The sequence below is a fragment of the Corynebacterium sp. HMSC074C11 genome (assembly GCF_001809455.1).
Lineage (GTDB): Bacteria > Actinomycetota > Actinomycetes > Mycobacteriales > Mycobacteriaceae > Corynebacterium > Corynebacterium amycolatum.
Genome location: NZ_KV797722.1, coordinates 1 through 115,343 on the forward strand (window position 1 = coordinate 1; position 115,343 = coordinate 115,343).

Annotated in this window: 102 protein-coding genes and 3 tRNA genes (1 of these 105 running past the window's edge); 51 read left to right on the forward strand and 54 right to left on the reverse strand. The window is 58.5% G+C overall.

The features are described from left to right. Positions 1–156 precede the first annotated feature (156 nt). Positions 157–1,434 carry an MFS transporter gene (locus HMPREF2614_RS01420; RefSeq protein ID WP_070559908.1) on the reverse strand — a complete coding sequence of 426 codons (1,278 nt, stop codon included), beginning with the start codon at positions 1,432–1,434 and terminating at the stop codon, positions 157–159. 261 nt (positions 1,435–1,695) lie between these two features. Here HMPREF2614_RS01420 and HMPREF2614_RS01425 point away from each other — a divergent pair, with 261 nt between their 5' ends. Next, a complete protein-coding gene (locus tag HMPREF2614_RS01425) occupies positions 1,696–3,258 on the forward strand; it encodes an NYN domain-containing protein (RefSeq protein WP_070559910.1) in 1,563 nt (520 codons plus the stop codon). Between the two features lie 177 nt (positions 3,259–3,435). On the opposite strand, the gene HMPREF2614_RS01430 is transcribed toward HMPREF2614_RS01425, so the two are convergent. Continuing rightward, a complete protein-coding gene (locus HMPREF2614_RS01430; protein ID WP_049181976.1) occupies positions 3,436–4,272 on the reverse strand; it encodes a PspA/IM30 family protein in 837 nt (278 codons plus the stop codon). A 161-nt stretch (positions 4,273–4,433) separates the two neighbouring features. Here HMPREF2614_RS01430 and HMPREF2614_RS01435 point away from each other — a divergent pair, with 161 nt between their 5' ends. Beyond that, a complete protein-coding gene (locus HMPREF2614_RS01435) occupies positions 4,434–5,735 on the forward strand; it encodes a serine hydrolase (RefSeq protein ID WP_038627046.1) in 1,302 nt (433 codons plus the stop codon). A gap of 93 nt (positions 5,736–5,828) precedes the next feature. Here the strand turns inward: HMPREF2614_RS01435 and trxA (HMPREF2614_RS01440) are convergent, their stop codons facing one another. The 10 genes from trxA (HMPREF2614_RS01440) to HMPREF2614_RS11000 all read right to left on the reverse strand — a co-directional run bounded on the left by trxA (HMPREF2614_RS01440) (position 5,829) and on the right by HMPREF2614_RS11000 (position 15,853). Beyond that, the gene (trxA, locus tag HMPREF2614_RS01440; RefSeq protein ID WP_005511980.1) at positions 5,829–6,209 is read right to left on the reverse strand and encodes a thioredoxin; all 381 of its coding nucleotides are present in this window, start codon (positions 6,207–6,209) and stop codon (positions 5,829–5,831) included. 142 nt (positions 6,210–6,351) lie between these two features. After that, the gene (locus HMPREF2614_RS01445) at positions 6,352–7,200 is read right to left on the reverse strand and encodes a fumarylacetoacetate hydrolase family protein (protein ID WP_049181972.1); all 849 of its coding nucleotides are present in this window, start codon (positions 7,198–7,200) and stop codon (positions 6,352–6,354) included. An 89-nt stretch (positions 7,201–7,289) separates the two neighbouring features. Next, positions 7,290–8,486: an acyltransferase family protein gene (locus HMPREF2614_RS01450; protein WP_049181970.1), complete on the reverse strand. Its 1,197-nt coding sequence runs from the start codon at positions 8,484–8,486 to the stop codon at positions 7,290–7,292. Between the two features lie 142 nt (positions 8,487–8,628). After that, on the reverse strand, positions 8,629–10,221 hold the full coding sequence (dnaB, locus tag HMPREF2614_RS01455; protein ID WP_049170075.1) for a replicative DNA helicase: 1,593 nt from the start codon (positions 10,219–10,221) through the stop codon (positions 8,629–8,631). Positions 10,222–10,957: 736 nt separating this feature from the next. Then, positions 10,958–11,410 (reverse strand): 50S ribosomal protein L9, encoded by a 453-nt coding sequence (rplI, locus tag HMPREF2614_RS01460; protein ID WP_005511982.1) that lies wholly within the window; start codon positions 11,408–11,410, stop codon positions 10,958–10,960. Between the two features lie 100 nt (positions 11,411–11,510). Further along, positions 11,511–12,077, reverse strand: coding sequence for a single-stranded DNA-binding protein (locus tag HMPREF2614_RS01465; RefSeq protein ID WP_005511984.1), 567 nt, complete (start codon positions 12,075–12,077; stop codon positions 11,511–11,513). A 121-nt stretch (positions 12,078–12,198) separates the two neighbouring features. Beyond that, positions 12,199–12,486 carry a 30S ribosomal protein S6 gene (gene rpsF, locus HMPREF2614_RS01470; RefSeq protein ID WP_005511978.1) on the reverse strand — a complete coding sequence of 96 codons (288 nt, stop codon included), beginning with the start codon at positions 12,484–12,486 and terminating at the stop codon, positions 12,199–12,201. A 311-nt stretch (positions 12,487–12,797) separates the two neighbouring features. After that, a complete protein-coding gene (locus tag HMPREF2614_RS01475; protein WP_049181968.1) occupies positions 12,798–12,989 on the reverse strand; it encodes a hypothetical protein in 192 nt (63 codons plus the stop codon). Then, the gene (locus HMPREF2614_RS01480) at positions 12,990–15,470 is read right to left on the reverse strand and encodes a transglycosylase domain-containing protein (RefSeq protein ID WP_070559912.1); all 2,481 of its coding nucleotides are present in this window, start codon (positions 15,468–15,470) and stop codon (positions 12,990–12,992) included. It lies immediately after the preceding gene. 11 nt (positions 15,471–15,481) lie between these two features. Continuing rightward, positions 15,482–15,853 carry a DUF5318 family protein gene (locus HMPREF2614_RS11000; RefSeq protein ID WP_224786660.1) on the reverse strand — a complete coding sequence of 124 codons (372 nt, stop codon included), beginning with the start codon at positions 15,851–15,853 and terminating at the stop codon, positions 15,482–15,484. Between the two features lie 272 nt (positions 15,854–16,125). Between HMPREF2614_RS11000 and HMPREF2614_RS01485 the strand changes: the two genes are divergently transcribed. The 4 genes from HMPREF2614_RS01485 (at position 16,126) to HMPREF2614_RS01500 (ending at position 19,777) form a co-directional block, all read left to right on the forward strand. Next, positions 16,126–17,211, forward strand: a complete 1,086-nt coding sequence (locus tag HMPREF2614_RS01485; protein WP_016421706.1) for an inositol-3-phosphate synthase — start codon at positions 16,126–16,128, stop codon at positions 17,209–17,211. 522 nt (positions 17,212–17,733) lie between these two features. Then, positions 17,734–18,225 carry a MarR family winged helix-turn-helix transcriptional regulator gene (locus HMPREF2614_RS01490; protein WP_038627058.1) on the forward strand — a complete coding sequence of 164 codons (492 nt, stop codon included), beginning with the start codon at positions 17,734–17,736 and terminating at the stop codon, positions 18,223–18,225. A gap of 159 nt (positions 18,226–18,384) precedes the next feature. Next, on the forward strand, positions 18,385–19,317 hold the full coding sequence (locus tag HMPREF2614_RS01495) for a universal stress protein (protein WP_070559915.1): 933 nt from the start codon (positions 18,385–18,387) through the stop codon (positions 19,315–19,317). A gap of 43 nt (positions 19,318–19,360) precedes the next feature. Beyond that, positions 19,361–19,777, forward strand: a complete 417-nt coding sequence (locus tag HMPREF2614_RS01500; RefSeq protein ID WP_070559917.1) for a hypothetical protein — start codon at positions 19,361–19,363, stop codon at positions 19,775–19,777. Between the two features lie 156 nt (positions 19,778–19,933). Here the strand turns inward: HMPREF2614_RS01500 and leuS are convergent, their stop codons facing one another. Beyond that, the gene (leuS, locus tag HMPREF2614_RS01505; RefSeq protein WP_070559919.1) at positions 19,934–22,852 is read right to left on the reverse strand and encodes a leucine--tRNA ligase; all 2,919 of its coding nucleotides are present in this window, start codon (positions 22,850–22,852) and stop codon (positions 19,934–19,936) included. A gap of 60 nt (positions 22,853–22,912) precedes the next feature. On the opposite strand from leuS, the gene HMPREF2614_RS01510 reads away from it, so the two are divergent. The 4 genes from HMPREF2614_RS01510 (at position 22,913) to HMPREF2614_RS01525 (ending at position 26,913) form a co-directional block, all read left to right on the forward strand. After that, the gene (locus tag HMPREF2614_RS01510; RefSeq protein WP_038627065.1) at positions 22,913–23,524 is read left to right on the forward strand and encodes an SdpI family protein; all 612 of its coding nucleotides are present in this window, start codon (positions 22,913–22,915) and stop codon (positions 23,522–23,524) included. A gap of 71 nt (positions 23,525–23,595) precedes the next feature. Continuing rightward, positions 23,596–24,579, forward strand: coding sequence for a bile acid:sodium symporter family protein (locus HMPREF2614_RS01515; RefSeq protein WP_038627067.1), 984 nt, complete (start codon positions 23,596–23,598; stop codon positions 24,577–24,579). Positions 24,580–24,687: 108 nt separating this feature from the next. After that, the gene (locus HMPREF2614_RS01520) at positions 24,688–25,818 is read left to right on the forward strand and encodes a DUF695 domain-containing protein (protein WP_016421714.1); all 1,131 of its coding nucleotides are present in this window, start codon (positions 24,688–24,690) and stop codon (positions 25,816–25,818) included. Between the two features lie 180 nt (positions 25,819–25,998). Then, positions 25,999–26,913, forward strand: coding sequence for a hypothetical protein (locus tag HMPREF2614_RS01525; RefSeq protein ID WP_224786659.1), 915 nt, complete (start codon positions 25,999–26,001; stop codon positions 26,911–26,913). Positions 26,914–26,966: 53 nt separating this feature from the next. On the opposite strand, the gene HMPREF2614_RS01530 is transcribed toward HMPREF2614_RS01525, so the two are convergent. Genes HMPREF2614_RS01530 through HMPREF2614_RS01545 form a run of 4 tightly spaced genes read right to left on the reverse strand, consistent with a single transcriptional unit; the run spans position 26,967 to position 30,174 of the window. Beyond that, positions 26,967–27,317, reverse strand: coding sequence for a branched-chain amino acid transporter permease (locus tag HMPREF2614_RS01530; protein ID WP_038627068.1), 351 nt, complete (start codon positions 27,315–27,317; stop codon positions 26,967–26,969). Next, positions 27,314–28,090 carry an AzlC family ABC transporter permease gene (locus tag HMPREF2614_RS01535; protein WP_052155556.1) on the reverse strand — a complete coding sequence of 259 codons (777 nt, stop codon included), beginning with the start codon at positions 28,088–28,090 and terminating at the stop codon, positions 27,314–27,316. Before HMPREF2614_RS01535 ends, HMPREF2614_RS01530 begins: the two co-directional genes overlap by 4 nt. Beyond that, on the reverse strand, positions 28,091–28,732 hold the full coding sequence (locus HMPREF2614_RS01540) for a YqgE/AlgH family protein (protein ID WP_038627070.1): 642 nt from the start codon (positions 28,730–28,732) through the stop codon (positions 28,091–28,093). Next, entirely contained in the window at positions 28,732–30,174 is a 1,443-nt protein-coding gene (locus tag HMPREF2614_RS01545) for a CCA tRNA nucleotidyltransferase (protein ID WP_038627072.1), read from the reverse strand. The genes HMPREF2614_RS01540 and HMPREF2614_RS01545 overlap by 1 nt, the downstream gene beginning before the upstream one ends. Before the next feature lie 169 nt (positions 30,175–30,343). Here HMPREF2614_RS01545 and HMPREF2614_RS01550 point away from each other — a divergent pair, with 169 nt between their 5' ends. The 7 genes from HMPREF2614_RS01550 to HMPREF2614_RS01580 all read left to right on the forward strand — a co-directional run bounded on the left by HMPREF2614_RS01550 (position 30,344) and on the right by HMPREF2614_RS01580 (position 41,582). Continuing rightward, on the forward strand, positions 30,344–31,192 hold the full coding sequence (locus tag HMPREF2614_RS01550) for an NUDIX hydrolase (RefSeq protein WP_070560012.1): 849 nt from the start codon (positions 30,344–30,346) through the stop codon (positions 31,190–31,192). A 6-nt stretch (positions 31,193–31,198) separates the two neighbouring features. Further along, positions 31,199–33,736, forward strand: a complete 2,538-nt coding sequence (locus HMPREF2614_RS01555; protein WP_038627074.1) for a hypothetical protein — start codon at positions 31,199–31,201, stop codon at positions 33,734–33,736. A 27-nt stretch (positions 33,737–33,763) separates the two neighbouring features. Continuing rightward, positions 33,764–37,366 carry a murein biosynthesis integral membrane protein MurJ gene (locus HMPREF2614_RS01560; protein ID WP_070559921.1) on the forward strand — a complete coding sequence of 1,201 codons (3,603 nt, stop codon included), beginning with the start codon at positions 33,764–33,766 and terminating at the stop codon, positions 37,364–37,366. Positions 37,367–37,601: 235 nt separating this feature from the next. Continuing rightward, positions 37,602–38,165 carry a sigma-70 family RNA polymerase sigma factor gene (locus HMPREF2614_RS01565; RefSeq protein ID WP_224786658.1) on the forward strand — a complete coding sequence of 188 codons (564 nt, stop codon included), beginning with the start codon at positions 37,602–37,604 and terminating at the stop codon, positions 38,163–38,165. Positions 38,166–38,333: 168 nt separating this feature from the next. Beyond that, complete coding sequence (gene trxB, locus HMPREF2614_RS01570; protein WP_005511625.1) at positions 38,334–39,272, forward strand: thioredoxin-disulfide reductase; 939 nt, start codon at positions 38,334–38,336, stop codon at positions 39,270–39,272. A 393-nt stretch (positions 39,273–39,665) separates the two neighbouring features. Continuing rightward, positions 39,666–39,986, forward strand: a complete 321-nt coding sequence (trxA, locus tag HMPREF2614_RS01575) for a thioredoxin (RefSeq protein WP_070559923.1) — start codon at positions 39,666–39,668, stop codon at positions 39,984–39,986. Between the two features lie 411 nt (positions 39,987–40,397). Further along, positions 40,398–41,582 (forward strand): N-acetylmuramoyl-L-alanine amidase, encoded by a 1,185-nt coding sequence (locus HMPREF2614_RS01580; RefSeq protein WP_038627083.1) that lies wholly within the window; start codon positions 40,398–40,400, stop codon positions 41,580–41,582. A gap of 26 nt (positions 41,583–41,608) precedes the next feature. On the opposite strand, the gene HMPREF2614_RS01585 is transcribed toward HMPREF2614_RS01580, so the two are convergent. The 8 genes from HMPREF2614_RS01585 to rpmH all read right to left on the reverse strand — a co-directional run bounded on the left by HMPREF2614_RS01585 (position 41,609) and on the right by rpmH (position 48,130). Further along, the gene (locus tag HMPREF2614_RS01585) at positions 41,609–42,562 is read right to left on the reverse strand and encodes a hypothetical protein (RefSeq protein ID WP_070559925.1); all 954 of its coding nucleotides are present in this window, start codon (positions 42,560–42,562) and stop codon (positions 41,609–41,611) included. Between the two features lie 11 nt (positions 42,563–42,573). Continuing rightward, positions 42,574–43,851, reverse strand: a complete 1,278-nt coding sequence (locus tag HMPREF2614_RS01590) for a ParB/RepB/Spo0J family partition protein (protein WP_070559927.1) — start codon at positions 43,849–43,851, stop codon at positions 42,574–42,576. 21 nt (positions 43,852–43,872) lie between these two features. After that, a complete protein-coding gene (locus HMPREF2614_RS01595; protein WP_038627088.1) occupies positions 43,873–44,829 on the reverse strand; it encodes a ParA family protein in 957 nt (318 codons plus the stop codon). A 279-nt stretch (positions 44,830–45,108) separates the two neighbouring features. Next, positions 45,109–45,744, reverse strand: coding sequence for a 16S rRNA (guanine(527)-N(7))-methyltransferase RsmG (gene rsmG / locus HMPREF2614_RS01600; protein ID WP_070560014.1), 636 nt, complete (start codon positions 45,742–45,744; stop codon positions 45,109–45,111). A gap of 320 nt (positions 45,745–46,064) precedes the next feature. Then, positions 46,065–47,213 carry a membrane protein insertase YidC gene (gene yidC, locus HMPREF2614_RS01605; RefSeq protein ID WP_038627091.1) on the reverse strand — a complete coding sequence of 383 codons (1,149 nt, stop codon included), beginning with the start codon at positions 47,211–47,213 and terminating at the stop codon, positions 46,065–46,067. 86 nt (positions 47,214–47,299) lie between these two features. Next, positions 47,300–47,632 carry a membrane protein insertion efficiency factor YidD gene (yidD, locus tag HMPREF2614_RS10795; protein ID WP_080972909.1) on the reverse strand — a complete coding sequence of 111 codons (333 nt, stop codon included), beginning with the start codon at positions 47,630–47,632 and terminating at the stop codon, positions 47,300–47,302. Beyond that, positions 47,592–47,972 carry a ribonuclease P protein component gene (gene rnpA, locus HMPREF2614_RS01610; RefSeq protein WP_038627093.1) on the reverse strand — a complete coding sequence of 127 codons (381 nt, stop codon included), beginning with the start codon at positions 47,970–47,972 and terminating at the stop codon, positions 47,592–47,594. Before rnpA ends, yidD begins: the two co-directional genes overlap by 41 nt. A 20-nt stretch (positions 47,973–47,992) precedes the next feature. After that, complete coding sequence (rpmH, locus tag HMPREF2614_RS01615) at positions 47,993–48,130, reverse strand: 50S ribosomal protein L34 (protein WP_005511646.1); 138 nt, start codon at positions 48,128–48,130, stop codon at positions 47,993–47,995. 694 nt (positions 48,131–48,824) lie between these two features. On the opposite strand from rpmH, the gene dnaA reads away from it, so the two are divergent. The 7 genes from dnaA to HMPREF2614_RS01650 all read left to right on the forward strand — a co-directional run bounded on the left by dnaA (position 48,825) and on the right by HMPREF2614_RS01650 (position 59,466). Next, positions 48,825–50,573: a chromosomal replication initiator protein DnaA gene (gene dnaA, locus HMPREF2614_RS01620; protein WP_038627095.1), complete on the forward strand. Its 1,749-nt coding sequence runs from the start codon at positions 48,825–48,827 to the stop codon at positions 50,571–50,573. A 513-nt stretch (positions 50,574–51,086) separates the two neighbouring features. After that, a complete protein-coding gene (gene dnaN / locus HMPREF2614_RS01625) occupies positions 51,087–52,277 on the forward strand; it encodes a DNA polymerase III subunit beta (RefSeq protein WP_005511615.1) in 1,191 nt (396 codons plus the stop codon). Between the two features lie 9 nt (positions 52,278–52,286). Beyond that, on the forward strand, positions 52,287–53,486 hold the full coding sequence (gene recF, locus HMPREF2614_RS01630; protein WP_070559930.1) for a DNA replication/repair protein RecF: 1,200 nt from the start codon (positions 52,287–52,289) through the stop codon (positions 53,484–53,486). Positions 53,487–53,491: 5 nt separating this feature from the next. Next, entirely contained in the window at positions 53,492–54,154 is a 663-nt protein-coding gene (locus HMPREF2614_RS01635; RefSeq protein ID WP_038627100.1) for a DciA family protein, read from the forward strand. A gap of 289 nt (positions 54,155–54,443) precedes the next feature. After that, positions 54,444–56,483, forward strand: a complete 2,040-nt coding sequence (gyrB, locus tag HMPREF2614_RS01640; protein ID WP_038627102.1) for a DNA topoisomerase (ATP-hydrolyzing) subunit B — start codon at positions 54,444–54,446, stop codon at positions 56,481–56,483. Between the two features lie 95 nt (positions 56,484–56,578). Further along, positions 56,579–57,466 (forward strand): alpha/beta fold hydrolase, encoded by an 888-nt coding sequence (locus HMPREF2614_RS01645; RefSeq protein WP_070559932.1) that lies wholly within the window; start codon positions 56,579–56,581, stop codon positions 57,464–57,466. Between the two features lie 47 nt (positions 57,467–57,513). Further along, a complete protein-coding gene (locus HMPREF2614_RS01650) occupies positions 57,514–59,466 on the forward strand; it encodes an alkaline phosphatase family protein (RefSeq protein ID WP_070559934.1) in 1,953 nt (650 codons plus the stop codon). 13 nt (positions 59,467–59,479) lie between these two features. On the opposite strand, the gene HMPREF2614_RS01655 is transcribed toward HMPREF2614_RS01650, so the two are convergent. Together HMPREF2614_RS01655 and HMPREF2614_RS01660 are read right to left on the reverse strand one after the other, a co-directional pair. Next, on the reverse strand, positions 59,480–59,818 hold the full coding sequence (locus tag HMPREF2614_RS01655; protein WP_070559936.1) for a hypothetical protein: 339 nt from the start codon (positions 59,816–59,818) through the stop codon (positions 59,480–59,482). Continuing rightward, the gene (locus HMPREF2614_RS01660; RefSeq protein ID WP_070439209.1) at positions 59,815–60,042 is read right to left on the reverse strand and encodes a CopG family transcriptional regulator; all 228 of its coding nucleotides are present in this window, start codon (positions 60,040–60,042) and stop codon (positions 59,815–59,817) included. The genes HMPREF2614_RS01655 and HMPREF2614_RS01660 overlap by 4 nt, the downstream gene beginning before the upstream one ends. Positions 60,043–60,313: 271 nt before the next feature. Between HMPREF2614_RS01660 and gyrA the strand changes: the two genes are divergently transcribed. The 4 genes from gyrA (at position 60,314) to HMPREF2614_RS01680 (ending at position 63,548) form a co-directional block, all read left to right on the forward strand. After that, a complete protein-coding gene (gyrA, locus tag HMPREF2614_RS01665) occupies positions 60,314–62,830 on the forward strand; it encodes a DNA gyrase subunit A (protein WP_246815663.1) in 2,517 nt (838 codons plus the stop codon). 4 nt (positions 62,831–62,834) lie between these two features. Beyond that, entirely contained in the window at positions 62,835–63,167 is a 333-nt protein-coding gene (locus HMPREF2614_RS01670) for a DUF3566 domain-containing protein (RefSeq protein ID WP_038627114.1), read from the forward strand. A 203-nt stretch (positions 63,168–63,370) separates the two neighbouring features. Beyond that, positions 63,371–63,444: transfer RNA gene (locus tag HMPREF2614_RS01675), tRNA-Ile, on the forward strand. 31 nt (positions 63,445–63,475) lie between these two features. Then, a tRNA-Ala gene (locus tag HMPREF2614_RS01680) sits at positions 63,476–63,548 on the forward strand. Positions 63,549–63,947: 399 nt separating this feature from the next. Here the strand turns inward: HMPREF2614_RS01680 and HMPREF2614_RS01685 are convergent. Beyond that, entirely contained in the window at positions 63,948–64,832 is an 885-nt protein-coding gene (locus HMPREF2614_RS01685; protein ID WP_070559940.1) for a hypothetical protein, read from the reverse strand. A gap of 304 nt (positions 64,833–65,136) precedes the next feature. Between HMPREF2614_RS01685 and HMPREF2614_RS01690 the strand changes: the two genes are divergently transcribed. Then, the gene (locus HMPREF2614_RS01690; protein ID WP_370547538.1) at positions 65,137–65,673 is read left to right on the forward strand and encodes a peptidylprolyl isomerase; all 537 of its coding nucleotides are present in this window, start codon (positions 65,137–65,139) and stop codon (positions 65,671–65,673) included. Between the two features lie 695 nt (positions 65,674–66,368). On the opposite strand, the gene crgA is transcribed toward HMPREF2614_RS01690, so the two are convergent. Continuing rightward, positions 66,369–66,638 (reverse strand): cell division protein CrgA, encoded by a 270-nt coding sequence (crgA, locus tag HMPREF2614_RS01695; protein WP_005511903.1) that lies wholly within the window; start codon positions 66,636–66,638, stop codon positions 66,369–66,371. A gap of 135 nt (positions 66,639–66,773) precedes the next feature. Between crgA and HMPREF2614_RS01700 the strand changes: the two genes are divergently transcribed. Next, the gene (locus HMPREF2614_RS01700; protein WP_038627121.1) at positions 66,774–67,445 is read left to right on the forward strand and encodes an aminodeoxychorismate/anthranilate synthase component II; all 672 of its coding nucleotides are present in this window, start codon (positions 66,774–66,776) and stop codon (positions 67,443–67,445) included. Positions 67,446–67,448: 3 nt separating this feature from the next. Here HMPREF2614_RS01700 and pknB read toward each other — a convergent pair whose 3' ends face one another. From pknB to HMPREF2614_RS01735, 7 genes are all read right to left on the reverse strand, one after another. Further along, positions 67,449–69,503 (reverse strand): Stk1 family PASTA domain-containing Ser/Thr kinase, encoded by a 2,055-nt coding sequence (gene pknB, locus HMPREF2614_RS01705; RefSeq protein WP_049181928.1) that lies wholly within the window; start codon positions 69,501–69,503, stop codon positions 67,449–67,451. A gap of 53 nt (positions 69,504–69,556) precedes the next feature. Further along, positions 69,557–71,041, reverse strand: coding sequence for a serine/threonine-protein kinase (locus HMPREF2614_RS01710; protein ID WP_070559942.1), 1,485 nt, complete (start codon positions 71,039–71,041; stop codon positions 69,557–69,559). 5 nt (positions 71,042–71,046) lie between these two features. Then, positions 71,047–72,480, reverse strand: a complete 1,434-nt coding sequence (locus tag HMPREF2614_RS01715; RefSeq protein WP_070559944.1) for a penicillin-binding transpeptidase domain-containing protein — start codon at positions 72,478–72,480, stop codon at positions 71,047–71,049. Continuing rightward, complete coding sequence (locus tag HMPREF2614_RS01720) at positions 72,481–73,842, reverse strand: FtsW/RodA/SpoVE family cell cycle protein (RefSeq protein WP_065422994.1); 1,362 nt, start codon at positions 73,840–73,842, stop codon at positions 72,481–72,483. Continuing rightward, a complete protein-coding gene (locus HMPREF2614_RS01725) occupies positions 73,839–75,194 on the reverse strand; it encodes a PP2C family protein-serine/threonine phosphatase (RefSeq protein ID WP_038627130.1) in 1,356 nt (451 codons plus the stop codon). The genes HMPREF2614_RS01720 and HMPREF2614_RS01725 overlap by 4 nt, the downstream gene beginning before the upstream one ends. After that, positions 75,191–75,652, reverse strand: coding sequence for an FHA domain-containing protein FhaB/FipA (locus HMPREF2614_RS01730; protein ID WP_038627132.1), 462 nt, complete (start codon positions 75,650–75,652; stop codon positions 75,191–75,193). Before HMPREF2614_RS01730 ends, HMPREF2614_RS01725 begins: the two co-directional genes overlap by 4 nt. A 148-nt stretch (positions 75,653–75,800) precedes the next feature. Beyond that, positions 75,801–76,700, reverse strand: a complete 900-nt coding sequence (locus HMPREF2614_RS01735; protein WP_038627135.1) for a DUF3662 and FHA domain-containing protein — start codon at positions 76,698–76,700, stop codon at positions 75,801–75,803. Between the two features lie 285 nt (positions 76,701–76,985). On the opposite strand from HMPREF2614_RS01735, the gene HMPREF2614_RS01740 reads away from it, so the two are divergent. Beyond that, positions 76,986–77,069, forward strand: a tRNA-Leu gene (locus tag HMPREF2614_RS01740). A 655-nt stretch (positions 77,070–77,724) separates the two neighbouring features. Further along, positions 77,725–78,540: a hypothetical protein gene (locus HMPREF2614_RS01745; protein WP_049181217.1), complete on the forward strand. Its 816-nt coding sequence runs from the start codon at positions 77,725–77,727 to the stop codon at positions 78,538–78,540. A gap of 38 nt (positions 78,541–78,578) precedes the next feature. On the opposite strand, the gene HMPREF2614_RS11325 is transcribed toward HMPREF2614_RS01745, so the two are convergent. Next, complete coding sequence (locus tag HMPREF2614_RS11325; RefSeq protein WP_255463556.1) at positions 78,579–78,701, reverse strand: hypothetical protein; 123 nt, start codon at positions 78,699–78,701, stop codon at positions 78,579–78,581. Positions 78,702–78,825: 124 nt separating this feature from the next. Continuing rightward, positions 78,826–80,088 (reverse strand): aminotransferase class I/II-fold pyridoxal phosphate-dependent enzyme, encoded by a 1,263-nt coding sequence (locus HMPREF2614_RS01755; protein ID WP_070559946.1) that lies wholly within the window; start codon positions 80,086–80,088, stop codon positions 78,826–78,828. Between HMPREF2614_RS01755 and HMPREF2614_RS01760 the strand changes: the two genes are divergently transcribed. Next, the gene (locus tag HMPREF2614_RS01760) at positions 80,087–81,460 is read left to right on the forward strand and encodes an aminotransferase-like domain-containing protein (RefSeq protein WP_070559948.1); all 1,374 of its coding nucleotides are present in this window, start codon (positions 80,087–80,089) and stop codon (positions 81,458–81,460) included. The two genes, HMPREF2614_RS01755 and HMPREF2614_RS01760, sit on opposite strands and share 2 nt — an antisense overlap. A gap of 24 nt (positions 81,461–81,484) precedes the next feature. On the opposite strand, the gene HMPREF2614_RS01765 is transcribed toward HMPREF2614_RS01760, so the two are convergent. Further along, positions 81,485–81,736, reverse strand: a complete 252-nt coding sequence (locus tag HMPREF2614_RS01765) for an iron chaperone (RefSeq protein WP_246815657.1) — start codon at positions 81,734–81,736, stop codon at positions 81,485–81,487. A gap of 8 nt (positions 81,737–81,744) precedes the next feature. Between HMPREF2614_RS01765 and HMPREF2614_RS01770 the strand changes: the two genes are divergently transcribed. Next, positions 81,745–83,127: a DHA2 family efflux MFS transporter permease subunit gene (locus HMPREF2614_RS01770; RefSeq protein WP_070559950.1), complete on the forward strand. Its 1,383-nt coding sequence runs from the start codon at positions 81,745–81,747 to the stop codon at positions 83,125–83,127. On the opposite strand, the gene HMPREF2614_RS11225 is transcribed toward HMPREF2614_RS01770, so the two are convergent. Genes HMPREF2614_RS11225 through HMPREF2614_RS01780 form a run of 3 tightly spaced genes read right to left on the reverse strand, consistent with a single transcriptional unit; the run spans position 83,111 to position 84,814 of the window. Next, positions 83,111–83,464, reverse strand: coding sequence for an AAA family ATPase (locus HMPREF2614_RS11225; RefSeq protein WP_246815658.1), 354 nt, complete (start codon positions 83,462–83,464; stop codon positions 83,111–83,113). The genes HMPREF2614_RS01770 and HMPREF2614_RS11225 overlap by 17 nt on opposite strands. A gap of 4 nt (positions 83,465–83,468) precedes the next feature. After that, positions 83,469–83,804 carry an AAA family ATPase gene (locus HMPREF2614_RS11230; protein ID WP_246815659.1) on the reverse strand — a complete coding sequence of 112 codons (336 nt, stop codon included), beginning with the start codon at positions 83,802–83,804 and terminating at the stop codon, positions 83,469–83,471. Next, a complete protein-coding gene (locus tag HMPREF2614_RS01780; RefSeq protein WP_038627146.1) occupies positions 83,801–84,814 on the reverse strand; it encodes an App1 family protein in 1,014 nt (337 codons plus the stop codon). Before HMPREF2614_RS01780 ends, HMPREF2614_RS11230 begins: the two co-directional genes overlap by 4 nt. Before the next feature lie 93 nt (positions 84,815–84,907). Here HMPREF2614_RS01780 and HMPREF2614_RS01785 point away from each other — a divergent pair, with 93 nt between their 5' ends. Then, positions 84,908–85,234 carry a transglycosylase family protein gene (locus HMPREF2614_RS01785; RefSeq protein ID WP_005511827.1) on the forward strand — a complete coding sequence of 109 codons (327 nt, stop codon included), beginning with the start codon at positions 84,908–84,910 and terminating at the stop codon, positions 85,232–85,234. Here HMPREF2614_RS01785 and HMPREF2614_RS01790 read toward each other — a convergent pair. Beyond that, complete coding sequence (locus HMPREF2614_RS01790) at positions 85,231–86,460, reverse strand: HNH endonuclease signature motif containing protein (protein ID WP_070559952.1); 1,230 nt, start codon at positions 86,458–86,460, stop codon at positions 85,231–85,233. The genes HMPREF2614_RS01785 and HMPREF2614_RS01790 overlap by 4 nt on opposite strands. A 281-nt stretch (positions 86,461–86,741) precedes the next feature. Here HMPREF2614_RS01790 and HMPREF2614_RS11375 point away from each other — a divergent pair, with 281 nt between their 5' ends. Together HMPREF2614_RS11375 and HMPREF2614_RS11380 are read left to right on the forward strand one after the other, a co-directional pair. Then, complete coding sequence (locus HMPREF2614_RS11375) at positions 86,742–87,059, forward strand: GNAT family N-acetyltransferase (protein WP_316247732.1); 318 nt, start codon at positions 86,742–86,744, stop codon at positions 87,057–87,059. Further along, the gene (locus HMPREF2614_RS11380; RefSeq protein WP_316247733.1) at positions 86,983–87,264 is read left to right on the forward strand and encodes a GNAT family N-acetyltransferase; all 282 of its coding nucleotides are present in this window, start codon (positions 86,983–86,985) and stop codon (positions 87,262–87,264) included. The genes HMPREF2614_RS11375 and HMPREF2614_RS11380 overlap by 77 nt, the downstream gene beginning before the upstream one ends. Here the strand turns inward: HMPREF2614_RS11380 and HMPREF2614_RS01800 are convergent. Next, on the reverse strand, positions 87,221–88,174 hold the full coding sequence (locus tag HMPREF2614_RS01800; RefSeq protein WP_038627150.1) for an NAD(P)-binding domain-containing protein: 954 nt from the start codon (positions 88,172–88,174) through the stop codon (positions 87,221–87,223). The two genes, HMPREF2614_RS11380 and HMPREF2614_RS01800, sit on opposite strands and share 44 nt — an antisense overlap. Positions 88,175–88,228: 54 nt before the next feature. Here HMPREF2614_RS01800 and HMPREF2614_RS01805 point away from each other — a divergent pair, with 54 nt between their 5' ends. After that, positions 88,229–89,212 (forward strand): LLM class oxidoreductase, encoded by a 984-nt coding sequence (locus HMPREF2614_RS01805; RefSeq protein ID WP_038627152.1) that lies wholly within the window; start codon positions 88,229–88,231, stop codon positions 89,210–89,212. On the opposite strand, the gene HMPREF2614_RS01810 is transcribed toward HMPREF2614_RS01805, so the two are convergent. Then, a complete protein-coding gene (locus HMPREF2614_RS01810) occupies positions 89,196–90,233 on the reverse strand; it encodes an aldo/keto reductase (RefSeq protein ID WP_038627154.1) in 1,038 nt (345 codons plus the stop codon). The two genes, HMPREF2614_RS01805 and HMPREF2614_RS01810, sit on opposite strands and share 17 nt — an antisense overlap. Before the next feature lie 146 nt (positions 90,234–90,379). Here HMPREF2614_RS01810 and HMPREF2614_RS01815 point away from each other — a divergent pair, with 146 nt between their 5' ends. Together HMPREF2614_RS01815 and HMPREF2614_RS01820 are read left to right on the forward strand one after the other, a co-directional pair. Then, complete coding sequence (locus tag HMPREF2614_RS01815; protein ID WP_070559954.1) at positions 90,380–91,708, forward strand: PepSY-associated TM helix domain-containing protein; 1,329 nt, start codon at positions 90,380–90,382, stop codon at positions 91,706–91,708. A gap of 78 nt (positions 91,709–91,786) precedes the next feature. Then, positions 91,787–92,287: a hypothetical protein gene (locus HMPREF2614_RS01820; protein ID WP_070431850.1), complete on the forward strand. Its 501-nt coding sequence runs from the start codon at positions 91,787–91,789 to the stop codon at positions 92,285–92,287. A 29-nt stretch (positions 92,288–92,316) separates the two neighbouring features. Here the strand turns inward: HMPREF2614_RS01820 and HMPREF2614_RS01825 are convergent, their stop codons facing one another. Further along, positions 92,317–92,652: a type II toxin-antitoxin system HicB family antitoxin gene (locus HMPREF2614_RS01825; protein WP_038627166.1), complete on the reverse strand. Its 336-nt coding sequence runs from the start codon at positions 92,650–92,652 to the stop codon at positions 92,317–92,319. A gap of 394 nt (positions 92,653–93,046) precedes the next feature. Here HMPREF2614_RS01825 and HMPREF2614_RS01835 point away from each other — a divergent pair, with 394 nt between their 5' ends. Next, positions 93,047–93,382, forward strand: coding sequence for a YciI family protein (locus tag HMPREF2614_RS01835; RefSeq protein WP_038627170.1), 336 nt, complete (start codon positions 93,047–93,049; stop codon positions 93,380–93,382). A 13-nt stretch (positions 93,383–93,395) separates the two neighbouring features. Here HMPREF2614_RS01835 and HMPREF2614_RS01840 read toward each other — a convergent pair whose 3' ends face one another. Continuing rightward, a complete protein-coding gene (locus tag HMPREF2614_RS01840; protein WP_070559956.1) occupies positions 93,396–94,247 on the reverse strand; it encodes an SDR family NAD(P)-dependent oxidoreductase in 852 nt (283 codons plus the stop codon). Continuing rightward, complete coding sequence (locus HMPREF2614_RS01845) at positions 94,244–95,461, reverse strand: saccharopine dehydrogenase family protein (RefSeq protein WP_038627174.1); 1,218 nt, start codon at positions 95,459–95,461, stop codon at positions 94,244–94,246. Before HMPREF2614_RS01845 ends, HMPREF2614_RS01840 begins: the two co-directional genes overlap by 4 nt. Positions 95,462–95,567: 106 nt before the next feature. Here HMPREF2614_RS01845 and HMPREF2614_RS01850 point away from each other — a divergent pair, with 106 nt between their 5' ends. Both HMPREF2614_RS01850 and HMPREF2614_RS01855 read left to right on the forward strand, forming a co-directional pair. After that, a complete protein-coding gene (locus HMPREF2614_RS01850) occupies positions 95,568–96,776 on the forward strand; it encodes an MFS transporter (RefSeq protein WP_070559959.1) in 1,209 nt (402 codons plus the stop codon). Between the two features lie 183 nt (positions 96,777–96,959). Then, positions 96,960–98,198: a Fic family protein gene (locus HMPREF2614_RS01855; protein ID WP_222867365.1), complete on the forward strand. Its 1,239-nt coding sequence runs from the start codon at positions 96,960–96,962 to the stop codon at positions 98,196–98,198. On the opposite strand, the gene HMPREF2614_RS01860 is transcribed toward HMPREF2614_RS01855, so the two are convergent. Together HMPREF2614_RS01860 and HMPREF2614_RS01865 are read right to left on the reverse strand one after the other, a co-directional pair. Next, positions 98,189–98,575, reverse strand: a complete 387-nt coding sequence (locus tag HMPREF2614_RS01860) for a Rieske (2Fe-2S) protein (protein ID WP_016421777.1) — start codon at positions 98,573–98,575, stop codon at positions 98,189–98,191. The two genes, HMPREF2614_RS01855 and HMPREF2614_RS01860, sit on opposite strands and share 10 nt — an antisense overlap. Positions 98,576–98,605: 30 nt before the next feature. Then, positions 98,606–99,328, reverse strand: a complete 723-nt coding sequence (locus HMPREF2614_RS01865; protein ID WP_070431854.1) for a YggS family pyridoxal phosphate-dependent enzyme — start codon at positions 99,326–99,328, stop codon at positions 98,606–98,608. A 57-nt stretch (positions 99,329–99,385) separates the two neighbouring features. Between HMPREF2614_RS01865 and HMPREF2614_RS01870 the strand changes: the two genes are divergently transcribed. After that, positions 99,386–100,579 (forward strand): glycosyltransferase 87 family protein, encoded by a 1,194-nt coding sequence (locus HMPREF2614_RS01870; RefSeq protein WP_246815661.1) that lies wholly within the window; start codon positions 99,386–99,388, stop codon positions 100,577–100,579. Positions 100,580–100,591: 12 nt separating this feature from the next. On the opposite strand, the gene HMPREF2614_RS01875 is transcribed toward HMPREF2614_RS01870, so the two are convergent. Further along, entirely contained in the window at positions 100,592–103,009 is a 2,418-nt protein-coding gene (locus tag HMPREF2614_RS01875) for an ATP-dependent RNA helicase (RefSeq protein WP_070431856.1), read from the reverse strand. Between the two features lie 43 nt (positions 103,010–103,052). On the opposite strand from HMPREF2614_RS01875, the gene HMPREF2614_RS01880 reads away from it, so the two are divergent. From HMPREF2614_RS01880 to HMPREF2614_RS01895, 4 genes are all read left to right on the forward strand, one after another. Continuing rightward, the gene (locus tag HMPREF2614_RS01880; RefSeq protein WP_016421781.1) at positions 103,053–103,946 is read left to right on the forward strand and encodes a cation diffusion facilitator family transporter; all 894 of its coding nucleotides are present in this window, start codon (positions 103,053–103,055) and stop codon (positions 103,944–103,946) included. Between the two features lie 153 nt (positions 103,947–104,099). Continuing rightward, entirely contained in the window at positions 104,100–105,047 is a 948-nt protein-coding gene (locus tag HMPREF2614_RS01885) for an alpha/beta hydrolase family protein (protein ID WP_038627187.1), read from the forward strand. Between the two features lie 12 nt (positions 105,048–105,059). Next, positions 105,060–105,560 carry a methylated-DNA--[protein]-cysteine S-methyltransferase gene (locus tag HMPREF2614_RS01890; RefSeq protein WP_048731960.1) on the forward strand — a complete coding sequence of 167 codons (501 nt, stop codon included), beginning with the start codon at positions 105,060–105,062 and terminating at the stop codon, positions 105,558–105,560. Between the two features lie 3 nt (positions 105,561–105,563). After that, complete coding sequence (locus tag HMPREF2614_RS01895; RefSeq protein WP_070431857.1) at positions 105,564–106,226, forward strand: nitroreductase family protein; 663 nt, start codon at positions 105,564–105,566, stop codon at positions 106,224–106,226. A 5-nt stretch (positions 106,227–106,231) separates the two neighbouring features. Here the strand turns inward: HMPREF2614_RS01895 and HMPREF2614_RS01900 are convergent, their stop codons facing one another. Beyond that, positions 106,232–108,292, reverse strand: a complete 2,061-nt coding sequence (locus HMPREF2614_RS01900) for an oxidoreductase (protein WP_070559963.1) — start codon at positions 108,290–108,292, stop codon at positions 106,232–106,234. Positions 108,293–108,475: 183 nt separating this feature from the next. Here HMPREF2614_RS01900 and HMPREF2614_RS01905 point away from each other — a divergent pair, with 183 nt between their 5' ends. After that, positions 108,476–109,237, forward strand: coding sequence for an SDR family oxidoreductase (locus tag HMPREF2614_RS01905; RefSeq protein WP_070559965.1), 762 nt, complete (start codon positions 108,476–108,478; stop codon positions 109,235–109,237). 25 nt (positions 109,238–109,262) lie between these two features. Continuing rightward, on the forward strand, positions 109,263–109,994 hold the full coding sequence (locus tag HMPREF2614_RS01910; RefSeq protein ID WP_038627199.1) for an SDR family oxidoreductase: 732 nt from the start codon (positions 109,263–109,265) through the stop codon (positions 109,992–109,994). A gap of 30 nt (positions 109,995–110,024) precedes the next feature. On the opposite strand, the gene HMPREF2614_RS01915 is transcribed toward HMPREF2614_RS01910, so the two are convergent. Then, positions 110,025–111,722 carry an AMP-binding protein gene (locus HMPREF2614_RS01915; RefSeq protein ID WP_038627201.1) on the reverse strand — a complete coding sequence of 566 codons (1,698 nt, stop codon included), beginning with the start codon at positions 111,720–111,722 and terminating at the stop codon, positions 110,025–110,027. A 540-nt stretch (positions 111,723–112,262) separates the two neighbouring features. Continuing rightward, on the reverse strand, positions 112,263–113,108 hold the full coding sequence (locus HMPREF2614_RS01920; RefSeq protein ID WP_235191220.1) for an HNH endonuclease family protein: 846 nt from the start codon (positions 113,106–113,108) through the stop codon (positions 112,263–112,265). Between the two features lie 325 nt (positions 113,109–113,433). Here HMPREF2614_RS01920 and gltB point away from each other — a divergent pair, with 325 nt between their 5' ends. Continuing rightward, a protein-coding gene (gene gltB, locus HMPREF2614_RS01925; RefSeq protein WP_070560015.1) for a glutamate synthase large subunit crosses the window boundary here: on the forward strand, positions 113,434–115,343 show its start. Its footprint extends 2,713 nt past the window's final position; 1,910 of the gene's 4,623 nt are visible here — the first part of the coding sequence; it begins with the start codon at positions 113,434–113,436; the stop codon falls past the right edge of the window.

Genomic DNA, 115,343 nt, shown 5'->3' on the forward strand with positions numbered 1-115,343 from the left:
CCGCGCTGACCTCCGAATACATTACACACACGCCCTTATTTAAGCGAATTCGCTGGTAGAACCATGAAAACAATTCACTTTAGTTAACCCCGTACGCCAAATCAGAGACTTCCTAAGGCTCGGTCGCTACTTGTCAGCAACTCAGCAACCGACCAATTACTTAGTCAGAGCCGCCTTGTCACCTGCGAGTCGTCGCCAAGCAGTGGCAGACGCGACACCCATCAGCGCACCCGCCCCCAGAAACACGCTGCCCGCACCCATCGCGGTAGCACCCAAACCAGCAACCGGCGGCAGGATGACCTGCGCCAAGCGGTTACCCATCAGCCGGATGGATAGCGCCTGAGCACGCACCTCGGCATCCACCAGGGAGCTCACCCACGTCATCGACATAGGCATGACAAAGCCCCACGCCAAGCCACAGATACCAACCGCGATAACCATCAGCCACGCACTCTGTAGCCACGGCATTGCCAAAAGCGGCAGGACACCGGCACAAACTGCAATGATAAGGACCCGATTGCGGTTAGCTTTGCGCAAAACAGTCGGCATGAGGGCTCGGGAAATAATCGCAAGACCACTACGCGCACCAAGGATCGCCGTCACCTCGGCAACACTAAAGCCCAGTTCACGTCCCAGCACCGGCACATATGCCGTCAACAGGTCAATGGCTACGATGACCGCAATTGAGACAGCCATGGCGTTGGACATGCCATCGATACGCAGGATGCTTAAGACCGATGCGCCACTGGCTTCGGCCTGCGCCGGTCGCCTCTCCTCCATCCGGCTGCGGTCGCTAACAGTCGACGCCGGAGAATACTCAGTTGAGCTAGCAGCTTGCACTTCGGCGGCTGCATTCGCTTCGTGCCGTCGATAAGCAGTTGCGACCGGCCAGCCGATGACCAGGGCGATCGCACCGATTCCCGTCATCGCCCAGAGCGCGGAAGTGGTGGCGGTCATGGCGCTGCCGTCGTGGTTGGGAGTGAGCAGACCCGCACCGACGATGCCGAGGAACTGCCCGACAGAGATTCCAAGCGTGAAGTATGCAAAGAGGCTATCAAGCCCGGCGACGCCGCCACGCAGGTGCGAAACCATGCCTTGAGCGGCGATGAGCGTGGTCATGTGGGCAAAACCCAGGGCCACGTAGCCGAGCAGAAGAATAGGTAGGTTCGGCGAGAGCGCCATTACTGCCGCAGCGATGACGGTGGCGACGAGACCGGAGTACATGACTTCGGTGGCACGATGGCTGTCGACAAGCTTGCCGGCGGGAAGCGCAATAATAAGAGGTACAAGTGAAAATGCGGCAGTGAACCAACCGACGGTGGCGGCGGAACCGCCAAAATCGAGGACTCGCCAAGAAAGCAGCACGCGACCGCCGTTGAAAACCGCTTGCCCCAACACAGTAATGAGAACCAATAGGCCGAACCAGCGTCTCATACCTGTTTGCAACTCCCCTTCTCCTGTGTGGTCGCACTCTTCGCGGGGTGATTTCTTTGCACGTCAATACCTAAATTGATCGGTGTTTTCTCGTCGGCTCGCACTTCTGCCAACCCGCGAAGAACGGTCAAAGCAATGCGGCTTATTAAGAATAGTCCCTGAAGTTAAACATGTTTAGCGCATAGAATGAATTATTCGGGCATCCTTGTCGATGTAACCGGTTTGCTTATTTAGTTAATAAAGAATCAGGAATTAGGAGCCATGCTTGAACGCACATTGGTGTTCGTCGATACGTCATATTTACTGGCGAGCTTTTACAACTCGTGGGAAACCGGAGCCCGCGGGCAATTAGAAATCGACCTTAGAGAAGTAGTTAGTGTCCTTGACCGAATGATTAACCAGCAGCTGAACCAGCCAGTTCAGCGGCAACTTTGGTACGACGGCATCCCGGAGTCGGGGCCGCATCGTTACCAGCGCTCACTGCGCACGATTGATGGTGTGCAGCTGCGCGCAGGTCAGCTCATTGAATGGGGTGACCGACGGACGCAGAAGGCCGTCGATACGCGACTCGTCGCAGACATGGTTGTCGCCGGCCTACGCAACCAAGTTTCCGATATCGTGCTGGTCTCGGGCGATGCGGACATGCTGCCCGGCGTCGCTGAGGCTTCGGCCGCCGGTGTGCGCGTGCATCTCTACGGCTTCGGCTGGGACTCTATGTCCGGTGCACTTCGCCATGCCTGCGATTCGACGACAATCCTCGATCCCCGCGAGGACTTCGCCGACGCCATGCAGCTCAATGTCCTCGAGGGTCCAATCCCACCGGTCGTCCGCACGAATAAGCCGCTGGGCGATGCCGAACCAATCGAAGATCTCGGCGCCACCTGCGTACCGGATACGCGCATCACTCCTCCAGGTGAGGGCTCGCTTGACGACGGCACGGAGAACACTCCCTCCGCCGCCGACGGTGACGTTGCTTCGCCGGAGGCCGGCACTCCGGAGGTTCCGCAGGACCAGCGCGTTGTGCCATCCCCCACGGCTGACAGCGATTCCGACTGTCGTAGCGAAGACAATGCCGCAGCCACGCCGACGGCCAAGGCCGACTCGCCGAAGTTCAACGAGGTCGAGCACGCGGCCAAGATGGGTGCCCGGGAAATCCCGGCGCAGGCTGAGCACCGCGCTGAGGTAGAGCGCACCGGCGGTTTGGAAGCTACACAGGTGGATTCCGCTGCTTCGGGCGTTTCGGCTGACTCGCCAACGCAGCCAGCGCAGCCTTCTCCAGCGGCCATGCCCGGCGCGACAGTCAATACTGGCAGTGGGGCTGGTAACGACACTGCGAACAACATCGGAGCCGAGAATGCAGGCGCGTCTGCCTCCGATTCCGCGTCGTCGACTGCAACCGGCAGTGGGGAGTCGGCGACGGAGCCGTCGGCAAGCGAAGACGGTGCCAACGCGAGTACACCGAAACCAAGCCCGCGGCCGAATCCTTCGATGATGGCGCCAAGGAGGAAGCTGCGTAGTCGATACGTGCCCCTGCCGAACGAGGTGTGGGCATCCGCGGGTTTCCAGACGCCGTTCGATGTGGGACAGCAGTACGCGAACTGGTGGTACGAGAATATTGCGAACGAGCAGGCGCGCGATAGTGCCCACTTGCTCTCTGGTGGTGGGCTGCCGCCGGACATTGATCGTCCGCTGCTGCAGTTTGCGTGCGAAACCCTGCACGAATACACGCTGACGGAGACGCAGCGCGTCAATCTGCGCGATGGTTTCCACGCCGGTATCCGCGGGGTGCTGCTCGCGCGGAAGAACGGCGAATTGGAGAAGTAGCGCGCCTCAAGGCTTCGGCAGTTTCGATGGCTTCAGCACTACTGGCGCTACTGTCGCTGCTGGTGCGGCTGACGCGAGAAAGTGTCGGGGTTTATGGCAGTTTAGGGTGGTTTTCCCGCTCAGACTGCCATAAACCCCGACACTTTCTTGTTGGCGATTGTTGGCAACTGGTGAAGGCTACTTCGCTTCGTCTGCGTCCGTTGTGGTGTCCTCAACGGCCTCGGCGGCCTCGGCGGACTCCAGCTCGCCGGCATTATCCTTCGCGGCAGAACCGGATTCGAGAGCAGCGCTTTCATTATTCATCTGGGCACGAATTTCGGCCAGGCGCATGTCGGCAGCGGCATCGCGAGTCGAAGTCTCGATCTCAGCCATGCGACCTGCTTGTGAGGATTCCGCGAGCTCCTGAGCGCCCAACGCATTGGCGTAACGACCTTCAATCTTCTCACGGACCGAATCTAAAGTCGGCACATTCGGATCCTCGGAAATACCCTGCATGCTCTGGAGAGTCTTCGACGCGGTCTCTTGCATCTTGGCCTGATCCGCCTGCGACTCCAGCTTGCGGATATCCTGCTTAATCTGCTCGTAGCGAGCCTGCGACTGCTGCGCCTGACGCTGTGCCTCCTCAGCAGCAGATACGGCCTGCTGGTGGAGCTGCGTAGTATTTTCCAGCTCCTTTTCAACATTCACCAGCTGGGTGGCAAACGCCTCAGCAGTGCTTTCCATCTTCTGTGCAGTGGCCTCATCGCCCTTGGCACGAGCCTGATCCGCATTGGCGAGTGCCTGGCGGGTGTTCTCGGTAATCTTGTCACGCTCGGAGGTCAACCGCCCCAGCTGCATTTCCAGCTGATTGCGGTTGCCGATGATAGCCGCAGCCTGACGCTGAATCTCCTGATGGCGCTGACGCTCGGCCTCAGCTGCCTGTGCAATCTGAACCTTCGGATCCGCATTGTCCTCGATTTTCTTATCGAACGAAGACATCATGTACTTCCAGCCCTTGGCAAATGGATTAGCCATGCAAATCCAACCTTCCTCAACATATGCGGAATAACTAATCGGAACCGAGAAGATTCCATCTCTTAAAAAATTGTACGTGAGCTAGCTCGCTCTCTCTCGGCAAACGGAAAGAGCTGGTTACCGACAAGCAAGACTCCCCCAGAGTTGTAAACTCTCTAAACATGGTTCATTGCCCTCAACGCGCGTACCGCGGACTTGCCGCGAGTCTCGCCGCGGTAATTACTCTGTCAGCAACTGCGCCGCTGGCTAACGCGACAGTCACCGCAACTGCTGACTCCACCGATACCGGCGCATTTTCGCAGGTAGTCGTCGCAGCTCCATCCTCAACGGAGCCGACTAAGCCCTCCGACGCAAAAACCAAGAAGACCACCGAAAAGCCAGCTGAAAAGACTCCCGAGAAGAGCACAGGAAAAACCACAGAGAAGTCGGCGGAACAGTCGCCTGAGAAGTCGACTGAGAAAACCTCTTCAACGACATCGGAAACGTCCTCAACGGAGCCGTCGGAAAGCACTGCGAAAAGTGAGCCGAAGGCGTTTCCCCCACTTGTGCCGGGGGCGAAGACCCAGTGGGGCCTTGGCGTCCAAACTCGTCTCGACCAAGTGACCGAGGAGTTTGATGCTAAGGGCGGCATGCTCGGCATGGGCATCCTGGATCGCCAGACCGGTGAGTTCATCTGCAACGCACACTGTGATGATGTTTTTCGCCTCGCCAGCCTGATGAAGGTATTCATCGCCGATGTCGTGGCCTACTCCAACTACACACAGCCGAAGAAGGACGAGATCGTCGCTGGCCAGGGCGATATGCCGGTTGAGGGCAACCCTGACGCCATGCTGCGCGACGACATGATTCGATACTCCAACAACGAAGCAACTGACGAGCTGTGGGATTCCTACGGCGGTGTACGCATCGTTGACAATGTCCGGCAGCGCTACGGCCTGTCGGATAAGACCGTCGGCTCGCCTATGTGGGGAGCCACCACTAGTACGCCAGCCGACATGGTCGCCTACTTTGACCGCATGCTGAGCGAAGAAGGCGGACTGAGCGACACGGAGACCAAATACATGCGTCAGCTGATGTACTCACTGCCGCGCTACTCCTACGGCGATGCAGACCAGAACTTCGGTCTGCGTGCAGCGCTACCGAAGGAAACGATTGCCAACAAATCCGGTTGGTACGAAGAGCAGCACACCACTGCCGGATTCCTTGGCGACGATGACCGTTACGCTATCGCGGTTCTGGGCAAAAACCTGACCGCCAACGACCTCACCGAAGCTGTCAAGCACGTGTTCCCGGGCGGGCAGGTTCTGCCAACAGGTGAGAAGGAGACAAAGCATGCCCGCACCAGCGCGGCACTGTCGATTGAGGAGGACTCAAACAAAGTCGCTCCAGCCCTGTGGGCACTAGTAGCGGCACTCGCTGGCTTTGGTATTGGCTGGCTCATTCGTGGCCAGCGCGCGGACTAGATACAAAAAGCCCCCGCGGGCTTGAGGCGCGGGGGCTTATCCGGCAGTGCTCCAAGTTGGAAAACGCACAGTATGCGGACTAAATCGCAGAATTTACTCGGTAGCGCTATCCTGTGCGGCCTGCTCGGCAATCTGCGCACGGACATCATCCATGTTCAGCTCCGAAGCCTGGCCAACCAGGTCGCTCAGAGCGGTCTCAGGCAGCACACCAGAGTGCTGGAACAGCAGGATTCCCTCGCGGAAAACAAACAGCGTCGGAATCGACTGAATGCCCAGGGCGGCCGAAACCTCCTGGTTGGCATCGGTGTCCAGCTTTGCGAACACTACCTCTGAGTGCTTCTCCGAAGCCTTCTCATAAATCGGGGCGAACTGGCGGCACGGACCGCACCAGGATGCCCAGGCATCAACGAGCACAATGTCGTTGTTCTGAATAGTCTCAGCGAAAGTCTCGTTCGTAATATCAACAGTTGCCATGGGTCTAACTCCTCTTACTCTTTAACGTCGTGTTCTAACTTCACGTTCTTTACGTAGGTTTTTACCCGTTAGTCTCCCACAACGCACGCGGGGGTCGATTCATTCCCGCCGGGTTCGCGGGGACGTCGTAAAGCGGCGCGTGCTAGTGGTTGATGCGGACGGTGTTGATCTGTTTACCCAGGCCATCGATGGTGATAATCATTTCCTGACCATCCTGAAGGTAGGTCTGCGGGCTCATGCCGTGGCCAACACCCGCCGGCGTTCCCGTGGAGATGACATCGCCCGGGTTCAGCTGCACGAACTGTGAGATGTAGGCGATTAACATCGCCGGGGAGAAAACAAGGTCCGCAATCGGGGCATCCTGGCGCAGCTCTCCGTCGACATATGTGCGCACCCGTGCGGAGTCCGCATCGAAAGCATCGGCTGTGAGCATCCACGGACCGAAAGCACTGGCGCGCTGCAACGTCTTCCCCTGTAGCCACTGCGCGGTGGCGTACTGGAAATCGCGCTGGGTGAAGTCATTCATAATCGCGTACCCAGCGATAGCGTCCTGCGCCTGCTCCTCCGACACCCGCAAGCAGGTCTCGCCGACGATAACCGCGAGTTCGCCTTCATAATCGAGCTTTTCCGCGCAGGCCTCCGGCACTCGGATATCATCCTTCGCACCGGCGACGGCATCGGCAAACTTCGCGAATAGCGTCGGCACCTCGGGGCGCTGGTGTCCCATCTCATCGATGTGCACGGCATAGTTCAGGCCAACACAGACGATCTTGCCCGGCCGCGTGATCAGCGGTGCGAACGCCCACGCGCTCTCCGCCATGACGTTGTCAGGGTTGTCCCCCGCCTCCGCCAAGAGTTCTTCCGCTTCACGACGCCACGTTGGCCGCGCTAACACATCTCCGAGACAGTGGTCATCAAAAAGGACCGCTACGCCGTCGCCGAGAATAGCGGCGCGGGTTGCACCCTGGTATCGCAACGTTGCTAGACGCATGGCTTTCTCATTTCTTCATGGCTATTCTCTGTGTCACTTCTGCCGCCTGATCGGCTCTCGGTTCCACGCTACCGCCTTGTTGAGCTGAATTAGGAAGCAGGTTCGCTCTTTGGTTGACGCAGAGCCTCGCCTTCAGGCTGGGAGGGAAGATTCTGGCTGCGCTGAAGAGCACGCTGTCCCGGCGTAGTCATGCGCACTACCCAAGCAGGACGGACGAAGAGCCATCCGGCACCGATGGCAAGCAGCAACCTGTGCAGACCGAGACACAGCATCGCCGCGATGATGGCCACCAGCGGCGTCATGATGACCAAGTGTGGGTCCTTCGGCAGGATGAGGTCGCAAATAATCATGACCACAACCAACATTGGAATGTGCATGAGGAAGATAGGCAGCGTTCGGCCGCCAATCTTTTCAAAGGGCACAACTAGGCGAGTGTTCTGCAGCATCGCCATAACATTGATTGCAGCCAGTGCGCCAGTGGTGGACAGGTACACGCGGGTGAAGCCGACGTTGCCTTCGTTAAAGCTCGCGTAGGTCGCCTGCACCCAGATTGCCACCGACAGGAACGCCGTCAGCGTCACTAGCAGTGAGAGGCCGCTGCGACGCTGTGCCATCCGGAAGATCCAGGGCGCACCGTACATGCCCAGCACGTAGAAGAACAGCATCTTGCTGACAAAGTCCCACGACCAGCTGGATGAGGCAAAAGGCGCCCATGCACTAATGAGGCCTGAAACGATGAGCTGAATCACCGGATGTACCCAGCGGAATGCTCGTGTGAGAATTGCAAATAGCGCCAGCGCCCACAGGAACCACAGGTAAGAAGTTGGCTCGATGACCGCGTGAAGCGTGTTGTAAATCCGCGGCCCCCACGCGCCGCGGTCCGCAATCGGCGGCGGAGACACGATGCCATCGGCATCCACGTGCGTATATGGCATGAGGAAAAGCACGAAGTCACGCAGTGGAACCCAAATCACGTAGAGATAGACCATCACCCAGATTCGGCGATTGGCCAACTTATGCCACGACTCCTTGAGTGCCTTGCCGGCGAACAGACCAGATAGCAGGAAAAACAGCGGCATACGGATTGGTCCGAGGAAGAAGTTAATCCCCGCCCACTGCGCCGTGTAGTAACCGTGCGCTTGCAGCTCTGTGACGGCATGGCCTAGCACAACCAATAGAATGCACAGCCCCTTGGCCGCATCTACCCAGCCGACGCGCTGTTTCGGCGCACTCTTATGCCTTTTAGCTTTGGCCTCCGCTGCCGCGGGAGCGGCAGTTGGTGACATAGTGCTTCCCCGCTTCCCGACGACTCCGCGTAACCCTCAAAACCTTCAAAACCGTCAACGCACGAAAACTCGCCCCATTGACTGTCACTCACCTTACCTAGCCACCCGGATTGCACTAATTCTGGGTGGCTAGGCCAGGAACCTAGAGAGAACCGCTGGGCTCCTCCGCCAGGTTGGCGAACCTGGAGTAGTGCAGCTGGTGGGCCACAGCAATGCTTCCGGTCGGTCCACCACGGTGCTTTGCGACGATAATATCCGCCTCACCAGCACGTTCATGGTCAGCCTCCTGCGAGTCCGGCCGGTAAATCAGCATGACGATATCGGCATCCTGCTCCAGTGAGCCCGACTCACGCAGGTCCGAGACCTGTGGCTTCTTATCTGTGCGAGCTTCCGGACCACGGTTCAGCTGCGAAATTGCAATCAGCGGTACCTCGAGTTCCTTCGCCAACAACTTGAGCTGACGGGAGAACTCCGAGACCTCTTGCTGTCTGGACTCGACTTTTTTACCCGAGCTCATCAGCTGCAGGTAGTCGACCACGATCATCTTCAGATCGTGCTTCTGCTTCAGCTGACGTGCCTTCGCGCGAATCTCCATCATGGTCAGGTTCGGCGAGTCATCAATAAACAGCGGAGCATCGCGGATCTTGTCGCCGACCTCGACCAACTTGGTCCAGTCCCGCTCATCCAGGTCACCGGAGCGCAAAGATGCCATGTTGATCTTCGCCTCTGCGGACATGATGCGCATCATGATTTCATTGCGCGACATCTCCAACGAGAAAATTGCGCTGGTCATGCCGTTGCGAATCGAGGCCGAACGCATGAAGTCCATCGCCAGCGTGGACTTACCCACACCCGGGCGAGCCGCAATAATCACCATCTGACCTGGGTGAAGACCGTTTGTCAGCTTGTCCAGGTTGGTAATCCCCGTCGGCACACCCTGCGCCAGACCGCCGTTTTGGGTAATAAGATCCAGTTCCTCCAGCGTGTCATCCAGGACATCGGCGATGGGAACGTAGTCATTCTTCGTGTTCTCACGTCCAACACTGAAGATGAGCTGCTGCGCCTCATCCACCAGCTGCTCCGGCTCCGTGTCCTCCGCGCCCGCATAGCCGATCTGGGCGATCTTCGTGCCGGCCTCTACCAGGCGACGGATTGTCGCCTTCTCCGCAACAATGCGGGCATAGAACTGCGCATTCGCCGCCGTTGGCACCAGGGAGGCCAAGGTGTGCAGGTACAGCGGACCACCGATGCGCTCCAGGTCTCCAGTTCGATCCAGACGACCTGCCAGCAAAATGGGGTCAATTTCCGAGGACTCACCGTAGAGGTGCAAAATCGCCGAGTAAATCGTCTGGTGCGCCGGTCGGTAAAAATCCTCCGGTGTCAGCTGCTCGTACACATCCGCAACGACCTCTGAGTTCAGCAGCATCGCGCCGAGCACACTCTGCTCCGCCTCGATATTGTGCGGCGGCGTGCGCTCAAAAGTCGCGCCAGCGACCGCACTCGCACGAGCGCCACGACCACGGTCTCGCTCCCAGTCCCGCGCCCCAGATCCGCTTGCCGACGATCCGTTGCCCGAGCTCTGCGAGAAAGAATACTCCTCCGGTGGAGCATCCTCTACCGGCGGTTCCGGGGGCAGCGGAACGTCATCGAAAGAATCATCGTGGGAATTTACCGAGTAGGACGACGCCTCGTCCCCTGCTCCTGAATGACCACCATCACCTACAGGCTGACTCATCGTGAGCAGCTCCTCCCCTTCTGGACCACTTAGGTGCCTTTTCAACCCTGTTGCTGACTGACCGTCACATTCAATATGTCTGTTCCGACCGCCAGCACTGGACACCTGACTACCTACCGCAGTTATACCTGTTCGAGCGGATTGACGGACCTGTAAAAGTACCCTTGAAGGCCCCAGAAAACAATCTTCTACGGCGTTTATCCCCGAAGTTATCCACAGCACCTGTGGATAGGCCTGGGGAGAACATGTGCACAATCAAGAAAAGTCCAGGTGAACGGTCCGTAACCCTAAACCGCCGCTTGAATGTTAACGGGGGTAGCGGAGTTTCAACCCGAAAATATTCTATCTACGCAGGTCAGTACATATTTGCCTTAATCCTGCACAAATGTAATCCTCTGTTGCCCTTTTAGCATCGATGCTGCTCATGCGGAGATTATTAACGATGAATTAATAAAAATCTCGCGTTCTCCAGAAAAGTTATCCACGGCAGCCAGGCAAGTTACCCACAGGTTTATCCACAACAATCATCGTTAGCCTGTGGACAAGTCGTAGATGCTCTTTCCAGCACCTGCGTAAAAGGCTTTAAGCCAGCCTTAAACCACGAAAAGCCCCGACCTTTCACTACGAAAGATCAGAGCTTCACGTGTGCTGTTGTCATTGGGCCTCAGAGCCCGCGCACATCCTTAGGCGCGGCGCTCGTCGGCCGCCGTCAAAGTAAAAACTTTAAACCGCGAACTTACGCGGCGACGACCTGTACGGAAACATGCGCGGTAATCTGCGGGTGCAGCGCGATGTCAACGGTGTGCTTACCAAGGGACTTGATCTGGCTCGGAGCAAGCACGACTGCGCGCTTGTCGATAGCCTGACCGGAAGCCTTACGAACTGCATCGGCGATGTCACCCTTGGTGACGGAACCGAACAGCTTGCCATTTTCCGAAGCCTTCACAGCAACGGAGACGTTGTCGAGCGAATCAATCTTCTGCTTGACTTCACGTGCATGGTCGAGGTCGCGGATAGCGCGAGCCTCCTGGGCACGACGAATGCCCTCGATCTGCTTTTCTGCGCCGCGGGTGGCAACAATTGCCAGTCCGCGAGGAAGCAGGTAGTTACGTCCGTAGCCGGCCTTGACCTCAACGATGTCGCCTGCGACACCGAGCTTGTCAACGTCGGCGGTGAGGATCAGCTTCATGATCCCTGCCTTTCGCTGGATATGTCTTTAAAAGATTATGAGAATTGTGGATGCTAAATCTGCTGCAAACTAGTCACGTAGTGCCGTGGCTGGAAGGAGCTTAGAACGGAGGCTCATCGCCGCCGAAGCCGCCACCGGCCGGAGGAGCTGAGTTCCACGGATCTTCCGCAGGAGCTCCGCCACCAAAACCGCGATCACTCTGTCCACCCTGGTTGCCTTGGTTTCCACCAAAGCCACCGCCGAAACCACCACCGGCATTTCCACCTTGGCCGCGGTTACCGCCGCCAAAGTTTCCACCGCCGTTGCGTGGAGTGCGCGTGACCTGAGCTCGAGCGAACTTCAGGGACGGACCCACCTCATCGACCTCAACCTCAAAGACGGTACGACGCTCGCCCTCGCGGGTCTCGTAGCTGCGCTGGCGCAGACGACCCTGGACGATGACACGCATGCCCTTGGAGAGACTTTCGACAGCGTTCTCCGCTGCCTCACGCCACAGGCTGCAGGTGAGGAACATGCCCTCGCCGTCAACCCACTGGCCATCTCGGTACACCCGCGGAGTCGACGCGACGCGGAAATTCGCCACGGCGGTGCCGTTCTGGGTGTACTTAAGCTCCGGGTCAGCAACCAAGTTGCCAACCACTGTGATTTGTACGTCTCCCTGAGCCATGCTTCTTCTCCTCGGTTGTATTCTGTCGAGCTGATGATGGGGCTTTCGCCCGCTATCCTACGGCTTTCGCATTACCGGTGTGCCCCATTCGAGCACTCTGGATACGCAAATATGACGCAGATTAACGATCAACCCGCAGCACCTTGGTGCGCAGGATGCTGTCGTTCAGATTCAGACGACGGTCGAGTTCCAGCACGGTTGCGGACTCGCAGGTGAGGTCGACGACAACGTAGATGCCGTCTTCCTTCTTCTCGATCGGGTAGGCGAGGTGGCGCTTACCCCAGATGTCCACCTTCTCCACCTTGCCGTTCTCCTTGCGGACAACGTCGAGGTACTTCTCCAGGGACGGGCCTACGGTGCGCTCATCCTGAGACGGATCGATAATAATCATTACTTCGTAGTGACGCACGGACCTCATCACCTCCTATGGTCTAGTTCTTGTATTTCGGCTACACAGCGTGGTGCGCTGGCACTATCTTTCATGCCAGCCGCTATGCAGCAGGAGGATCGTTGCGTCAAGCAACCCTGCCAGGGTACCGCAGGCAGAGGTATATGTCCTAATCGCAGGCGCCGTCGGCAAGCAGTACTGGCAAGCGGCGTCGGGGCGCCGAATTCAAAGAGACGCACACAGAGCTACTGCGTGCGTCTCTTTAAATTGTGAAGTTGTCGCGTGCTTGGTGGGCAGTTAGCGCTCTAACAACTAACTATCAGGCCTGCGTCCTACATTGCTGTCGAGGAAGCATGCGCCAACGCAATAATCACCGGAATGACTGTCGCGAACAGGAAAGCTGCCAGACACAGAACCCAAATGATTGCTGTTTTCCACTTCTGCATGAAGCCCCAAAAAGCCGTGCCGAACATCAGGAAGCCAATCGCGACGCAGACGATGGTGAAAATCACCCAAGTATCCACTTACTGTCCACCCCCAGAGTTACCAGGGTCTCCGCCGCCTTCATTGCCACCACCGAGACCACCGCCCCCTGGAAGCGGGATGGGCAGCAGGTCAGCGATTCCGCCACCGCCACCACCGCCGCCGTCGCCGCCCGGAAGCGGAAGTGGTGCAGGCTGCTCATTGGAGGACTCAGGGGTCGACTCCTCGGATGACTCCTGTTCGGTGGTCTCCGGGGCATAGTCCTGGCCATAGTTAGAGTCAGAGGTCGACGGCGCCTGGTACTGCGGTGCACCTGCGACACCGCCGATTGGTTCCGGCTTAGTGAAGTACTCAAAGTCCTCGTTAGCCAGTGCGTTATCCATGGTGTACTTCCACAAATCACCCGGGGTTTGGGCACCATACATGACTCCACCGTAGGAGTTGTAGAGCGCCGAACCATCGACGTTGCCAACCCATACTGCGGTCGACAGCTGCGGGGTCGAACCAATCATCCACGCATCCTTGTTCTGGCCGGTGTCACCCAACTGCGTAGTACCGGTCTTGGCAGCCGACGGGCGACCACCGCCCAAAGGCTTGTTACTGTAGCCCGCAATGGGCTCCATGGCTGATATCACGTTGGTGGCCACTGCCTTAGAGACTCGACGGTCACCCTTGTCGGCATTGGACTCGTAAACGATCTCACCCTTGGAGTTTTCGACCTTCTCTACGAAGTGCGTCTGCTGGTAGACGCCGTCATTAGTCAGCGTAGCCAGACCAACAGCCATATCCAGCGGACGTGAGAGGTACTGACCCAGGGTGATGCCGTCCTGCGAGTGGCCATTGTCATCCATCAGAGTCTTTTCAATACCCGGGATCGACTCGGCCACACCCAGGCGATGAGCCATCTTGGCGGTGTCATCCGGGCCATTCTTCAGGTCACGCTGCAGGCGAATAAACGGGGTGTTCAGCGACTGCTTCAGGGACTCGTAAATCGGGAGAACACCACCGCCGGCGCCACCGGAGTTGTACAGAGTAGCGTTACCGGACTGGACAGGTGCCGAAGAGTACTGCGCGGTCAGAGGAATGCCCTGATCAAGCGCTGCTGCCAGCGCAAAGATCTTGAAAGTAGAACCGGTCTGCAGACCGCTGTTCGCGTAGTCCCAACCAGTCGGATCATCGCCACCGTAGTAGGCGCGGACAGCACCGGTCTTCGGCTCCACCGAGACGATGGCGGCGCGCAGACCTGTTGACTGGTCGACGTAGTTCTCCATCGCATCCAGGGCAGCCTGCTGCACCGTCGGGTCAATGGTCGTCGTAATGCGAAGGCCGCCAGTGTTGACCTCCTGCTCGGAGATTCCCTCGCGCTCCAACTCAGCCAGCACCTGATTCTTAATCATGGCAGCCGGGCCGGGCTCCGGAGCCTGCTTCGGCGCCAACGCCGGATCGATGGTCTCCGGGTACTGCATTCCCGCGCGGTCCTGCGGCGAGACGATGTTCATCTCCACCAGGCCATCGAGGACGTAGTTCCAACGCTGCTCCGCCTCTGGACGGTTAGTCCACGGATCCAGTGCGGATGGACGCTGAATCGAGGCCGCCAGCACAGCACCCTCTTCGGCATTCAGCTCACCGACTTCCTTACCGAAGTAGGCCTTCGACGCTGCCGCGATACCGTATGCGTTACGACCAAAGTAAATCGTGTTGAGGTAGGCCTCAAGGATTTCGTCCTTAGTCCACTCCCGCGCCATCTTCGCCGACATCACCAATTCCTTGGCCTTACGGGTCAGCGTGCGCTCATTGCCCACCACAGCATTCTTGACGTACTGCTGCGTAATGGTCGATCCGCCACCGGCACTGGAATTACCAGTCACGACTCCCAGAGCCGCACGGCCATAACCGGTCAGGGAGAAACCCGGGTTGGTATAGAAATCACGATCCTCGGCTGCCAGCACTGCATTGCGTACAGCATCCGGCACCTTGTCGATTGTGATGTTGCTTCGGTTACCGCCCTCGGGGACGATGCGCGTGATTTCCTTTTCACCAGTACGGTCATAAATCACCGCAATCTGGCTATTGGCCAACTCCTCTGGCTCCGGCACGTCCGTTGTCGCATAAGCAACACCGAACACAACTACCGGCAACAGCACGACCAACGCCACGGCTAGACCGAGCCACGCTAAAATTCGCCGCTTATTATCAGTCGGCTGTTCTTCCTGTGCCATCGAGCTTTCCTCTTCATGGTCATCTGGTTCATGGTCATCTGGGGCGTACTGCCCCTTCGCCGGGTCCGGCTCGCTTGCCGACGTCATCTCTGAATCGGTAGCCAAACCCTCGTCACTGCCACCGACCGAAACAGCATCAATGCTGTCGCCGGAATCGTCGTCAAGCGATGCGTCATCGGAGCGTGCGTGCGTATTGAAGGAATCAGCATCCGGCTGATCCCACCACTCGCCTGATGAATTAGAACCCTGGCCCTCGTGAGGGCTGTTAGGACCGCCTGGGCTATCGGGTCGATCATTGCTCACGGGTGCTCTCCCTAGTTTTCTGACTCTTCTCGAGCTGCCTGAAGTGTCCGGGTCAGGAAACTCCACTTGCAGTCGGGGCACACCTCAACTTCTTTGACGGTGCACGAACCATATTCATTAACTATTGCGGATAATTCATTTTCAGTACAAGCAGAGCCGGAACGACGGCCCAAGTTTTCTCCGAACACCCAGAATACGAGTCGGAGATGGAATTTGCGACATACTGGGCACTCTTCCTGGGACTTTCTGCCGTGAAAACGCGCGGCAGCGACCAGCCGAGCATCGGCATCACAGAGTGATTTCCGTGAAATCTCCCCTACACGCCACTGCTCCAATAACTGCTTCTTGAGCAAGGAGTGATCAATCTCGCCCTGCCATGTCATCACGAAGACAGATTAGCAGGCTCGTGCGGGCTGGTTTCACCCCCGCTTTATCGGTAAACACATGCCCCCTCACGGTTCGGGCATCGGCAAAAAACGCATAAAGGTATAACGTCACGCTCGTTACCTCAATGCGCGCGCCCACTCACGGCCGCACCGCTGGCGCAAGGTCCTGGTGCGGGGTTCTGATGCTAGGTCTTGATGCGAGTTCCCGGTGTGAGTTCCCGGCGCGAGGTCAAAGCCTCCGAGCACATAGTTTCAAGGAGAATTACTAAATGAGTTCAATTCGCGTCGCTATCGTCGGCGTCGGCAACTGCGCCTCTTCCCTGGTGCAGGGTGTCGAGTTCTACCGCGATGCAAAGCCCGATGAGACCATTCCTGGCCTCATGCACGTCGTCTTCGGCGACTACCACGTCTCCGATGTCGAGTTCGTCGCAGCTTTCGACGTTGACGACAAGAAGGTCGGCAAGGACCTCTCCGAGGCCATTGTTTCCTCCGAAAACTGCACCATCAAGATTGCCGATGTCCCGACTCTCGGCGTTGAGGTTCAGCGCGGCCCGACCCTGGACGGCGTTGGCAAGTACTACGCGGACACCATCGACGAATCCCCGGCTGAACCGGTCGACGTAGTTCAGGCGCTGAAGGACGCCAAGGTCGATGTCCTGGTCTCCTACCTGCCGGTCGGTTCCGAGCAGGCCGACAAGTTCTACGCACAGTGTGCCATTGACGCTGGTGTGGCCTTCGTCAACGCCCTGCCGGTCTTCATCGCATCCGACCCGGAGTGGGCCAAGAAGTTCGAAGACGCGGGCGTTCCGATTGTCGGCGACGATATCAAGAGCCAGGTCGGCGCAACCATCACCCACCGCGTCATGGCCAAGCTGTTTGAAGACCGCGGTGTTCGCCTCGAGCGCACCCTGCAGCTCAACGTCGGCGGCAACATGGACTTCAAGAACATGCTCGAGCGCGACCGCCTCGAGTCCAAGAAGATCTCCAAGACCCAGGCTGTCACCTCCAACCTCACCGGTCCGCTGGCCGGCAAGATCGATGACCGCAACGTCCACATCGGCCCGTCGGACTGGGTGGACTGGCTGGATGACCGCAAGTGGGCCTACGTCCGACTCGAGGGCAAGGCCTTCGGCGAGGTGCCGCTGAACCTTGAGTACAAGCTCGAGGTCTGGGACTCCCCGAACTCCGCCGGCATCATCATCGATGCTGTTCGCGCGGCCAAAATCGCCAAGGATCGCGGCATCGGCGGCCCGGTTTACGCCGCTTCTTCCTACCTGATGAAGTCCCCGCCGAAGCAGCTTGCCGACGATGTTGCGCGAGCACAGCTCGAAGCATTTATTAAGGGCGAAGACTAAAAGGTACAAGCACTCAAAAGTACAAGCGAGCAGCTCCGAGAGCATGTTCCTTGAAAAGCGCCAGCCGGTTACCCATGCAGTAGCCGCTGGCGCTTTTGTGCTCCTCTATCCCCTATCCTCCCCGTTTCCTTCCACGCCCTCCTCGCCCTACTCGCTGCTGCGCCCACCTCGTCCCTGCCATGGATGCGTGCGCTGCAGTCGTCGTAAAGCTGACAGCAATACATCCGAGAGGATTGATTCGCGAGATATATCGCAAGCCGAAAGTATTCGCGAGAGTAGCCGGATGGCTACCTCCAAGCCAACGTTCTAAGTACAGAAGAAGTGACACTTTAGGGGGTTTCTGCCAGCGCCGAAAAAACCTTATACGCAGATAGGTTTAATGCTTTGTACTGGGGTTTTAGATGATCGATGGAGGATTCCTAATGATTTCATTGCCGAAATCACCAGTTGTAGAAAAATAAATAGCACCCCAAATAAATTTCGTATTGGCAACTAGCGCTGTTCGCATATAACATCGTCGCTATGACATTATCTTCGGGCTCGATTGGCAATCCTAATGCCGTTACTCCTCTGTCGCTCGCTAAGCGCATTCGCCCTCTCCTGACTCGCGCTGAGCTGCTCTACAGCCGCCGCTCCTCGGAGTCCCAGCTCAGTCGTGCGCAGCTGTCCATCATGATGACCCTGGAGGCACTGGGCGCCTGCCGTATCAGCCAGTTGGCTGAGGCCGAGGCCATCCGCATGCCCACCGCCTCCAACGCCGTGCACCACTTGGAGGTCGCCGGCATGGTGGAGCGCGTCCGCGACAGCAAAGACCGCCGTGGCGTCCGCGTTGAACTGACCGACCGTGGCCGTGAAGAACTGCACCGTGTTTCTGAAGAGCGCAATCAGCAGATGGCTGAAATGTTCAGCACGCTGACCCAGGAAGAGCTGGAATTTGGCGCTGGTCTTGAGACGATTCTGTCCAAGATTCTCGAAAACTACCCGGAGCATCCAAAGACAAACCCAAGCGTCTAGTCTCTTTTTCAGCTTAGCCCTGCCCTCTTTAAGCCCACAGGCAGGGTACATAGCTTTTACACGTCATCAGTGCCGTTTTATATATGCCCGCCTATCCACGTAGGCTATTACCCAGAAGCACCACTTGGATATTTCTGAGTAATCACAGGAGGATTAGCGATGGCTTCCCGCCCGCTTCGTATCATGATTGCGTGGCGTCCAGGCGAGTACGGCACCGAAACGCTTGCTTACGCCGCTTGGTTAGCTCGCACCACGAAGGTGCAGATTCGCGTCGTCAGCGCACTGTCGCGCGGCTGGCCGCTGACCTCACTGGCTCGGCTGAGCACCAATGACTCCTGGGTTGCCCACGAAACCGAGTCTCTTGAAAAAATCATCAAGGATGAGCTAAAGCTCGCTGGCCTGCGCAAGGGCATGCTTGACGACGATGCCGTGCGGATCATCGAATCCTCCAGCGAATCTACAACTATCTGCAACGAGGCCGAAGAATTCGAAGCTGATATGGTTCTGCTTGGCACGCGCCGAAGCAATACCAAGGACTGGGCCGCCAAGAACCGCAGTCGCTTTACCGCGGGGTCGACTTCGGATGCGCTGCTGCACTACTCGCCAACTCCACTGGGGCTGGCTATCCCCGGCGCGAAACTTTCTAAGCATGGTGTGACCCGTGTCAGCATTTGTTACATTGACACTCCGCAGTCGCACCACGCATTGAATAAGGCTGCTGACCTGGCACACCGTTGGGAAGTTCCCCTGCGTCTGGTCTCGTTTACGCCCCGCGGTGCGACCATGTACCCGACGGAGAACGGCTACGGCCCTTCCTCGGACCTGATGATTGAGTGGCGCGAGCAGGCGATGGGGCTGCTCGACCGCGGTACCGACCGCGCGCATACCCGTTACCCAGATCTGTCCATCGATGCGGACGTGGCCTCCGGCAACGGTTGGGAAGAGGCCATTCAGTCCATCAAATGGAAGAAGGGGGACTTGCTCGTTTTGGGTTCGTCTACTCTTGGCCCATTCGGACGAATCTTCATCGGATCGTCGACTAACCACATCGTTCGCCACAGCCCGGTGCCAATGCTGATTACTCCGGCCTAGTATGGCAAGCACATCAGAAGGGATTTAGAGGCGAGGGGAGCAGATGGTGGATAACGCACCGGGGCACAGTAAACCGGAGCGCAGCGAGGATGAAATCTTCGACGAGCTTGAGCGCAAGATGTATTCCGGCAGGCGCGCCTACATCTACACCGCGGGTGTGATTCTTACTACGCTGCTCGCGGGCCTCATTATCGGCATCGCTGGCGCGATTGTCGGTGGCCCCACCTGTGATGCGGGTAAGTCCAGCTTCCTCTGCTCCCGCACGTGGGAGATTCTTTTTCCCGTTGTTCCAGGCGTAATCTCCCTGGTTGGCTGCCTTTTTGGTTTCTGGCAGACCTACGTGGAGTGGAAGAACTTCCGCAACTGGCGCCCGTGGCTCGCCATGTGCTGGGTGCTCATGCCCTTCACTTTGATGTGGATGCTCTCCACATTCGGCGTCCTGATTCTGGGCGTTAAGTAGGGGTAAGAGGCGGCCAGCCTCGACGCCACCCTCTTGAGGTTTTTGCGAGAACGCCTCAAGCGAGAAAGTGTCTGGGCTTATGGCAAATTTGAGCCGATTTTAGGCCTTAAACTGCCATAATCCCAGACACTTTCTTGTACGCACTGGCCTCCCTGGCTACTTCTTCACAACCAGGTTGACCATCTTGCCCGGAACGACAATGACCTTCACGATATTGCCACCGGCGCTCTCCACCGCTGCGACAACCTTTTCGTCGGCACGCGCGACGGCCTCGATATCCTCGCGGGAAGCATCGGTAGCCACGTCAATGCGGGCACGGACCTTGCCGTTGATCTGAACTGGCAGCTCAACGGTGTCATCGACCAGCCACTTCTCGTCAACTGCCGGCCACGGACCGTGCGCCAGGGACTCGGAGTGGCCGAGGCGGCTCCACATTTCCTCCGCGATGTGCGGTGCCACCGGGCCCAGCATGAGAGCCAGCGGCTCCACAGCGGCGCGCGGTGCACCGGCCGATCCGTAGGTCTTGGTCAGGTAGTTGACGTACTCAATGAGCTTTGCGACGGCCGTGTTGTCACGCAGTTCTGCGTAGTCAGAGGTAACCCCTTCCACGGTGCGGTTGAGCGCCTTGAGGTCGTCGTCGGAAAGCGCTGCGTCCGTGACGACGAGCTCACCGGAGTCCTCATTGACCACCAGACGCCAAGCGCGCTGGAGGAAGCGCTGCGAGCCGACCAGGTCCTTCGTCGCCCACGGGCGGGAAGTGTCGAGTGGGCCCATGGCCATTTCGTAGACGCGCAAGGTGTCGGCGCCGTAGTTGTCGCAGACCTCGTCGGGGGAGACGGCGTTCTTCAGAGACTTGCCCATCTTGCCGTACTCCTGGAAAACCTCCAGGTCAGAGCCGTCTTCGGCGCCACCTGGAATGAAGAACTTACCATCGCGCTCAACTACCTGATCCGCCGGCTGGTAGACACCACGAGCATCGGTGTAGGCGTAGGCCTGAATGTAGCCCTGGTTGAACAGACGGCGGTACGGCTCCTTGGAGGTCACGTAGCCGAGGTCGAAGAGGACCTTGTGCCAGAAGCGGGAGTAGAGCAGGTGCAGCACCGCGTGCTCGACGCCGCCGACGTAGAGGTCGACGCCGCCTGGATCGTCCTTGCCGTGCGTCTCCGGACGGGGGCCGGTCCAGTAGCACTCGTTTTCCAGGTCAACGAACTTTTCAGCGTTGTTCGGGTCGATGTAGCGCAGCTGGTACCAGGAGGAACCTGCCCAGTTCGGCATGACGTTGGTGTCGCGGCGGTACCTCTTCTTGCCGTCGCCGAGGTCGAGCTCGACGTTGACCCAGTCAGTGGCCTTGTCCAGTGGAGCCTTTGGCTCGGTGTCGGCATCGTCCGGGTCGAATGTGACCGGCTTGTAGTCCTCGACCTCCGGGAGCTCGACCGGAAGCATGGACTCGGGCAGTGCGTAGGCGTGACCGTCCTCGTCGTAGACGATGGGGAAGGGCTCGCCCCAGTAACGCTGGCGGGCGAACAGCCAGTCGCGCAGCTTGTACTGGACCTTCTCGTGGCCAGTACCTTCCTTCTCCAACCACTCAATGACGGTGGCGATGGCGGTGTCCTTGTCCAGGCCATTGATGTCCAGGTCGGAGTCATTGGCGGAGTTCACGCACGTACCGTTACCGACGTACGCCTCCTTTGCAATGTCACCGCCTTCAACGACCTCGCGGATTGGCAGACCGAAGGCAGTGGCGAACTCGTAGTCGCGCTCATCGTGGGCCGGGACAGCCATGATGGCACCGGTGCCGTAGCCAATCAGGACGTAGTCGGAAATGAATACCGGCACCTGTTCGCCGCTGACCGGGTTGGTGGCGTAAGCACCCAGGAAGACGCCGGTTTTCTCCTTGTTCTCCTGGCGTTCCAGGTCGGACTTGGAGGCAATTGCGGCGCGGTAAGCGGCGACGGCCTCAGCTGGGGTTTCCTTGCCGAAGGTCCAGCGCTCATCCACACCCTCGTAGGAACCGCTGCCGGCTTCGACCAGCTGATCCACCAGCTCGTGCTCAGGAGCGAGCACCATGTAGGAGGCTCCGAAGAGAGTGTCCGGGCGAGTGGTGAAGACCCTGATCTTGGTGGAGACCTTCGGGCCGACCTCAGCTGCGAAGTCGACCTCAGCACCGCGGGAGCGACCAATCCAGTTACGCTGCATGGACTTGACCTTGTCCGGCCAGTCCAGCAGCTCCAGATCATCGACCAGGCGGTCGGCGTAAGCGGTGATGCGCATCATCCACTGGCCCAGCCGCTTGCGGAACACCGGGAAGTTACCGCGCTCCGAACGACCTTCGGCGGTCACTTCCTCGTTGGACAGCACAGTGCCGAGGCCCGGGCACCAGTTGACCATCGAATTCGACTGGTAGACCAAGCGGAACTCATCCACAGCTTCGCGCTGCTCAGCCTCGCTGAGCTCAGCGTAGACGCGACCGTCCTTGGTAGCCATCTCGCCGGACTCCAACAGCGGAATCAGCTCATCGATACGACGGGCCTTCTTTTGATCCTCATCGAACCAGGCGTTGTAAATCTGCAGGAAAATCCACTGCGTCCACTTGTAGTAGTCCTGGTCAGTGGTCGCGAAAACACGACGGCGGTCATGGCCAAGCCCCAGGCGGCCCAGCTGGCGCTCCATGTTGGCGATATTCGCTTCCGTCGTCACGCGCGGGTGCGTACCGGTCTGGATTGCGAACTGCTCCGCCGGCAGACCGAAGGCGTCGTAGCCCAGGGTGTGCAGCACGTTTGCGCCCTGCATACGGTGGAAGCGCGCGAAGACGTCGGTGGCGATGTAACCCAGTGGGTGGCCTACGTGCAGACCGACGCCTGACGGGTACGGGAACATGTCCTGGACGAAAAGCTTGTCTTTCGGCGGAGTCGAGCCGTCGGCAGCTGCCAAATCGCCCACCGGGTTGGGGGCGTAGAAGGTGCCGTTATCTTTCCAATACGCCTGCCACTTTCCCTCTAGCTGAGTCGCCAGCTCGGGGGAGTAGCGGTATTCAGTGGCTTCTGCCGAGGACGAGGACTTTTCGCTGTTGGTCATGGTCTCACAGTCTAATAGGTGCGTTTGGCACGTGCCCAACCACCTATATAAATTGGAAGCATGATTGTCATCCCTGTAATTACCCTGGTTCTGGCTGTTTGCATAGCCGTTGTCGCTGGTTTGGCATGGTCGGCGAAGCTGCCGGGTAATAACTGGATTGGAATTCGTGCGCCCGAGGCTCGAAAGTCCCAGGAAAACTGGGATATTACGCACCGCGTTGCCGGGCCGCCGTGGGCTGTGTCCGCCGTCGCTTTCCTCGGCGCCGCCATGCTCGCCTTCCTCGCCATCCGCCCGGAGGCCTCTGGTTGGATGTGGCTGTGGTACGCCGTCGCTCTGCTCGCCGGTATCGCCATGCTCGGCGTTGGTGCGGCGATCGGCTCGCACACCATCGCGCTTTACGACGCCAAGGTCTCCGCGGAGTCCGGCTCCGGTTGTGGGTGCGGTGACGGTGACAGCGGCTGTGGCTGTGGCTCCGCCACCACTGATGCCGCCGACACTGCAGCTGATGATGCCTGCTGCTCCGACAACCCAGCAGCAGACTGCGGTGTCTCCGGTGGCTGCAGCTCCTGTGGCCTGGAAGGACTGTGCACGGACAAGGGCTCATCCGCGAATGCCGCTTTCAAGCCTGTGGACAAGGATGCGCTGCGCAAGGCAGCTGAGCAGAAGAAGTAAAAAATTATTGCAGAGAAAAGCTTCTGCAAAATAGTAAGACAACTTCTGGTTGCCCACTAAACTATTTGTCCATGTGGCAACGAATTGTGAGTTGGCGTCCAGATCCCCTCATCGTCGGTATCGTTGCTGCAGCGATACTGGCGATTTTTTTTCCTGCAAGCGGCACTACCGCTGAGGTTTTCAGCTGGGCAACGAAGATCGCCATCGGCTTCTTGTTCTTCCTCTATGGTGCGCGTTTGAGTCCGCAGGATGCGTTGGCCGGCGTTAAGCATTGGCGGCTGCACATAACCATTCTGGCTTTCACATTCGTGCTGTTCCCAATCCTCGGCCTGCTGATGAAACCCCTGGATTGGTTTCTCTCTCCTGGCCTCTACCTGGGCATTCTGTACATGACGCTGGCCCCGTCAACGGTGCAGTCGAGTGTGAACTTCACCTCCATCGCCAAGGGCAATGTCGCCGGCGCAATCGTCAGTGCCTCGGCTTCTAACCTGCTGGGCATCGTCGTCACACCGGTGCTCGTGATGCTGTTGATGGCCACTGGTGGCGGCGTTCATGTGGATTCGTCGGTGTTCTTGGATATTTCGCTGCAGTTGCTGCTGCCGTTCGCAATCGGCCAGCTCACTCGCCGTTGGACCCTGAAGTTTGCCGCCGCGAAGACGACTAAGAACGTTGACCGACTTTCCATCGCACTGGTTGTCTATGCCGCGTTCTCCGAGGGCATGGTGCAGGGCATTTGGTCGAAGGTGCCGGCCGGCGACATCGTCATCCTCTGTGTGCTCTCGGTAGTGCTGGTGGAATTCGTTTTGCGGCTGTCCGGTTTCGTCGCAAAGAAGATGGGCTTCGACCGCAAGGACCGCATTGCCATTCAGTTCTGCGGTTCGAAGAAGTCCCTGGCCACTGGCCTGCCAATGGCCGCCGTTATCTTCGGTGCCGATGCCAGCCTCTACATTTTGCCGCTGATGATTTTCCACCAGATTCAGCTGATGATCTGTGCGGTCTACGCCGCTCGCTGGGGCAAGGAAGCAGAAGCTGAGCCGGAGCCACAACCCGCTTAACGCGGTCTAGGGCATGGAACCGAGGGGCGAATCCGGCTTGGCACATATACTGGGGCGCACAACATAAGGTTCGGTTTTAAACGAGCAAACGAAAGTGTGAGATTCAGTATGGCTAACGAGAATCCGGCTCCATTCTCTCCGGAACAGCGCGCCGCAGAAGAGACCGCGATCAATGAGTTCTGGTCGTGGTGGAACTCTTTTGGCGCCGATGCGCTCGACTCTATGTTTAGTGTCCAACTCGGTATCGATGGTGCCCCGAACGCCGCCGATGTGGACATTATTGATGTCCAGAAGGAGGTCGGCGGGCGCATCGCCGCCATTAATGACCGGCTCATCTGGGGGTTTGAGGCTGGCGCTCCGTATTCTCGCCATCTTCTGACTGTGAGCGCTGCCGGCGATCCAGAGCTGCGCCCGGTCGCTCGCCGTTGGCTGGAGGCCGCGCCTGACGACGGCGCGGTGTGGTCTTTCACCGACCTCCGCCAGGCGGATCCGGCGATGAAGCTGTCGCTGGGGGATGTCGCAGCTACGTTGGTTGCACAGGGTGCTCTCGAGGCCGATGCTCCCGCCGAGGTCGATCCGGCAGACGCCCGCGTGGCTGTTAGCAGTGGTCATGGGGCAGTGGACGTTCGCCTATTCCACCCGCTGTTCCCGGCAATTGCTCAGTTGGAGGACGGTGAGCGCTTGGTAGCTCAGCTAGGTTTCACACTGCTGCAGCTGGCTCTGGGAGAGGAGGACTTCGGCCTGTGGCTGCGCGGTTTCGCCTTCGCTGGCGAGGAGCCGGAAGATGCTATCCCGCTACCGGAGCTGGGCGGTGTCGTCGAGCAGCTCGCGGAAGAGTGCCCGGAGTGGCTCACCATTGATGCCGAAGCCAACGGCCAGCCGCTCGTCGTCGCTACTCGCGCTCCGATTACGCAGCTGGTGAGCCCGACTATGACGCAGCATGTGCTGATTCAGCTCATGCTCGCTCACATTGACGACAAGGGCTTGCCGACGGACGAGTCGAAGGAATCCCTCTCCGAGTTCAATACCGCTGCCGCTGAAGCCATCGCTGAGGACAAGGGTATTTTTGTCGCAACTGAGCAGTCCGACGGTATGGCTCTGCTGCACTTCTTTATTGACCCGGCATCTGATGCGGAGGCGGGTCTGCGAGCTGTTGCGCAGACGTGGACCGACGGAGAGCACGTTGTCGACACCGCTTACGATCCAGCTTGGCAGCGCGTCGGCCACCTGCGCGTGTAGTGTCATAAGCCCCCGGATGCGGGCTATCGGGGCTAGTTCAGTGCGGGGCGACGGGGGAGTAATTGATTCTTCTTTGCGCTGACCCGAATGTGGGTATCCATTCCGCCCGGCGCGCCGTATGGCACACCGGGCTTCTATGATGAGTGAATTACTTCCGGCTTGAGAATTGGTGTGCTTGATATGAACGCTCGTCATCGTCTTACTCCGCGACCATCTCGCGCGATTCGCCTGGGGCTTACCGGTGTCATCGCTGTCACCAGCCTTCCGCTGGCAGCCGGGAACGTCGCTGCGGCTCCGCAGCCGAAACTGACTCCACAGGGCACTATTAATGCTCCGGGGCGCACCCAGATCAGCTTTACCCACACCCCGACCGGCGCTCACTACGGTACGGCCAACGAGAATGAAGCTCGTCCGGGGCTGTCGATTGTCAAGCTCTACATTGCCGACTACGTCTTCAAGCACGGCACCGAAGCGGACAAGGCGAAGGCCACACAGATGATTCGCTACTCCGATGACAACATTGCCAGCGAGCTCTACGGCCGTTACCCGGACTCCATTAACGCCACGGCGCGTGAGTACGGCCTCAGCAACACCCACGGTGCGGGCCACTGGGGCAATTCCACGACTTCCAGCGCTGACACCGTGAAGTTCCTGGAGGCCAAGAAGCGCGAGAACCCTTCCGACCCGGTGCTGGTTGCTATGAGCACCGCGTCACCTGTGGCAGCGGATGGCTACCGTCAGGATTACGGCACCGCCACGCTGCCTGGTGTTATTGGCACAAAGTGGGGTTGGTCCGATGACCGCCAGAGCGTTCACGCCTCGGCGTCCATTGGTCCTGACTTCAGCGTCGCTGCTAACACCTACGGCACCAAGGAAGCTCACACCAGCGATGTTCAGAATGCGTTCGGTGGCACGGTGGGCACTCCACCACTGCCTGGTCTGCCCGACAGCCCGAGCCTGCCCAACATCCCAGGCGTCCCGAATCTGTCCGAGAGCCCGAATCTCGGCGAACTACTGAACTTGCCGGAATCCCCGCAGCTGCCGCAGATTCCGGGACTGCCGAACTTCACAGGCCAGGTACCGGCGCAGTTCTAGCCACTGACCGCTAGCCGCTGGCACCGTCTCACACAGCGCTTACGCAGCGCACCTCACGCGACAAGGTTCACGAGGGCCATATACAGCGCCGTGCCTACGAATATCGAGATCACGGTGTTGCGCCGCCACCAGTGCAGGAAGATGGTGACGACCAGCGCCACAGGCACGGCCCAGGCAGCGCCGGGGTCGCCACCCTCACCGCTGAGCCCCAACCGTCCAAAGACGGTGTAAACCACCAGCGCCATCATGACTCCAACAGGCATGGTCGTGCCGAGGAATTCGAACAGGGGAGAGCCCTTCAGGGTCCGCACGAACGCAAACGGCAGTGCGCGCAACGCAACTGTCACTGCGCCCATCGCAAAGAGCGCGGCTAGCACATAGCCAGAATCGGGCATCGCGGTCATGCTCGCTCTCCCTCCGTTACACGCTGATTGCTTGACGACGTCATGCGCATCACCCGATCTACTCGTGGTGACCACACGCGCAACAGCAGCATGCCGAAGTACATCAACAACCCGATGACCAGCATCTGGTTCGGGTTAATCAGCCACCCGACCAACGTGCAGACGATAGCGGCCAGGGGCAGTGACCAATCCTTGGAGGTCTCAAACGCGTCCATGGCCAGCACCGTAAAGAGCGCCACCAGTGCGAACTCGGCACCGCGGATCCCTTCTGGCAATGCTGCACCGGTTAGCGCCCCGACAATACCGGAGCCCACCCACAGCAACTGGCAGAGAATCTGAATCGTCAGCAGGCGGCGGCCCGACATCTTTTCAGCCGGATTTGCCGCAGAGACGATGGCATACGACTCGTCGGTAAGCGCGTATGTGGAGTATGCGCGGCCGAGACGAGACTGTATCCGGTCGCGGGGGAACGTCAGCCCGTAGAAGACGTGGCGGAAGTTGACCATAAACGAGGTCACGGCACAGCCGAGCAGACCCGTATGGGCCATAACCAGGCCGACAGCGAGGAATTCCATCGACCCCGCGTAGACCACGAAGGAGAAGATGGGTGCCCACCACCAACTTAAGCCAGTCTGTGCGATGAGTAGGCCGAATGCGAGCCCCAGCGGAATGAGACCCATGCCGACGGGCAGTGTCTGCCGAATGCCGGCAGCTATGTCGCTGCGGTCACTAGTTGCGGCACTGTTTCCTTCGGCATTGATGTGCTCACTCATCTAGTTGTCACGTACATCTACGGGGTAGGTGCCATACAGCGGCAGCGGCCAGGGCTGACGGCGCATGCAATCACCCCAGATGTCAGCGGCAGCAGGCGCGAGTACATCAGAGGGCAGGGCAGGGGCGACGTACCAATCACCGCGATCGAGCTCTTCTTCCAGCTGCCCTGGATCCCAGCCCGCGTAACCGGCGAAGATACGCGCGCCATCGATGCGGTCGCGTACATCCTCCGGCTCCGCGCCGAGGTTGACCAGCGCAAACCTATGGGCGATGCGTTCCATCAGCGGTGCACCGGTAATACTGTCGGTCTCCTCTGGGAGGGTAGCGCCATTTCGCACCACACCAATGCAGATTGGCTGCGTCTGGTTGACCGGACCCCCGACGTAGAGCACCGGCGGCTTAGTCATCAGTGACGCCCAGGGCTCGAGCACATTGTGCACAGGCGTCTGCGAACGCTGCGTGAGATCGACACCAAGGGTGCCGTGCTCATCGTGTTCAATGAGGAAAATCACCGAACGAGCGAATTCCGGCGAGAGCATGCCGGGTGCTGCGAGCAGCAGCATACCGGCGGCCGGGTCGTTGCGCTCGAGGCTGGTAAAAAGCCGGTCGCCATAGAGATTTTCCGGATTAATCGATGCCATTAGCTCTCACTTTCGCTTTCAGCCTGCTCACCGGACTGCTCGTACCACCATTTCTTCAGCGCCAAGATAGCATCCTCACGCTCCAGCGGACCGGACTCCAATCGCAGCTCTTTCAGGTAATTCCAGGCCTGTCCGACTTCCTTGCCAGGCTTCAGGTCCAGAATTTCCATGATTTCGTTGCCGTCCAGATCGGGGCGGACGCGTGCGAGGTCCTCCTGCTCAGCGAGCTCCTTGATTCGCGCTTCCAGGTTGTCGCAGGCTCGTGCGAGGCGTGCTGCTTTACGACGGTTTCTCGTCGTGCAGTCGGCCCGCACGATTTTGTTGAGTCGTTCCAACAAATCTCCGGCGTCGTTGACATAACGTCGCACCGCTGAGTCCGTCCACTTGCCTTCGCCATAGCCGTGAAAGCGCATGTGCAAGTAGACCAGCTGGGAGATTTCATGGCTGATCTTCTTCGGAAACTTCAACTTGCGCAGGCGGCGTCGCACCAGCTTCGCACCGACGACCTCGTGCTGGTAGAAGGTGACATTGCCCTGCTCGTTGTAGGCGCGGGTAGCGGGCTTACCACAGTCGTGCAGCAGTGCCGCCCAGCGCAGCACGAGGTCCGGTTCACCGGGTTCTTCCTGGTCAATGGCCTGCCGCATGACCTGCAGGGAGTGTTGATAGACATCCTTGTGCTGGCGGTGTTCATCCTGCGTCATGCGCATATCGGAAATCTCCGGCAGCACGCGGTCGGCCAACCCCGATTCCACCATCAGGTCGATACCACGGCTGGGATCTGCCCCCAGGATGAGCTTGTTCAGCTCAGTGGAGATGCGCTCAACCGTGATGCGGTCAATTTCGCTGGACATTTCCTTCAACGCCTTGAGTACGCGCGGTGCCACGTCGAACCCGAGCTGGGATGCGAAGCGGCAGGCACGCAGCATGCGCAGGGGATCATCGCCAAAGCTGACCTCCGGCGCCCCCGGGGTGTCCAAGACACCCGCGACAAGATCCTCGAAACCTCCGAGCGGGTCGAGGAAGGTGCGAGTGCCGTCGCCATGCAGTTCAACGGCGATGGCGTTACAGCGGAAGTCACGGCGGATTAGATCGCCTTCCAGCGTGTCGCCGAAAGTGACCTCCGGATTGCGACTGACCTGGTCGTACGTATCCGCACGGAACGTGGTGATCTCCACCTGACGGCCATGCCGCTCTGCGGACAGCGTGCCAAATTCAATGCCGGTATCCCAGACAATGTCCGCCCAGTCATCAAGAATCGCGCGCGTCACCTCCGGGCGTGCGTCGGTGGTGAAATCGAGATCCACGCCCAGTCGCCCTAAGAGAGCATCGCGCACAGAACCGCCCACAAGGTACAGACGATGGCCAGCTGCACTAAACGCAGCTGCCAGCGAATCGAGAATCTCCGACTCCTTGGCAATCGCCTGATCCGCCACTGCCAGCATTGCCGTCCTGCGCACCTGTGGGTCCGCATCAGCAGCCGCCGGAGTAGCGCCGTGAGGTGTAGTCGCCCCGGGCTGGTCACCATTTGTCGTTGAAGGAGTCGATTGTGTCACGACCGACACAATACCCGCTTATACCTATAAACCCGGTAGTCTAAGTGGAATGAACAACGTGGTACGCAATGACAACTCGGCGGCGAAGAGCCGTCGACGTCGTCGGCGACCGCGCAGAAGGGGTGGCGCTTCCGCGTCCACCAACACCAATAGCGCTACTACCAGCGGAAATTCCGCAAAACGTAGTGGCTCCAGTGCCAATGGCCCCAAATCGGCCAAGCCAAACTCCGGTGGCGCCAAGAAATCTTCCAAATCACCGAAGTCGGCACGACCCTCGAAGCAGTCGAACAACCGCGGTGGCCGTAAGAGCGGTCAGGATAGGAACAATCGCCGTCGTCACGCACAGACGAAGCGCACGAACAATCGCCGTGCGCACTCGTCACGCGCGCAAAATGCAGCGCCGATGCAGACCTCGATTGAGACTTCGGCGGGCGGACTGGTCGTCTCGGGGCTTGCTGAGGCGGTCGGCGATGGCGGCAAAGTCAACCTGTCACGGATTTATGTCGCGCTGATTGGTCGGCACGATCGTCGCGGGCGCCTGCTGTGGTCGATGCCCAAGGGCCATGTCGAGCCCGGCGAAGCTTTCGATTCCACCGCCGAACGTGAGGTGTGGGAAGAAACGGGCATTCGCGGCGAGGTCATCGAGGAGCTCGGTGTGATTGACTACTGGTTTGTCTCCGATGGCACGCGGATTCACAAGACCGTGCACCATCACCTTCTGCGCTATGTCGATGGCGATTTGAACGACGAAGACCCCGAGGTCACTCAGGTCATGTGGGTCCCGGTAGACACCCTGGTGGAGCGGTTGGCCTACGCTGACGAACGCAAACTGGCCCGGCGCGCGCACAATCTGCTGCCCGATCTCGCCCGCGCGGAAAAGCGAGCAGGCCGGCAGACGCCGAGGTGATTGCGCATGTTCAGGTTGCAGTTGCCAAGGAATGTTGTTCGTAAAGTCACGGCCGCCACCGCAGCGCTCATACTGTGCTTGCCGACGACCGTTGCGCCCCCAGCTTTTGCGCAAGATGAGCAGTTGTGGGGCAGTGGTGCCAATCGAGTCGGTGAACAGGGACCCCTTCGGCTTTCGATAACCAGCTTCACTCCGCATGTCGCGGCTCTACATTCGACACTGACCATCAAGGTGCAGGTGCACAACACCTCCGACGCGGATATCAGCAATGTTGCGCTGCGCCCACAGCGGGCCGGCGCACTAGCTTCCTCTGCAGATGCGCGGACGATTCTCGCTGAGCCTGAATCGGTGTTTGATGTGGCTGGGACCTTCAGTGCCCCCATCGAGCTGAAAGCGGGCGAGACGCGTGAGGTTACACTAAGTGTTCCTATCTCCGCACCGGCCCCAGAAGGACTCGACATCACGGAAGCCGGCACGTTTCCGCTGCTCATCAACGCTAACGGGCAACCGGCAGATGACATCGACCGCCTGCTGGCGGAAACACGCGCACTGCTACCGGTGACGGATTCGCAAGCCGCGGGTGATGAGCCGGAACCGCCTGCCGGCGATGAGAACGACAACGATGAGACCGACAATTCCGATGCGCCCACCCGCCGTGACCCAGTGCCGTTTTCGCTGATTTGGCCCATCAGCCAGCCAGTGCCAGTGGTCGGCGGTGAGACCGGTGACGCACCCTCGTCGCCGAATCTCATCCTCACCGACAATTCTTTGGCCGAATCTCTTGAACGCGGTGGCCGCCTCGACGGTTTGCTCACCTCGTTGGAAAAAGGCTTTGCCGGCCCCGATGGGGAGAGGTTGCGGGAATCGACATGCATCGCCATCGACCCGGAGACCCTCGATGCAATCTCCCGGATGACCCGTGACTACTGGATTGGCACCAGCCGCCCAAGTCCTGTGGAGTCCTCGCCACGACTGCGGGATTCCTGGGGAAACGCGGATGACACCAATCTCACGCATATGCCCGCCAGCGACAATGCCGCCGACTGGCTTAACCGGCTGCACGATCTCACACAGGACACATGCACACTGTCACTGCCGTGGGGCGGCACCGATGCCAGCGCCGTAGCTCGCGTGGCGGATCAAGAGCTTTCCATGGAGGCACTCGCCGCTGGTCGGCAGACCATCGCCAAGCATTTGGACGTTCAGACACTGCCGGGTATCTATTTGCCGGCCGAGGGATACGTAACGTCGGAAAGCGCCCCGCTGTACTCGGCGGCGACAGCTCTGAGCGGAACCACCCCGGAGCACGCATTCGAAGACCGCGTAGATACCGGCGAGACGATGCCTCCCTCGCCCACTCCGCCCGAAGCCGCGCACGACACCACCGTATTGGTCGCGGACAACACCGCTATCACCGCCGATGGTCAGACACTACGGCCTGGCCACAGTGGTGTGCTTGCCGACGGTAGCCGCGCCTTCGCCCTCTCTGGGGCACTGACAGCCTCTCTGGCTGTAACAGGACGGTCGCCCCAGACTGTGGCGTATTCGAATCTGCTCGGACGCTTCGATTTCCGAATCGACTCCGAGGCTGCACGGATGCAGACAGCGATTGGCACTCTGTTCCAATCACTGACTGATTCGGATGCCCCTCGCGCGGCTGTGGTGGCAGCACCACCGTCCGGTTGGGATCCACGCGCTAGCGATGCTGAAGATTTCATGGCCGCGGTTCGGAAAGCCGTGGACGCTAACCTGGCTGAGCTGACTCCGCTGATGGATTCCATCACCGCCGCAGCTCGCGACCTGGATGCGGGCTCGGTTACCCCAGTTGACGAGTTCGCCGATCCCGCGCCGGTGAGTGAAGCGCTCGTGGAGAAGGCTCGGATAGCCTCCCGCGAAATCACGGACCTGACCACAATCATGTCCAACGACCCCAACGTCGCGCTGACGCGGTATGAATTCACCCGCCCCCTGCGGCACGACTTACTGCGCTCGTTTACCACTCTCGGCCGGCGAAATCAGCTGCAGTCAACTGACGTGCAGCGGCGGAGCGAAGAACTCAGCGACCAGGCACTGGTTATGACTCGACGTCTGCGCAATTCAGTGACATTGGTAGCTCCTGGCGGTGTCTACACCCGCGCAACGCAGCTGTCGCCGATTGCGGTGCTGGCTCGCAATGGTCTGCCGCTGCCGGTTCCCGCGTTCGTGCGCGTCGGCGCTGGAGATTCGGTGATGGAGGAGAAGTATGAGGCCGCCATCCCTGCCAAGGGGTCGGTGACTGTTCAGTTCACTCCGAAGTCGGGTGATGATGCAGAATCCACTCCGGCAACCAATGCTCCAGAGGGAGACCGGCCACGGGATAGTGGAGACAATTCCCACAACCTGTTGTTGTGGCTCGAATCACCTGGCGGCACGCCTATTTCTCAATCAGTGAGTATTTCCGTGCAATCCGGCGCTTCCGTCGGGGTTTTGGCTATCGTGACCCTCGTCATCGTCACTGTTGGTGGGTTTTTTGCCGCAAAACGGTCACAGTACTTTCGGAAATAGACCCCCTTTTAAGCAACAATAGGACATGTGACTGACTCAGACGCGCATAAATCTGGACTTCGAGGCCGCATTCGTCGCCCCGCGCCACCGGCTCCGGTTCCGGCGGCGCGGCCAACGGCTGAATCTCAGCCGGCCGAAGCGGCCCCGGACCTAACTCGCGTATCCGGCCATAAGGCAAATGCCGATACCGCCGCTGACGCGATGACGGAATCGGCATCACCATCGCCGGCAAAGGCGGCAACTGCGACAGCAACCGCTTCCGGCGATTCCTCCGCGGACTCGACGACGGACGCAAATCAGGAACAGTCGAACTCGGACATCGTCGCCTCCACGGGCTCGATGGCAATCGCTACCCTGATTTCACGCATTACGGGTTTTTTGCGAAACCTGCTTATCGGCGCGACGCTGGGTCCGGCTGTGGCTTCAGCCTTCAACGTCGCCAACACACTGCCGAACCTGATTACGGAAATCGTCCTCGGCGCGGTGCTGACTTCTCTGGTGGTGCCGGTGTTGGTGCGCGCGGAGAAGGAGGATCCAGATCACGGTGCCGCCTTCATTAGACGTCTCTTGACTGTCTCTATGACGCTGTTGGCAGTGGTGACGGTGCTAGCAGTGATAGGTGCGCCACTATTGACCAGATTGAGCCTTAACGAGGCCGGTAAGGTCAACGTTCCGCTGGCGACGTCATTTGCGTTCTTATTATTGCCGCAAATCATCTTCTACGGCATATTTGCGCTGCTCATGGCGGTGCTAAACACCAAGGGAATCTTTAAACCCGGTGCGTGGGCACCTGTCGCCAACAACGTCGTGGCCATTGCCACGCTCTTGCTATATCTGTTCCTGCCCGGCCAATTGAGTCCGGATTCGGACGGTTCACTCTCCGATCCGCACATCCTGCTTTTGGGTCTTGGTACCACTCTGGGTGTCGTCATTCAGGCAGCCATCATGATTCCCTACCTCAAGCGCGCGGGCATTGACTTGCGTCCGCTGTGGGGTATCGACGACCGCATCAAACAGTTCACCGGCATGGGTGTTGCGATTATCACCTACGTGGCAATTTCCCAGGCTGGTTACTTCATCACCACCAATATTGCCTCGACTGCCTCCAAGGCAGCGCCGACGATTTACCAGCAGGCTTGGCTGCTGTTGCAGGTGCCCTACGGCATCATCGGCGTTACCTTGCTGACCGCCATCATGCCGCGACTGTCCCGCAATGCAGCCGACGGTAATGATGGGGCAGTGGTCCGCGATCTATCCATCGGTACGCGTCTGACCATGATTGCGCTGGTGCCGATCGTCGCCTTCTTCACCGCATTCGGCCGCCCCATCGCCGTCGGTCTTTTCGCGTATCTGGAGTTCCCCCGCGAAACCGCGGAGATTCTTGGCTGGACGCTGTCCTTCTCGGCGTTCTCGCTTATTCCATATGCCATCGTGCTTTTGCACTTGCGTGTTTTCTACGCCCGTGAAGAGGCCTGGACCCCGACTTTCATCATCCTCGGCATTACCACCGTCAAGGTGATTCTGTCGTTCTTCGCTCCTCGTCTGGCTTCTGACGATGAGACCGTCGTCGTGTTGCTCGGTGCTGCCAACGGTTTCGGTTTCGTCGCCGGCGCAGTAATTGGCTTCTTGCTCTTGCGCCGCACTCTCGGACACTTGGACAGTAAGGCGACCGTCCACACCGTGCTGTGGGCACTGGGGGCGTCGCTTGTCGGTGTCGCCGTTGCTTGGGGCGCATTCGCATTGACCGACCTTGTGCTGTTCGATTTCTTCGGTTCCTTCGGCGTGCTGCTGCAGACCATCGTCACCGGCGTGGTCTTCCTCATCGGTACCGGCCTGGTGCTCGCTCAGGCTCCATTGGAAGAGGTCCGCGTTCTGGGCGGCTTCCTCGGCCGCATCCCGGGTCTACGCCGCTTTGCTCCGCAGCCTCATGCAGCCGACAATGCCGTCGCCGACCGTGAGGATATGGAGCGCGAACGTGGCTTCGCCGCTGATGCTTTCTCGATTGCCCCGTCGAACCTGATCGGCGAGGCCACGGGTCTGGCAAACGAGGGCTTCACCGCTTCGCCGCTGCTGCCGCCGATGCCGACGCAGGGTTCTCGCCCAACCCGCTATGTACCCGGCGAGATGGTCTCAGGTGGTCGTTTCCGTCTGCGTTCTGAAGTCGCGACCTACCCAGGTCTGCGCCTGTGGCGCGCCATGGATATGGGAGATCCCGATAACGCAGATGTCGCACTTGTCTTCGTCGACACGATTGCACTGCCGTACTACGACACTTCGCCATCGGCTGCCGCCCAGAAGATTGCCACGACGACCAATGAGCTGCGTGACTTGGCTGGCGCCGGAATGTCGCGGATTCATAGCGTGGCGAAGACACGCACCGAGGTGCTCATCGTCGCCGACTGGACCAGCAGTATCGGTATTGAGCGGTTCGATCAGGCCGCCCATCCGGATGCCCTGGCACTCGCAGTTGCATCACTTGCCGAGACCATTGCCGATGCCCACGAATCTGGGCGCTGCCTTGGCCTGACAAACAAGCCTGGACAATTGCGCATCAGCAGCGACGGCCACATCTACGACGCTTTCCCCGTCGTTTTGCCCAATAGCTCGCAACGTTCGGACTACAGCGCGTTGCTTTCAGTCATCGACGAGCTGTTCTACAGCGTGACGAACATCCCCTCCGATATTTCTGCTGCCATCAACCGCGCGAAGCAAACACGCCCGGAGAACTTCAATGGGCAGGAGTCGCCAGCTCGCACGCTCGCCGAGGACTTGCGCGCCGCAGCGCTGGGCCCCGATTCTTCGGAGTTTCTCGCAATCGACCCCGACACCGGTGCGCGCGAATCCGTCGATGCCGGCGGTGCAGCCCAATCGAACGCTCATCACACTAAGAATCGCACCCGCGCATTCAGCACCGGCGCAGTCGTTGTCGGCGTAGTCATTGTCGGTGCACTTGTCGCCGCGGGCATCTTTGGTCTGGTTAACCGTTCCTCGGACGCACCGATTAACTCCGAGTCCGTACGACGCGGCCCGGCTCCGGTCACGACGCTCTCGCTTGCCGACGCTAGCGAGTGGCAAGCCGACACCGACAACCCGGCAGCAGGTCCAGACAATCCGGACATGGCTGAGCTGACCATCGATAATGACGAGGAAAGCTTCTGGGTAACGTCTACTTACCTCAGCCAGTTCGGCAATCGTCCAGAGAACTTTAAACCTGGTGTTGGTATTCGGGTCACTCTGGATGAACCGGCAACCATTCGAGAGCTTAAGGTCTCTGCGACCCCGGGCGCACACATTGAAGTTCGCGGCCTACGCGATGCTGACTCGACGAACTTGGATGACACAACGGTTCTCGGTAGCGCAACCGCCACCTCAGGTACGACAACTATCGAAATTGATAGCCGCGACACCGAGTGGAAGAACCTTGTTGTCTGGATCTCCGGCTTGCCGACGGCTGCGGAAGCGGTAGCCGACAGCAACTCAGACACCGATGCTGATACGAATGCTGATGCTGAGTCGCAGAATTCCGATTCGGACAACCCACTTGTCGGCGACCGCAATCTGGCTGAGCAATCCCCGGATTCGTTGCTGCCAGTTGCAATTGGCGATATCCAGGTGCGTGGTACGGAATAACGCTCTGAGCTTGCCTTAGGCGGCAACAGTTTAAGTTGTCCCAAGTTATCCACAGCTACTGGGACATTTTGAAATTCATCCACAGCCCGCGGTCTCCACGGCAGTTTTGCCAAGCGGAGAGCGCGGGTTTCGTGTTTGCATAGGAGCCATGAACTTTGGGGGAAGAAATCGAATTGGGGACAGTCACCGTAAGGCCCATGCGGGTCGGCGACTGGGGGACTATGGCGTCGTCGGTATGCGAAAGCATGCATCTGCGGACGAGGTTGATCGTGAGTTATTAAAGGCGCACCTGGCGGGGGATCGTCGCGCGTTCGCGGTGTTGGCACAGCGTTATTACCCACAGTTGGTAGCTATGGCGCGGCGATATCGTCGGGATGATTTCGATCCCTTGGATGGGGTACAGGAGGGGTTGGCGCGGGCAATTGCGGGGGCGGCGAGTTTTCGCGGGCGTTCTACGGTGGCGACGTGGCTGACGTGCATCGTGAAGAATGCGTGTATTGACCACATCCGCGGTCGTTTCGGGGAGATCTCTCTGTGCGATAAGGACGAAGATTTTGAGACGCTTCTGAGTTCACAGCCGATTCCCTGCCCGGATGTTCCGCTACGAGTGACTATGGTCGCCGCATTGGAGCAGTTACCAACGGATCAGCGGGATGCCCTGTTGTACTTGGACATCTTTGGGTATTCGCTGCAAGAGACCTCTCGCAGTATTGGGCAACCGAGCGGAACGTTGAAGTCTCGACGAGCGCGGGCGCGTCGTGCGCTTCGGCGACAGTTGGAAGAAGTGCAGGTGGCCTAACAACTGCGAAGCAGGGGAGAAGCAGGGGAGGGGAATAGAGATGGCTAACCTCACGTTGGTTGAGGTAGCTGTTTCCGGTAATTTCTTTCCCGGAGCTGAAAAATTTGCTTACTACTGAGCATCACTGTGCGCCATGTGATGTGAGAGATAAAAATTATAGGAGTCTTCATGAGCGATATCGTTCACGACCTGATCATTGTCGGTTCCGGTCCCGCCGGCTACACGGCTGCCACCTACGCAGCCCGCGCCGACCTGAAGCCTGTGGTGTTCGAGGGCATCGAGTTTGGCGGTCTGCTTATGACGACTACCGACGTGGAGAACTACCCAGGTTTCTCCGAGGGCATCATGGGGCCAGAGCTAATGGATCAGATGCGCGCACAGGCTGAACGCTTCGGCGCTGACCTGCGCATGGAGATTGTTGATCGCATGGATCTCACCGGCGACATCAAGTCTGTTTGGGTTGGCGAAGAAGAGCACAAGGCTCACGCTGTCATCTTGGCAACCGGTGCCGCTCCGCGTTATGTCGGCGCTCCGGGCGAGCAGGCACTGCTGGGCCACGGTGTCAGCGCCTGTGCCACCTGTGATGGTTTCTTCTTCCGCGACCACGATATCGCCGTCATCGGTGGCGGTGACTCCGCGATGGAAGAGGCAACCTTCCTTACCAAGTTCGCCCGCTCGGTGACGATTGTCCATCGCCGCGACGAGTTCCGCGCGTCAAAGATTATGGTTGAGCGCGCCCAGAACAATGACAAGATTCGCTTTGCGACGAACAAGGTTGTGTCCCAGGTTCTTGGTGAGGACAAGGGTTCAGTTACCGGTCTCGAGCTGGAAGACACCGTCACTGGCGAGAAATCCGTCCTCGATGTGACTGCCATGTTCGTAGCAATTGGCCACGAGCCACGTTCGCAGATGGTTCGCAATCAGCTGGACTGCGACGAGAATGGCTACATTCAGGTAGCCGCTCCGAGCACCCAGACCTCCCTCAAGGGTGTCTTTGCAGCGGGCGACGTTGTTGACTCGCATTACCAGCAGGCAATTACCGCCGCCGGCTCTGGCTGCAAGGCCGCGCTGGATGCTGAGCACTACTTGGAAACTGTTGCTCGGTAGCTGAAAGCAGGGTAGCCTCGCTAGCTGGATAAACAGCTATTAGTTGGGGCGGTGCAATTGTTGGATAACGCCAACGATTGCAGACATCCAACTATTGGGAGTACCCGATAGTCAGTCAGCCCAATTGTTGTTAGCTGTCGCTCAATGAGGGCGCAGCGGGACGTGTTATAGCCCGATCCGCCCCGCACCCCTCGAGCGCTCGCAGCGTTCCCAAGAACACCATTAATTAACAATTTAGTACTTCACTCGCGCCACCGGAAGCCCTAATTTTTGACGCCTTTAGCGCCAAATCCGTACGCGAGACTGAAGAAACTAGGTTGAAAAATTAGAATCAAGAGCACGAATCAAAACCACTAAGAACTCAAACGAGCTCATTCTAAGGAGAAGAATTTCATGGCTCCGGTAACTGTCACCGCCAATACCTTTAAGTCCGATGTCCTCGAATCCGATAAGCCGGTACTTGTAGATTTCTGGGCAGAGTGGTGTGGCCCGTGTAAGAAGATTGCTCCCGTTCTCGACGAGGTTGCGACCGAGCTCGATGGCAAGGCCGTCATCGCCAAGGTCAACGTCGATGAGGAGCGTGCACTGGCTGGCATGTTCCAGATTATGTCCATCCCAAGCCTGCTCCTATTCAAGGACGGCAAGAAGGTCGAAGAGATTCGCGGAGTCCGCCCGAAGGGCGAAATCACGGTGCTCATCGAGAAGCACCTTTAAAAAAACCAGGGGTTGCTCCTTATCCGATACGAGGTCGCAACTGCTCACCCGTCACTTCACTTCTCCCACCTTCCTTGGACACGCCCCATTAAGATGTGACTGAAGTTATGGTTGTGATTTAGAGTTAGTTCTGGGGTTTTGTCGTCGGGCTTGCCGACGCGCCCTCGTAACAATCAATTCGCGCCTGCGACCTGGTAATCTTGCTGGAAATGGCGGTTTACGTCTTCCTTAATACCGTGAAGGAACCAGGTTGCCGCCAACTTAAGAGGTATTGCTGACCATATCCTCTGAGAGTGCGCGGAGTTTCCTAACTGAAGTTTCGTTTAGCTCACTGGCCAGTAATACTGATTAAGTGTTGTGAGGACCCCACAACGGCCTGAACATAATTGTGGAGTTCGGAAGGGAGTTTTCGTGCCAGAGTTTCTGAAGGTGGGCGATAGGTCACCTCGTGTTGCCGAGGTACGTTCTACCCTGGCTCGTCTTGGGCTTCTGCCCAACTGGGAGGGCTCAGCTGCAGAGGAGAACTCGCCTCAGTGGTCTGGTGACGACGACCTGTTTGATGAGGATATGCGCAACGCTCTCCTGGCGTTCCAACAGTCCCGCGGTGTCTATGCCGACGGCATCATCCGCGACAGCACCCTGCGCCTACTGCGAGAAGCTTCGTACACTCTGGGCACCCGCGTACTGTCCTACGATCCACTGTCACAAATGACCGGTGAGGACGTGGGCGTCCTCCAAGCTACCTTGCAGGAGCTCGGTTTCCACGATGCCCGAGTAGACGGCCACTTCGGCCCGAAGACCGATGCATCTGTGCGTGAATACCAGCTCAATTACGGGTTGGAGCCCGACGGTATCTGTGGCCCCGTTACTCTCCGAGCGCTCAGCTACTTGGGTAGAAGGGTTACTGGTGGCTCGGTAAACGCTTTCCACGAGAAGGAAATCCTGCGCACGATGGGGCCTAAGCTCTCAGGCAAGCGCATTGTCATTGATCCAGGCCTTGGGGCAGGGGAGCCCGGCGTCGTGGTCGACGGCCCCTACGGTCAGATTTCTGAAGAGGAAATTCTTTGGGATTTGGCCTCTCGCATCGAAGGTCGTCTTGTCGCGGCGGGTGCAGAGACTATTCTGTCTCGTCCTCGTACCGACAACCCATCTATCGAAGATCGAGCTGAGATGGCCAACGCATTTGGCGCTGACATCTTCATCTCCCTGCAGGCTGATCACTATCACAACAACCGCGCCAGCGGTATTGCGACCTTTTACTTCGGCTCGATGAAGGGCTCCAACTCCATTCTGGGCGAACAGCTCTCTGGCCTTATTCAGCGGGAAATTGTTGCCCGTACGAGCCTGGTGGACTGCCGCTCGCACGCCCGTACTTGGGATCTCCTCCGTCTGACCAGGATGCCCACGGTGGAAGTCGCCGTTGGTTACCTGACCAATGAGGATGACGTGGCAATTCTTTCTTCCCCAGATCAGCGGGACGTAATTGCCGAATCTATCGTTGTCGCTGTAAAGCGTCTGTACCTGGGCGATGAAGAGGAGCAACCAATGACCGGCGCTTACAGCTTTGCTCAGCTGATTGAAGAGGAAAAAGCCTAAACACGGCCGGCCTATGTAACCCGGTGCTAGAGACTGAACAGCTTTGAGCGCATAAAGGGTTCTTTCGCACTTAGATCCAACGCATGACCGATTTCTTCATCCCAGTCCAATTCCGCATCCAACTCGATACGGAGTTTCGGATGAATCGGATGTGGAGTCACCACCCGAAACCCGGAGTCAAGAAGGGTTCGCGTACGAATTAAATCACCGGCGTTATGGTTAATCGCCGCCAACGAATCTGAGATACACGGCTTTGGATTTAGCTTTTCTTCGAGTTGCGCCTCGAAATCAGCGATTAGATTCTCCGTGCCGTCGTCAGGCGTTGGCGATGACGGCGTGGGTCCCGACATAGAATCCGCTGTGCCACTGCAACCAAACGCCTCTACCGCTGAGATCCCGCGCAGCGCGAGCTTGTGCAGAGCGGTCACAATGAGAACGCGGAGCATGTCATCATCGACCTCTAAAGCGTTGTAATGCAGACTCGTCAGCGCTATCGCATCCGGCGATATTGGCCCGGAAGGCATGGAAAATGTCGTCGGGCAGAAGCGCGGGGGCGCAAAGAGGAGCGTGCCGACGGTCTCAGGCTTCCCATCGATACGTGATGCCGGTGGCTTTCGCCGTAGCGAATATCCGCACGGCCCCCAGGAAAGGTAGACGGTATTGAGCCATGCTTCCTTCTCCAAGCGCACCTGGGCGGCTAAATCAGAGCTTAGGACGCTATTTAAGGGGCTCTCACTAGCTCCGGTTGGCCGAATAGAGGGTTGGCTGTCCGAATGCTTTAAATCGCCGTTGAGGGCTTCATCCTCTTCTGGCTTGCGAGGGTCCAAATTAGGTTCGCGCGGCTCAGACGAGAAGTGGGCTAGGGCAGTTGCAGTACGGATATGCTCCATGCCCTGTTCCCAAAACAGGCTTAACATCGTCTCCGGATAGATTCCATCGATGTCGGCCAGCGAGATTTTCTCGATGAATACTTCAGTCACAGTAACCGGGTTTACTCTTCGTCGAGATGCATCAGTGACATGATGCGATCAAAGTCCTCGAGGTTGCCGAATTCGATGACAATTTTGCCCTTACGCTTGCCCATCTGGGCGGTCACCTTCGTATCAAAAGAATTGGACAGGCGATCAGCCCAATTGTGGAGTACCTCCGGCTGCGGAGTGGGCTCGCGGTGCTGCTTCTTTGGTCGCTCGCCTGCATTGAGTAATGTCACTGCTTCTTCGGTCGCACGGACAGATAGTCCTTCAGCAACAATTCGCTCGGCGAGGCGATGCTGTTCCTCCTTACCTGCCTTGACCCCAAGCAAGGCACGTGCGTGGCCAGCCGACAGAACACCGACCGCTACTCGTCGCTGTACCTCCACCGGCAACTGCAAGAGTCGAATCATGTTGGTAATAACGGGCCGCGAGCGACCGATACGATCCGCCAGCTCTGCCTGAGTAACACCAAACTCATCGAGCAGCTGTTGGTACGCAGCGGCCTCTTCGAGTGGGTTCAGCTGCACGCGATGGATGTTCTCTAGTAGGGCATCGCGGAGCATGTCCTGGTTTGGAGTATCGCGAACGATGGCGGGAATCGTGTCAATTCCAGCTCGCTGAGAAGCACGCCAGCGACGTTCACCCATGATGATTTCAAACTCGGGTTGCAGCGCATTCGGATCTTCCTTGCGCGCTGCCTCGAGCGCTGCCGCACGATTATCCGTTGAGATTGGTCGTACGATAATCGGCTGCAATAGACCGAACTCACGAATAGAGTGAGCAAGCTCATTCAAGGGCTCTTCATCGAAGACCTCTCGTGGCTGCTTCGGGTTCGGCGTGATGAGCTTCAAATCGACCTCGCGATAGGTCGCGCCAAACTCGTTTGCGGCCGTAGTGTCAACATCAGCAGCCTCGGCGCCACTGTAGTCCGCTACTCCCGACGTCGTCGAGGGCATTGTTTCACGTGAAACATTGCTAGACTTACCAATAGCGTTATCGTCACTGTGACGTTTATTCGCCTCATTAGTATGCGGCTCGCTTTGCCCGGATTTTGTGGATTTTCCGGCGTTTTTCCTCTCAGGCAACGAGGTGCCGGATTCCGTCGCGGCCGCGCCCAATACGTCGGCAACTCCGCTACTGCCATACTGCTTCGCCCCCTGGGTACGGCGGGGACCGAAAATAATATCCGCGGCACTTTCACCTACCGACGGGTTAGCCGCCGGAGCAGTTGGGATCAGTGCGGCGATACCGCGACCGAGCCCTCCCTTGCGGTTCTCCTTCTTTTGATTCGACATGGGTTACTACTCCTAGTTGCTTTAATTTGGCTCAGTGGAATTGGACGGGGTAGGGGAGGAAGCTGGCTTTTGCCCAATCGCACTTCCCCCCGGAACTGCTGAATAGTCGCCACGCGTTGCCAATTCCTTTGCAGCATCAAGATAAGCAACTGCGCCCCGAGACCCTGGATCGTAGGAAATTACGGTCTGCGAATATCCCGGCGCCTCCGATACCTTCACGGATCGAGGGATGAGATTACGTAGAACAACCTCGCCGAAGTAGTTACGTACCTCATTGGCAACTTCTTCTGACAGTTTGGTGCGGCCATCGAACATAGTGAGCAGCACAGCAGAAATATGCAGCTCCGGATTGAGATGCTGACGAATCATCTGCACGTTATTCATCAGCTGTGTCACACCCTCCAAGGCGTAAAACTCACACTGAATCGGTATCAACACCTCGTTGGCGGCGGTCATCGAATTCAGCGTCAACAGACCAAGCGAAGGCGGGCAGTCAATAATGAGAAAGTCGAAGCCATTGTCGATCAAGTACTGATCTGGAACTGCATCGAGAAGTCGGCGCTCACGGTTCAGGAGCGAGACCAGCTCAATCTCGGAGCCCGCCAAGTCCAATGTCGCCGGCACACAATAGAGGTTCTCAGATTCAGGGGAACGCTGGATGACATCGTCAATCTGTAGCTCGCCGATGAGAAGCTCATACGTCGAAGGAGTCCCGGAAACATGCTCAATGCCCAGGGCCGTAGAAGCATTTCCCTGCGGGTCATTATCGATGACCAGAACCTTGAGACCATGCCGCGCGAGCGCCGAAGCGATGTTGACTGCCGAGGTGGTCTTGCCCACGCCACCCTTCTGGTTGGCGATCGTGATACGACGCGGTCGCTCGGGGCGTGGAAGCGATAAACGGTTCGGAGCCTTAACTTGCGCCGCTCGTTGAGCTGCCACAGCGATGGGTGTGTCTTGCCAGGACTTCCGGCTCATTAACTATTCCCCTTACAAGCACAGCAATCACCAATCATGGCCACTGGAGTGCGAATTTAAACTTAGTAACTATCTGCAAAAGCGTAATCATCAAGCCCCAACAACCGTTAGACGCCGACGATTGTGGAAATGTTTCACGTGAAACATCCACCTTGGTCGCTAGGACTTTGCCATACCGCGATACTTATCCCACTCTAGCCCGACGGTACTACGCGCCTCAATGCCGAAACCAAAACACAAACGAATCCGCAGTGGAGTAGGGGAAGTGGGGCTTACAGCCTACTTCTTCTGAATAATCACGGCGTACGTCGAGGTTCCCAACACGGATCCGCCGACCTCTACGACGCGAGGATTAATTCCCTTCGCCTTTGCAATAAGTTTTGCATCCCGATCGATTTCCTCTTGGGCAGTTCCACCCTTCAGTGCAACCATCGCGCCCCCGGATTTAACTAAAGGAAGCGACCATCCCGCCAACTTCCCCAGAGGGGCAACAGCGCGGGAGGTAACGACATCCACTTGGCCAATCTCAGCGCGAACCACTTTCTCCTCAGCACGCCCGCGAACTACCGTTACATTGTCCAGCTCAAGATCTTCCACAACTTCGTTCAAAAAGGTTGTGCGGCGCAGCAATGGTTCCACAAGCATGACCTTCAAATCCGGTCGTGCTAGAGCAAGTGGAATGCCGGGCAAGCCCGCCCCCGAACCAATATCCGCAACTACAAGCCCTTTGCCTATCGCTTCTCCAACTACCACAGAATTGATAATGTGCCGATCCCACAGCTTTGGAGCTTCACGTGGTCCAATCAAACCTCGGACTGTCGCCTCCTCGGCCAACCATGAGTGGTAGCGGTATGCCCGATCGACATTCTCTCCAAACACGGTATCTATCACCGAACGCAGATCTGCATCGACCAAAACTGCGGAGGCTTCTTGCTTATCGACATCTTTCACGGAGTTACTCAACAGTTCCTCTAACCTTTCCAATGGGGCAGCTGTGCCGTCACTCGTCGAGCTTTTCAACACCCCTAGTGTACGACAGTGCAACAGCGATGTTTCACGTGAAACATTGACTGGGGATGGATGCCAAACTTGAGGCTCCAGAGAAAATTACAGATCTGTAATAACAGCGACGTTGTTTGCGTGGGAGGGGACTAAGGCAAACAAAAACGCCCCGCATTTGATGCGGGGCGTTCTGAGTAATTAACTTATGTAGACGAAGCGTGGTGCTACTTCAGCTATTTCTTTTTGCGCTTCCGTTTCTTCCGATTCGCGGGCTTCTGTCCCGGCGCCGGCTTGGAAGCCGGACCCTGCTGTCCCTTCGCCGAATTACCATCTGGAAGGTGGCTAGAAGCCTTGTTCGCAGTAGAAGCCTCACCAGACTGCAACTGCTGCGCATTCTGCGCTGCCTGGCGCTTGCCACCCTTCTTGGGGTTGATTGGCTTCTGGCCAACCTTCGGAGCGAGCTTCTCCTGTGCCTCGCGCTTAGCAGCCTTCTTGGCTGCGACAGCTTCCTTCTCTTCCTCATCCAGCTTGCCAAAGATGTAGCGCTGCTGGAAGTAGGTCCACACGTTGTTAGTCACCATGTAGACAAGAAGACCGATGTGCCAGAAAGCACCGGTAACAAGAATCATGATTGGGAAGAACCAAAGCATCATCTTGTTCATCATGTCCATCTGCTGACCCATAGGGCCTTCCTGGCGCTTCACCAAGCCGGCTTCCTGGCGGGCACGGGTGCGCTCAACAGACATGCGAGCGTTGAAGTGCGTTGCCAGTGCCGCGACAACAATCAGCGGGATAGCAACGATCATGATGTCCATGCGGGTGAAGTCTGCAGGCGTACCAGGCACGGTAAAGGCTGCGTATTGATCCTCACCCATTCCAACCGAACTGGACAGTGGAGCATTGAGCACACGAGCCAGCAGGAAGGACCGCACCTCATCTACACCGAAGATGTAGTTAGGCGTATTCCAGTTCTGCCCCACCGACATGCCGAGCGCATTGCCCGACGTACCCGTTCGGTTAAACGAACGCAGCACGTGGAAAAGACCGATGAACACAGGCATCTGAACCAGAATCGGCAGACAGCCGCCGAGCGGGTTGACACCCATTTCCTTCTGTAGCTGGCGCATAGCAAGAGCCTGAGCCTGCTGATCATTCTTGTACTTCTCCTTGATCGCCTGCATCTCAGGAGCGAGCTGCTGCATCTTGATGGCAGAACGCTGCTGGTTCAGCATCGGCTTAAACAGGAGGATACGGATGGTGACCACAAGCAAAATAATGGCCAGCACCCACGAGATACCCGAGGAGGGATCGAATAGGAAACCTGAGGCCTTATGCCAGAACCACAGGATGGCCGAAATCGGCCAATACACGAAATTGAGCACGGTCTAAGATCACTCCGTTCTTTAGGGGGCAGCGCACTCGCGCCTTCGTCTACAAAGCCCGGTCAAAGGCTAAGCATTACTAGAGGTTACCTGTGCATTCGCTTTAACCACGAACCCAGGCCGGGGAATGTAGCTGGAACTGGATCCCAGCCGCCCGGATGCCAGGGTGCGCAACGGAAGATACGCAGGAGAGTCAGCCACAGGCCACGAATCGCTCCGAAGCGGCGCACGGCCTCAAGACCATATGCGGAGCACGTCGGTTCAAAACGACATGTGCTCGTTGGCTTCAGATTAGAGATACGACGGCGGTAGAAGAGAATCGCCCTCTCAGCCACACGTGCACCGGGGGCCTGGGCGAGGGGGCCGTCGTCAAGCGAATTAGCGCCGACGTTCGTATGTAGCGAGTGCCGATTGCACATCGTGGGACAGCTCCTGGCTGGTGGCTGTGGCAGAAGCGGGCAGCGCGCGAACGACAATGTCCATAGTGGACGGGAGATCCTGCGCGGCCGCGGCCATAACATGGCGGAGCTTGCGGGATACAGCGTGACGAGTCACGGCGTTGCCCACAGCTTTAGATACGACAAGACCGACACGTGGACCACCAAACCTGGCAATCTGCGTATCGGTCTTATCTCCACCGCCAGAAGCGGCGGTGTCACGAATATGCAAGACCAACGTCTTGCGTCCGATTCGGCGTCCACGTCGTACGGTGACCGTGAAGTCACGCGAAGAACGCAGCTTATTGCTCTGAGGGAGCACCGAAATCGGCGTCCTCTTACTTAAGCGGACAGGCGGGCACGGCCCTTGCTGCGGCGTGCTGCCACAACAGCGCGACCGGAACGGGTACGCATACGGGTACGGAAGCCGTGCACGCGTGCACGACGGCGGTTATTCGGCTGGAACGTCCGCTTCGACACGGTTGACACTCCTTGAAACTCAAACGACCACGAGTCCACGCTGAACACACCGCAGTAAACCTCTCGCTTTGAGTGCGAGGCAGCGATGCGTCTGACGCATTCCCGTGATGCACGGAAAAATTACTTACCGACAGAATGAAAGCTACAAGCGTTCTGTCGGGTCCAAGCACGAGCTCGGACTCATATCTCAATGGATATGAAACACCCAGATAGGTTACGTCGAATCGAGCGAGAAATTCAAATCAACACGCCGGATTTACCTGGAGAATCATTTTCCAAGTTTTCCAACGGTACCGATGTTGACCTGTGGAAATACTGACCTATGCACCGCAATCCACAGGGTGTTTATCCAATCAGCTGTGGATAACTTCCACACCATGAATCACAGCGAGCAGGGAAAATAACGTGTTTACCTAGGTAAACGCAGACTAGGGGGCTATTTTTCATTGTGGGCAAACTGTGGATAAACTGTTAGTCAATTAGCGACGATGTTTATCCACAGGTGTGGACAAACATGTGGAAGTCCTGCTCGGGGCGTATAGCACCTTGTGTAGAAACACCCCACAGGGCGAATTACAAGAAATAGCCCCCAAATGGGCAGATATGGCACTCTCGCCATGCCGAAAACACTCCACAAAAACAGGTCGCCTCGATAAATTTGATGAACGTAAACATGTAAAAGGACATTCACACAGTGAGCGAACAACCAGAATTGCCAGGTGGACTCTGGGAGCAGGTCGTTTCTATCCTGACTTCACCAGAAGGTGCGCCGGAGTTGGGTATTGCACCACTACGCTCGCCACACAAGGCACTGCTGCGGTCAGTGACGCACACTGGTGACTTTCCAGGTTTTTTCCTGCTCAGCACTCAATCGCCAGTGGTGCAGGCGCTGGTAAAAGAAGAGCTCAAGGGCATTATCGAGGCCGTCTTAGCTTCGCTGACCGGCGAGGAGTTGGAAACGGTCATCACCGTTGCTGATCCTGCTGACGACGCTGAAGATAGCCAGGCAGCAGAGGCCACTCAACCATCTGCACAGCACTCGAGACAGACCCCATCTGCAGCTTCGCGTCCGCAGCAGGCTCAGCGTCAACAGCCAAACCAGCAACACCAGCAGCAGTCTGGCCGTAACTACCCGTTCCCCAGTGCAGATACGAACGACTTCAATCTCCACGAGCAGCACCAGGGATCGACACAGATGCCACAAGTGCCGCAGACGCATCAGCCAAATGTCCATAATCAGCAAAGTGCCCAGTCACAGCACCGATCGATGGACGCCGTGGATTCAATGGCGCAGGGGCTTTCGCACTCATCTGCCGAGAATCCGATGACTATTGCTGATCAGCGCCAGGTCACAAGTCCTTTCCGCTCCGAGAGCCACGGCACTCCAACCGAGATGAGCATGCCTTTCGAGGAGCCAACCCTCAACCCGAACTACACCTTCGAGACCTTCGTTATTGGTCCGCAGAATAAGTTCGCCGCTGCAGCCGCCGTCGCTGTTGCGGAGTCTCCGGGGCGCACCTACAACCCGCTGTTTATCTCCGGCGGTTCGGGTCTTGGCAAGACGCACCTGCTCCACGGCATTGGTCACTACGCCAAGCATTTGTACCCTAACCTGCGGGTTCGTTACGTTTCCTCGGAAGAGTTCACCAACGACTTCATTAATTCCGTGCGTGACGACGCCCAAGAATCCTTCAAGCGTCGCTACCGCGATTTGGACATGCTCATCATCGATGACATCCAATTCTTGGAGGGCAAGGAAGGTACACAGGAAGAGTTCTTCCATACGTTCAATGCCCTGCACCAGTCCAATCACCAGATTGTGCTGTCGTCGGACCGCCCACCGCGGGAGCTTAAGACTCTGGAGGATCGCCTTCGTACCCGCTTCCAGTGGGGGCTCAATCCGGATCTGCAATACCCGGACTTGGAGACGCGAATCGCAATTCTGTCGAAGAAGGCACAGCTATCTGATCTGGTCGTTCCGCATGATGTACTCCAGTACATCGCGGAGAACACCTCGTCTTCTATTCGTGAGCTCGAGGGGCGTCTACTGCAGATTAGCGCTCATGCATCCATGATTCATGAGCCTGTGACCTTGAAGTTTGCACAGGAGATCCTCGGTGCCGACGAAATCGAGGTGCAGATTACTCCGGAGATCATCATCTCCACCACGGCTGAGTACTTCGACCTAACGGTTGCAGATTTAGTGGGCCCGGGTAAGACTCGCCCGGTCGCTCATGCACGCCAGATTGCGATGTACCTGACGAGGTCCTTCACCGAGCTTTCGTTGCCGTCGATTGGCCGGGAGTTCGGAAATCGTGACCATTCGACGGTTTTGCACGCTGAACGCAAGATTGTTAAGGAAATTCAGGAGAAGAAGCCCTCAAAGGACCAGGTCAACGACCTGACCACACGCATTCGAGATCGAGCTCGTGGAACGGCTTAAAAACCTTGGGTTCGGCGTGCGGAATTCTTGTTATTAACTGCGGTTTTTCCGTGCACAGAGCTGTGGACAACTCGTAAATTTTGTGGATGAAAGATGAAGCCCGAACACTATCCACAGACACCCCAAGTTATCCACAGTTAGGCGCACTGGTTATCCACAGCGCGAAACCAGTGAAGACCAGCGGGAATCATGTAATTTCACAATGTGCACACCCCCTATTACTACTTCCGACTTTAAAAATCTCTAGAAACTTCTAGATAAAAGGGGGCCTGCGCACAACCCCGGGCAAGCAACTTCTGGCGCACAACTTTAAAAATGCCAAGAACGAGTAAGAACTACGATTAAGCACTAGACGGACTACAAGAATCCCAGTGAGGTCTTTGGCAGTCTGCAGTAGAGTTGTACGATGGAATCTTTGTAACTCCAGTCATGTGTGCTGACATAGCACGCTGACAACACAAAAGACGGCTAATAAACGGCTAAAAACAGACATCCAATACCGGTGGAGGAACGATGGAGCAGACCGAAGTCCGTATTCGCGCGGCTAAGGACGATCTCGCGGGTGCGGTGAGCTGGGTTGCTCGTAACCTGCCTGCACGCCCGACTCAGCCGATTCTGCGTGGCATGATTTTTCTCGCGGATGACAATGGTCTGCAGCTCGCTGGCTATGACTACGAGGTCTCCACTCAGATTCGTATTAGCGCAGAGGTCGATGAGCCCGGTCGCTTCGCCGTCAATGGCAAGTTGGTTTCTGACATTGTTTCTAAGCTGCCGAATAAGCAGGTAGAGATGCACTTTGATGGCACGAAGGTCATCGTTCGCTGTGGTTCTTCCCGCTTCGAGCTGCCAAGTCTGACCTTGGAGGATTACCCGCAGCTACCGGAAGCTCCGGCTGCTACCGGCACTGTCGATGCCGCTCTGCTGGCCGAGGCTATTGGTCAGGTCGCTGTCGCTGCCGGCAAGGATGAGTCGCTGCCGATGCTGACCGGCATCCGGATGGAAACCGAAGGTAACGAGGTCACTCTCGCTGCCACCGACCGTTTCCGCCTGGCGGTTCGCAGTTTCGAGTGGGAGCAGGTTCCGGAGGGTGAGACCAAGCTGCTCATCCCGGCCAAGACCTTCGCGGAGACCGCCCGCACTCTCGATACCACTTCTAGCGAGCCAGTGACCTTGGCATTCGGCGACGGATCCGATGATCGTGAGGTCGGCTCCGAAGGCCTGCTGGCTATCCTCGCCGATCCTCGTCGCACTACCACGCGACTGCTGGACGCCGAGTTCCCGAAGTTCCGCCCGCTACTGCCGAAGCAGCATTCCTCCATGGCTGTTGCCCGTGTTGACCAGCTGCAGGATGCTATCCGTCGTGTGTCTCTGATGGCGGATCACGGTGCGCAGATTCGCATGGACTTCTCCGACGGTCAGGTTGTCCTTTCCGCTCATGGAGACGAGGTTGGTCACGCAGAAGAGACTGTGGCCTGCAACTTCTATGGTGAACCACTTCTGATTGCCTTCAACCCGCAGTACCTGCTCGAGGGGCTCAGCGCTGTTCGCTCCCATCGTGTTTTGCTGGGCTTTACGCAGCCGTCGCGTCCTGCGATTCTCATTCCGGAGCCGGAAGCCATTCCGGAGCTCGGTGAGGACGGCTTCTACCCAACGCCGGAGACCGACTTCACTTACCTGCTGATGCCTGTGCGCCTGCCGGGCTAGTCTGCGGCTATGCACATTCGGTATTTGTCCTTGCGGGACTTCCGCTCCTGGCCGGGGTTGGAAGTCGAGTTCACGCCTGGAATTACCGTATTTACCGGTCAAAATGGCTACGGCAAGACCAATATCGTCGAGGCCGTTGGGTATCTCTCCACGCTCGGTTCGCATCGAGTTTCTATGGATGCTCCGCTGGTTCGTTCGGGGACCCCGTCGGCACGCATTTCGGCGACGGCGGTCAATGATGGCCGCGAGCTGACTGCGCATCTGCTCATTAATCCGCATCGCGCGAATCAGGCGCAGATTAATCGCACGAGGCTGAAGTCCCCGCGGGAGCTGCTGGGGATCGTCAAGTCGGTCTTTTTCTCGCCCGAGGATCTCACGCTGGTTAAGGGCGAGCCCGCTTCCCGCCGCCGCTACATCGACGATTTGCTCGCTTTACGACGGCCACTGTCCGCCGGTATCCGCATTCAATATGACAAGATTTTGCGTCAGAAGAATGCGCTGCTGAAGTCGGCGGGCTCGACGCTGCGCCGTGGCTATTCTTCTTCGGAGGGGCAGGCCGCACTGAGCACGCTGGATACCTGGGATGCGCAATTGGCGCAGGTGGGAGCGGCGTTAATGGCTGCGCGCATGGATTTGATTGCCGAGCTTTCCGAACATGTCAGCGAGGCCTATGCCACGCTTGCCCCGCACTCGCGCCCAGCCACGATTGCCTATGCGCCGAAGGTCGACAGCCTGGATGGCGGGCCATTGCCCAGCGAACCGGAGCTGCTGGAGGCATTGCTGCTGACGAAGATGGCGGAGCGCCGCACCGCGGAGATTGAGCGCGGTTCCTGTCTCGTTGGTCCGCATCGCGATGATCTCGACCTCATTCTCGGCAATGACCCCGCCAAGGGCTTTGCTAGCCACGGCGAGACCTGGTCTTTTGCACTCGCGCTACGTCTCGGCGCGTACTTTTTGCTCCGTGCCGATGGTCCCGACCCGGTTTTGGTGCTTGACGACGTGTTTGCGGAGCTTGACCGGCATCGTCGGGAAGCTCTCATGGAAATCGCGCAGCAGGCTGAGCAGGTGTTAATCACCTCGGCGGTGGGAGAGGAGTTACCTCAGGCATTGGTCGAGGATTCTTCGGTGACTCATCACACGGTGACGGTGGCACAGACTGAGCAGGGGCGAATCTCGCTTCTGGATGAAAAACCAGTCGCGGAAGAGTGACGGGTATGGTCGAGAACATGGAGTCGGATAACTCACCGGAAGAGGAAAACGACCTGATCAGCGACGCTTTCTTCCGCATGCGCGATGCCGCTAAAGAGGGCGGTCACAAGTTACCGAATCTCCAGCGGCCACCGAAGAAGAAGGGCTCGTGGTCTGGCCTCGATAGCCGTGTGCCTGTGAAGGCCGCGAAGGGGATTGTTGCGGACGTCGATAAGCAGCGGGCAGCGCAAGCAGTGGTGCGAGATCGTGCCGGTACGGTAATTTCGCCGAGCCTGTTGAAGGAGGCGGGGATTCGGCTGTACCGGAAATATGACCGTCGACCTGCGCCGATTGGTGCGGTGCTGAATAAGGCAGTAGTTGATCGCGGTTGGCAGATCCATATTGCCCACGGTGTGATCATGACGGAGTGGGATTCGATGGTCGGCAAAGTTGTCGCGGAACACTCCGAGGTCAAGGAGTTCAAGGACGGCACTTTGGTGGTCGAGTGCCAATCGACAGCATGGGCAACACAGCTGCGGCTAGCACAGCGACAGGTTTTGAAGTCCATCGCGGAACGCGTCGGGGATGGGGTGGTTGAAGAAATTAAGGTGCTGGGGCCGAAAGCGCCGAATTGGCGCAAGGGCAAATTGCACATCGAGGGCCGAGGACCGCGTGATACTTACGGGTAAAGGTCGGTAAACGGTCTACGAATAGGCATCGGTATGCGTAAAACTGCGAAATTTGGTCCTTTGAGCGCATCGGCTATATCCACAGTAGGGGACTACGTTGGGGTAAGATGGGCAGGAGAATACCGGCAGGCGGTTCTTGAGACGTTATCGGCATCCAAACTAGCCAGACCTATCTAGTAGTCCTATGTAGTTCTGGCTGGCGCCGATAGCGCTTGACCGCCGGCCTATTTTTCGCGCGCTGACGAATGTTGCGCGGGGAGAGAACCAAGAATAGGAGACGCGCCGAATCGTGGCTGCTACCGAACATCAATATGACGCCTCATCGATTACCATCCTCGAGGGCCTCGAGGCCGTGCGTAAGCGGCCGGGTATGTACATTGGCTCGACTGGTGAGCGTGGCTTGCACCACCTGGTGTGGGAGGTTGTAGACAACTCCGTCGACGAGGCGATGGCGGGTTATGCCACCGATGTTGAGGTCACTCTGCTGGAAGACGGCGGCGTTCAGGTCCGCGATAACGGCCGTGGTATTCCTGTCGAAATGCACCCGTCGGGCATGCCGACGGTGCAGGTGGTTATGACTCAGTTGCACGCCGGCGGCAAGTTTGACTCCGAGTCCTACGCTGTTTCCGGTGGTCTGCACGGTGTGGGTATTTCGGTGGTTAACGCGCTGTCGACGCGTATGGAAACCGAGGTCATCCGCGATGGCTACACCTGGTACCAGAACTTCGACCAGGCAGTTCCGGAAGAAATTGTCCGCGGTAAAAAGACTCGTGGTTCGGGTACCACGCAGCGTTTCTGGCCGGACCCGGAGATTTTTGAGACCACCGATTTCAAGTTCGACACCATTTCTCGCCGCCTGCGCGAGATGGCGTTTTTGAACAAGGGTCTGACCATCACGTTGGTGGACAAGCGTGTCTCCGAGGAGGAGCTCGAGGCTGAGGCTCTGGCGGAGCAGGCGGAGACCGAATCCGCTGAGATCGCCAAGGATGCGGCTGAAGAGCAGAAGGAGCAGGCAGAGAAGACCACCAAGCCGAAGGAGCGCCGCAAGGTCTTCCACTACCCGAATGGTCTGCGGGATTATGTCGAGACTTTGAACAAGTCGAAGAACATCATCCACCCGACCATCATTTCCTTCGATGCTGCAGGTGATGGCCACGAGGTCGAGATTGCCATGCAGTGGAACTCGGGTTACTCCGAGTCGGTGCACACCTTCGCCAACACCATTAACACCATTGAGGGTGGCACGCACGAAGAGGGCTTCCGTTCTGCGTTGACATCGCTGATGAACCGCTATGCGCGTGAGCACCGACTGTTGAAGGAGAAGGAAAACAACCTCTCTGGTGAGGACTGTCGTGAAGGCCTCGCTGCCGTGATTTCGGTGAAGGTCGCCGATCCACAGTTCGAGGGCCAGACAAAGACGAAGCTGGGTAACACCGAGGTGCGTTCTTTCGTCCAGCGCATGACCAATGAGCACATCGGTCACTGGCTGGAGGCCAATCCGGCTGAGGCTAAGGCCATTGTTAACAAGGCCATTGCTTCGGCGCATGCCCGTCAGGCGGCTCGTAAGGCCCGCGACCTGGTGCGTCGTAAGTCCGCGACCGATCTTGGCGGTCTTCCGGGTAAGTTGGCGGACTGCCGTTCGAAGGACCCGAAGCAGTCCGAGCTGTTCATCGTGGAGGGTGACTCCGCAGGTGGTTCTGCAAAGGCAGGCCGAAACTCGCTGTTCCAGGCCATTTTGCCGCTGCGCGGTAAGATTTTGAACGTCGAGAAGGCGCGCCTGGATAAGACGCTGAAGAATAACGAGGTCCAGGCCATTATTACGGCGCTGGGCACCGGTATTCACGACGAGTTCGATATCGAAAAGCTGCGCTACCACAAGATTGTGCTGATGGCCGATGCCGACGTCGATGGTCAGCACATTGCCACGCTGCTACTGACGCTGCTGTTCCGCCTGATGCGTCCGCTGATTGATGAAGGGCACGTCTACCTCGCTCAGCCACCGCTGTACAAGCTCAAGTGGGCCAAGGGCGAGCCGGGCTACGCCTACTCAGATGCTGAGCGCGATCAGCTGCTGGAAGAGGGGCTGGCCGCCAACCGCAAGATCAACAAGGACGATGGTGTCCAGCGCTACAAGGGTCTCGGTGAGATGAACGCCGCCGAGCTGTGGGATACCACCATGGATCCGGATCACCGCGTGCTGCGTAAGGTCGCCCTCGAGGATGCACAGAAGGCCGATGAACTGTTCACCATTCTGATGGGCGATGACGTCGCTTCACGACGTTCGTTCATTACCCGTAATGCGAAGGACGTTCGCTTCCTCGACGTCTAAGCCGATACCTAGTCTAGTTATCGGCTTGTCGGTTCCCCTGACAAAACCTCAGTTCAGCCATTAATGTTTATGAAATGGAAGATACTCGAGGAAGCATGGTCAACGGGGAACCGCCAGTCGAGCCACGTATTGTGCAGGAGACATTGCCCGATGGCTCCGTGACCCCGATGGCGCTTCGGACTCCCGAAGGTACGCCTCGGGGCATCGTCGTTATTTGGCCGGGCTTTGGCATGGGGGCTCGCTATTACCGGCCGATTGCCCAAGAGTTGCAGCGCCGAGGTTTTTGCGTCCTGACCTCGGAGCTGCGCGGCCAGGGTAACCAGACTGCGGTGGCCACCCGTGGCCACAACTGGGGCTACCAGGATCTTGCCTCGGTGGATTACCCGTTGGCCGAGGCGCGTGCGCGTAAAGAGTTTGACCACCTCGCGGTGGGGGAGGCCACAGGGGAGAAGCTACCCGTTTATTTACTGTGTCATTCCATGGGCGGTCAGATTGCCTCGCTGTATCTGGCCCGACCGGAAGCGGACGTGGCTGGTGTTGTGATGGTTGGCTCCGGTACCCCGCACTACAAGTGTTTTACTGGCAACGAGTACAAGCGGCTTCGCTACGGCGCACCGTTTATGCAGGTAGTGTCCCAGATTCTGGGTTATTGGCCAGCGGGCAGGTTTGATGTGGCCGGCTACGGCCGACAGGCCCGTAACCATGTGGTGGAGTGGGCGCGATTCTCGCGCACGGGTCTCCTGCGACCGCGCGGTGCGGACATCGACTATGCCGCTGAGATGCCTAAGGTGACCACCCCGGCGCTGCTGCTGAACTGTGGCGGTGACCGTGACTGCCCGGCGGAGTCGGCGCAGGCATTGGCGCGGATGTTGCCGAATTCGGCGAAGTACGAGTTCATTGAGCAGCGCCTGGGACATAACCGATGGGCGCGTGAGCCGCAGGCTGTGGTTGACCGCTTCGAGCGGTTCATTGAGGAAATTTAAACCGCAATTTTCCAACCTGTAATCTGCGCTTCTTAACGTAGATACTTATGGCAACATCACCTAAAAAAATATCTGAATTTTCCCGTCGGCACTTCCTGCAGACCGCCGCAGGAGTCGGTGCCGTCACCGCTGCGAGCACGCTGCTGCCACCATCACTGCGCCACGCGCTCGCGCAGCCCCGACCGGCTGGCTCTCTTGATCAAATTGAGCACGTAGTCGTGTTGATGCAGGAAAACCGCTCTTTTGATCACTACTTCGGCACGCTCCGAGGTGTGCGAGGGTACAAAGACAACTCCGCTTTACCGGGTGTCTTCAACCAGAGTGGGGTCAGTCCATATCTAATCCGCAACGCCGCTAACCGCGGTGATCTCTCGGTGGAGTACATCGCAAGTCTGCCGCACGGTTGGGAAGACGGGCAGGTTGCACTAAACGGCGGCCGCTGTAACGGCTGGATCGAGGCCAAGGGTAAGGGCACGATGGCCTGCTATGACCGCCAGGACATTGCGTTCCAATTCGCTCTCGCAGAGACGTTCACCATCTGCGATGGTTACTTTTCCTCGATGCCTACGTCGACAAGCCCGAACCGCAACTACCTGTTTTCGGGTGACACCCGAAAGGAACCGTGGGGGACTGGAGCGGTTGGCAATGCGGCGTACGAGCCGACGCACCCGGGGTATAAGTGGCGCACTTATGCCGAGGAGCTCACGGAGGCAGGGGTGCCGTGGCGCGTCTACCAGGAGTGGGATAACTACACGGACAACAATTTGGATTTCTTCGCCGCGTTTCGAAATATTGGCCGCAAGGTCATCCGTGAGGCCGGGCTGCCTGGTCTCGACATGACGGGTTTCCACGAGAAACTGCTGGAACTGGGCGATGGCACGCCGCCAACTACAGAGCAACAGGAGATGGTCAATCGCCTGAATGCCGCTGTGGAGAAGCTGCCTGACGCGGAACGGGATCTCTATGATCGCGCGCTGCACCGCCGCCAGCCGGGCACGCTAGCCGACGCTTTCCGACGGGATGTTGAATCCGGGAAGCTGCCAAAGGTGTCCTGGATTGTGCCTTCGGCCGCGGAAAGTGAGCATCCGGGAGCGTCCTCGCCAATTCAGTCGGCGAATATCACCTATCGTCTGTTGGATGCGTTGGCCTCCAATCCGGAAGTGTGGGCCAAGACAGTTTTCCTGATTAACTTTGACGAGTTTGATGGTTACTTCGACCATGTGGTGCCGCCGCTGCCGCCGAAGAATGAGCCGGGGGAGTGGTACCTGGGCAAGCCGAAGGGGCTCGGTTTCCGCGTCCCGATGACTGTCATTTCACCATGGTCGGTGGGTGGTCTGGTTTCTTCGGAGGTCTTCGATCACACTTCGGTGATTCGCTTTCTGGAGCAGGTCACTGGCGTGAACTGTGGAAACATCACTGATTGGCGTCGTCGAGTCTGTGGTGATTTGGTATCCACGCTGGACTTCTCGGCATCGGCGGGAATGCAGCTTCCAGAGCAGCCGGGGCCAGCACCGGAGTTTGTGAAGCGCTGGGAGGCGGAGCCGGCCGGTGACTATCCAGTGCAGGAGTCCGAGCAGGCGACCGCGCTGCCAACACCGTACCGGCTTCACGCCTACCTTAAAGACGGCAACCTTGTGCTGGTCAACGACGGTTCCCGTGAGGCTGTTTTCGCTGTTTACAGTGGTAACAAGGTAGAGCACCACACCGTGCTCGGCACATTAGAGCTGCGAATTGGACTTCTAGACCGCGAACTTACCGTGTGCGGCCCGGACCGCTTCCTGCGTGTGTTCAGCAAGACGGCGAAGGAGTTGCCGGAGGTCACTTTGGAGCACGTGTCGGGACGTGTTCTCGTCGGCGGGCAGGACCGAACGGCTGATTATGTCCGTGATGGCTGGTACGAGGTCGAGCTGACTGAAGGTGAGGCCACGGCGTATTACACGGGTCGACTGGAGTCCGGTAATCGCATTCCGACGAGCCCGTTCACCCGGAAAATCGACTAGGCCGCGTCTTTGGCTAAATGCCGCTTTTGACCAGTTTCCATGTCTCTGTGAATGACACTTCTTCGCCATTAGTGGTGAGGAGTATGTGCGCAAGTAGTGCGCCCAGCGCGGTGTTTCCGAAACTCAGTGGTTTCACGTGAAACGTTGCGTAAGCGACCGCTTGTGCAGCCGCAGAAACCGTGGGAAAGCTGCGGTGACCAGCAATGACACCTGAGCTGGCGGCAGCAATGGCGCTGATTGCCCATGGTCGCACAAGTGTAGCGTCAGCCAATTCCGGCACTTTGGCCGCCAGTTCGTCGGTAGCCGCCAGGATTGCGGCCTCGCTGAGAGGCTGAACTTGGGGCGCACTCATTCCTCTGCTCCCCGGGGGCTCGGGGAGCTCAACTTTCGCAGCAGCGCCATGTCGGTATCAGTCACACTTGCGGTGATTTCCCTGGCCTGGCCTTGTTGAAGGGCTCTCGCGGCGGCGGATTCAATGGCGCGAATGACGGCCTCGTGTTTGGATACGCCCCCCATTTGCGCCAGCAGCGCCAGGGCGGTGTCCTGTTCTTTCGTGAGCCTTAAGGTCATCGCCATCGTGCACTTGCTCCTTGCTACCTAGCCGCGCTTCCTAACTGCGCTGGTTTGTTTCCGCTATCAGGCTTGAAAATCAAGTATTTGATACCACAATGGTATCGAAAAGTTGCGCACGGCGTCGTAAAGCGGGTTCTAAAGCCTTGTAGAATGGATGCGAACCTCTTTTAAGTAAAGGAAGCAGTCATTGAGCGACGATAACAACAACGACGGCTCATCCTTCGGAAGTGGAGTATTGGGCCACCAGGTTCGCCCGATCGACATCAATGAAGAGATGCAGTCGAGCTATATCGACTACGCCATGAGCGTGATTGTTGGCCGTGCGCTGCCGGAGATTCGTGATGGTCTCAAGCCGGTGCACCGCCGCATTCTCTACGCCATGTTCGACAACGGCTACCGCCCGGAGCGCGGTTATGTGAAGTCCGCTAAGCCGGTTTCGGACACGATGGGTAACTACCACCCGCACGGTGACAGCGCTATTTACGACACCATGGTGCGTATGGCGCAGCCGTGGTCCATGCGCTATCCGCTTGTCGACGGTCAGGGTAACTTCGGCTCCCGCGGTGACGACGGCCCCGCAGCTATGCGTTACACCGAGGCCCGTCTGACGCCGTTGGCCATGGAAATGGTGCGCGACATTCGCGAAAACACTGTCGATTTCCAGCCGAACTACGATGGTCGTACGACAGAGCCGGTTATTCTGCCGTCGCGTGTCCCGCAGCTGTTGATGAACGGTTCCGGCGGTATTGCCGTCGGTATGGCTACTAACATCCCACCGCACAACCTTCGTGAGGTCGCGGATGCCATTAACTGGTGCCTGGACAACCCGGAGGCGGATGAAAAGACCACGCTGGATGCGGTCATGGAGCGCATCAAGGGTCCGGATTTCCCAACTGCCGCCCAAATCGTCGGCGATAAGGGCATCAAGGAGGCCTACACCACCGGTCGCGGTTCGATCCGCATGCGCGGTGTGACCTCGATTGAGCAGGAGGGCACTCGTCAGTCGATTGTCATCACTGAGCTGCCGTACCAGGTCAACCCGGACCGCATGATTGCCAACATTGCAGATCAGGTCAAGGACGGGCGTCTGCAGGGCATTGCCTCGATTGATGACGAATCCGATCTGAAGTGGGGCATGCGCATCGTCGTCAAGCTCAAGCGCGACGCCGTACCGCGTGTGGTGCTGAACAACCTGTACAAGCACTCCCAGCTGCAGACCAGCTTCGGCGCGAACATGCTCGCCATCGTTGACGGTGTGCCGCGTACGCTGCGTATTGACCAGATGGTGACGCTGTACGTCGCCCACCAGATTGAGGTCATTGTTCGACGGACCCAGTTCCGCCTGGACGAGAAGGAAAAGCGTGCCCATATCCTGCGCGGCCTGGTCAAGGCCCTGGATATGTTGGACGAGGTCATCGCCCTGATTCGCCGGTCTGCCACGGTCGATACCGCGCGTACGGGCCTGATGGGTCTGCTCGACATCGACGAGATTCAGGCTGACGCCATCCTGGCGATGCAGCTGCGTCGCCTGGCTGCCCTGGAGCGCCAGAAGATTATTGACGAGTTGGCTGAGATCGAGCTCGAGATCGCCGACCTGAAGGACATCCTGGCCAACCCGGAGCGCCAGCGCGCCATTGTCAAGGAAGAACTGACCGAGGTAGTGGAGAAGTACGGCGATGATCGTCGTACCCAGATCGTGGCCGCCGAGGGCGACGTCACCGAAGAGGACCTCATCGCCCGCGAAAACGTGGTTGTGACCATTACCTCCACGGGCTACGCTAAGCGCACCAAAGTCGACGCCTACAAGGCTCAGCGCCGTGGCGGCAAGGGCGTGCGCGGTGCTGACCTGAAGCAGGACGACATTGTCCGCCACTTCTTCGTCTGCTCCACGCACGACTGGATTCTGTTCTTCACCAACAAGGGGCGCGTCTACCGCCTCAAGGCCTACGAACTGCCGGAGGCCACTCGCGCTGCCCGCGGCCAGCATGTCGCCAATCTGCTGGAGTTCCAGCCGGAGGAGCGTATCGCCGAGGTGCTGCAGATTCAGAGCTACCAGGACAGCCCGTACCTGGTGCTGGCCACCAGCGAGGGCAAGGTCAAGAAGTCTCGCCTGGAGGACTACGAGTCCGCTCGTTCCGCTGGCCTAATTGCCATCAACCTGCGCGAAGGCGACTCCCTCATCGGTGCTCGTCTGTGCTCTTCGGACGATGACCTGCTGCTCGTCTCCGAGCGCGGCCAGGCCATTCGCTTCACTGCCTCCGACGACGCACTGCGCCCGATGGGGCGCGCCACTGCTGGTGTTCAGGGTATGCGCTTCAAGGGCGACGACAAGCTGCTCAGCATGGTCGTGGTCGAGGAAGAGCACAACCTGCTGGTCGCCACGACTGGCGGCTTCGGCAAGAAGACCAAGCTCAGCGAGTACACCCCGCAGAACCGCGGTGGTATGGGCGTGCTGACGCTCAAGTACGACCCGAAGCGTGGACCGTTGATGGGCGCCCTGGTGGTCGACAACGACGACGAAATCTTCGCTGTCACCTCCGCCGGCGACATCATCCGCACCAACGTCAACGAGATTCGCGCCACCTCGCGTGCCACCAAGGGCGTGCGCCTGGTCAACCTCGCTGATGGCGTGGAACTGCTGGCTATCGACCGCAATGTTGAGGATGAGGGTGAGGAGACCGCTTCCAAGGTCTCTGAGGCCGGAACCCTGGACGTAGTCCCGAAGCGCACCGGCGCCACCAAGAGCACCGGCGCCGCCGAGTCCGGTGACTCGGAGGCGGAGAAGGAGTAAGCGCATGGCCGAAACTAACTTGGTAGTCGACAAGGTGAGTCCCTGGTCCGCCATGCGCATTACGGCGGCCACTGGCTTCATTGGCTTCCTCGTCTGGCTTGCCGCGGTTGGCCTGCTCTACCTCTTGCTCTCCGGGATGGGATTGCTCGCTCCGATTAGTGAAATGATTGGCGGGGAGGATTCCATCAGCGCGGGTCTTGTCCTTGGCCTGGCGGCCGCTGTAGGAGCGCTGTGGTGGGTGCTGTCGATTGGGTTCATGGCCCTCGGCGCGGTTATCTACAACGCGTGCGGCGGTCTCGTCGGAGGTCTCAAGATTTCGCTTGCCGACGACAGCTAGGCTGCCTAGTCTCCCGCTGGCCCCGGTGTCACCCCCGTTCGGTAGCTCCGGGGCCGCGTTGGTTCAGAGGTATTTTCAGTGACCTGGTTATGAAGTAGCCATAATGACTACTTAATGACTGCTTTTTAACTCAATATTTAGGCCTCTGAACAGGCGATTTGTGAAGTGTGATGGTTACGGGTTAAGTTATATCTCGTTCCACGGGGCCTATAGCTCAGGCGGTTAGAGCACTTCGCTGATAACGAAGGGGTCGGAGGTTCAAGTCCTCCTAGGCCCACTGCCGAACAAGGTATAATTGCTCGGTGTACGGGGCTTTAGCTCAATTGGTAGAGCACCTGCTTTGCAAGCAGGAGGTCAGGGGTTCGATTCCCCTAAGCTCCACAAGGAACAAAATCCCCCGGTCGTAAGACCGGGGGATTTTTTGCGTTTTGGGAATGTAGAAGGGGAGGGGTGAGTAAGGGGTAAGTAAAGAAAAGTGCGTCTTTCCCCCGGGGGAGGGGGGAGAGAATTTTTCCCGGGTGTTCGTCCGGTGGCGTCGTGGTTATTTGACCCAGCCTTTGGCGACTTACCCCAATGCGAGTTACTGACTGCGTTTATGTCAAAAATGGCCCGAAAAATGGCCTGAAAGTGTCATAAACTCGCACAGTTTCACATTTGCAGCCCGTCTTTTGAAGTTGTCAGGTTTGCTGCTTAACCAAAAACGCCCGACCGTCGGCGCATCTACTGCACAGAACGATCGGGCGTGAAAAGGTTTATGGCTATCTAGCCCCAGCCGCCTATTTACTTCTTGCGAGCCTGACCCGGCTTCGGAGCCGGCTTGGAAGAGATCTTCTTAGCGTCCTCAGCGTTCTTCTTCTCGGTCTTGACCTCGTCGACCTTGATTTGAGCCTGCTTGGAAGCCTCTGCGGCCTTCTCCTCAGTGGTCTCCTTGGCCTCAGCTGCCTTGCCCTTGGCCTCGTCGGCCTTGTCAGCTGCCTTGCCCTTTACCTCTTCAGCCTTTTCCTTAGCCTCAGAAGCCTTTTCTTCAACGGTCTCCTTGACCTCTGCGGCCTTCTCTTCGACCTTGTGCTTAACTTCCTGGGCCTTCTGCTGGTACGGAGCTGGGTCAACCGGGAGCTTGTCGTCCTTGCGCAGCTTCCAGACAATGACACCGACGATTGCTGCAACAACAGCGAAGACCAGGGAAGCGGTTGCAATGCGGCCGTTCTTGGCGCGCTGCTCTTCCTTGCCGGTCACCTTGTCGATAGCCTTCTGGGTACGGACTTCGAGATCCTTGCGAGCCTTCTTGGCCTTCTTTTCAGCCTTCTTAGCCTCGCAGCGAGCCTTGCAACGGGTCTTCTTGCCCTTGCGCTTAGCGTCCTTCTCGGCCTGCTTCGCAGCCTTCTTCGCCTGCTTCTTGGTCTCCTTGGACTTCTTCTGAACCTTGCCGGTCAGTTCTTCAGCCTGCTCAGCGAGCTGATCGCGAGCGTCGGAAACCTTTTCCTTAACGTCTTCTGCCCAATCGGATGCTGCGTCCTTTGCAGCCTCGTTCTGTGCAGCTGCCACCTTCTTAGCCTCCTGCATCGTGTCGTAGAGCTCTGCAGCCTTCTTGTCCCGGTAATCGGAGTAGCTGTCGTAAGCGGACTTCAGTCCCTTGACAGCCAGCGAGATTGCGTTGGGGTTCATGACTCTCCTTAATTAGTGCATCGCCAACAGGCTTCGCCTTTTATTTTCAATCAATGATTAATACTGCTGCGGCGCCAGTGCCTCTGAGACCAAGATGCTTCTAAGTCCAAGAGCTAGGGCCCAGTTAGGCCTAGCGTCGAAATACTTGCAGCAGGCTCACATTCCAGCTTAGGCACTATTTGCTCTTCATGGGGGTCAACGAAGAACTCTTTTCCTTATCTTGAAAAACATTTTCGCAGGTTTCTGCCAAGGAGAAACTCACCAGTAAGAGCAATTGGCCACCAAGGTCGGTATCCTAAGGAACGTGACTATTAAGACTGCTACTGCAACTGTGCACACCAACCATGGCGATATCGTGATTGACCTGTTCGGCAACCACGCGCCGAACACTGTCGACAACTTCATCGGCCTGGCAGAGGGCACGAAGGAGTACAAGGGTCAGAACGCCTCTGGCACCGAGTCCGGCCCGTTCTACGATGAGGCCATTTTCCACCGCATCATCGCCGGATTCATGATTCAGGGTGGTGACCCGCTGGGCACCGGTACCGGCGGCCCGGGCTACATGTTCGACGATGAGATCCACCCGGAGCTCCAGTTCGATCGTCCGTACCTGCTCGCTATGGCAAACGCCGGCAAGCGTGGCGGCCGCGGCACCAACGGTTCCCAGTTCTTCATCACCGTGGTTCCGACCCCGCACCTCAATGGCGCTCACACCATCTTCGGTGAGGTCGTTGATGACGCCTCGAAGAAGGTCGTCGACGAGATCGCTCGTGTGGCTACCGATCACTGGGATCGCCCGCTGGAGCCGGTCGTGATTACCTCCATCGACATCGAGAAGTAATCCGCTAGCTTCTATGCTCTTTAACCCGTCCGGTTGTTCCGGGCGGGTTTTTTCATGCCTATTTTCGCTTTACGACGGCCCGTAACTTCAATGTTGTGTTTAGGGGTAGCGGGGGTAGTAGCAAATTGGGTTGATTCTCCACATATCCACAGCCCTGTGGGCAAAATACTCCACTGTTCACCTAGGTGAACATGGACCAAGAAGCACGTTACGGGTCCCAATTTTCACAAATTACAAGAATCCACAGTTGTCCACAGACTTGTGCACATGTGTGGATAATTCCATTCTTGTAATTTACGAACCAGCGTTCGAAAGTGGTCGAACTCCGCAGAATATTGGAATTACACACAAGTTGACTTGCAACTATGTTACTTGTTCACAGAATTATCCACAGGCTGTGGATACTGTGGACATAGGGGATAGAGCCAAAGTTGTCATGCTTTACGGTTTTTGTCACGTAACCCGTGAGAAATTTGGGACGAAATCTCTCCACAGTTATCCACAAATTACATGATTGTTACACAGGTTTCTGTGGATAACTTTTTTGCGCGATCAATAGGAGGGAAATCCCCATTCTCCGAAAAATGTGTGGGAAACGGGTGTATTGACGGGGGTGAATTGACCTGGGTTTTTAGGTATGAAAAAGGCGCATCCAAAAGTGGATGCGCCTGAGGAGTGCGGTGTATTAGAGCTGACTAACGCCAACCCATAGTCATCAGCAGACCAACAATGAAAAGACCAAAGCCGATGACGTAGTTCCATGCGTTCAAAGTCACCATGAACGGAATATGCGGACCCGCGATGTAGTTGACCAGCAGCCAGCCCAAACCAATCAGCATGAACCCGAACATCAGCACCTTGTACCACACCGGTGTCTGAGTGCTGTTGATCTTGACCGGGGTACGGCTGACGGAGGAGCCACCGGATTGTGGTGAATTAGTGCTTTCAATCTTTGCCTTAGGCATAGCGCTTTAAACTCCTTAGGTTGTGGTCAGCAGGTTGCGATCAGCGCGGTATCTACACTCCCGCGGTATATGCATAATTGTAAACTTTGCATCCGAACTTACCAGTGAAGTTCGCAGGCAGTAGAATTCCCAGTTATGCAGATTCTCGTCGTCGATAACTATGACAGCTTCGTATTCAATCTGGTCCAGTACATAGGCCAGCTCGGCGAAACGGTGACTGTCTGGCGCAATGATGATGCGCGTCTCCGCGATGTTGACGACGTCGTAAAGCAATTTGATGCAATCCTACTGTCGCCCGGTCCCGGTGAGCCGTCCAATGCTGGATGGACAGAGGACATTATTCGCGCGGTGAGCAGGCAGGACGATCCGACACCGGTGTTGGGTGTGTGCTTGGGTCATCAGGCGATTGGTGAGGTCTTTGGTGCGCAGGTCGTGCGTGCCGACGAGCTGTTGCACGGCAAGACTTCCCCGGTCACACACGACGGCACGGGTGTGCTGGCCGATGTGCCCAGTCCTTTTATTGCCACGCGCTACCACTCGTTGACGGTCGATCCGAAGACACTGCCGGAGGAACTCATTGCCACGGCATTCACCGATTCGGGCATGCTGATGGCGATGCGCCACCGCGACCTGCCGATTCACGGCGTGCAGTACCACCCGGAGTCGGTGCTCACCCAGTACGGGCACCGCATGCTCGTCAACTGGCTGCGCCTGGCCGGTGGCGAGTACTCCGAGGAACTCCTGGCGGAGTTGGAGGAACAGCAGGCCGTGTACCAGCGCGCCTTCTCAGATGTGCTGGCACACTAGCCGTTAGTTAGGCAGCAAATCCGGCAGCCTTAGGGGAGGTTCCGGCGCAGGCTCGTCCTCAGAACCCTCCGGAGCAACCCCAAGCCGGTAGACACGCAGGGTGACCTCGCCGTCCTTGTTAAGCTTAGACCCGGCCGACGGATTGGCCTTCTCCACGTGGTCGACCTTGGACAGATCCAGCGTGGTGACTTCCTCGGTGCGGATAGTTCCCTCGAATCCGGCATCGGCGAGTGCCTTCTCCGCATCACTGAGGGTCTGTCCCTCAACCCGTGGCATCTTAATTTGGTTACCACGCGAAACGTGCAGCTCAACCGTCGTACCGACAGTGAGCTCCGAGCCCTTCTGTGGAACCTCAATGACGGTTCCCTGCTTCTCAGCGGAGTCCACCTCTACCACTTCGACAACGAAACCAGCGGATTCGAGGGTCGTGCGGGCGGAATCCAAAGTCTGACCAGTGACATCCGGAACAGTCTTGGTCTCGATACCGGAGGAGACAGTCAAGGTTACGCGGGTTCCCTTCGATACCTGAGAACCGGCAGCTGGAGACTGCTCGATAACATTGCCGCGCGGAACGTCCTCATTCGGTTCCTCTTGCAGCTTTGGATTGACGACAAGCCCCGCCTCCTCGAGCAGGCGGCGAGCTTCCTCGGCCTGTTTGTCGCGCACATCCGGCACATTAGTCAACTCCGGGCCCGAAGATACGCGCAGCTTGATGCGAGATCCCTGCGGCAACCCCGATCCGACACCCGGTTCCGTGGCGATCACCGTGTCTCGGGGGACATCTGGGTTCGGCTCATCGACGCGGTTGACTACAAAACCAGCCTCCTCGAGAACCTGCGTTGCCTCATTGACATTTAGACCCTCGACCTGCGGAATGGCAACGGTCTCGACCTCGGTGGACGAGTTGAAGAGCTGGTAGGCGCCGTAGCCGACACCGCCGAGAGCCACCATTGCAGCAGCCACCAGCGCGACAGTCTTTCCTGCGCCGCCTTTCTTTTTCTCGGGCTCGTCAGTGTTAGCGATCTGAGCAGGGGCCTCCGACTGGTCCGCTGCTTCCTTCGGTTCAGGAGCGGGAGCAGGGACAGGGGCCGGAGTTGCCTGCTGTGCAGGGGTCACCCGAGTCTCAGCATCCGACGGAGCTGCCGGAAGGAATTCGGTGGTCTTCGCGTCGTCGTCATGCGCGCCGTGGTGCGCCAGCGCCAACGGATCCTCGCCGCGTGCAAGACGACGCAAATCCTGGGCGAAGTCCTCTGCGGTGTCGTAGCGCTCCATCGGATCCTTGGCCATCGCGGTCAACAGCACCGCGTCGAGGCCCTGAGCCGTGTTCGGGTCGGTGTTGAGCTTCCCCGAAGGGCGCGGCGGCTGATCCTGAACATGCTGGTAAGCGACAGAAAGAGGGGTTTCACCGGTGAATGGCGGGGCGCCCGTGACAGCCTCGAAAAGTACGCAACCGACAGCGTAAATATCAGAACGTGCATCGGCGGTCTTACCGCGCGCCTGCTCCGGCGAAAGGTACTGCGCGGTACCCAGCACGGCCGCAGTCTGCGTCATCGTGGTGGAATCACCGAGCGCGCGAGCGATGCCGAAGTCCATCACCTTCACCTTGCCGGTGTTGGTCAGCATGATGTTCGCCGGCTTGATGTCACGGTGAATGATGCCGGCATGGTGGGATGCCGTCAGTGCGTCACACACCGATGCCATTATCGACGTGGCTTTCTTCGGGTCGAGCCGCCCCTCACGACGAACAAGGTCACGCAGCGTCTCACCCTGAATCAGCTCCATGACAATGAAAGGCACACGCCCCATCGGGCTATCCGTCTCGCCGGTGTCGTACACCGACACGATAGACGGGTGATTCAGTAGTGCTGAGTTTTTCGCTTCACGACGGAACCTTGCGAGGAAGTTCTCATCCCTGGCAAGGTCGGCCCTCATCATCTTGACCGCGACAGAGCGACCGAGAACAGTATCTTCAGCTCGGTAAACATCGGACATGCCGCCAACGCCAATGAGCTCGCCGAGCCGATAACGGCCGGAGAGGAGATCGTCATTGCCAGACATTGTTCGTCAGTCCCTTCGGAAGGATTTCCACCAAAACATCTTGTACCTGAATATTACTGTGCATCTGGAGTCCCCAAGGTATTACCGGACCCATTTTCCGGGGGCAGTTGAATACCGGGCAGACCACCGCCAGTGGAGTCGTCGCTATTGTCGTTGCCCGAATCCTGAGTCGGTTCGGAGGTATCCGGGGCGGTCTCGCTGGTGTCCTGTTCAGTGGAGCTGTCAGAAGCACCATCATTGTTGCCACCGTAGTTTTCACCAGAGTTGTCGCCGTAGCTGCCACCGTCGTTATTTCCCCAGTTACCGGAATTGTCGTCCGACCAACCGGAACCGGAACCGTTGCTGGAGTCAGAGTTTTCTTCTGTGGTTTGCTGCTGTGACTGGTTCGGAATGTACTGCTCCAAGTTTGGAATGGTTGGCAGTGAACCGGTTGTCGACAGCGAATAGACAACAGCGATAGCACCGGCCAGTAACACTAGCAGTACCAACAGCACAATGCTGCCGCAGCCACAACCGCAGCCGCTGCGCTTCTTTGCCGGCTTTCGCTGCCGAGTGGGTTGCTGCGGTGGCCGCTGTGGCTGCTGCTGTGGTTGCGACACCGGCATGGGCGGTCGCGTCATGGCACCGAGTTCGGTGGTCGCCGGGTTGGCAGCGTTGGATTGACGGTGCACCGTTGGGGTCACACCACGCGGCTGCGGTGGGCGGTGCCCCGCGCGCACTCGCAAAACAGCCTGTGCCAGCTCGCGGCCATCGGCATAGCGACGCTGCGGATCCTTGCGCAGCATAATGCCGATAAGTTCGCGGATATGCGGATTGACCGTCGGCGCCAACGCAGGCGGTGCCTCGTTGATGTGTGCCACGGCAACCGCGACGGTGGAGTCGCCCTGGAAGGGGCGGGCGCCGGCCACCATTTCGTAGGCGACACAGCCAAGCGAGTAAATGTCAGTCGCCGGACTCACCTGTTTGCCCTGCGCCTGCTCCGGTGAGACATACTGCGCGGTACCGACGACCATGCCGGTACGCGTCAGAGGCACCGCTTCGGCGGCCTTGGCAATGCCAAAGTCGGTAATCTTCACGGTGCCCTCCGGCGTCACCAGCAGGTTGCCCGGCTTAATGTCGCGGTGGACAAGGTTCGCAGCGTGAATTGCCGACAGGCCGTGCGCAGTCTGCTCCAGCACGTCGAGCATCAGGTGCCCTGGCAGGGTGCGACGTCGCTGCAGCACCTGCGACAGAGATTCGCCACGGATGTACTCCATGACGATGTAACACGCGCCGTGGCTGCCGATATCGCCTTCCTCGTACGTGACAATCTTCACCACGTTTGGGCTGTTGACGCTGCGTGCAGCAGCGGCTTCGTTCTGGAAACGCTGCCGGAACTCGTAATTGTCCGAGTACTCCTGATTCAGAAGTTTGATCGCAACTAGTTCGCCGCTGGTGGCGTCGTCGGCAAGCCAGACGGTGGACATACCGCCACGGCCGAGCAGACGGCGGACGTGATATCGGTCGCCGACGATGTCTTGAACTTGGTGGGCATCCATGCTTATCAACCCGCCTGTTCGACCGCGTCAATGAGCGCACGGCCAATCGGGGCAGCAACGGAGGCGCCGGTAGCGCCCTGGCCTTGACCGCCACCGTTTTCCACGACGACGGCCACGGCGACATCGGAGTCCGGAGCGAAGGCGATGTACCAAACGTGCGGCGCGTACTCGCCGCGGACAGCACCGTGTTCCGCGGTACCGGTCTTGGAGGCGATACGCGAACCGTTACCGCCCGAATGTGACTCTGAACCGCGCATCAGCTCAGTTACGGTTTCTGCGATCTCCGGCGAAATCGCCTCGTCGGCTTCAATCGGCTTGAAGGACTTGATCTCGGAGAGGTCGGCACCGCGCACCGATTTGATGATCTGGGGTTCCATGCGCACGCCGCCGTTGGCAATCGTGGCGGCGATGATGGCGTTGTCCAGTGGTGTAAAGGACACGTCGCGCTGACCAATGGAGGTTTGCCCCAGCGAGGACTGATCCGGAATCTCACCGACGGTGGAGGGCTGAATCGGCAGGCCCGCGTCGTCGTGGGTCTCACCGATGCCGAATCGCTTGGCGACGTCCTTGAGCGCATCGGCCCCGTACTGCATACCGAGCTCCGCGAACGCCGTATTACAGGACTGTGCGAAAGCCTGGCGGAGAGTCGTAGTAGCCCCGCCACAGGTCGAGCCACCGTAGTTTTCCAACGTGGTGGTGGTATCCGGCAGCGTAATCTGCGGTGCGCCAGTGACCGAGGTGTCCGGGGAGGCGCCTTGCTCCAGTGCCGTGACCGTGGTCAACACCTTGAAAGTGGAACCCGGCGGCAGCGGACGCTGAGTGGCGTGGTTGAGCAGCGGTGCGCCCTCATTGTTATTGAGGGACTGCCAGGTACTCTCGTCGCCGGCCGCGATGTCATTCGGGTTGAACGACGGTGTGGAGGCCATCGCGAGAATTTCACCCGTCGATGGGCGAATGGCGACGGCGGAGCCGACGTAGCCGCGTTCAGCGAGTTGTTGGTACGCAGTCCGCTGAGCGTTCGGCAACAGCGTCAGCTCTGCGGAAGCCCCAGAAGGTTCCTTGCCCGTGACCATGTCGAGGGCGCGGGAAGTAAACAGCGAAGGGTCGCTGCCGTTCAAGATTCCGTTTTGAGAGCGTTCGATACCGGCGGAGCCGTAGATGTCCGACAGGTATCCGACCACCGTGGCATATGCCTCCGGGTCGGTGTCGTAGCTGCGGTCATAGAAGCCGTTCTCGCCCTTGACCGAGTGGGCCAGAATGTCGCCGTCAGTGGTGATCTGGCCGCGAGGTTTGGACTTTTCCTCCAGGAACTGGCGGCTATTCAGCGGATTGTGGGCGTACTTATCCTGCTGGAAGCCCTGGATGTAGGTCAGGTTCGCCAGTAGAAGAACGAAGAGCCCGAGTACGACAACAAAGATTTGGCGAATGGTCTTATTCATCTACTGGTTCACCCCCTGAGCTGCGTTGGCATTGTCGTTGAGGCCAGAAGGGGTGCTTGGAATGCCCCAGGGGCGGTTGGCCTCGTCAGAGACGCGCAGCACGATGGCCAACATGATGTAGCTGGCCAGCAGTGAGGAACCACCGGCTGACATGAACGGTGTAGTCAGACCGGTTAGTGGCATCAGCTTGGAAACACCGGCTGCAACCACGAACAGCTGAATGGCCATCGAGAATGCGATGCCGGCCGCCAGCAGCTTGCCGAAGGAATCACGTACCGCCAAGCTCGCCGAAATACCGCGCGAAATCAGAATCGCGAACAGCAGGATGATGGCACTCAGACCGGTAAAACCGAGCTCCTCGCCAAAGGCGGAGAGGATGAAGTCAGAGTGTGCCACCGGAATGTTCTGTGGGTAGCCCTGACCCAGACCGGTGCCACCGATGCCACCCCAGCTCATGCCGAACAGCCCCTGGGAGAGCTGGTAGCCACCCTCGTCGTAGGAACCCAACGGATCCAGGAAATGCGTGACTCGCGCCTGAATCTTGTCCGAAACCATGTAGACACCGACAACACCGATGGTCACCAGCCCCATGCCGATGATGAGCCAGGAACCACGACCGGTGGCAGCGTAGAGCATTGCCAGCACAGTGCCGAAGAGCACCAGCGCCGGACCAAAGTCATTCTGCAGAGCCATGATGACAGTAGCGATGCCCCAGATCAGCAGAATCGGGCCCAGATCGCGAACACGCGGGAAATCAATGCCCAGGAAACGCTTACCCGCCACATTGAACAGCGAGCGCTTATTCACCAGCAGCTGTGCGAAGAAGATCAGCAACATGACCTTGGCAAACTCACCAGGCTGCATGGAAAACGGGCCGATGGAAATCCAGATGCGGGCATCAGCATTAATCGACGACGGCCACACCAGCGGCAGCGCCAACAGAATCAAGCCGCCGAGACCCAGCAGATACGAGTACTGCGACAGTGAGTGATGGTTGCGCAGCAGGACGATCACACCGATAAACAGTGCGACACTGAGCACGGTCCACATGATCTGGTTGCGCACTAACGAGGTGTCATTGGCCAGGTCGAGGCGGTGAATCATCACCAACCCCAAGGCATTGAGAGTGGCTGCAACCGGCAGCATCACCTGATCGGCGTTGGGCGCCACAAAGGTCAGTGCGATATGCGCCACTGCAAAGATTACAAAGAATCCGCCAATGATGTAAAAGACATCGGCGGTCAGAGAGTTGCCCTGAGCCAGTTCCAGCGAAATAAGTGCCAAAAGCAACAATCCTGCCGACAGCAGCAGCAGGAGCATTTCCTTCATCCGAAGCTGTCGCTTCGCGGTAGTTTCACTCATTTTCGCACCTGCCTACAGTTGACTCCTGGCTTCGAACCCAGCTTTTCATCCTTCTTGTCGGCGGAAGTTGCGTCCTTGTCGTCGTCGGACACGGACAGACATACCGGCAGTGCCGACTCCGCCAAACGGCCAATCTGGTCGCTGACACCGTCGTAGGAATCAGCCGGCAGACCTTCCAGCGAATTGCGTGCCGCCGGCGAGAGATCTTCCGGCGTCATGATGTGGCAGTCGACCTTCTCCTTCGGCGTCCCGGCCGGAGGCAGCTGAACTTTGTTGTCATCGGTCAAACAGATGAACTGATGCGGCTCTTGCAGATCGAAGCCCAGCAAACTACCGGGCACGCCATGCATCAACTGCACCTGCCCGTCGACCACCGCGAGATGGTACATCGACTCCTTCTTCTGCCAGCCCCAAATACCAAGGCCGACCAAACCGGCCACCAGCACCAGCACCACAGAAACAACTAGCCACTTGCCCTTGGAAGCCTTCTTCTCCGGCGCCGAAGTCACTGCAATTTCCTGCGACTTCCGCGGGCGGAGTGCCGCCGCGCGACCCGCTGCCGTATTAGGGCGGGGGAGTTCCTCCTCCGCACTCTGCAGGGCACCGGCCAGGGCGGGCTCGTAAGGCGTGCGTGCCGACGAATCGACAACATCGGCAACCACCACGGTGATGTTGTCCGGACCACCGGACTTCAACGCGTAGTCAATGAGCTTGGTAGCGGCCTCGTCCGGAGTCCCCTCCGAGAGCACATCCTTGATGGTGTCCGCGGACACCGGATCGGACAGGCCATCCGAGCACAGCAGGTAGCGATCGCCCTCGTGGACATCGCGATAAGACAAAGTAGGCTCCACCGGGCGACCGGTGAGAGCCTTCAAAATCAGTGAGCGCTGAGGGTGAATTGCCGCCTCTTCTTCGGTGAGATTGCCCTCGTCCACCAGCGACTGCACATAAGTGTCATCCCGGGTAATGCGGATGAGCTCCCCGTCGCGCAGCAGATAGCCACGCGAGTCACCGACATGGCACATGCCCAGGCGGGTGCCGTCGAAAAGCAGAGCAGTCAGCGTAGTGCCCATGCCTTGCGTAGAGGGGTTCTGCTCAATTTCATCCGCAATGGAATTATTGCCCTCTATGCAGGCGCTGCGCAGGGACTCGAGCAAATCGGGGCCGGGCTGATCATTGTCCAGCCGAGAGACAGCCGCAATCATCAGCTGGGATGCGATTTCCCCGGCGGCGTGGCCACCCATGCCGTCGGCAAGCGCGAGCAGACGCGAACCCGCATAGGCGGAGTCCTCGTTGTTCTGTCGGATGAGGCCGCGGTCAGAGCGGGCCGTGTAATTCAGAGCAAGACTCATGGTTGCAACCTCAAAGTTGTACGGCCAATACGAAATTCCATACCCGAAGCCAGTCGTTCCGGCTGTTCCACGCGCTGACCATTGAGGAATGTGCCATTGCGGGAGTCCAAATCCTCCAGGTACCAGATGCCGTCGCGGTTGATGACGCGAGCGTGCTGGCCCGAGGCGAAATCATCGTTGAGGACGAAGGCATTCGACTCTGAACGGCCGATAGTGATGTCGCGTTGGTTGTTTAGGTTCATGCGCGAACCCGCCAGCGGCCCGGAGGTGACAAGGAGCTGATGTGGAGTCTGCGAGCGCTGGAAACGCTTGGCCGGAGCGCTGCTGGTTTGCCGAAGCGGGCGCAGCGGAGCCGAACCTATTGTTTCTGTACGCAGGGTGCGAAGCGTCATCCAAATGAAAAACCACAGGACGACCAGCACGCCGATGCGCGAAAGCAGAAAAACGATAGCTTCCACGTCCGAGGAACCTCCTTATATAGAGCTGGTGGGTCCGCAACCGAACACACGGACGTAATTATTCCAGGAATGTGTCGGCAAACCTAGGGTAGTGGCATTTGAATCTAGTGAACCTCACTACTTAGCGGATCTAAATCAGCGGATTTAACTAGCGGATCTGAACTTCGAGAACAGAATGTCCAAGCGAGATCTCGTCGCCGTCGGCCAGCAGCCAGTTATCAATGGGTTCGCCATTGACAATGGTTCCGTTGGTCGAATGCAAATCGACGAGCACCGCATCCTGGCCATCCCACGTGATTTCGGCATGCTGGCGGGAAACACCAGTGTCCGGGAGGCGGAAGTCGGAAGCGGTGCCGCGGCCGATGATGTTCGAACCATGGCGCACCTCGAATACGCGCGAGGAGCCGTCCTGCAACAGCAGGGTGATGGTCTTTTCCTGGGACTGGTCTTCGTCCACGGCCGAGTTGCTCAGCTCAGTTGCCGCTTCCGGGTCGGCGGTAGGCGCGGGACGGGAAGCGGTGGGGAACTGCTCAGCTTCCGGCTGTGGGTGGTAGGCGGCAGAGGTCTCGGCGGCTTGGGGTTCGTCATCGCTTTGCGACGGGGCTGCGTCAGTGTTGGCATCATCAGCGCTGTCGTCGAATGGAACGAACTCCGAAGTGCTTACGGTGTCCTCGGTGAAAGTGCTGGCCGTCTTCAGCTGACCGGTGTGGAGCGACTCCACTGCCTGCAGGTGGACGCTGATGGTACCGGTGAAACCCCAGCCGTTGTTACGGCAGTAGCGCGTCATGCGGTCAGCCAATTGATTCGGCAGGTTGGGCTCTGACGCGGAGAGGTTTTTGTAATCGGCGGCGCTGATGCCAATGCGGAAATCATTGGGTGCCAAGTACTGACCGTTGGCGTCCTGCATCAGGAAATCTTCAATTTCCTGCTTCAGGCATTCTTCTAACTCATTCGGGACAACCTTGCCGCCGAACACGCGCGCAAAGCTGTTGTCGAGCCCGCGCTGAAGCGAGCTATCGAGCTTGCGGATGCGTCCTAGGAAATCCATCTGACTAAAGAAATTCGCCTTCTCCCGCCAAACCGCGGCGGGTTACGTGAAAAATGTGCATAAAAATTATCGATACTTTAGCAACAGTATAGAGCCCTACACCTTCAGTTAAGGGCTAGGAACTGCTGAGGTTTATCAAATAGTGACGACGCTTGTGAAATAAGTGGCTGTTGCTAAGTGCGAAAAAGACGTTTTAAAAGTGGTGAAAAGTGGTGAAAAACGCGCGCTGGCCTGGGGATTTGGTGGTGTATTAGCGCGGGGTGTTATAGTTCTATTCGTTCCCACGGGCGAGTGGCGGAATGGCAGACGCGCTGGCTTCAGGTGCCAGTGTCCTTTACGGACGTGGGGGTTCAAGTCCCCCTTCGCCCACAGCGAAGATCCTCGGAAGTGTAAAAGCTTCCGAGGATTTTTTGTTTGCGGTGGCGGTTGGAGTGGGGCTTGGGTTGAAGCAGAGGCGGATGCTGAGCTGAGGTTGTTGGCTTGTCCTTTAACCCTCCCTTAACCTTGTCCGGCACTTATGGCCAGGTTTCGGGGACTGGTCGATGTATTTCTCTCACTTATCGATGGATTCTCCTGACTTATCGATGGTTTTTCGGCACTTATGCGCACGCTGTGGGCCAGGCTCTCTCACTTGTCGATGCGCTATTCACTTGTGGACACGCTGCAGCGCATCGATAGGTGAATAGCGTGGCCACAAGTCGTCGGATGCGTCGGCCATCTAGCATTGCAGCCAGCTCGCGAGAAGGGAAGTATAAATCTCGAAAACTGATTTTGTATTGAAAGTGGAAGAAAACACGAATAGTTTTGAGATGTGCATGAGGGCAGTCGGCCCCCCATCTGCGACATTGGTATAGCGGTGTTCAGTCATGAATTTGGCTCACGGCCATATTTTAACGATCATTTGGTACCTGTTTATATTGTGAAAAATCAACTCAAGAATGTGTAAGAAATATTAAGAGAGAGCTTGCATGGTGAGGAATCTTCTTCCGAGGAAAGCCTGTCCGTTCATAGTCGGAAGGTAAGCATGAAAATTATATTTAGAGCAATTCTGGTTACCGCAATTATTCTTGAAGTAGTTCTTATCCTTCTTATGAATGTGGTATCTGGTTTGCCGGATTGGGTATTCCTGTTACCACTTGCCGTTGTAGTTGCGGCTCTTCTCTTACTGTTTGGAGGTATGCGGCAAGACTATCTCAGAAATGGTAGGTCATGGGCTGCTTCGCTGTCCGAGACGTCAAAGAATTTTGGCGTACCTCGAAAAATACTAGCGCTACTTGTTTCGGAAGTTAGCTCACTGATAGCTGCTTTTACATTCTTTAGACTTCAGAAAAATGTCGACAGTGAAGTCAGATCCTTTACTGTGCACAAAAATCTTCGAACTGTTGTTTTTATGGTATTAGCGCTGAGCATTGTAGAAATCGGCATAGTGCATTTCGCTATTTCTAATACATTTTGGCGATATTTCTTGCTGGTAATTAGCGTTTATGCAGTAGTTCTTCTATCCGGGTTTTACGTAACTGTTCGAGACCAACCACATCTCATAACACCGCAGGGACTAGTACTGCGAATTGGACGGAGGCTTACTTGCGAAATTCCATGGTCACACCTGCGTCAGACGAGCTCCGTAACGGCAGGCGAAGGAGGGGACGTAGCAATTGACGAGGATGGCAATCTCAGGGTGCCTGTTTTGAGTGAAGTGAACGTTAGGCTAGAAGTGGATTCGCCAGTCGTGGCAGAAGATCTTTACAAGGGGCTAATGATGGTTTCCTCGATTGAGATATACTGCGACGACAAAGACGCATTCCTCCGTAATCTCGCTGAGGAAAGGAATGCGCATTAAATGCTTGACAGCTTCCAGGTCCGGCAACCAACCCCGACCTATCGCCAGAACTTGGTCATCCCGCGCTTGTCTTCCATGTTGAACTCAATCATCTTGGTTTGCAGGTCCAGCGGCGTGGACTCGGCCTTGCCGTCCTTTGGCCAGGGGAAGCGGACCATCATTTTGCCGTAGGAGAGGCCGCGGGCATCGAACTCGTCGGCGAACTTTTCAATACCTGCGCGGGTCGAAGATGGACGGCCATTATTGATGAGGATGCCCTGGCGGATTTAGCGATGTAGGTGGGGGCTAGCGCTTAGCGTACTTCTCCAGGTGAGCTGCGAAGCGAGCGGCGAAATGTTCCATTGTCTCGACCTCAGGAAGAAAAGTAATCCGGACATATGTCCCGCCTTTCACATTGAAAGCGCTGCCTTGGACGATGTGAATGTGTTCTGCTTCCAGAAACGAGAGAACGAAGTCCTCATCCTTATCAATTTCGTAAATATTGCCGTCTAGTCGAATGAAAATGTACAGCGCCCCTTGCGGCTCGATGAACGAGATTCCGGGAATCTTGCTGAGTGCTGTAGTGGCAGCAACTTTTTGTTCGAAGAGGCGGCCACCGGGTCGTACTAAATTGTCGATGCTGTGTTCTTTGCCCAGCACGGCAGCAATCGCGTGCTGGGCCGGAATTGAGGCGCACATCCGCATTGAGGCCAGTAGTCGAATTCCTTTAAACAGGGTGTCCTGTTCGCGAAATCCAGTTGCAGTCACCCATCCAGCTCTCAATCCGGCCAAGCGATGCGTCTTGGAAAGGCCGGAGAACGTTAAGCAGGGGACATCCTGCGCTAGGCAAGCTGTTGGAGTGAATGAGGCTCCAGGGTACACAATGCGGTCGTAGATTTCGTCGGAAAGCAGCACTAGATTGTGCTCACGTGCGAGCTGGGCAATCTGGGAGAGAGTCTCCGGTGAGTAGATGGTGCCTGTGGGATTGTTTGGATTGATGATGACAATCGCCCGAGTTTTGGCTGTGATGGACTCGCGTATGTCATCGACGTCTGGCTGCCAATTATTTTCTTCTAGGCAGGGATAGTGCACGGGGACTCCGCCGGCGAGGGTGGTGGATGCGGTCCAGAGTGGATAGTCGGGTGAGGGGATGAGGATCTCATCACCGTCGTTGATGAGAGCTTGTAGACATAGGTTTACCAGCTCCGAGACACCATTTCCGACGAGAACGTGATCGCTATCGAGGGCGGGGAAGTCCTCATTCTGCGAGTAGTAGTCCACGACAGTCTGACGGGTGTCACTCAGGCCGAGGGAATTTGAGTATCCAGAAGTTTCCTCGAGGCCACGGTGCATAGCGGAAAGTACCTCTGCAGATGGCCGGAAGCCGAATGGGGCAGGATTTCCGACATTGAGGGGAATGACCTTTACGCCCTGACGCTGTAGCTCGTCGGCCTTGTCCTGAATTGGTCCGCGCAGGTCATAGAGAACATTGTCGAGGTGATGCGAAAAATGGATTGGGCAGGATAGCACTGCGCGCTTCGATACGATAGCGCTACTATGTATATTCATGGTTAACAGTAGCACGTCTATGTTGGTCGGCGAGCTGGAAACGTGGATTGCGCAACACAAAGCCGGAGAAAAGCTGCCATCCAGCCGTGAAATAACACGGTCGTATTCGGTTAGCCCGGTGACAGTGCGAAACGCTATCCACGAACTGGCTACCCGCGGACTGGTGGAAGTGCGAGTCGGCGTGGGGGTATTCGTCAGGCATCGCCAACAACTCCCACGGGCGGACTTTAGCTGGCAAGTCGGAGCGCTGGGACCTCAGCCCAATACCGGAAGGGTTCTGGCCGCCACCCAGAGAGCTTCCACCGATGAGGCAATCAGTCTGCATTCCGGTTATCCGGATGAATCTCTGCTGCCAACGAACTTGGTACGAAGAGCGCTTACCAGAGTCAGTAAATCGCACGATGCCTATCGACGAGCACCGGTGCGGGGGATGGCAGAACTGCGGCAGTGGTTTGCTTCGCAACTGGTACGGGCAAATGAGCGCGATGTGGTTATTGTTCCAGGCACACAGAGCGGGCTCGGTGCCATTTTTCGTGCCATTTCACCGAAGGAACTCATCATTGAGTCGCCTTCATATTGGGGTGCAATCCTGGCTGCTCGGCAGGCTGGGATTTCTCTACTACCAGTGGAAAGTGATGATGAGGGGCCAATTCCCGAGAGTCTGGAGAGGCTGCTACGAACGAGTTCTGCACGAGCTTTTTATGGTCAACCCACGTTCGGTAGCCCTCATGGGAAACGGTGGTCGACAGCTCGTCGTAAAACAATTATTGAAATCATAAGAGCGTTCAACGCTTTCCTCATTGAGGACGATTGGGCACATGATTTCGCATTCGACGCACCTGATGTTCCGATAGCGGCGGATGATGCCGAAGGGCATGTCATCTATCTGCGATCGCTGACAAAGGTGATTTCGCCTGCAGTTCGGGTAGGGGCAGTAATTGCCAAGGGGCCGGTTCTTCAGCGGATACTCGCAGAAGTTTCAGCCGAAGCGTTGTACACCAGTGGAATTCTGCAGGCCGTGGCGCTGGACGTCGTCAAGCAAAGTGCGTACGCGACGCACCTCAAAAATATGCAGGTCGCACTACGACAGCGACGAAATGATTTGCTTGAAGCTTTATCCAGATATGCGCCGTCGGTGGAAACTCCACACGTGCCTCAAGGAGGACTCAACTTGTGGTGCAGGCTTCCCGATGGCATAGACCCCCAAGAGGTTGCCGAACGTTGCGAAGGACGCGGACTGATAGTTGCGCCAGGACGGGACTGGTTTCCCTCCGAGGAAATCGGCCCGTATTTACGCCTGAACTTCGCGGGTCCCCATCCCGAGAGATTTGTTGATGCAGCGATGATTCTGGACAGCGTGGTTTCGGGCTAGCCACTAAATTCGACGGAGACCTTCCTACCGCCAAAACGTGGTCATGCCACGCTTGTCCTCCATGTTGAACTCGATCATCTTGGCAAGCAGGTCCAGCGGCATGGACTCGGCCTTGCCGTCCTTTGGCCAGGGGAAGCGGACCATCATTTTGCCGTAGGAGAGGCCGCGGGCATCGAACTCGTCGGCGAACTTTTCAATACCTGCGCGCTCCGGGGCAATCGCCATGTGCTTCTTGGCGTAGGAGAAGCCGATAATGAAAGTGCCATCAACTAACATGACTCCGAGTGGCTACAGATTTGAATACTCAGTTTGATCCCAAAAAGGCGTGGCCAGCGCTGTGGACCGTATTGCTCGGCTTCTTCATGATTCTGGTCGACGCCACCATTGTCACCGTTGGTATTAACACCATCCAGCATGAACTGGGCGGTGAGCTCAACCAGGTCATGTGGGTGACCAGCGGTTATTTGCTGGCCTATGCGGTGCCGTTGCTTATTACCGGCAGGCTCGGTGACCTCTGGGGAGTCAAGCACACCTATGTAGCGGGCTTGGTTATCTTCGTGTTGGCGTCGCTGGCGTGTGGGTTGGCGCCGTCGTTAAGCATGCTGATCATTGCCCGCGTGGTGCAGGGACTGGGGGCCGCGCTGCTGACACCGCAGACGATGGCGCTGATTACGCAGATGTTTCCACCGGTGCATCGCGGTGCGGCGATGGGGCTGTGGGGCGCGGCGGCCGGAATTGCCTCGCTGACGGGGCCGCTGGCTGGTGGCGTGTTGATTGAGCTGCTGAGTTGGCGCTGGATTTTCCTTATTAATGTGCCGATTGGCCTGATTGGACTCGTCTTTGCGTTTCGCTATCTGCCAGCCTTCGAGACGCACCGCAACAAGATTGACTATCTGGGCGTTGTGCTCAGCGCGATTGGTATGTTCCTGCTGGTCTTCGGCATTCAGGAGGGGGAGAGTGCCGGCTGGTCCGGTTGGATCTGGGCACTGATTGCCGCCGGTGTGGTGATTCTTGGCCTGTTTACGGTCTGGGAGGCCAAGACCACGGCCGAACCGCTGATGCCGCTGTCCCTTTTTAAGGATCGCAACTTCACCGTCTCCTCGTTGGCCATTGCCGTGATGGGCGCGCTGGTGGTCGCGGTTGGTTTCCCAATCATCCTCTTCGCCCAGAATGCTCGCGACCTATCGACCATCCAAGCCTCACTACTGCTCGTGCCGCAGGCGCTGATTTCCGGTGTCATGGCACCGTGGACTGGGCGAATGCTGGATCGGCTGAAGTTCCGCGAGTTCGCGCTGATCGGTTTTGGGTCCTCGCTGGTGGGCATGCTCGGGTTTCACTACCTCATCCACGAGGACCTCTCCGTGCTGTGGCTGCTACTGCCGGGCGCTGCATTCGGTGTGGCCAACGCATTTATTTGGGGCACGCTGTCGACGGCCGCGACCCGCAACATTGACCCGATCCTCGCCGGTGCTGCCTCCGGTGTGTACAACACCATCCGCCAGATCGGCAGTGTGCTGGGTAGTGCGCTGATTGCCACCGTCATGGCGGCGGCGCTCAGCAGCAACCGTGGCGACTTCACCACCGCCATGAGTGATGCCATGTGGCTGCCGGTGGCGCTGTCGGCCGTGGGCGTCGTGGCATCGCTGGGGCTTAAGAATCCGAAGTAAAACGCTCCACCATGTAGTCAGCGATGCCGACGGGATCGGCTAGGAAATCCCTGGTCGCCCGTACCGCGAGGGTGTCTTCGAAGTGGGTGGTGTCGGCGTCGTCAAGCGAAATGATCGTTGCTTCCGGTGCGGCGAGCAGGATGGGGGAATGCGTCGCCATGATAATCTGTGCGCCGGCTTCTGCAAGCGCGCCGAGACGGCCGAGGAGTTCAAGCTGGCGCAGTACCGACAGTCCGGCCTCGGGTTCGTCGAGGAAGATCAGCGATTCAGCACCGAAGCGACGTTTGGCCAGCGCCATGATGGATTGGCCGTGACTCATCTGGGTGAGGTCCGCCATGCCGTCACCGCCGGGGAGGCTGCCGATCGATGCGTAGAAACGCGCGAGGTTCAGGTGCGCGTCGCCGCGAAAGAAGAACGTATCTGGGGGGATTGCGCTTGGTCAGCGCGAGCGGAATCGGAGAGGTGCGCTCCTGCGTTTTAAACCGCGAGCCGCCGTCCGTGTCGACCCCCATCGCCGACGCCAACGCCTCCAGCACCGTCGACTTTCCCTTGCCGTTTTCGCCGGTCAAGATGGTAATCGGCGTGGTGAAGGCCATGGGGAAGGGCAACGCGAGCTTTACGACGTAAGCCGGGAGCTCGGCATCATCGTGAATACGGGCCTGGCGGAGGTAGATCATGGTTGCGGCAGTTGGTCGATCTGTTTGAGCAGCTTAAAGCCGTCGGCACCCTCGATGAACGGAACCTCCTTGTTCTCCAGTTTTTCAATTGGCACTGCGGTGCCGTGTGAGAGCACGTGCTCGCTGGGAGTGAGGTTGCGGATTGCGATTGCCGCGACCTTATCCGGATGCTCCGCCGCGGCTGTGCCGTAGATGAGCGGGTCGTATTGGCCGTCATCACCGACGAGAATCCAGTTGATTTCGGGGAAGTCAATAAACAGGTCCCGCAGTCGCACCTTCTTATGTTCCTTGCCCGAGCGGAACAGGCCAGTGGGCGTTGGCCCCCAATCGGTGAGCAGTAGCGGGCCCTTCGGCAGGTTGTTGCGGTGCAGGAACTTTTTTAGTGTGCCGAAGGTGTTCCATGCGCCGGTGGAAAGGTAGATGACGGGAACGTCCGTGTCCTCATCGGTTTTGCTCGCGTAACGACGGCGAAGTTGCGCATAGAACTCGCTGAAGCCAGCGACGGCTTTGCGCTCGTCTGTCTCTTTGACCCAGGAGTTGTAGGCGGCGATGAGGGTGCGCGGCAGCATGGTGACCAAAACAGTGTCATCAATATCGGAGACGATGCCGTATTTGGTTTCCGGGGAGAGGATGAGGGCCTCTGCGGGAGTGTCGTTGATGGTGATCTCGTGCCAGCCGGGTTCGAGGCCGTGATTCCGAATCAGCACCTCGATGTAGCCGTTGCTATCCGTGGTGGTTTCCACCGTGCGATTGCCGGCAGTGATGGTGACGGGAAAGTCCGCGAGTTCGACGGTAAAGAACTGCCAAAACCCGCGTTTTTTGTTTCGTTCTTCGTCTCGTTTTTTGGCCGGATCCTTCATAAGGACACGGCCGAGTACGCGAACGCGCTCTGCATTTCCGTACCCGGTGAATCCGATGATTTCCGGTTCCCAACCAGCGTTTTTGGAACGCTTGGCGGCCAGCGCGTTGATTCTTCTCTCGGTTTTGCGGACGACATCTGCCACGGACATGCTTTCCAGGATACGGGTTGACAGGGTGGGGGAGGGTGCGCGTAGGTTGGTCGGCCAAGAGAAAAGTCAACCCTTTAGGAGTGTTCTCTGTTTATGCGTTTTTCCGGTAAGTTCATCGCATCCGCCGCCGTGGCAGCAGGCATGATTGCTGCCCCGACCGCCGCCGCTAACGCTGCATCAGTCAGCGCCTGGGATCAGGTTGCGGCATGTGAGTCCGGCGGAAACTGGCAGACCAATACCGGTAACGGCTACTACGGCGGACTGCAGTTTTCGCAGCAGACCTGGAGCGGCCACGGCGGTGACCAGTACGCACCAACGGCTGACCAGGCCACCAAGGAGCAGCAGATTGAGATTGGCGAGCGCGTGCTTGCCTCCCAGGGTGCTGGCGCATGGCCGAACTGCGGTGGCCCGCTGGGTTAATCCTCCCCATCATCAAAGACTAGATCTGGCACCGCCGCGAATGACAGCCACCACTTCATGTAGTGGTCATGGCGTGCTTTCGTCTTCTGAGTAGCGCGCTTGTCAAAAGTCTGTCGCCCGAACCCGGCTAACGGTCCGGCCGGGACGGTCGCCGCGGTAACGCCGTCGGCAGAGGACCACACCTCTGAGCCGTCCTCATAAGCCGTGATATCCCAGAGCTTGTGGGTTTTCAGGTTGTGGTGCTTCCGGCATAGGCAGTGCAGATTCTGTGTGTCGGTGGGGCCACCGGCTTCGGAGTCTTCCTGGTTGTACGGTGCGATATGGTCAATATCGCACTTGTACGCTGGGACTTCGCAGCCGGGGAAGCGGCACGTGCCGTCACGACCGTGGACGCGGGCAACCTGCGCTGGGGTTGGGCGGTAACCATTGGTGGCGCTGTCTGCTGAGAGGCGGACATGCGTCACCTTTTGCATCCACTCTTCCGTGACCAGCGCGCCGAGCCAGCCGGCGCCGTCCAGCCAGGCGTCATCACTGTGGGGCTCGCGGAAAACATTGAGCACAACCTCCGCATCGGTGCGTTGGTGGATTAGTTCCACAAATGCATCCGCCTGCGTCATTTCTTCATTCGCGCGGAAGACCGTTTCAATTGCGCACATGGCGAAATAGGCGCGGTCCGGGCGCAGCGTGAGAATGATTTGGGAGTAGCTGTCGGGACGTTCCACCAGAGTTACCGATTCCGTATCGGTAATAGTGGGAATTGTGCCGTCGGCGCGAGCACGGTCATCCAAGTCCGCAGCAATATCACCAATTTTGGTAGTGAGCGTGCGAGGTCCGATCATTGTTTGACGACGTTTCCGTGGCGTGACCAATGCCAGAATTTTCTTCTCCGCATCGGGTATTTGATCCGGCTCGATGCCGACCACGCCATGTGCAATGATGCCGAGTTGCCGCATGGACAATGCACAGCTTTCCCGGGCGTAGGCCGCTAGCTGAGGCATTTTCTCCAGCAATAGGCCAATGTCACAGATACGCAGTGCTTCACTGCGGGTGATTCCCAGGCGAACGCTGATGCGAGCGGCATGGTTTTCAACGTCATCATCGCCTGCAGGGCAGCAGGCTACAATCAACTCAAGGTGGGTGCGGTTGGTAGCCCGCGCGAGTGCTGAGAGCTCATCTTCGGGATTCTCATGAGCCCAATATGGTTCGGGTACTTGTTCGGACTTCATTGGATCCCCCTGGTGTTCCAATGGTTGTCGGTTTTCTTTCGAACTTACTTGCTATCGTACAGGTGCCGTTCTGCTTTGTAAAGAGAAATGATGAGAGATTTTGAATGGTTTTTGTAGATGTCGGCTGACCGCAAAAGCGTTTGTTACCAGGTTGTTTGCGGGTGGCGCATGGAGAAGTGCAGAAAAGTATAAATAAAACACCCGTTCGAAACCGGAAGCTTAGTAATCTCGCATCTATAAAGGCGGAGTGCAGAAACCAGCGCAGAAAACGGGGCAAAACCATGATTATTCGGCAAGCAACGCGGGAGGACGCCGAGGCAATCGCGGAGATTTACAACGAGGCCGTGATCAACACCGTCGCCATCTGGAACGATGGCACGGTCAGTGCGGAGAATCGCATTGCATGGATGGAGGTGCACTGGGAGAAGGGTTACCCGGTTTTCGTCGCCACGCTTGACGACGAAGTCGCTGGATATGCCACCTTTAGTGACTTTCGCGACTTCGACGGGTTTTCGGTACACAGTGGAAAACTCCATCTACGTACATCCGAGCTTTCAGGGCCGGGGCATTGGCGGGACGCTTCTACAGGTGACCATTGATGCTGCTCGTGAGGCGGGAAAGCACGTTTTGGTGGCAGCGATTGACGGCAGCAACGAGGGGTCGATTGCGCTGCACGAAAAGTATGGTTTCCAGCGTGTTGGGCTATTGCCTCAGGTAGGGACAAAGAACGGGCGTTGGTTGGACATGATGTTGATGCAGATCATGCTGACAGTCGAGCAGCCACCCGCTCAGCCGCGCGCTTAGCGAAGGGGCCAACACCCATAATCGTGGCTGCACCGGGGCCAACCCAGTCGCCGTAGCCGACGAACTCGATGAGGTCGGAGTCGACGCTGCGGAAGGGGCTGAGCGCGGGGCGGAAACCGGTGCACCAAATGAGGTGGTCCGCGTGGACGTCGTCAAGCGAAGAGAACATGGGTGTCCAGGTGAGGGCACCGGAGTCGCGGGCTTTGCGGACGGACGGCAGGACAACGATGTCGCCGATACTGTCGGAGGGGCCGGGGTCGGGTTCGCCACGTGCGATGGCGAGTGCTCGCTGACGGTTGCGTTCGAACAGGACGCGACCGTCGACGTCGTCGGGCATCCAGCGCGGTTCGTGGCGGGTGAACCAGGTGGTGTCGATACCGGAAAGTATCAGTTCAGCGGCGATTTGGGCGCCGGAGTTCGCCGCGCCGACAACGGCAACGCGGGAGCCTTCGAATGGCTCGGGGCCTGGGTAATTGGCCGAATGCCACTGTTTTGCGGAGGTCGTGCCGGGGTAGTGGGGGACGAAGGGGCGGTTGCCGGTGGCGGCGATGAGTTGGTGGGACTCGAAGTCTCCGGCATCGCTGGTGAGGTGGAAGGTGCCGTCGTGGGTGACGTGGGTAACGTTAACCGGGCGCTGAACGCGCAGTTCGTAGCGCTTTTCGTAGGAGCTGAGGTAATCAATCACATGGGAAGCGGGCGGGAAGCCGTCATAATCGGGCATCTGGATGCCCGGAAGGTTGGAGAAACCCGGGGTGGAAAAGAGCGTCATTGAGGGCCAGACATTGCGCCAGGAGCCGCCGGGAGCCGGCTGATTGTCCAGAACGAGCGGATCAATGTCGTGTTTGTGCAGGTAGTAGGCGGTAGCGAGGGCAGCTTGGCCGCCTCCGACGATGATGGCATCCTCAAGCATGGTTCCAGCTTAACTGCGGGTGCCGTGGCTCAAGCTGTACTACCGTTAAACACCATGAGCTCGCTGTTTGATCTTTCGGACAAGCCCATCGACGAACTACCCGGTTACCAGCGCACATTCGCGCCGGGCAGGCTAACTGTGGGGCTCAGTCTGCCCATCGAGCAGGACGCCGAAGCCGAACCCAAGGACGCGCTGAGCAATCAGATTCGGCTGATTCGGAAAGCCGAACGCGCAGGCATCGCGGCAGTGTGGGCGCGCGACATCCCGCTGCGTGTGGAAACATTCGGCGACGTCGGCCAGGTCTACGACCCCTGGATGTACCTCAGCTACATCGCCGCACACACCAGCGACATCGCACTCGGCACGGGTGCAATCGTCGTGCCTTTTCAGCATCCGCTGGTGATGGCTAAGCGCGCGGCCACGCTGGACAGGCTTTCCGACGGCCGTTTCCTCTTCGGCGTTGCCACCGGCGATCGACCCGAGGAGTTCCCCGCCTTTAACCAGGACAAAGGCAAGCGCGGTGAGCGTTTCCGCGAGCATATCGAGGTCTATGAAAAGGCCCTCAGCACCAGTGACCGGCCTATCCGGTGGTCCGAGGGGAAGATGGGCGGATCCGATGTGGTGCCCAAGCCGCTGGCACGCCGAGTTCCGCTGTTGGCCACCGGCTCATGCCAGCAGAGCCTGGAGTGGAAAGCCGCTCATACCGACGGGTGGTTCATGTATCACAAAGGCCTGGAGATGCAGAAGAAAAACATCGCCAACTGGCAGGAGGCGGTAGCCCAGGAGTGCGGTGAGGGTGTCTTCAAACCCTTCCTGGAATCATTGTGGATTGACCTGCATGAAGACCCCGACGCACCCGCGCAGGGCGGCCACTTCGGGTACCGCCTTGGCCGCAACAAGCTCATCGAACTGCTGCACTCCCAGCGACAGCTCGGCATCAATCACGTCAGCATCAACTTCCGCACCTCTAAACGCGATGCGGAAGAGCAGATTGACGAGCTGATTGAGTATGTGCTGCCGGCTATACAGACTCCGTAGCGCCCTGCCACTGGTTAATCCCGCGGTCGACGGCCCACTTGTCGATCTCCGCGAGTTCTTCATCGCTAAACGGCGCAGCGTCCAGGGCTCCGAGGCTGTTTTTCAGCTGCTCCACCGACGATGCCCCAATTAGGGCGGAGGTCACTTCGTCACGGCGAAGAACCCACGAGATGGCCATCTGTGCCAGGGACTGGCCTCGTCGTAAAGCAATGGCGTTGAGCTCACGGATGGCGGTGAGCGTGTCGTCGTTGAGGAACCCCGAGTTCATCTTGTGCGCGCCGAGACGCGAGGCCTCCGGCACGCCATCTAGATAGCGGTCGGTGAGAAGCCCCTGCGCAAGCGCGGAAAAGGCGATGACGCCCATGCCTTCGTCGGCGCAGGTTGCCAGCAGTTCGTCCTCGATCCAGCGGTTGAACATGGAGTAGCTCGGCTGGTGAATAGTCAGCGGAGTGCCCAGCTCACGGGCGATTTTCTGTGCGCGGCGAGTGAGCTCGGGGGAGTAGGAGCTCACGCCGACGTAGAGCGCGCGTCCCGAGCGGACGAGGAAGTCGAGGGCGGCGACGGTTTCCTCGATAGGCGTATCCGGGTCGGGCCGGTGGTGGTAGAAAATGTCCACATAATCCAGGCCCATGCGCTTCAGCGAGGCATCGCAGCTGGCCACGAGGTATTTCCGCGAGCCGCCGAAGCCGTAGGGGCCATCTTGCATGTACCAACCGGCCTTGGAGGAAATGATCATTTCATCGCGGTAGGGAGCGAAATCCTTGGCCATGATGCGACCGAAATTCGCCTCCGCAGAGCCCTGTGGTGGGCCGTAATTGTTGGCGAGATCGAAGTGCGTGACGCCGTGGTCGAACGCGGTGCGCAGGATTTCACGCTGCGTCTCGAGCGGCCGGTCATCACCAAAGTTATGCCAAAGTCCCAGCGTAATGGCTGGAAGCTTTAGCCCCGTGTCGCCGGAGCGGTTGTACGGCATCGTTTCATAGCGGTTGTCATTGGCGTGGTACACGTCTGGATAAGCCATGTGTTCGAGGGTACGCGGGCTTTACGACGAATAGTTGCGCACGAGGTGGCCTTCAACGGGGCGCGTGGCCAAATGGTTACCCCTGGAAGTTAATAAAAATGAGCTTGCTGGGGAACAAGTGAGGCGGTTCGTCCGACTAATAGAGCATGACTTCAATAGCCACAGGCGATGCCGCTGGAACGCCAGCCGCAAACCCCGTCGCACAGACTCAGAAAAATGGTGGACCACGAGCATTACTGCACCGAATCCATGTCGTTGCAGGCATCCTCGTTGCGCCGCTACTCGTTATTGCAGCTATCACAGGCGTGGCATATGCCCTCGCTCCGAGCATAGAAAAGGTGGTTTACCACGAAGAACTAACTGCAACTTCAAGCCTTCCCGCACAGCCTCTGGAAAAGCAGGTTGAGGTCGCGCAGCGCGTGCATCCTGAGCTGCCGGTGACCGCAGTGCAGGTCCCGGAAAAGCCGGGGCAGACAACGCGAGTCATGTTCAATGATGAGCAGTTGAAGTCGGAGTCCTACCGACATGCGGTGTTCGTCGACCCAGGCGACTTGAGCATCAAGGGTGACCTGGTGCAATACGGTTCCTCGGCGGCGCTGCCACTGCGGGCCTGGATCTCGGAAGGGCACCGCAGGCTCTGGATTGATAGCAACTTTGGTCGCCTCTACTCTGAGACAGCAGCATCCTGGATGGGCGCACTGGCTATTGGTGGCCTCTGGCTCTGGTGGGACCGTTCGCGCCGCAAGCGGACACAGGGAACAAGTAAGAGGGCGCATCATATGCGTCGTCACGCGAATGTTGGTGTGGCGGTCAGCGTTGGACTTTTGTTCCTGACCGTCACCGGCCTGACGTGGTCGTGGGTGGCTGGAACCGGCATCGCAAAGCTACGTGAGACGATGGACTGGTACGCGCCGAAACCAGCTGTGACTGCGACTGCTCCAGCGAATTATGACTGGTCAGAGGCGGATAGTGTTATGAACCTCGCACGTGCCGAGGGGCTGTCCGGGAAAGTCGAACTGACACCACCGGAAGCTGGCACGGTGTGGATGGCCAAGGAAGCCCGCGAGGAATGGCGGATGGGCATTGAGACCGTCACCGTTGACGGGTCGACCGGAGCGATGGTTGACCGGATTCATTTTGCGGACTGGCCGCTGCCGGCAAAGCTGACCGAATGGCTGATTAACGCGCACATGGGAATCCTGTTCGGGTGGGTGAATCAGCTGGTCCTGGCGCTTATCGGTGTTGCTCTGCTGGCAATGATTGTGCGCGGGTACGCCATGTGGTTTGGGCGCGGTCGCGGTGGTCGTCCTGGTAGGCTCCCGGCGCCAACGCGCTGGCGGGACATTCGCCCGGGTGTCGCAGCGGCTGTTGTGGCGCTGTTGATTGCCTACTCGGTAGTTGCACCACTGTTCGGTGTGACGCTCGTTGGCTTCGTGATTATTGATTGGGCCTGGCGGAAGCTCCGGAGAGGTTAGCGTAGGTTCTGTCGCCCTCGGGTTCCCTGTACCTAACGGCGTAGTAAGACCCACAGAAACACTCAGAAGGGTAAACGCATGACGAAGTACTGGGATCACAACGGCAGTATCTACAAAGACGACGGCCAGGAAGATTGGTGCGTTTATAACCCGTCTTTGCGTGATTGGGAGCGCACCCCGCGTGCTAAGGAAGCCTACGACAAGGCAGGCCAAGCCCCGTTCGACCCCATCACCGAGCAGCAGGCACTCGTCGATATTGCAGAGCAGCAGGAACGCTACAACAAAAAGATTCAGGACAAAATCAAGGATCTGCGCGCGAAAATGAAGGCTGTCGGTGCGCAGGCCAGACAGGCTGCTGAACAGCTGTACCCAACCTTTGCCGAGCAATCTGCCGCATACCGCGAGGGCGCGCAGGCCTACAACGAGGGCAAATCTTGGCGCGATAACCCGCATGCCCCCGAGTCAGGTCTAGCCGCCCCGTGGCGCATGGGGTTCAATACCCGCAAGCAGCAGGTAGCGGAGATCAGGGCACAGCGAGCCGCCACTGCGAAACAGGAATTGGCGAAAGAACAAAACTAGGCCCTGCCCGCAAAACGCCCGATCAAAACCTATGCAGCGCCTGCGAGTGTCTGCGCTACGTAAGTATTGAGCGAGACTCCTTCGCGGGCAGCTGCCATTGCCAGTTTCCGGTGCAGTGAACTGGGGATTCGGACGTTGAATCGCCCCGAGTAGGAACGGTGACCGAAGGGCTCTGGGACTGCTTCATCGGAGGCTTCCATATCCATAAGAACCTCAGTAACGAGGTCTCGAAGTTTTTGTTCCGCTTCCGACGAGTTTTCAGCTACCCACGACAGTGAAGGAAACTCCAGTACCGTCGCCACATATTCTTGATCAGGTTCTGACCAGAAGACCTGGTAGGTGTACTTTTCAGCAGGATAAGACATTGTTATTTTCCTTCGAGTAGAAGTTTGTCGACGGCGGCTAGTACTTGATTGACCTGGTAGGGCTTAGCTTTCCCATTTCGGTTTTGAATGTTGACTCGAGGGTCGCCGCGCCACGGTGTTTTGTATGTTTCATGATCGCCCCCGCGCGAAGGGCGTCGTTCGAAGTAAAAGTCGCAGACCTTCTTCAGATCTTGGTAAGAAACGTTGGCGTTTGAAGCGCGCATAGATGTAAGAATTTTTTCTATTTTGTCCCCCACATCTTTGATAGTACCACCTGTAGTACCACTCCGGTCAAAGGGTAACCAGCGACCAAAGCCAAAATTCCCCAAAAATTCCCCAATGCCAACCCCATCCAATCTGGTACACTTAGCAAAACGAAACTCAGGAGCTTGGTGTGCAGTACTTTTTCACGGTCCATGGCCGCAGAGATATCAACGCGTATGACTCTGATGAGGAAATGCACGCTGCCTTTGAACGAATCGGACGCTTCAATCAGAAGCTGCAGGACGAAGGCCACTGGGTTATGTCCGGCGGGCTGGTTCCGCCAGAGGATGCCATGACGGTGCTGCCGGATGGTTCACATAGCGATTTGCCGTATTACAACGCGATGACGTTCCCGTCGGCTTTTTGGATTGTCCAAGTCGCAGATGAGCAAGAGGCCATCAACCTAGCCCACGAAGCCGCGGAGGCGTGTGCGCAGGCCGTCGAGATGCGCGCTATCGCTGAATAGCACGCCGATTAACTCACCGCAGCCCGTGCACCCGGCGCATGATGGTCAACATCGCTTGCGTCGGGATCCGCCGCATGAAGGGCACCGCCACGCTTGCCGACGACCCCCGCGCCACCAGGGCCAAGGGTCGTTCGGCGGCCACCTCGCGCATCACTACCTCCGCAATCTCGGAAGCGGGAATGCCCCCTTCCTCGTTGGCATTCAACTTCGTCAGCATGCGGTGGACATCAGCAGCGTAAACGGAACCCTCATCGCTATATGTCGTCCGACGTGCAGAAATACCGGTGTTTATGGCACCCGGCTCGACAACGGTCACGCCGATACCGAACTGCGCGACTTCACCGCGCAGCGAGAGTCCAAAGCCGCGGATAGCGGCCTTGGTCGCCACGTAGGAAGAACGGTAGGACAGCGGTAACCCGCCGAGCATCGAGCCCACCAGCACAATTCGGCCACGACCGGCCTCGCGCATGCCAGGTAGCAGTCGCTGTAACAGCTCCACCTGCCCCAGAACATTGACCTGGAAGAGACGCTCAAGCGCCTCGCGGGGTAGCTCCTCGAAAGCACCCGACTGGCTCTCACCGGCGTTGGCGACGACGACGTCGTAAGGCCCGTGAGCGACCACAGCGGCGATATCGTCAGCGCTGGACATATCGAGCGCCACCATCTGCACGCCCTCGGGGTGTGGCGCATCGGCGCCTCTGCGGGACGTGCCAACGACCTCGAAACCGGCCTTGACCAGTGCCTCCGCGCATGCCCAGCCGATGCCGGAGGAAGCGCCGGTCACTAACGCACGGCCACCACCTACACTCGGCAGCTTCGGTCCGTGGGTGAGATTCACAAAAGCACCGGTCAGGCCACCAATCATCGAGCCTGCACCGTCTCAATGGTCATGCCGCCAGCGCGGAGACGGCGGGACAGGGCGTCGCCAAGCGCGACAGTAGGAGTGAGCACGCCAGTGGTGTCCGGCAGATCGTCGTGGACGAGCGCGAGGGCGGCGCTGGAAATCATAATCGCGGTGCCTGTGTACCCTGGGTCTTCCTCAAGGGACACCTTGGAACGCCAGTGAATGCCGGAGGTATCGACGGTGTAGGCCTCGATGGTGAAGCGGCCCTCGGCCTGTGCTTCAGCGCTCGGGCCCTCGCCCGGCTTCGGTAGTTTTTTATCAATGAGCTTGGCCGTCGGCCCAAATGCCATCGCCGCCAGCGCCAACCTGCAGACAGCTGCGAAAGCATTCGCGCGCACGAAAGCCCTCGGACCGCGGCCGACATTGAGTAGTTCGCGGTAGCGGAAGGAATCACCGTAATCCGCCAGCATCGCTGAGCGCTGAACAATGCGGGTGTTGAAAGGCGACATGAAGAAGGGGGCTCGCCAGTGGCTGCGGAAGCGCGCCGGGCGCAGGTCGACGCCGAACTTACCCTGGTCGGGTCCCGGCTCAGCCAGCGCGTACTGATCGGCGATGATGCGACGCAGCTTGGGATCCTTCTTGGCCTGTTCAAGCTGAACGCGGACCGAATCGATAGTGCCGCCGGAGACGCCACCCTTGACATGCTTGAACAGCAGGGTTGTCTCACCGAGCTTGGTGTGAGCTGCTTCGTGGAGCTCGCGGACAGCGACATCGGAGGGAATTGAGTCGAAGCCACAGGAGTGGACAATCTTCGCTCCGGTCTGCTGCGCCACCTCGTGGTTGTTTGCAATGGAGTCGTGGACGAACAGCACTTCGCCACACAGGTCGACGTAGTGAGTGCCGGCCTTGGCGCACTCGGCCACCAGGGTGCGGCCGTACTTTGCGTACGGTCCAACAAGGGTCAACACCACCTTTGTACTGGCAGCAAGCTGAGCTACCGCCTGCTGGTCGGCGGCATCCGCAACGATGACCGGCCAGTCCGATACGCCTGCGTTCTCCGCGACGTCGGCAAGCTTCTGAGCATTCCTACCTGCGAGCGCCACCTTTGTCTGACCGGCGTGTTTAGCCAGATAGTCCACAATCAAGCGGCCCACGAAACCCGTGGCACCGTAGACGACAATGTCGTACTCGCGGTCGTGATTGCGACCCTGTGGCTGTGCGGAAGAAGTAGTCATGCCTACGAAACTAATAAAACGAAAGCGATACCGCGGGCGAATTAAAAAGGTTTTTTGGTTTGGTGTATTCAGCGAGGGGTTTGGAGGGAGGGCTAACGTAGGACAAGTGACTAGCGCTAACGAAAACCCCGAACAGATCGAAGGACTGCGGCCAGAAGATCCCGGATTCCGCCGCGCGCTTATCGCTGTGCTTTTCGCCGGCCTGGCATCGTTCCAAGCGCTCTACGCAACGCAGGCGCTACTGCCCACGCTTTCCGACGAGCTATCGGTCGACCCAGCCACCGCCGCACTGACGGTATCCGCCACCACCGGTGGTCTGGCCTGTGCGATTATCCCGGTGTCCATATTGTCCGAACGCTTTGGACGCAGGCGCGTGATCGTCATCAGCGCATTTGTGGCAACGCTGCTGGGGCTCGTGGTGTCAATCGCGCCGGGCATCGGTTCGATGATTGCGCTGCGCCTGCTGCAGGGCATTGTCATTGCCGGTGTTCCCGCAGTGGCTATGGCCTATGTCAGTGAGGAAGTCCACGCCGACCACGTCAGTCGCGTGATGGGGCTGTATATCTCGGGCACGACGGTCGGTGGTCTGCTCGGCCGTATTATTCCGTCCATTGTGCTGGAGTTCGCCTCTTGGCGGATGGCGATTGCGGTCTCGGCGACGGTGGCGTTTGTTTTCGCCATTCTGACCTGGTACTTCCTGCCTCAACAGCGTAGGTTCCAGCCGAAGCAGCTGTCGTTTGCAGGGGAGGGGCAGGCCATAGCGCGGCACTTGCGCGACCCGCGCATTCTCGCGCTGTGCGCCCTGGCGTTCCTGTTTATGGGGTCGTTTGTCTCTCTGTACAACTACCTGGGCTTCCGACTGGGCGATAAGTTCGGGCTCTCCCCGGCACTGGCAGGGTTCGTATTTATTCTCTACCTGTCGGGCACGTGGTCGTCGGCACGCGCGGGCGTGTGGGCGAAGACGGTGAGCCGCCGTCGCCTCATCGCCATTGCGACTCTGGCCGCGTGCGTGGGCTTGGGGCTGGCGCTGCTGCCGTGGCTGCCCGCATTGGTTGTGGGCGTGCTTGTATTCACGGCATCGTTCTTCGTGGCGCACTCGCTGTCCTCGTCCGGCGTGGGGCTGGTGGCGCAGCGCGACCGCGCCGAGGCGTCATCGATGTACCTGTTCAGCTACTATGCGGGCTCATCGATTGTCGGTTGGGTATCCGGCATGGTGTTCAGCCGCTTTGAGTGGGCAGGGCTGATTCCGTGGCTGGTGGCGCTGTCCTTCGTCGCGGGCGCGTGTGCTGTGGCGGGGCTGAAGCCGCGGCGGTAGGGGCAATATCGGCAACATAGCGCATTTAGGCACCGCGTAAAGAACCCTTAATGTAAAAAACAGTGATTTTTTACATTAAGGGTTAGTTTTTAGGGCACTATATGTAAAAAGCATCATGTAAAGAACACCGGGGAAAGAAGGGAGCTCGCCGTGAAGCACTATCCGCTTAAGAGGATCTTCCACATGTCCGCACATGATGCGGAACAGACAGTGGAAGGCGAATACCAGTCACGCAAAGACTCCCCGTCGACGATTCAGTGGCACTTTCCGCTGGGGCAGTGGCCGCTCTTTTGCTGCATTACAAGCGATCTCGCGGCCAAGATTGAAAAGATTCTGTCTCTAGAGCTACAGATCTCACAGTTGTGGAATCGTCTGCCGGGTGCAGCGCGGACTCACTATCTTTTCAATCTGCTCCTGGCCGAGGTGGTAGCCACCAATGAAATTGAGGGAATCCACTCCACACGGCGAGAAGTCGCGGAGGCGTTGGACAACACTTCGGGAACCCAGTACAAGCGCTTCCATGAACTCAGTCAGCTCTATTTCCGGTTGGCCAACGATGAGCGGATTGAGTTTCCGACAACGCTCACAGAAATCCGTCAGCAGTACGATCAGCTTCTCGGCGATGAGATTGCCGCCGAAGATGAGTTAGACGGTGAGCTCTTCAGGGCAGCAACGGTCACGATTACCGATGGGCAACAACAGGTTCATCGAGGTGTTGAAAGCGAAGCTGCCATTCACCAACTCCTCAATGAGTTCCTGGCAACGGTGAATTCCGCAGAGGACAATCGGCTGATTCGAATCTTGGCAAGCCATTTCATGTTCGAATTCGTTCACCCGTTTTATGACGGCAACGGCCGGATGGGACGTTTTCTACTGTCCGTGGCTTTGCGGGAGGCACTCTCGACCGCAACTGCGCTGACTATTTCCCGCCAACTCGCTGAGGATAAAACGAAGTATTACAAGGCTTTTACCACTACGGAAGACCCAATGAACCGGAGCGAAGTCACTTTCTTCGTCGAGGCGATGGCTGATGTCATTCTGAATGCACAGCAGTATTTGCTGGAAGAGCTGCAGATGAAGTCTTACCAGTGCGAAAGGCTTGAACAGCGGATAGCTGAGCTATCTAACTCGCCCGAGCGGGTGCTGCCTGTGTCGCTTACAGGAAACGAGATTGGCACGCTATACGTCCTGGCACAGGGTCGGTTGTTCGGACCCGAATATGGAATCAAGCTCGAACACGTCGCTGACACCGTCGGCAAGGAAAAGCGGACAGCGCGAAAGTATCTCGCCGAGTTAGAGGCGGCAGGATTGGCAATGCCCACGAGCCGCCGCCCGCTGCGATTCCAGCTGGCACCGGCGGGAGTAGATCTCTTAGGCCTTGAACCTGCCGACCATGAATCTGTTTCCGGAGCCTACTTCTGACCCACAATCAGCTCAGTGCCATCGGCCGACAGCGGAGCCTGGCCAGCGGGCTTACGTGAGGGGCCAGAAACAACCTGACCAGTAGCAATATCAAAGTGGGAGTTGTGGTTCGGGCAAATCATCACACCATTGCTGACCTCAGTGATGCGACCATTCTGGTGCGGGCACGAACTGGAGAAAGCGGCGAACTTGCCCTCCTCCGGCTGCGTGACGACGTAATTGCCGATAACCACACCGCCGCCAACCGGAATGTCGGCAGCGTCAACTTTCTCCACCGCAGACTTTGGTGCACAAGCGGCTACGAGTGCGCCAGCTGCAGTGGCGGCAGTTCCCAGGAGGAAACGACGACGGGAGCACGGGGAGACATCAGAACTCATGGCACTGAGATTACCTTCATTTGATTACCTTTATTTTTTATACGAGCGTTCACCGAAGATAGCGCGTCCCACACGCACGGTGGTCGCTCCCTCGGCGATGGCTTCGCGGTAGTCGCCGGACATACCCATCGACAGTTCGTCGAGGCTGACACCCTCCGGCAAATCCCCGAGCAGACTGTCGCGCAGATCGCGCAGCTCCGCGAAGGTCTCGCGGACATTCGGGTCATTCTGGGCCGCGATGGTCATAAACCCGCGCAGGCGCAGGTTCGGGTACTCGCCATCGGGGCCGAACATGCGGACAAACTCCGCTGCGTGGCTCGGCGCCAGGCCCGACTTCTGCGGCTCGCGGGAGACATTGACCTGAATCAGCACATCAAGTGTGCGCTCGGAATCAGCCAAGCGGCGCTGCAGCGCTCCGGCCACCTTCGGTCGGTCCAGCGCCTGAAACTCATCAGCACAGCTGACTAAATGGCCTGCCTTATTCGTCTGCAGTGGACCAATGATGGCCATATGTGGTCCTTTCTCGCTGAAGGCCTCCCGGAATACCTCCGCCTTGGCCACCGCTTCCTGGACGCGGTTTTCCGCCAGGCCAGCGCAGCCGGCTGCCGCGAGCTCCGGCCAGGATTCCACCAGGGCGTCGACAGGCACAGTCTTGCTGACGGGCAGCAGACGGACCTCGGAGGGCTGACGCCCGGCTCGTCGGCAAGCGTCGTCGATCTCGGAGCGAACCTTGCGATAGTTTTCCACGAACATACCTCCCACTCTAAGGCCTGAGTAGGAAGAACTGTGCGGTAGTGTCGAATCATGCTCATGGACAGACTCTCGACGCTTTCCGTCATGCAGAGACGGATCTTGGCAATTGTATTTGGGCTGGTGTCGCTGGTCGTTGTCATCGACTTCATCTATCTTGCGGCAACTGCCTACATGATGGACCTCGAGGTCTTCCAAGACGCCGGCTGGGCGATACGACGAGACCAGGATCTCTACTCCCCAGAGTTTCCCACCAGATCGGGTTTCCGCTTCATCTACCCACCGTTTGCAGCGCTGCTGTTTTACCCGCTGACCTGGGCGGGGCCGGTCACCCTGCAAATCATCTGGACGTTCGCCACGCTGGCGGCGGTGTGGGCGATGCTGTGGATGGTCTTCACTCGTCTCGGCTCTGAGTGTCCGAAGCTGATGGCTACCTGCCTGCTCGGGGTGGTGATGCTGCTCGACCCGCTGCGCGCTAACGTGCTCTTCGGGCAGATCAACGTCTTCCTCGCGCTGCTGGTGGTCTCCGATGTGTTGGGCTTTTTGCCCAAGAAGCTACGTGGATTGGGCGTGGGTATCGCGGCGGGTATCAAGATCACCCCTGCGGCATATGCGCTGGTGTTCCTCATGCGCCGTGACTTTGCGGCCGTGGCCAAGAGCTTCTGCTGGTTCCTGGTGACCGTCGCCATTGGTTTCGCCGTGCGCTTTAAAGAGTCGATTTACTTCTGGACCGATGAGTTCTTCGCCGGCAACCGCGGTGGCGCCCCGGCTTACGAGGCCAACCAGGCGTTCAGTGGTCTGCTCGCCCGCGCCGGGGTGGAGGGCACTGCGCTCGATATTGGCATCTACGGTTTCTTCCTCTTTGGCGCCATCGCTGCCGCTTTCGTGGCGTGGGTCTACCATCGCGATGGCTATGAGGTCGCAGCCCTCGGTTTCGTCGCGCTGGCGGTCAGCTTTGCTGGACCGTACGCGGTCAGCCACCACTGGTCGATTGTCATGGTCTTTGTGCCGCTGGTGCTCTTCGTTCGCGAGATCGGGAACATCGTTGTCGGCACCTTGTTCATGATCGCCCATTGGTGGGCGCCGTACAAGGTCTTCGTGGGCAACGACTTCGGCCATGCTGCGGGCGTGGGGCAGTGGTTCTACGGCAACATGCAGGGAATCATGGGCGGCGTGCTCTTCTTCACCTGCCTGGGCTACGCAATCTACCTCTGGTACAAACCCAGTCGCGTGCGGGCGCAGGCAGCTGCTTAACGACGAGCCTGCTTAACGACGGCGCTTCGTTCTCGCAGTAGCCTGCTCCTCCCACGGGTTCTCCGGCCACGGATGCTTGGGGTAACGGCCCCGCATCTCGGAGCGAACCTGTGCGTAGGCGCCATTCCAGAAACTTTCCAAGTCTCCAGTGACCGCGAGTGGTCGCTGAGCCGGTGACAGTAAGTGCATTGTCACCGGCTTTTCCAATACCTGCGGGGTCTCCGCCAGGCCAAAGCACTCCTGCAACTTCACAGCCAGGACAATCTGCGCCTCTTCGTCGGTGGGGTCCTCCGGGTACTCCAGGCGAATCTTAGAACCGGATGGGACCTCCAGGCGTTCGGGCACCAGCCGGTCGAAGTCCGTGGCCTCCGGCCAGGGCAGCAGGCGGCGGAGGTGCTCGGCATCCAAAGTCGGAGGGGTCGGGCGGTCCAGCTCGCCAGCGAAGAGGAGCTCGGCCTGGGCCGCAAGCCCTGCGGGGGAGACATCCGGCCATGGGGCACCGCGATGAGTGTGGAGAAAGGCCATGCGGCGGCGGAGCTGTTCGGTGTCGCGGTCGAGGTTGGGGCTGGCGTCGGCAAGCGTGCCGGCAAGCCAGGTGGAGTTGGCGGCAATGCACTGCTCGGGCGTCGGGGAGACCTGGCGGGAGGACAGCTCGATGGCGCCGAGCAGGTCGCGCTCACGGGCGCGAACGCGGCCCTGTTCGACGCGCGCCGTGGTCTCTGTGCGGGCGAGGTGGCCGGCGGTGAGCATGGCAATTTCCAGGTCGATCGCCTCGCCGTCGCGGATTAGCGCGCCGCCGTGGGAGAGCCGCGAGATGTCGGCGGCCGCGATCCACTCGTGGCCGTGCAAGTCAGAACCGCGGGCGAGTTCCGCTGCGGTGCCGCCGGTGAAGAGGTATTTGTCGGAGTTCGCACTGCGCCGTCGCCCGATGAAATCCGGCCAGGCCAGGGCCGTGACCAGCGCGGGGATGTCCGAGGACAGCAGGTTGGCGGGGGCTTCAGTATCCAGCTCAATGCGGCGCACCTGCTTGGCCAAGCCGCGGGCATCGGTGAGTTTCTCCACCGCGCGTGCGACCGCGCCGGCGTGCTCCGGCATCATGGCCGTGGCGGTCAGCAGCGCGCGTCCCATGCGTGGATGCACCGGCAGGGTAGCCAGGGTGCGTCCGAGCTCCGTGATGTCACCGGCCTCATCAACAGCACCCAGGCCAGCGAGAATGCGGTTTGCAGCCTCCGTGTGGTGGGGTGGTGGGGTGTCGAGAAGCCTGAGTCCCTGCATCCCTGGCGTGCCCCACGCGGCGGCGTCGAGGAGCGCTTGGGTCAGGTCGGCGACCTCGATTTCCGGCGCGGGCCAGGCGGGAAAGGACGCGAACTCCGACTGAGAGACGCAGCGCACCACGATGCCCGGGCCCTCACGTCCCGCACGGCCCGCGCGCTGGTTCGCGGAGGACTGCGCACACGAGCTGGTGACCAGGCCGGAGAAGCCACGCGCGATGTCGAGTCGCGGCCCGCGCGTGAGGCAGGCGTCGACAACGGCGCGCACGCCCGGCACGGTCACGGATGATTCCGCAATCGCGGTGGACACAATCACGCGCCTACCGTCCGCTTGTCGACGGAACACGCGGTCCTGCTCTTCGGAGCTCTGCTGGCCATGCAGCGTTAGCACTGTCGCATCTGAGGCGTCGGCGATATAGCCTGCGCAGCGTTCCACCTCGCGGATCCCGGGGAGGAAAACCAGCACATCACCGGCGGCTTCCTCCACCATTGTCCTGGTCTGCGCTGCCACGTGCTGCAGGAAATCGTCGGTCACACCGCGCGCATCCAGCCGCTGTGGGAAGGGCGAGTAGCGAATATCCAGCGGGTGGATTGCCGCCTCCGCCGCCACAATGGGAGCCGGGGTGGAGCCACCGAGCAAGGCCGCGAACTTCGGTGCGTCCACCGTCGCAGACATAGCGACAAGGCGCAGGTCATCGCGGATATCCCGCAAGTCGCGCACCATCGCCAACACCAGGTCGGTGTCCAAGCCGCGCTCGTGCACCTCGTCGATGAGCACCGCGCTGGCATCCACGTCGCCGTCGCGCAGCAGTCGACGCAGCAGCACACCGGGAGTGACAAACTCCACGCGGGTGGCGTGGGAAACTTTGGCGTCGCCACGCACCGAGTAACCAACTTCCCCACCGAGCTTCGTGCCCGACAGTTGGGCCAACCGCCGCGCCGCCGAGCGCACCGCCACGCGCCGGGGAGCCGTGACTACAATGCGTCCGCCTAGGGTGTTGGCCACCGCCGGTGGAACCAAAGTGGTCTTGCCGGTACCCGGTGGGGCCTGGACTACTACGTCGTGGTCGCGCACGGCGTCGGCAAGCGAGGCGAGCTGCGACGCGAACGGCAGGCCTGCAGAAATGTTCTGCAAATTGAACTGGAAATCGGTGCTCATAGAACTGGTAGTAACTCCGGACAGGCGGGTAAAGTGCCCGCATATGCAGGACTTATCTCGTTTTGGTTGGCTTTCAGTGGGGGCGGCGGTCGTCACCATCGCGCTGAAGTTTTGGGGCTACACTCTAACCGGATCGGTGGGCCTGCTTTCCGACGCGACGGAGTCGATTGTCAATCTGGTTGCGGCAGTTGTCGCAATTATCGTGCTCAAGGTTATCGCGCGGCCCGCGGACCGCGACCATGAGTTCGGCCATTCCAAGGCAGAGTACTTCTCGGCCGGGCTGGAAGGTGCCATGATCTTCGTGGCGGCGGCGGCGATTATTTATGTCTCTATCGAGCGTTTGGTGCACCCGCAGCCGATTGAGCAGATCGGCCTGGGCCTCATCGTGACCGTGATTGCCTCGGTGGTTAACGGTGCGGTGGCGCTGATTCTGCTTAGGGCCGGGCGTCAGCATAACTCCCTGGCGCTGACCGCCGACGGCAAGCATCTTATGACCGATGTGTGGACCTCCGCCGGTGTTCTGGCGGGTGTGGCTCTGGTGTGGATTACTGGCCTGTGGTGGCTCGACCCGATTATCGCGCTGGCGGTGGCCGTAAACATCCTGGTCACCGGTTTCAAGCTGCTGCGCGATTCCGGTAACGGCCTGATGGACAAGGCCATGGAGGGCGAGGACCGCGTGGCGGTGGACGAGATTTTGGCCTCGCACCGCAATCGGAGTCGGGGCATTGACGTTCACGAGATTCGCACTCGTGTGTCGGGGCATCAGCAGTTCATTGAGTTCCATGTGCTGGTGCCGGGCGCGTGGAGCGTCGAGCGCGGCCACGATGTGCTCACTGCGATGGAGGATGAGCTGCGGGAGCGCTTCCCGGGTGTGCATATTTCCTCGCATCTGGAGCCGATCGAGGACGAACGCGCCTATGGGGATGTGCAGTTGTAACGCGCGTGAGGCAGCTCGTTAGAGGCTAAAAGAACGCGCAGTACCCAAAGTGAGCCAAATTCCACGAAAGCGCTGAAAGTGATGAGCCTTACACTTTAAGATTGTGTATACAAAATCATGCACTTGTTAAGTCCACTCGAAGGAACTGCATAAATGACCTCCGAAGCCTCAACCACTTCCACTGGAATTAGCCGTTTTTCCGCGAAGAGCCCGAAGTTGCCGGAGCCGTGCCCTCGGCAGGACATCATTATCCCGGCTAATGACCGCGTCCTGCTGCGCGGAACCATGTTCCGCCCGAAGGAGAACCCAGAGAACATTCCCAACGGCATCATCACCGTTCACTCCGGTACCGGTGTGCCGCAGGGTTTCTACCACCGTTTCGCTGAGACCGTGGCAGAAAAGGGCTACGGCGTTATCACCTATGACTACCGCGGAATTGGCCAGTCCGCTCTGAAGACTGACCAGAACAATGAAGACATCCGGATGTCGGACTGGATTACCAAGGATATTCCGGGTGTGATCGAGTGGGCCAAGGAGACCTACCCGGACGTGCCGCACTTCGCTGTCGGCCACGCGGTTGGTGGTCACGGCATCGCCTACGCCGGCTCCGAGGGCACCTATGACGCAGCAGCGCTGGTCAACTGCCGCGGTATGCGTATTTCCAAGGTGCCGTCCGTGGCGGGCAAGGTCCGCGCATTCTTCATCTTTAACATTCTGGGCCCGATAAGCGGTTTCATTACTGGCCACATTCCGGCGTCGGCGTGGCGTCTGGCTGTTGAGCCACCGAACGGTGTCATGCGTCAGTGGGCGCGCTGGGCTCGCAAGGAAGGCTACTTCTTCGACGATTCCGAGTTCGACTTTGCTAATCGCTTCTCCAAGGCTCCGCAGCCGTTCCTGTCCATCCGCGTTCCGGATGATTACTGGACTGAGGAGTCCTCGGCAGACCTGATTACCAATGTGATGAGCTCTGCTGAAAAGATTGAAAAGCGTCAGGCTCAGCCGGCTGGCGGCAAGGGTGTGGGGTACGGTGGTTACTTCCGCTCCGGTCACGAGAAGGAGTGGGACGAGCTGCTGGACTGGTTCCAGACCAACAAGGACTAAGTAGGAGGTTTCATGGCGATTGCCAAGGTGGAAACGCCCTTCGGTGCGCTTGGAATCGCCACCTCCGCTCGCGGGGTCGTCGAAGTCAATCTCTTAGGTCCCGTGCTTGACGACGACCCCAGCGCCGCCGACCCCGAAGCGCAGGCGGTGGCGGAACTGGCGGCGCAGCAGTTCCGCGAGTATTTTGCCGGGCAGCGCCGTGAGTTTGCGCTGCCGCTGGACTGCGACGTATTCACGCAGGATTCTTTCCGCGCTCGTGCTCTGACCGCACTGCGCGATGTGCCGTATGGCCAGGTTGTGACCTATGGCGAGCTTGCCGAGATGGCCGGCTCACCCCGTGCCGCCAGGGCTGCCGGGTCGGCCTGTGCCACCAATCCGCTGGGTATTCTGATTCCCTGTCACCGCGTGGTGCCCGCCAGTGGGGGAGCGGGATCTTTCGGTGCCTATGCCGGTGGCCGCGAAATGAAGCGCTGGCTACTCGAACTCGAAGGTTGGCCACCCGCTAATCTCTAATGCATGACTTCACATTCTCCGCGCGACCAGTTCGCCACCGAATTTGAGAACATCGTCCGCAACCGTCGTGCCACACGCGTCTATGCGGACGAACCTCTTGACGACGCTGACGTGCGCCGCCTCCTGGAGCTATCTTTGGAAGCTCCCAGCGCCTTTAACATTCAGTCCCGCGCGATTGTGCGTATCGAGGACCCTGAGGTGCGTCAGAAGGTAGTGGAAGCTGCCGGTGGTCAGAAGCAGGTTGCCAATGCGCCGCTGCTACTCGCTTTCATTGGTGAGCCGACCGGCTGGAAGCGCGGTATTCCGCGCCTGGTTGAGACCAACAAGGCCACTGGCCTGTGGGACGAAGTTGCCGCCGCTGAGCGGGAGGCCTCGATGACCTCCTTCCATGAGGCCCGCGAGAAAAAGGGTCTCTCCCGCGAGTTCGCAATCCGCGACGCCATGATTGCCGCTTCTTTCGCTATGGTCACTGCCAGCGCCTTTGGTTGGGCTAGCTCCCCGATGACGGGCTTTAGTGAGCAGAAGGTCAAGGAAGCTATCGGTGCCGGTGACACCGATGTGGCGATAGCGCTGTTGCTGGCCATCGGTGTCCCGGGTGAGTTCCCGGCTCACCCGGGCCGTTTCGAGTTCGAGCAGCGCGTCTACACCGACCGCTACGAGGGGTAGCAGCCCTACAGCGCGAGCGCTACCTCGACGGCCTGGCGGATGGCACGCTTTGCGTCCAGCTCAGCGGCCACGTCTGCACCGCCGATGATGGTGACATTGGAGTTCTCGCCGGTGACGCTTTCGCGATCCTTGTCGCCCAGGCAGTCCAGATTGGATACCTGTCCAGTACAGACAATCACGTTGTCAACTGCGATGACCTGTGGCTTTTCATCGATGGTGATGTGTAGACCCTCGTCATCGATACGGTTGTAGGTGACGCCGGTGTACTGCTTGACACCGGCCTTCTTAATCTCCGCACGGTGAACCCAACCAGTGGTCTTGCCCAGGCCCTTGCCGATGCGGGAGGTCTTGCGCTGCAGCAGGTGCACCTCGCGCTCGACCTCAAACTCCTCAGCCGCGCCAGAGACCGTGCCCGGCTTGGTCAGACCCGCGCGGAACTCCGCTGGGTCACCGACGCCCCAGGCGTCCTTCCAGGCCTCGATGGTCTGGTTCGGCTTGCGCGTGAGGTACTCACACACGTCCACACCGATACCACCAGCACCGATGACGGCCACCTTGTTACCGGCCTGCTTCGCACCCGAGAGCAGCTCGTCGTAGCGAATGACCTTCTCGTGGTCGATACCGTCAATGCCCGGGATTCGTGGGGTGACACCCGTGGCCACAATCACGTGGTCAAACTTGGTCTTGAGCTCGTCGACGTCGGCACGCGTGTTCAGGTGAACCGGAACTTCGAGCACCTCCAGGCGACGTGAGAAGTACTTCAGCGTCTCGCCGTAGTCCTCCTTGCCCGGAATCTGTGCGGCGAGGTTGAACTGGCCACCAATCTGATCGGCGGCCTCGAAAATCTCCGGCTGGTGACCGCGCTGAGCTGCGGCTTCCGCGAAAGCGAGTCCAGCCACACCAGCGCCGATGACGGCGACGCGCTTGGCCTTGTCCTTCGCAACCGGCACGGATACCAGCTCGGTTTCGTAAGCCGCCTTCGGGTTGACCAAACAGGTGGAGCGCTTGGCCGCGAAGGTGTGGTCCAGGCAGGCCTGGTTACAGGCGATACAGGTGTTGATCTGGTCAGCTCGACCATCGCCCGCCTTGATGGCGAAGTCCGGGTCAGCCAGCAGTGGGCGGGCCATGGAAATCAGGTCCGCATTGCCGTCAGCGAGGATCTTCTCCGCAACCTCAGGGCGGTTGATTCGGTTGGAGGCTGCGACCGGGACGTCGACAAGCGAACGGAGACGACCAGTCAGATCCGTGAATGCGGCGCGCGGCACGGACGTAACGATGGTGGGGACGCGTGCTTCGTGCCAGCCGATGCCGGTGTTGAAGACATCGACGCCAGCCTCGACCAGACGCTGCGCGAGTTCAGTGGTCTCGGACCAGGTCTGGCCGTCTTCCACCAGGTCAAGCAGCGAAATGCGGTATTGAAGCAGGAAGTCCTCGCCCACTTCGGCGCGAATGCGGCGAACAATTTCGATGGGCAGACGCATGCGAGCCTCGGCGCTGCCGCCCCAGTTGTCCGAGCGGTGGTTAGTGCGCTCGGCCAGGAATTGGTTGAGCAGGTAACCCTCGGAGCCCATAACCTCAATGCCGTCGTAACCAGCGCGTTTCGCGAGCTTCGCGGCGCGGACATAAGCGCCAATGGTGCGTGAGACATCAAAGCCGGTGAGGCGATGAGCCTTAAACGGGCTAATCGGTGACTGACCGGTATTGGCGGAGCGAGCCAGCGGGCTGTAGCTGTAACGACCGGCGTGCAGCACCTGCAGCACGATGTGGCTGCCGTGGGAGTGCACGAGGTCAGTAACGCGGCGGTGATTGTCCGCCATGCGCTTCGACGCCATCATCGAACTGGCCGGAGTCAGCCAACCCTCGATGTTGGGAGCATAACCGCCGGTGACGATGAGTCCCACGCCACCTTCGGCACGCCGACCCAGATAGGCAGCCAGCTTAGGGATATCACGGGTGCGATCTTCCAGACCGGAGTGCATTGAACCCATGATGATGCGATTGCGCAGAGTTAGAGGACCGACGTCGAGAGGGGAGAGAAGATGTGAGAAGTGAGGCTGGTCAGACATGCAACCAGTATCGCGGTTTTAACGGCTGTGCATGCGGTGAATCGGAAAAATTTTTGCACAGTTTTATATACGTTTCACGTGGAACATCAGGTGTAAAGCACACGCAGTCTTCGGCGGAGGAAGGTGTCCTATGACTACAGTCGGGGATATCAGTAGACGCATGTAGCAAGGAGTTGAGCCCTCATGACCTCTGAAACTTCAACTAATGGCAGGAAAGTAGCTGTAGTTACCGGTGCTTCTTCCGGTATTGGTGCAGCCACTGCCAAGCAGTTCGCAGCTGAAGGTTTTCGCGTTGTGTTGGGAGCCCGCCGCGAGGACAAGCTCGAGGCTGTCGCGGAGGAGATCCGCGCTGCCGGTGGTGAACCGACAGTCTACAAGGTTGACGTCACCTCTGACGACGATGTGGTGGCGCTGGCTAAGGCTGAACCGCGTGTCGACGTGCTGGTAAACAACGCCGGTGGTGCCTGGGGCATGGAGTCGGTTGAAGGCGCTGTCGAGGAAAAATGGCGTTGGATGTACGACGTCAACGTGCTGGGCACCCTGCGCGTCACCCGCGCACTGCTGCCCGCACTGAAGACCACCAGCGGCATTGTGCTCACCGTCGGCTCGATTGCCGGTCGCCAGGTCTACACCGGCGGTGCCGGCTACAACGCCGCCAAGCACGCTGAGCGCGCCCTGGTGGAAGTCCTGCGTCAAGAGGTTGCTGTCGATGGCGTGCGCGTCACCGAAATCGATCCGGGGCGCGTCCACACCGACTTCTCACTCGTGCGTTTCGACGGCGACGAGACCAAGGCCGCAGCGGTCTACGACGGCGTTGAGTCGCTGACCGCCGATGATGTTGCCGACATCATTGTGTTCGCGGCCACCCGCCCGAATCGCGTCAACATCGACTTCCTGCAGGTGACCCCCATCGACCAGGTGGGCGGCGCGAAGCCGAAGAAGTAAAACCGACTACGTAGAGGAGCCGTATATGAGCATCGATATTGCCGCTGATACCAAGATTGCCCTGGTCACGGGCGCAAGCCGTGGTATTGGCCTGGCGGTCGCTAAGGATCTCTCCCGTGATCACCACGTCATTGTGGGCGCTACCAGTGCTGAGTCTGCTGAGAAGGTGGCGTCGCAGTTGCCGTCGGCAAGCGTATTCGTTGCTGACCTGGGTGATGCCGACGCCGTAAACGCGGAAGTGGCAAAGCTGTTGGAGGCGCTCGGTGGGCGCGGGCTGGATGTGCTCGTGCACTCGGCGGGTGTGTACGTCGATGGGGACGTGGCGGAGGTTTCGCGTGCGGACTGGTCGCGGATCATGGACATCAACGTCGTCGCCGTCGCCGACCTGACCCGCCAGCTGCTGCCGGCGCTGCGCAAGGCGGAGGGCACGCTGGTGACCATCAACTCGGGCTCGGGATTCCGCGCTTCAGCTGGTACTTCGCCGTATGCGGCGTCGAAGTTCGCGCTGCGGGCCTTCACCGATGCGCTGCGCGAGGAAGAGCGTGGCGCGGTACGAGTCAGCTCCGTGCACCCCGGACGCGTCGATACCGATATGCAGGTTCAGCTGCAGTCGAATTGGCACCGCGATGATGCGGATTGGCGTTACGACGGCACGAAGTTCATGCGGCCTGAATCGATCGCAGCCGCAGTACGTCTGGCCGTTGATACCGGAGCGGATGCCAACGTGGATGAAATCCAGGTGCGCCCGCGCGGATAGCCGGTGGGCACACTTTCGTGTACAGGCTTCTTACTGAGCGTCCAGGTTCAGGCGCTCGTGCATTGCCTTGACTTCGCGCGGGACAACCTTGCCGATGGCGTTGCGCGGCAGGGAGTCGACGAAGAAGACGCGGTCCGGAGTGGAGTGCTCGGCCAGAGTTTCGCGGACGTACTCGCGCAGCATGTCCTCGGTGAGGTTCTTGCCGGCCTCATTGTCCTCGCGAACAACGTAGAGGAACAGGTCAGCGAAAATCTCGTCGTTTTCGTTGCTGCCGTGGCAGAAGACGTCGGCGATGCCCGGCACCGGGCCGAGAATTTCTTCGACCTCGCGTGGGAAGACGTTCTCGCCGCCCTTGATCACCATGTCGTCGGAGCGACCACAGATGTACAGGTAGCCGTCCTGGTCGATACGGCCGAGGTCACCGATCTGGAACAGGCCATCGACGGTGGTGAACTTGTCCTTCTTGTTCAGGTAACCGATGAAGGAGAGCTCCTGAGCGGTGTGGATCATGCCAACCTCACCCGGCTCGACTTCCTTGCCGTCGTCACCCAGGATGCGAACCTTGGCGCCAATTGCCGGTCGACCTGCGGAGTCCGGGCGAGCTGCGAGGTCCGCGCCGGATGCGATGGAGCACAGGCCGGCCTCGGTGGAGCCGTAGAAGTTACAGATAACCGGACCGAAGCGGTGAGTCAGCGCGGAGACGAGCCAGCCCGGGATGGCGTTACCAGAGGAGACGATGAAGCGGAACGGGCCAATCTTGCGGTTCGGCTCCTCATCCAGAACGTCCTTAATCTGGCGCAGGAAGAAGGCCGCGGAAATCATGCCGTTACAGCCGTACTGCTCACACTGGTCAACAGCCTTCTTCGGGTCGAAGACACGCATGGTGACAATGGTGGAGCCGGTAGCCATGCCAATCAGCACATTTGCCCAGCCCCAGGCGTGGAACATGGATGCGGACTGGTGAATGACCATGTTGCGGCGCCACGGAATACGCTCGGCGATTGCACCCACAGTTGCCGGTGTCTTCGGCTCATTGCGCAGGACACCCTTCGGGATGCCGGTCGTGCCGGAGGACATGATGATGATGCGTCCCTGCTCCGGCTTCGGATCTAACTTGGCGTTCGATGTACGACCTTCTTCAATGAGGTCTTCCATGAACAGGAAGTTCTTGCCTGCGTTCTTGCGGGTCTCCGGCTTGGTCACGGAGGTAATAACGACGGTGACATCGTCGAGGTCTTCCGGCAGATTGCCCAGGAACTCGTCATCGACGAACAGGAACTTGGCCTTATTCTGGTCAACGACGCCGCGGATCTGAGTCGGGCCGGAGCCGATATTCATCAGCATAATTTCGGAGCCGATGAATCCTTTGATGGCCATCGGCAGGATGATGCCGCGGCCGTTACGTGCGATAACGCCGAAGCTGGACTTCTGGGTCATGCCACGGTCTATCAAGGCGCGAGCCAGGGCGTGAGAGTTGTCGAGCAGCTGAGAATAGGTGAGTTCACCGTCATCGTCGACAAGGGCGAGGCGATCCGGGTAGCGCAGCGCACTCATGGAAATAAGGCTGGCGACGGAGAACTTCAAGCGACGCAGGTAATCGAGGATCTTCGGCGCCGTCTTCGGAGTCATGTACAGGGCGCCGGTACGCAGGAGTGGTGGAATCGACTGGGCAAAAGCCTTGATTTGGAGCCCAAGTGGTACTTCCGGAGCCTTCATTTCAGCTGCCATGGGTGAGAATCCTCCAAGATGATGGACAAGCGACTAATAGCGTCAAGCGACTCTCCAGTCACATTGACACCATCAACCACGATAGTGCGATTTTGTAACAACCAGACTTTAACAAACCTGTGCCGCGTCAAAAAGTAGTTTCGACAAAGAAATGTGAAAGATGCGCAAGTAGTGTGCGCAGTGCTTTATGACGGATACCTTTTTCGCGAACGGACTCGAGGATACAGTGTTATCAAACGGTTATAAACCGATGGAAAGTGGCAAACGTAACGAAATGATAACACTGTGGTAACGATATCAATTCCGATATTGACCTATATAACTCTATGAACCCAGGGGTTTTCGGTTGGTTTGTTTGAGGGGAGTGGGCCGTGAGTGAATGGCGGTCGCCCCCAGAAATTAGGGGCTAGGATTCTTCAGAAAAACAGAAACGTTCGCGACTAGGAGGGGCGGGGGTTGCGAGCGCGTAGCTAAATAGGTGACATATTCGCCGGCTTGAGCCTAGAAGTGTGGTGTCGGTGTGTGTCGGAAACGGTTGCCCTAATTCAGGGTTAGAGCGGCAAGCGCGGGCTCATCCTCTGGTGTGCAGGTGGAGAGCCAACGGTCGATGGCATCGGACTCCGCCTGCGTGACCCACAGGTTGTATTTCTGTTTTACCGCCACCTGGCGAGCGACATACTGGCAGCGAAATGGTTTGTTGGCGGGTACCCAGGATGCGGCATCGCTATCTCGCTTTTGCTGATTAGCGGGACCATCGACGGCCAAGAGGTTGAGGGGGTCATTGGCAAAGTCCTGCCGAACCTCAGGTGAGAGCTGCTGTGCTCCCTTTTGCCAGGCGTCGCTCAAGGCCACAACATGGTCGATTTGCACGGCGGAAGAGGTGTCGCGGCCGCGCTGAAACTCAATCATCGTGCCAGTGTAGGGATCCAGTAGTTGCCCCGAAAGTACGACGCAATCGCGAGTATTTGGTTTGTACTCCTTATTAATAAGGTCACGATTCAAAATGTCGTTCCGCGTGTCACATCCGTTGTGGCCAAACTCGGCAGAGATGTCATCGCTCCAACGTTGCCCGAATTCGTCGCGCGCATAGCCGGTTTTCGGTGCGCGCCCTTTTATCTCCAGCTGGTTGAGGGCGCTACGGATGCCGTCGATAGGCGATGTGCCGGGCGCTGGGGTGCCGGGGGAGTCTGGGGTGTGGGGCGCTTCAGGAATCTCGGGCGCGGGTTCCGCTGGCTCGGGCGTAAAAGCGGGTGCCGGGGCCGGGCTATGCGACTGGCTCTCTGGAGTGGGGTCTATGGGATCCGTGCAGCCGCTGAGGATTGTCGCTGCGCCGATAAGGAGGGCGAGGCCCTGTAATGGCGAGCGGAAACGACGGTTGGCGAGCATGGAGCTAACCATAGCGGTAGGAGGGGATTGGGTATGGAGGGGGTTTGCTAAAGAATCGAACAACTGTGCGTGGATAGTGGGGGTGGTAGCTCGATTAGGGGGTTATGAGATTAAAACGGGTAGTAAAAGCCTGGTTTTATTCGGGCTGGCAGGCTGGTCCAGCTCCTTCGGGGGTGGGCAAATACAGTTAATTCCCTAAATACGTATTGCAATACGCCTAGATGAAAGTGCATTGTTAAAACAGTTGGAAATATAGATAACCCGTGTCCCCCAATTGGCACATTGCACCTATAAGGGGAAAACAGCCATGACAGCTAAGACAGCCATGACTCTGACCGAAACAGCGACCACATTGCCTCGTGGTCCTCAGAGGGAAGGTCTCTACCACCCGTCGAACGAACACGATGCGTGTGGCGTGGCCTTTGTTGCCGACATTTACGGTCGCCAGACCCATGACATTGTGGAAAAGGGCATTCAGGCACTGGTCAATCTCGACCACCGCGGTGCCGCCGGTGCAGAGAAGACCACCGGCGACGGTGCCGGCATTCTCATTCAGGTTCCGGATGCCTACTACCGCGCTGAGCTGAGCAAGGAAGGCGTTATTTTGCCGCCGGCGGGAACCTACGCCACTGGTATCGCCTTCCTGCCGCAGGCGCGGATGGCTACTCTCGATGCCATTCGGGCTATTGAAGACATCTGCGCTGAAGAGGGCATCGAGATCCTGGCATGGCGCGATGTACCAATCGACGCTGAAGGGCTCGGCCAGATGGCCCGTCAGGCTATGCCAGTGCTCCGTCAGCTCTTCGTTACCGCGAAGAACTACGAGGGGCGCCAGCTCAGCGATATTGATCTCGACCGCAAGATGTTCTTCCTGCGTAAGCGCTGCGAGCGTGAGCTGGGCGAACGGGGCGCCGGCGAGGGCTCTGGCGGCGACACCGTGTACTTCCCGTCGCTGTCCAGCCGCACAATTGTCTACAAGGGTATGCTCACTACCCCGCAGCTGAAGGATTTCTACCTTGACCTGCAGCAGAAGGAAGTTACTTCCGCGCTGGCCATCGTGCACTCGCGCTTTTCCACGAACACTTTCCCGTCCTGGCCGCTGGCACACCCGTACCGCTACGTCGCTCACAATGGTGAGATCAACACCGTGCGCGGCAACGAAAACTGGATGCGCGCCCGCGAGTCGCTGATTCGCTCTGGCAAGCTGGGCAATATCGACCGCGCGCTGCCGGTGTGCGACCCCAACGGTTCTGACACTGCGCGTTTCGACGAGGCCCTGGAGCTCCTGCATCTCGGTGGTCGCAGTCTCCCGCATGCGGTCATGATGATGGTTCCGCAGGCCTGGGAGCACGATGACAACCTCAGCCCGCAGGTTCGCGCGTTCTACGAGTACCACGCCTGCCTGATGGAGCCGTGGGACGGCCCCGCCGCTATCTGCTTTACCGACGGCCAGGTCATCGGTGCCACCTTGGATCGCAATGGCCTGCGGCCGGGACGCATTTGGGTGACTGACGAGGGCCTGGTGGTGATGGCCTCCGAAGCTGGTGTCTTGGATATCCCGCCGGAGCAGATTGTGCAGCGCACGCGCGTACAGCCGGGGCGTATGTTCCTGGTGGACATGAAGGCCGGTCGCATTATTGAGGACAAGGAGATTAAGTCCACGCTGGCCGCCACTGGGCCCTACGAGGAATGGATCAAAGAAGGCCTGGTCGACATCGCCGATTTGCCACGAGAGCGCTACCAGTACATGCCGCATGCCCGCGCGGTGTTACGACAGCGCGTCTTCGGCATCACCGAAGAAGACGTTGACCTAATCATCCGCCCGATGGCACTCACCGGCGCGGAGGGCCTGGGTTCGATGGGCTCGGACACGCCGATTGCGGCGCTGTCCAACCGACCTCGCATGCTGTTCGACTTCTTCTCGCAGCGGTTTGCACAGGTGACCAACCCGCCGCTGGACTCGCTGCGCGAAAAGTCCATCACCAGCATGAATACGTTGCTGGGGGCAGAGACCAACATCTTGGAGCCCACTGCCGATGCCGCCCGTCGTATCCGGCTAGAGCATCCAATCCTGGACAACCACGACTTTGTCACCCTGTGTCAGGCGGGCAAGAACGAGGAGTACTCCGAGTTCCGCGCCGAGGTCATCTCCGGCCTGTACCCGGTCGCCCGCGGTGGCCGTGGCCTGCGCAACGCTATTCGTCGTGTCCGCCGTGAGGTCTCCGAGGCCATTGA

Coding starts and splice junctions, on each gene's coding strand:
- HMPREF2614_RS01465 (WP_005511984.1), bottom strand. CDS start 12,077: ATGGCTCAGGGAGACGTACAAATCACAGTGGTTGGCAACTTGGTTGCT.
- HMPREF2614_RS01870 (WP_246815661.1), top strand. CDS start 99,386: ATGGACAGACTCTCGACGCTTTCCGTCATGCAGAGACGGATCTTGGCA.
- dnaB (WP_049170075.1), bottom strand. CDS start 10,221: ATGAGTCAGCCTGTAGGTGATGGTGGTCATTCAGGAGCAGGGGACGAG.
- HMPREF2614_RS01525 (WP_224786659.1), top strand. CDS start 25,999: ATGAACGCTCGTCATCGTCTTACTCCGCGACCATCTCGCGCGATTCGC.
- HMPREF2614_RS01910 (WP_038627199.1), top strand. CDS start 109,263: ATGAGCATCGATATTGCCGCTGATACCAAGATTGCCCTGGTCACGGGC.
- HMPREF2614_RS01710 (WP_070559942.1), bottom strand. CDS start 71,041: ATGGATGCCCACCAAGTTCAAGACATCGTCGGCGACCGATATCACGTC.
- HMPREF2614_RS11000 (WP_224786660.1), bottom strand. CDS start 15,853: ATGACATGGCAGGGCGAGATTGATCACTCCTTGCTCAAGAAGCAGTTA.
- HMPREF2614_RS01530 (WP_038627068.1), bottom strand. CDS start 27,317: ATGACCGCGATGCCCGATTCTGGCTATGTGCTAGCCGCGCTCTTTGCG.
- recF (WP_070559930.1), top strand. CDS start 52,287: ATGCACATTCGGTATTTGTCCTTGCGGGACTTCCGCTCCTGGCCGGGG.
- HMPREF2614_RS01745 (WP_049181217.1), top strand. CDS start 77,725: ATGAAAATTATATTTAGAGCAATTCTGGTTACCGCAATTATTCTTGAA.
- HMPREF2614_RS01645 (WP_070559932.1), top strand. CDS start 56,579: ATGGTCAACGGGGAACCGCCAGTCGAGCCACGTATTGTGCAGGAGACA.
- HMPREF2614_RS01660 (WP_070439209.1), bottom strand. CDS start 60,042: ATGGCGATGACCTTAAGGCTCACGAAAGAACAGGACACCGCCCTGGCG.
- HMPREF2614_RS01545 (WP_038627072.1), bottom strand. CDS start 30,174: ATGCTGGCAGTGGCGGATCAGGCGATTGCCAAGGAGTCGGAGATTCTC.
- trxB (WP_005511625.1), top strand. CDS start 38,334: ATGAGCGATATCGTTCACGACCTGATCATTGTCGGTTCCGGTCCCGCC.
- HMPREF2614_RS01785 (WP_005511827.1), top strand. CDS start 84,908: ATGCGTTTTTCCGGTAAGTTCATCGCATCCGCCGCCGTGGCAGCAGGC.
- HMPREF2614_RS01425 (WP_070559910.1), top strand. CDS start 1,696: ATGCTTGAACGCACATTGGTGTTCGTCGATACGTCATATTTACTGGCG.
- HMPREF2614_RS01540 (WP_038627070.1), bottom strand. CDS start 28,732: ATGGCATCGATTAATCCGGAAAATCTCTATGGCGACCGGCTTTTTACC.
- HMPREF2614_RS01875 (WP_070431856.1), bottom strand. CDS start 103,009: ATGAGCACCGATTTCCAGTTCAATTTGCAGAACATTTCTGCAGGCCTG.
- HMPREF2614_RS01555 (WP_038627074.1), top strand. CDS start 31,199: ATGTTCAGGTTGCAGTTGCCAAGGAATGTTGTTCGTAAAGTCACGGCC.
- HMPREF2614_RS01885 (WP_038627187.1), top strand. CDS start 104,100: ATGACCTCCGAAGCCTCAACCACTTCCACTGGAATTAGCCGTTTTTCC.
- HMPREF2614_RS01430 (WP_049181976.1), bottom strand. CDS start 4,272: ATGGCTAATCCATTTGCCAAGGGCTGGAAGTACATGATGTCTTCGTTC.
- HMPREF2614_RS01490 (WP_038627058.1), top strand. CDS start 17,734: ATGACATTATCTTCGGGCTCGATTGGCAATCCTAATGCCGTTACTCCT.
- HMPREF2614_RS01760 (WP_070559948.1), top strand. CDS start 80,087: ATGGTTAACAGTAGCACGTCTATGTTGGTCGGCGAGCTGGAAACGTGG.
- HMPREF2614_RS01715 (WP_070559944.1), bottom strand. CDS start 72,480: ATGAATAAGACCATTCGCCAAATCTTTGTTGTCGTACTCGGGCTCTTC.
- HMPREF2614_RS01815 (WP_070559954.1), top strand. CDS start 90,380: ATGACTTCAATAGCCACAGGCGATGCCGCTGGAACGCCAGCCGCAAAC.
- HMPREF2614_RS01515 (WP_038627067.1), top strand. CDS start 23,596: ATGTGGCAACGAATTGTGAGTTGGCGTCCAGATCCCCTCATCGTCGGT.
- HMPREF2614_RS01520 (WP_016421714.1), top strand. CDS start 24,688: ATGGCTAACGAGAATCCGGCTCCATTCTCTCCGGAACAGCGCGCCGCA.
- HMPREF2614_RS01435 (WP_038627046.1), top strand. CDS start 4,434: ATGGTTCATTGCCCTCAACGCGCGTACCGCGGACTTGCCGCGAGTCTC.
- HMPREF2614_RS01445 (WP_049181972.1), bottom strand. CDS start 7,200: ATGCGTCTAGCAACGTTGCGATACCAGGGTGCAACCCGCGCCGCTATT.
- HMPREF2614_RS01890 (WP_048731960.1), top strand. CDS start 105,060: ATGGCGATTGCCAAGGTGGAAACGCCCTTCGGTGCGCTTGGAATCGCC.
- HMPREF2614_RS01565 (WP_224786658.1), top strand. CDS start 37,602: ATGCGAAAGCATGCATCTGCGGACGAGGTTGATCGTGAGTTATTAAAG.
- yidD (WP_080972909.1), bottom strand. CDS start 47,632: ATGTGCAATCGGCACTCGCTACATACGAACGTCGGCGCTAATTCGCTT.
- HMPREF2614_RS11325 (WP_255463556.1), bottom strand. CDS start 78,701: ATGATGGTCCGCTTCCCCTGGCCAAAGGACGGCAAGGCCGAGTCCACG.
- HMPREF2614_RS01820 (WP_070431850.1), top strand. CDS start 91,787: ATGACGAAGTACTGGGATCACAACGGCAGTATCTACAAAGACGACGGC.
- rplI (WP_005511982.1), bottom strand. CDS start 11,410: ATGAAGCTGATCCTCACCGCCGACGTTGACAAGCTCGGTGTCGCAGGC.
- HMPREF2614_RS01825 (WP_038627166.1), bottom strand. CDS start 92,652: ATGTCTTATCCTGCTGAAAAGTACACCTACCAGGTCTTCTGGTCAGAA.
- HMPREF2614_RS01800 (WP_038627150.1), bottom strand. CDS start 88,174: ATGCTTGAGGATGCCATCATCGTCGGAGGCGGCCAAGCTGCCCTCGCT.
- HMPREF2614_RS01735 (WP_038627135.1), bottom strand. CDS start 76,700: ATGGATTTCCTAGGACGCATCCGCAAGCTCGATAGCTCGCTTCAGCGC.
- HMPREF2614_RS01855 (WP_222867365.1), top strand. CDS start 96,960: ATGTCCGCACATGATGCGGAACAGACAGTGGAAGGCGAATACCAGTCA.
- HMPREF2614_RS01790 (WP_070559952.1), bottom strand. CDS start 86,460: ATGAAGTCCGAACAAGTACCCGAACCATATTGGGCTCATGAGAATCCC.
- HMPREF2614_RS01920 (WP_235191220.1), bottom strand. CDS start 113,108: ATGCTCGCCAACCGTCGTTTCCGCTCGCCATTACAGGGCCTCGCCCTC.
- pknB (WP_049181928.1), bottom strand. CDS start 69,503: ATGTCTGGCAATGACGATCTCCTCTCCGGCCGTTATCGGCTCGGCGAG.
- leuS (WP_070559919.1), bottom strand. CDS start 22,852: ATGACCAACAGCGAAAAGTCCTCGTCCTCGGCAGAAGCCACTGAATAC.
- HMPREF2614_RS01485 (WP_016421706.1), top strand. CDS start 16,126: ATGAGTTCAATTCGCGTCGCTATCGTCGGCGTCGGCAACTGCGCCTCT.
- HMPREF2614_RS01765 (WP_246815657.1), bottom strand. CDS start 81,736: ATGTTAGTTGATGGCACTTTCATTATCGGCTTCTCCTACGCCAAGAAG.
- trxA (WP_005511980.1), bottom strand. CDS start 6,209: ATGGCAACTGTTGATATTACGAACGAGACTTTCGCTGAGACTATTCAG.
- HMPREF2614_RS01845 (WP_038627174.1), bottom strand. CDS start 95,461: ATGACTACTTCTTCCGCACAGCCACAGGGTCGCAATCACGACCGCGAG.
- HMPREF2614_RS01450 (WP_049181970.1), bottom strand. CDS start 8,486: ATGTCACCAACTGCCGCTCCCGCGGCAGCGGAGGCCAAAGCTAAAAGG.
- HMPREF2614_RS01700 (WP_038627121.1), top strand. CDS start 66,774: ATGCAGATTCTCGTCGTCGATAACTATGACAGCTTCGTATTCAATCTG.
- HMPREF2614_RS01905 (WP_070559965.1), top strand. CDS start 108,476: ATGACCTCTGAAACTTCAACTAATGGCAGGAAAGTAGCTGTAGTTACC.
- HMPREF2614_RS01535 (WP_052155556.1), bottom strand. CDS start 28,090: ATGAGTGAGCACATCAATGCCGAAGGAAACAGTGCCGCAACTAGTGAC.
- gyrA (WP_246815663.1), top strand. CDS start 60,314: ATGCAGTCGAGCTATATCGACTACGCCATGAGCGTGATTGTTGGCCGT.
- HMPREF2614_RS01635 (WP_038627100.1), top strand. CDS start 53,492: ATGGTCGAGAACATGGAGTCGGATAACTCACCGGAAGAGGAAAACGAC.
- HMPREF2614_RS01590 (WP_070559927.1), bottom strand. CDS start 43,851: ATGTCGAATCAAAAGAAGGAGAACCGCAAGGGAGGGCTCGGTCGCGGT.
- HMPREF2614_RS01900 (WP_070559963.1), bottom strand. CDS start 108,292: ATGTCTGACCAGCCTCACTTCTCACATCTTCTCTCCCCTCTCGACGTC.
- HMPREF2614_RS01510 (WP_038627065.1), top strand. CDS start 22,913: ATGATTGTCATCCCTGTAATTACCCTGGTTCTGGCTGTTTGCATAGCC.
- HMPREF2614_RS01805 (WP_038627152.1), top strand. CDS start 88,229: ATGAGCTCGCTGTTTGATCTTTCGGACAAGCCCATCGACGAACTACCC.
- HMPREF2614_RS11230 (WP_246815659.1), bottom strand. CDS start 83,804: ATGATCTACCTCCGCCAGGCCCGTATTCACGATGATGCCGAGCTCCCG.
- HMPREF2614_RS01780 (WP_038627146.1), bottom strand. CDS start 84,814: ATGTCCGTGGCAGATGTCGTCCGCAAAACCGAGAGAAGAATCAACGCG.
- trxA (WP_070559923.1), top strand. CDS start 39,666: ATGGCTCCGGTAACTGTCACCGCCAATACCTTTAAGTCCGATGTCCTC.
- HMPREF2614_RS01420 (WP_070559908.1), bottom strand. CDS start 1,434: ATGAGACGCTGGTTCGGCCTATTGGTTCTCATTACTGTGTTGGGGCAA.
- dnaN (WP_005511615.1), top strand. CDS start 51,087: ATGGAGCAGACCGAAGTCCGTATTCGCGCGGCTAAGGACGATCTCGCG.
- HMPREF2614_RS01840 (WP_070559956.1), bottom strand. CDS start 94,247: ATGATTGGTGGCCTGACCGGTGCTTTTGTGAATCTCACCCACGGACCG.
- HMPREF2614_RS01650 (WP_070559934.1), top strand. CDS start 57,514: ATGGCAACATCACCTAAAAAAATATCTGAATTTTCCCGTCGGCACTTC.
- HMPREF2614_RS01720 (WP_065422994.1), bottom strand. CDS start 73,842: ATGAGTGAAACTACCGCGAAGCGACAGCTTCGGATGAAGGAAATGCTC.
- crgA (WP_005511903.1), bottom strand. CDS start 66,638: ATGCCTAAGGCAAAGATTGAAAGCACTAATTCACCACAATCCGGTGGC.
- HMPREF2614_RS01500 (WP_070559917.1), top strand. CDS start 19,361: ATGGTGGATAACGCACCGGGGCACAGTAAACCGGAGCGCAGCGAGGAT.
- HMPREF2614_RS01685 (WP_070559940.1), bottom strand. CDS start 64,832: ATGAACCCCAACGCAATCTCGCTGGCTGTCAAGGGACTGAAGTCCGCT.
- HMPREF2614_RS01755 (WP_070559946.1), bottom strand. CDS start 80,088: ATGAATATACATAGTAGCGCTATCGTATCGAAGCGCGCAGTGCTATCC.
- HMPREF2614_RS01865 (WP_070431854.1), bottom strand. CDS start 99,328: ATGTTCGTGGAAAACTATCGCAAGGTTCGCTCCGAGATCGACGACGCT.
- HMPREF2614_RS01895 (WP_070431857.1), top strand. CDS start 105,564: ATGACTTCACATTCTCCGCGCGACCAGTTCGCCACCGAATTTGAGAAC.
- HMPREF2614_RS01655 (WP_070559936.1), bottom strand. CDS start 59,818: ATGAGTGCGCCCCAAGTTCAGCCTCTCAGCGAGGCCGCAATCCTGGCG.
- HMPREF2614_RS11225 (WP_246815658.1), bottom strand. CDS start 83,464: ATGGCGGACCTCACCCAGATGAGTCACGGCCAATCCATCATGGCGCTG.
- HMPREF2614_RS11375 (WP_316247732.1), top strand. CDS start 86,742: ATGATTATTCGGCAAGCAACGCGGGAGGACGCCGAGGCAATCGCGGAG.
- HMPREF2614_RS01595 (WP_038627088.1), bottom strand. CDS start 44,829: ATGAGCCGGAAGTCCTGGCAAGACACACCCATCGCTGTGGCAGCTCAA.
- HMPREF2614_RS01670 (WP_038627114.1), top strand. CDS start 62,835: ATGGCCGAAACTAACTTGGTAGTCGACAAGGTGAGTCCCTGGTCCGCC.
- HMPREF2614_RS01495 (WP_070559915.1), top strand. CDS start 18,385: ATGGCTTCCCGCCCGCTTCGTATCATGATTGCGTGGCGTCCAGGCGAG.
- HMPREF2614_RS01725 (WP_038627130.1), bottom strand. CDS start 75,194: ATGAGTCTTGCTCTGAATTACACGGCCCGCTCTGACCGCGGCCTCATC.
- HMPREF2614_RS01915 (WP_038627201.1), bottom strand. CDS start 111,722: ATGGCAGCTGAAATGAAGGCTCCGGAAGTACCACTTGGGCTCCAAATC.
- HMPREF2614_RS01810 (WP_038627154.1), bottom strand. CDS start 90,233: ATGGCTTATCCAGACGTGTACCACGCCAATGACAACCGCTATGAAACG.
- HMPREF2614_RS01880 (WP_016421781.1), top strand. CDS start 103,053: ATGCAGGACTTATCTCGTTTTGGTTGGCTTTCAGTGGGGGCGGCGGTC.
- HMPREF2614_RS01860 (WP_016421777.1), bottom strand. CDS start 98,575: ATGAGTTCTGATGTCTCCCCGTGCTCCCGTCGTCGTTTCCTCCTGGGA.